Source organism: Actinocorallia longicatena (assembly GCF_039534125.1).
Taxonomy (GTDB): Bacteria; Actinomycetota; Actinomycetes; order Streptosporangiales; family Streptosporangiaceae; genus Actinocorallia; species Actinocorallia longicatena.
The window spans coordinates 1-111757 of record NZ_BAAAUV010000011.1 but is presented as its reverse complement, the minus strand read 5'-3'; the positions used below and the strand labels follow the sequence as shown (position 1 = coordinate 111757).

General features: G+C 71.0%; 112 protein-coding genes and 1 riboswitch (1 of these 113 cut by a window edge). Of the genes, 51 read left to right on the top strand and 61 right to left on the bottom strand.

Translation table 11 applies throughout. From position 1 onward, the window contains the following. Window positions 1-151, bottom strand: partial view of a molybdate ABC transporter substrate-binding protein gene (locus ABD785_RS22600; protein WP_344831765.1) — the 5' portion only. Its footprint begins 149 nt before the window's first position; 151 of the gene's 300 nt are visible here — the first part of the coding sequence; the start codon lies at window positions 149-151; its stop codon lies beyond the left edge, outside the window. A gap of 165 nt (window positions 152-316) precedes the next feature. On the opposite strand from ABD785_RS22600, the gene ABD785_RS22595 reads away from it, so the two are divergent. From ABD785_RS22595 to ABD785_RS22580, 4 genes are all read left to right on the top strand, one after another. Beyond that, window positions 317-1132, top strand: coding sequence for a hypothetical protein (locus tag ABD785_RS22595; protein WP_344831598.1), 816 nt, complete (start codon window positions 317-319; stop codon window positions 1130-1132). 118 nt (window positions 1133-1250) lie between these two features. Next, complete coding sequence (locus tag ABD785_RS22590) at window positions 1251-3581, top strand: DUF7507 domain-containing protein (protein ID WP_344831596.1); 2331 nt, start codon at window positions 1251-1253, stop codon at window positions 3579-3581. Window positions 3582-3782: 201 nt separating this feature from the next. After that, window positions 3783-4757 carry a HEAT repeat domain-containing protein gene (locus ABD785_RS22585; protein ID WP_344831594.1) on the top strand — a complete coding sequence of 325 codons (975 nt, stop codon included), beginning with the start codon at window positions 3783-3785 and terminating at the stop codon, window positions 4755-4757. After that, window positions 4757-5989, top strand: a complete 1233-nt coding sequence (locus tag ABD785_RS22580; protein WP_344831592.1) for a glycosyltransferase family protein — start codon at window positions 4757-4759, stop codon at window positions 5987-5989. Before ABD785_RS22585 ends, ABD785_RS22580 begins: the two co-directional genes overlap by 1 nt. A 3-nt stretch (window positions 5990-5992) precedes the next feature. On the opposite strand, the gene ABD785_RS22575 is transcribed toward ABD785_RS22580, so the two are convergent. From ABD785_RS22575 to ABD785_RS22560, 4 genes are read right to left on the bottom strand one after another with little or no spacing between them, the layout of a single operon-like run. After that, a complete protein-coding gene (locus tag ABD785_RS22575; RefSeq protein ID WP_344831589.1) occupies window positions 5993-7336 on the bottom strand; it encodes an XrtP-associated glycosyltransferase in 1344 nt (447 codons plus the stop codon). Next, a complete protein-coding gene (locus ABD785_RS22570; protein WP_344831586.1) occupies window positions 7333-7812 on the bottom strand; it encodes a hypothetical protein in 480 nt (159 codons plus the stop codon). Before ABD785_RS22570 ends, ABD785_RS22575 begins: the two co-directional genes overlap by 4 nt. Further along, window positions 7809-9074, bottom strand: a complete 1266-nt coding sequence (wecB, locus tag ABD785_RS22565; RefSeq protein ID WP_344831584.1) for a non-hydrolyzing UDP-N-acetylglucosamine 2-epimerase — start codon at window positions 9072-9074, stop codon at window positions 7809-7811. Before wecB ends, ABD785_RS22570 begins: the two co-directional genes overlap by 4 nt. Window positions 9075-9116: 42 nt before the next feature. Beyond that, on the bottom strand, window positions 9117-9491 hold the full coding sequence (locus ABD785_RS22560) for a response regulator transcription factor (RefSeq protein WP_344831582.1): 375 nt from the start codon (window positions 9489-9491) through the stop codon (window positions 9117-9119). A 207-nt stretch (window positions 9492-9698) separates the two neighbouring features. Between ABD785_RS22560 and ABD785_RS22555 the strand changes: the two genes are divergently transcribed. Together ABD785_RS22555 and ABD785_RS22550 are read left to right on the top strand one after the other, a co-directional pair. Beyond that, entirely contained in the window at window positions 9699-10073 is a 375-nt protein-coding gene (locus tag ABD785_RS22555) for a DUF7144 family membrane protein (RefSeq protein WP_344831580.1), read from the top strand. Between the two features lie 45 nt (window positions 10074-10118). Continuing rightward, complete coding sequence (locus ABD785_RS22550) at window positions 10119-10571, top strand: SHOCT domain-containing protein (RefSeq protein ID WP_344831579.1); 453 nt, start codon at window positions 10119-10121, stop codon at window positions 10569-10571. 73 nt (window positions 10572-10644) lie between these two features. On the opposite strand, the gene ABD785_RS22545 is transcribed toward ABD785_RS22550, so the two are convergent. Next, complete coding sequence (locus tag ABD785_RS22545; protein WP_344831577.1) at window positions 10645-12273, bottom strand: DUF2334 domain-containing protein; 1629 nt, start codon at window positions 12271-12273, stop codon at window positions 10645-10647. A 343-nt stretch (window positions 12274-12616) separates the two neighbouring features. Beyond that, a complete protein-coding gene (locus ABD785_RS22540; protein WP_344831574.1) occupies window positions 12617-15475 on the bottom strand; it encodes a GAF domain-containing protein in 2859 nt (952 codons plus the stop codon). 122 nt (window positions 15476-15597) lie between these two features. On the opposite strand from ABD785_RS22540, the gene ABD785_RS22535 reads away from it, so the two are divergent. Both ABD785_RS22535 and ABD785_RS22530 read left to right on the top strand, forming a co-directional pair. Beyond that, complete coding sequence (locus tag ABD785_RS22535; RefSeq protein WP_344831571.1) at window positions 15598-16848, top strand: DUF2254 family protein; 1251 nt, start codon at window positions 15598-15600, stop codon at window positions 16846-16848. A 53-nt stretch (window positions 16849-16901) separates the two neighbouring features. Continuing rightward, a complete protein-coding gene (locus tag ABD785_RS22530) occupies window positions 16902-18206 on the top strand; it encodes a diacylglycerol/lipid kinase family protein (RefSeq protein ID WP_344831568.1) in 1305 nt (434 codons plus the stop codon). A gap of 52 nt (window positions 18207-18258) precedes the next feature. On the opposite strand, the gene ABD785_RS22525 is transcribed toward ABD785_RS22530, so the two are convergent. From ABD785_RS22525 to ABD785_RS22495, 7 genes are all read right to left on the bottom strand, one after another. Beyond that, entirely contained in the window at window positions 18259-21000 is a 2742-nt protein-coding gene (locus ABD785_RS22525) for a cation-translocating P-type ATPase (protein WP_344831566.1), read from the bottom strand. 82 nt (window positions 21001-21082) lie between these two features. Then, entirely contained in the window at window positions 21083-23092 is a 2010-nt protein-coding gene (locus ABD785_RS22520; protein WP_344831564.1) for a phage holin family protein, read from the bottom strand. A gap of 28 nt (window positions 23093-23120) precedes the next feature. Then, a complete protein-coding gene (locus ABD785_RS22515) occupies window positions 23121-24476 on the bottom strand; it encodes an APC family permease (RefSeq protein WP_344831562.1) in 1356 nt (451 codons plus the stop codon). Window positions 24477-24546: 70 nt separating this feature from the next. After that, window positions 24547-25797: an ion channel protein gene (locus ABD785_RS22510; RefSeq protein WP_344831559.1), complete on the bottom strand. Its 1251-nt coding sequence runs from the start codon at window positions 25795-25797 to the stop codon at window positions 24547-24549. 78 nt (window positions 25798-25875) lie between these two features. Further along, window positions 25876-26322, bottom strand: a complete 447-nt coding sequence (locus ABD785_RS22505; RefSeq protein ID WP_344831558.1) for a DUF7144 family membrane protein — start codon at window positions 26320-26322, stop codon at window positions 25876-25878. A gap of 88 nt (window positions 26323-26410) precedes the next feature. Beyond that, window positions 26411-27796, bottom strand: coding sequence for a DUF2252 domain-containing protein (locus ABD785_RS22500; protein WP_344831557.1), 1386 nt, complete (start codon window positions 27794-27796; stop codon window positions 26411-26413). Between the two features lie 141 nt (window positions 27797-27937). Then, window positions 27938-28618, bottom strand: coding sequence for a TetR/AcrR family transcriptional regulator (locus ABD785_RS22495; RefSeq protein ID WP_344831556.1), 681 nt, complete (start codon window positions 28616-28618; stop codon window positions 27938-27940). A gap of 105 nt (window positions 28619-28723) precedes the next feature. On the opposite strand from ABD785_RS22495, the gene ABD785_RS22490 reads away from it, so the two are divergent. Both ABD785_RS22490 and ABD785_RS22485 read left to right on the top strand, forming a co-directional pair. Continuing rightward, window positions 28724-29971: a YncE family protein gene (locus tag ABD785_RS22490; RefSeq protein ID WP_344831554.1), complete on the top strand. Its 1248-nt coding sequence runs from the start codon at window positions 28724-28726 to the stop codon at window positions 29969-29971. Window positions 29972-30112: 141 nt separating this feature from the next. Continuing rightward, a complete protein-coding gene (locus ABD785_RS22485) occupies window positions 30113-31555 on the top strand; it encodes an MDR family MFS transporter (protein ID WP_344831553.1) in 1443 nt (480 codons plus the stop codon). A 70-nt stretch (window positions 31556-31625) separates the two neighbouring features. On the opposite strand, the gene ABD785_RS22480 is transcribed toward ABD785_RS22485, so the two are convergent. Genes ABD785_RS22480 through ABD785_RS22465 form a run of 4 tightly spaced genes read right to left on the bottom strand, consistent with a single transcriptional unit; the run spans window position 31626 to window position 34891 of the window. Further along, window positions 31626-32528, bottom strand: a complete 903-nt coding sequence (locus ABD785_RS22480) for an SRPBCC domain-containing protein (RefSeq protein ID WP_344831552.1) — start codon at window positions 32526-32528, stop codon at window positions 31626-31628. Continuing rightward, window positions 32500-33078: a helix-turn-helix domain-containing protein gene (locus ABD785_RS22475; RefSeq protein ID WP_344831550.1), complete on the bottom strand. Its 579-nt coding sequence runs from the start codon at window positions 33076-33078 to the stop codon at window positions 32500-32502. Before ABD785_RS22475 ends, ABD785_RS22480 begins: the two co-directional genes overlap by 29 nt. A gap of 48 nt (window positions 33079-33126) precedes the next feature. Continuing rightward, window positions 33127-34206 carry a sensor histidine kinase gene (locus ABD785_RS22470; RefSeq protein ID WP_344831549.1) on the bottom strand — a complete coding sequence of 360 codons (1080 nt, stop codon included), beginning with the start codon at window positions 34204-34206 and terminating at the stop codon, window positions 33127-33129. Then, window positions 34199-34891, bottom strand: coding sequence for a response regulator transcription factor (locus ABD785_RS22465; protein ID WP_344831547.1), 693 nt, complete (start codon window positions 34889-34891; stop codon window positions 34199-34201). The genes ABD785_RS22470 and ABD785_RS22465 overlap by 8 nt, the downstream gene beginning before the upstream one ends. Before the next feature lie 79 nt (window positions 34892-34970). On the opposite strand from ABD785_RS22465, the gene ABD785_RS22460 reads away from it, so the two are divergent. Continuing rightward, the gene (locus ABD785_RS22460; protein WP_425547804.1) at window positions 34971-35960 is read left to right on the top strand and encodes an endonuclease/exonuclease/phosphatase family protein; all 990 of its coding nucleotides are present in this window, start codon (window positions 34971-34973) and stop codon (window positions 35958-35960) included. A 21-nt stretch (window positions 35961-35981) separates the two neighbouring features. On the opposite strand, the gene ABD785_RS22455 is transcribed toward ABD785_RS22460, so the two are convergent. Beyond that, a complete protein-coding gene (locus ABD785_RS22455; RefSeq protein WP_344831545.1) occupies window positions 35982-37169 on the bottom strand; it encodes an MFS transporter in 1188 nt (395 codons plus the stop codon). A gap of 86 nt (window positions 37170-37255) precedes the next feature. Then, window positions 37256-37582 (bottom strand): YciI family protein, encoded by a 327-nt coding sequence (locus ABD785_RS22450; RefSeq protein ID WP_344831544.1) that lies wholly within the window; start codon window positions 37580-37582, stop codon window positions 37256-37258. Window positions 37583-37718: 136 nt separating this feature from the next. Here ABD785_RS22450 and ABD785_RS22445 point away from each other — a divergent pair, with 136 nt between their 5' ends. Then, window positions 37719-38090, top strand: a complete 372-nt coding sequence (locus ABD785_RS22445) for an STAS domain-containing protein (protein WP_344831541.1) — start codon at window positions 37719-37721, stop codon at window positions 38088-38090. Window positions 38091-38142: 52 nt separating this feature from the next. Here ABD785_RS22445 and ABD785_RS22440 read toward each other — a convergent pair whose 3' ends face one another. Beyond that, window positions 38143-38418 carry a hypothetical protein gene (locus ABD785_RS22440; protein WP_344831538.1) on the bottom strand — a complete coding sequence of 92 codons (276 nt, stop codon included), beginning with the start codon at window positions 38416-38418 and terminating at the stop codon, window positions 38143-38145. An 11-nt stretch (window positions 38419-38429) separates the two neighbouring features. Continuing rightward, complete coding sequence (locus ABD785_RS22435) at window positions 38430-38621, bottom strand: hypothetical protein (RefSeq protein WP_344831536.1); 192 nt, start codon at window positions 38619-38621, stop codon at window positions 38430-38432. Window positions 38622-39002: 381 nt separating this feature from the next. Here ABD785_RS22435 and ABD785_RS22430 point away from each other — a divergent pair, with 381 nt between their 5' ends. Further along, window positions 39003-39770 (top strand): hypothetical protein, encoded by a 768-nt coding sequence (locus tag ABD785_RS22430; protein WP_344831534.1) that lies wholly within the window; start codon window positions 39003-39005, stop codon window positions 39768-39770. Window positions 39771-39843: 73 nt separating this feature from the next. Here ABD785_RS22430 and ABD785_RS22425 read toward each other — a convergent pair whose 3' ends face one another. From ABD785_RS22425 to ABD785_RS22415, 3 genes are read right to left on the bottom strand one after another with little or no spacing between them, the layout of a single operon-like run. Then, window positions 39844-40617: an ABC transporter permease gene (locus tag ABD785_RS22425; protein WP_344831532.1), complete on the bottom strand. Its 774-nt coding sequence runs from the start codon at window positions 40615-40617 to the stop codon at window positions 39844-39846. 51 nt (window positions 40618-40668) lie between these two features. Then, a complete protein-coding gene (locus ABD785_RS22420) occupies window positions 40669-41604 on the bottom strand; it encodes an ATP-binding cassette domain-containing protein (protein WP_344831530.1) in 936 nt (311 codons plus the stop codon). 37 nt (window positions 41605-41641) lie between these two features. Then, window positions 41642-42304, bottom strand: coding sequence for a DUF4097 family beta strand repeat-containing protein (locus tag ABD785_RS22415; protein WP_344831527.1), 663 nt, complete (start codon window positions 42302-42304; stop codon window positions 41642-41644). A gap of 222 nt (window positions 42305-42526) precedes the next feature. On the opposite strand from ABD785_RS22415, the gene ABD785_RS22410 reads away from it, so the two are divergent. Together ABD785_RS22410 and ABD785_RS22405 are read left to right on the top strand one after the other, a co-directional pair. Beyond that, entirely contained in the window at window positions 42527-43279 is a 753-nt protein-coding gene (locus ABD785_RS22410; protein ID WP_344831525.1) for a helix-turn-helix domain-containing protein, read from the top strand. A gap of 56 nt (window positions 43280-43335) precedes the next feature. After that, window positions 43336-43608, top strand: coding sequence for a GlsB/YeaQ/YmgE family stress response membrane protein (locus ABD785_RS22405; RefSeq protein WP_344831523.1), 273 nt, complete (start codon window positions 43336-43338; stop codon window positions 43606-43608). A gap of 142 nt (window positions 43609-43750) precedes the next feature. Here the strand turns inward: ABD785_RS22405 and ABD785_RS22400 are convergent, their stop codons facing one another. Together ABD785_RS22400 and ABD785_RS22395 are read right to left on the bottom strand one after the other, a co-directional pair. Then, entirely contained in the window at window positions 43751-45205 is a 1455-nt protein-coding gene (locus ABD785_RS22400) for a PepSY-associated TM helix domain-containing protein (RefSeq protein ID WP_344831521.1), read from the bottom strand. A 146-nt stretch (window positions 45206-45351) separates the two neighbouring features. After that, window positions 45352-45933, bottom strand: coding sequence for a hypothetical protein (locus ABD785_RS22395; protein WP_344831519.1), 582 nt, complete (start codon window positions 45931-45933; stop codon window positions 45352-45354). Between the two features lie 281 nt (window positions 45934-46214). Here ABD785_RS22395 and ABD785_RS22390 point away from each other — a divergent pair, with 281 nt between their 5' ends. The 4 genes from ABD785_RS22390 to ABD785_RS22375 all read left to right on the top strand — a co-directional run bounded on the left by ABD785_RS22390 (window position 46215) and on the right by ABD785_RS22375 (window position 48126). Beyond that, entirely contained in the window at window positions 46215-46370 is a 156-nt protein-coding gene (locus ABD785_RS22390; protein ID WP_344831516.1) for a DUF6131 family protein, read from the top strand. A gap of 83 nt (window positions 46371-46453) precedes the next feature. Further along, window positions 46454-47278 (top strand): isocitrate lyase/PEP mutase family protein, encoded by an 825-nt coding sequence (locus tag ABD785_RS22385; RefSeq protein ID WP_344831513.1) that lies wholly within the window; start codon window positions 46454-46456, stop codon window positions 47276-47278. 39 nt (window positions 47279-47317) lie between these two features. Beyond that, entirely contained in the window at window positions 47318-47755 is a 438-nt protein-coding gene (locus ABD785_RS22380) for a fluoride efflux transporter FluC (protein WP_344831511.1), read from the top strand. Then, on the top strand, window positions 47752-48126 hold the full coding sequence (locus ABD785_RS22375; RefSeq protein WP_344831509.1) for a fluoride efflux transporter FluC: 375 nt from the start codon (window positions 47752-47754) through the stop codon (window positions 48124-48126). The genes ABD785_RS22380 and ABD785_RS22375 overlap by 4 nt, the downstream gene beginning before the upstream one ends. Before the next feature lie 75 nt (window positions 48127-48201). Here ABD785_RS22375 and ABD785_RS22370 read toward each other — a convergent pair whose 3' ends face one another. After that, window positions 48202-49038, bottom strand: a complete 837-nt coding sequence (locus ABD785_RS22370) for a sensor histidine kinase (protein WP_344831506.1) — start codon at window positions 49036-49038, stop codon at window positions 48202-48204. 173 nt (window positions 49039-49211) lie between these two features. Here ABD785_RS22370 and nadE point away from each other — a divergent pair, with 173 nt between their 5' ends. Continuing rightward, window positions 49212-50036 (top strand): ammonia-dependent NAD(+) synthetase, encoded by an 825-nt coding sequence (gene nadE, locus ABD785_RS22365; protein WP_344831504.1) that lies wholly within the window; start codon window positions 49212-49214, stop codon window positions 50034-50036. Between the two features lie 20 nt (window positions 50037-50056). Here nadE and ABD785_RS22360 read toward each other — a convergent pair whose 3' ends face one another. Further along, on the bottom strand, window positions 50057-51538 hold the full coding sequence (locus tag ABD785_RS22360) for an amidase (protein ID WP_344831502.1): 1482 nt from the start codon (window positions 51536-51538) through the stop codon (window positions 50057-50059). Between the two features lie 168 nt (window positions 51539-51706). Here ABD785_RS22360 and ABD785_RS22355 point away from each other — a divergent pair, with 168 nt between their 5' ends. Together ABD785_RS22355 and ABD785_RS22350 are read left to right on the top strand one after the other, a co-directional pair. Next, the gene (locus ABD785_RS22355) at window positions 51707-52240 is read left to right on the top strand and encodes an SDR family NAD(P)-dependent oxidoreductase (protein ID WP_344831762.1); all 534 of its coding nucleotides are present in this window, start codon (window positions 51707-51709) and stop codon (window positions 52238-52240) included. Between the two features lie 125 nt (window positions 52241-52365). Beyond that, window positions 52366-53193 (top strand): alpha/beta fold hydrolase, encoded by an 828-nt coding sequence (locus tag ABD785_RS22350; RefSeq protein WP_344831500.1) that lies wholly within the window; start codon window positions 52366-52368, stop codon window positions 53191-53193. Between the two features lie 5 nt (window positions 53194-53198). Here ABD785_RS22350 and ABD785_RS22345 read toward each other — a convergent pair whose 3' ends face one another. Further along, window positions 53199-53546 carry a YciI family protein gene (locus ABD785_RS22345; protein ID WP_344831498.1) on the bottom strand — a complete coding sequence of 116 codons (348 nt, stop codon included), beginning with the start codon at window positions 53544-53546 and terminating at the stop codon, window positions 53199-53201. Between the two features lie 100 nt (window positions 53547-53646). Here ABD785_RS22345 and ABD785_RS22340 point away from each other — a divergent pair, with 100 nt between their 5' ends. From ABD785_RS22340 to ABD785_RS22330, 3 genes are all read left to right on the top strand, one after another. Beyond that, window positions 53647-56247: an AfsR/SARP family transcriptional regulator gene (locus ABD785_RS22340; RefSeq protein ID WP_344831496.1), complete on the top strand. Its 2601-nt coding sequence runs from the start codon at window positions 53647-53649 to the stop codon at window positions 56245-56247. 22 nt (window positions 56248-56269) lie between these two features. Then, window positions 56270-57061: a metallophosphoesterase family protein gene (locus ABD785_RS22335; protein WP_344831494.1), complete on the top strand. Its 792-nt coding sequence runs from the start codon at window positions 56270-56272 to the stop codon at window positions 57059-57061. Between the two features lie 110 nt (window positions 57062-57171). After that, window positions 57172-58425, top strand: coding sequence for a PucR family transcriptional regulator (locus ABD785_RS22330; RefSeq protein ID WP_344831493.1), 1254 nt, complete (start codon window positions 57172-57174; stop codon window positions 58423-58425). Between the two features lie 29 nt (window positions 58426-58454). Here the strand turns inward: ABD785_RS22330 and ABD785_RS22325 are convergent, their stop codons facing one another. The 4 genes from ABD785_RS22325 to ABD785_RS22310 all read right to left on the bottom strand — a co-directional run bounded on the left by ABD785_RS22325 (window position 58455) and on the right by ABD785_RS22310 (window position 61665). Beyond that, window positions 58455-59930 carry a sigma-70 family RNA polymerase sigma factor gene (locus ABD785_RS22325; protein ID WP_344831491.1) on the bottom strand — a complete coding sequence of 492 codons (1476 nt, stop codon included), beginning with the start codon at window positions 59928-59930 and terminating at the stop codon, window positions 58455-58457. A gap of 68 nt (window positions 59931-59998) precedes the next feature. Further along, on the bottom strand, window positions 59999-60490 hold the full coding sequence (locus ABD785_RS22320) for a pyridoxamine 5'-phosphate oxidase family protein (RefSeq protein ID WP_344831489.1): 492 nt from the start codon (window positions 60488-60490) through the stop codon (window positions 59999-60001). Between the two features lie 10 nt (window positions 60491-60500). After that, the gene (locus ABD785_RS22315; protein WP_344831486.1) at window positions 60501-61043 is read right to left on the bottom strand and encodes a P-loop NTPase family protein; all 543 of its coding nucleotides are present in this window, start codon (window positions 61041-61043) and stop codon (window positions 60501-60503) included. 34 nt (window positions 61044-61077) lie between these two features. Continuing rightward, window positions 61078-61665, bottom strand: a complete 588-nt coding sequence (locus ABD785_RS22310; RefSeq protein WP_344831484.1) for a GAF domain-containing protein — start codon at window positions 61663-61665, stop codon at window positions 61078-61080. 258 nt (window positions 61666-61923) lie between these two features. Here ABD785_RS22310 and ABD785_RS22305 point away from each other — a divergent pair, with 258 nt between their 5' ends. Together ABD785_RS22305 and ABD785_RS22300 are read left to right on the top strand one after the other, a co-directional pair. Next, window positions 61924-62331, top strand: a complete 408-nt coding sequence (locus tag ABD785_RS22305; RefSeq protein ID WP_344831482.1) for a PPOX class F420-dependent oxidoreductase — start codon at window positions 61924-61926, stop codon at window positions 62329-62331. A gap of 98 nt (window positions 62332-62429) precedes the next feature. After that, the gene (locus tag ABD785_RS22300) at window positions 62430-63887 is read left to right on the top strand and encodes an aldehyde dehydrogenase family protein (RefSeq protein WP_344831481.1); all 1458 of its coding nucleotides are present in this window, start codon (window positions 62430-62432) and stop codon (window positions 63885-63887) included. Window positions 63888-63906: 19 nt separating this feature from the next. Here the strand turns inward: ABD785_RS22300 and ABD785_RS22295 are convergent, their stop codons facing one another. Both ABD785_RS22295 and ABD785_RS22290 read right to left on the bottom strand, forming a co-directional pair. After that, entirely contained in the window at window positions 63907-65433 is a 1527-nt protein-coding gene (locus ABD785_RS22295; protein WP_344831479.1) for an AMP-binding protein, read from the bottom strand. A gap of 25 nt (window positions 65434-65458) precedes the next feature. Next, entirely contained in the window at window positions 65459-66304 is an 846-nt protein-coding gene (locus ABD785_RS22290; protein WP_344831477.1) for a YhjD/YihY/BrkB family envelope integrity protein, read from the bottom strand. A gap of 65 nt (window positions 66305-66369) precedes the next feature. Here ABD785_RS22290 and ABD785_RS22285 point away from each other — a divergent pair, with 65 nt between their 5' ends. After that, window positions 66370-66858 (top strand): LURP-one-related/scramblase family protein, encoded by a 489-nt coding sequence (locus tag ABD785_RS22285; protein WP_344831475.1) that lies wholly within the window; start codon window positions 66370-66372, stop codon window positions 66856-66858. Between the two features lie 23 nt (window positions 66859-66881). On the opposite strand, the gene ABD785_RS22280 is transcribed toward ABD785_RS22285, so the two are convergent. Next, window positions 66882-67373 carry a DUF1269 domain-containing protein gene (locus tag ABD785_RS22280; protein WP_344831473.1) on the bottom strand — a complete coding sequence of 164 codons (492 nt, stop codon included), beginning with the start codon at window positions 67371-67373 and terminating at the stop codon, window positions 66882-66884. A 189-nt stretch (window positions 67374-67562) separates the two neighbouring features. Here ABD785_RS22280 and ABD785_RS22275 point away from each other — a divergent pair, with 189 nt between their 5' ends. Next, window positions 67563-68060 (top strand): PH domain-containing protein, encoded by a 498-nt coding sequence (locus ABD785_RS22275; RefSeq protein ID WP_344831472.1) that lies wholly within the window; start codon window positions 67563-67565, stop codon window positions 68058-68060. Between the two features lie 20 nt (window positions 68061-68080). Here ABD785_RS22275 and dinB read toward each other — a convergent pair whose 3' ends face one another. Further along, on the bottom strand, window positions 68081-69259 hold the full coding sequence (gene dinB / locus ABD785_RS22270) for a DNA polymerase IV (RefSeq protein ID WP_344831470.1): 1179 nt from the start codon (window positions 69257-69259) through the stop codon (window positions 68081-68083). 72 nt (window positions 69260-69331) lie between these two features. Further along, window positions 69332-70144: a hypothetical protein gene (locus ABD785_RS22265; RefSeq protein WP_344831467.1), complete on the bottom strand. Its 813-nt coding sequence runs from the start codon at window positions 70142-70144 to the stop codon at window positions 69332-69334. Window positions 70145-70654: 510 nt separating this feature from the next. Between ABD785_RS22265 and ABD785_RS22260 the strand changes: the two genes are divergently transcribed. After that, the gene (locus ABD785_RS22260; RefSeq protein ID WP_344831465.1) at window positions 70655-71305 is read left to right on the top strand and encodes a hypothetical protein; all 651 of its coding nucleotides are present in this window, start codon (window positions 70655-70657) and stop codon (window positions 71303-71305) included. A 5-nt stretch (window positions 71306-71310) separates the two neighbouring features. Here the strand turns inward: ABD785_RS22260 and ABD785_RS22255 are convergent, their stop codons facing one another. Beyond that, window positions 71311-72297: a PucR family transcriptional regulator gene (locus ABD785_RS22255; RefSeq protein WP_344831462.1), complete on the bottom strand. Its 987-nt coding sequence runs from the start codon at window positions 72295-72297 to the stop codon at window positions 71311-71313. A gap of 91 nt (window positions 72298-72388) precedes the next feature. Here ABD785_RS22255 and ABD785_RS22250 point away from each other — a divergent pair, with 91 nt between their 5' ends. Further along, complete coding sequence (locus ABD785_RS22250; protein ID WP_344831460.1) at window positions 72389-73300, top strand: proline dehydrogenase family protein; 912 nt, start codon at window positions 72389-72391, stop codon at window positions 73298-73300. Window positions 73301-73333: 33 nt separating this feature from the next. Here ABD785_RS22250 and ABD785_RS22245 read toward each other — a convergent pair whose 3' ends face one another. The 3 genes from ABD785_RS22245 to ABD785_RS22235 all read right to left on the bottom strand — a co-directional run bounded on the left by ABD785_RS22245 (window position 73334) and on the right by ABD785_RS22235 (window position 75775). Further along, window positions 73334-74503: a cation:proton antiporter gene (locus ABD785_RS22245; RefSeq protein ID WP_344831458.1), complete on the bottom strand. Its 1170-nt coding sequence runs from the start codon at window positions 74501-74503 to the stop codon at window positions 73334-73336. Window positions 74504-74672: 169 nt separating this feature from the next. Next, complete coding sequence (locus tag ABD785_RS22240; RefSeq protein WP_344831455.1) at window positions 74673-74867, bottom strand: DUF397 domain-containing protein; 195 nt, start codon at window positions 74865-74867, stop codon at window positions 74673-74675. Between the two features lie 41 nt (window positions 74868-74908). Further along, window positions 74909-75775 carry a helix-turn-helix domain-containing protein gene (locus ABD785_RS22235; RefSeq protein WP_344831453.1) on the bottom strand — a complete coding sequence of 289 codons (867 nt, stop codon included), beginning with the start codon at window positions 75773-75775 and terminating at the stop codon, window positions 74909-74911. 191 nt (window positions 75776-75966) lie between these two features. Between ABD785_RS22235 and ABD785_RS22230 the strand changes: the two genes are divergently transcribed. Continuing rightward, entirely contained in the window at window positions 75967-76347 is a 381-nt protein-coding gene (locus tag ABD785_RS22230; RefSeq protein WP_344831451.1) for an ATP-binding protein, read from the top strand. 35 nt (window positions 76348-76382) lie between these two features. Here ABD785_RS22230 and ABD785_RS22225 read toward each other — a convergent pair whose 3' ends face one another. Further along, window positions 76383-77228, bottom strand: coding sequence for an NAD-dependent epimerase/dehydratase family protein (locus ABD785_RS22225; RefSeq protein WP_344831449.1), 846 nt, complete (start codon window positions 77226-77228; stop codon window positions 76383-76385). A gap of 26 nt (window positions 77229-77254) precedes the next feature. Further along, entirely contained in the window at window positions 77255-77932 is a 678-nt protein-coding gene (locus ABD785_RS22220; protein ID WP_344831447.1) for a TVP38/TMEM64 family protein, read from the bottom strand. Between the two features lie 70 nt (window positions 77933-78002). On the opposite strand from ABD785_RS22220, the gene ABD785_RS22215 reads away from it, so the two are divergent. Further along, complete coding sequence (locus tag ABD785_RS22215) at window positions 78003-78569, top strand: hypothetical protein (RefSeq protein WP_344831445.1); 567 nt, start codon at window positions 78003-78005, stop codon at window positions 78567-78569. On the opposite strand, the gene ABD785_RS22210 is transcribed toward ABD785_RS22215, so the two are convergent. Both ABD785_RS22210 and ABD785_RS22205 read right to left on the bottom strand, forming a co-directional pair. Continuing rightward, window positions 78548-79840 carry an MFS transporter gene (locus ABD785_RS22210; RefSeq protein WP_344831443.1) on the bottom strand — a complete coding sequence of 431 codons (1293 nt, stop codon included), beginning with the start codon at window positions 79838-79840 and terminating at the stop codon, window positions 78548-78550. The two genes, ABD785_RS22215 and ABD785_RS22210, sit on opposite strands and share 22 nt — an antisense overlap. Window positions 79841-79920: 80 nt before the next feature. Then, the gene (locus tag ABD785_RS22205) at window positions 79921-80316 is read right to left on the bottom strand and encodes a hypothetical protein (protein ID WP_344831441.1); all 396 of its coding nucleotides are present in this window, start codon (window positions 80314-80316) and stop codon (window positions 79921-79923) included. A 133-nt stretch (window positions 80317-80449) separates the two neighbouring features. Between ABD785_RS22205 and ABD785_RS22200 the strand changes: the two genes are divergently transcribed. The 4 genes from ABD785_RS22200 to ABD785_RS22185 all read left to right on the top strand — a co-directional run bounded on the left by ABD785_RS22200 (window position 80450) and on the right by ABD785_RS22185 (window position 84751). Further along, entirely contained in the window at window positions 80450-81706 is a 1257-nt protein-coding gene (locus ABD785_RS22200) for a sensor histidine kinase (protein ID WP_344831439.1), read from the top strand. Further along, window positions 81694-82338, top strand: a complete 645-nt coding sequence (locus tag ABD785_RS22195) for a response regulator transcription factor (RefSeq protein ID WP_344831438.1) — start codon at window positions 81694-81696, stop codon at window positions 82336-82338. The genes ABD785_RS22200 and ABD785_RS22195 overlap by 13 nt, the downstream gene beginning before the upstream one ends. Next, window positions 82338-83090: a DUF4097 family beta strand repeat-containing protein gene (locus tag ABD785_RS22190; protein WP_344831436.1), complete on the top strand. Its 753-nt coding sequence runs from the start codon at window positions 82338-82340 to the stop codon at window positions 83088-83090. Before ABD785_RS22195 ends, ABD785_RS22190 begins: the two co-directional genes overlap by 1 nt. Window positions 83091-83155: 65 nt before the next feature. After that, a complete protein-coding gene (locus tag ABD785_RS22185) occupies window positions 83156-84751 on the top strand; it encodes a peptide chain release factor 3 (protein ID WP_425547808.1) in 1596 nt (531 codons plus the stop codon). A 9-nt stretch (window positions 84752-84760) separates the two neighbouring features. Here the strand turns inward: ABD785_RS22185 and ABD785_RS22180 are convergent, their stop codons facing one another. Together ABD785_RS22180 and ABD785_RS22175 are read right to left on the bottom strand one after the other, a co-directional pair. After that, window positions 84761-85306, bottom strand: coding sequence for an OmpA family protein (locus ABD785_RS22180; RefSeq protein ID WP_344831434.1), 546 nt, complete (start codon window positions 85304-85306; stop codon window positions 84761-84763). Then, window positions 85303-85851 carry a hypothetical protein gene (locus ABD785_RS22175; RefSeq protein ID WP_344831431.1) on the bottom strand — a complete coding sequence of 183 codons (549 nt, stop codon included), beginning with the start codon at window positions 85849-85851 and terminating at the stop codon, window positions 85303-85305. The genes ABD785_RS22180 and ABD785_RS22175 overlap by 4 nt, the downstream gene beginning before the upstream one ends. A gap of 138 nt (window positions 85852-85989) precedes the next feature. On the opposite strand from ABD785_RS22175, the gene ABD785_RS22170 reads away from it, so the two are divergent. Beyond that, a complete protein-coding gene (locus ABD785_RS22170) occupies window positions 85990-87432 on the top strand; it encodes an MFS transporter (RefSeq protein ID WP_344831430.1) in 1443 nt (480 codons plus the stop codon). Between the two features lie 96 nt (window positions 87433-87528). Here the strand turns inward: ABD785_RS22170 and ABD785_RS22165 are convergent, their stop codons facing one another. From ABD785_RS22165 to ABD785_RS22155, 3 genes are read right to left on the bottom strand one after another with little or no spacing between them, the layout of a single operon-like run. Beyond that, window positions 87529-88263, bottom strand: coding sequence for an ABC transporter ATP-binding protein (locus ABD785_RS22165; RefSeq protein ID WP_344831428.1), 735 nt, complete (start codon window positions 88261-88263; stop codon window positions 87529-87531). After that, window positions 88260-89303: a permuted SH3 domain-containing protein gene (locus ABD785_RS22160; RefSeq protein WP_344831426.1), complete on the bottom strand. Its 1044-nt coding sequence runs from the start codon at window positions 89301-89303 to the stop codon at window positions 88260-88262. Before ABD785_RS22160 ends, ABD785_RS22165 begins: the two co-directional genes overlap by 4 nt. Before the next feature lie 8 nt (window positions 89304-89311). Further along, complete coding sequence (locus tag ABD785_RS22155) at window positions 89312-90550, bottom strand: ABC transporter permease (RefSeq protein WP_344831424.1); 1239 nt, start codon at window positions 90548-90550, stop codon at window positions 89312-89314. A 156-nt stretch (window positions 90551-90706) separates the two neighbouring features. Further along, window positions 90707-90875: riboswitch (cobalamin riboswitch) on the top strand. Window positions 90876-90964: 89 nt separating this feature from the next. Between ABD785_RS22155 and ABD785_RS22150 the strand changes: the two genes are divergently transcribed. Genes ABD785_RS22150 through ABD785_RS22140 form a run of 3 tightly spaced genes read left to right on the top strand, consistent with a single transcriptional unit; the run spans window position 90965 to window position 94882 of the window. Continuing rightward, complete coding sequence (locus tag ABD785_RS22150; protein ID WP_344831422.1) at window positions 90965-93130, top strand: ribonucleoside-diphosphate reductase subunit alpha; 2166 nt, start codon at window positions 90965-90967, stop codon at window positions 93128-93130. Beyond that, entirely contained in the window at window positions 93127-94143 is a 1017-nt protein-coding gene (locus tag ABD785_RS22145) for a ribonucleotide-diphosphate reductase subunit beta (protein ID WP_344831419.1), read from the top strand. The genes ABD785_RS22150 and ABD785_RS22145 overlap by 4 nt, the downstream gene beginning before the upstream one ends. Before the next feature lie 52 nt (window positions 94144-94195). Beyond that, window positions 94196-94882 carry a Uma2 family endonuclease gene (locus ABD785_RS22140; RefSeq protein WP_344831417.1) on the top strand — a complete coding sequence of 229 codons (687 nt, stop codon included), beginning with the start codon at window positions 94196-94198 and terminating at the stop codon, window positions 94880-94882. A gap of 89 nt (window positions 94883-94971) precedes the next feature. On the opposite strand, the gene ABD785_RS22135 is transcribed toward ABD785_RS22140, so the two are convergent. Next, window positions 94972-95778: a thiolase C-terminal domain-containing protein gene (locus ABD785_RS22135; protein WP_344831414.1), complete on the bottom strand. Its 807-nt coding sequence runs from the start codon at window positions 95776-95778 to the stop codon at window positions 94972-94974. 27 nt (window positions 95779-95805) lie between these two features. On the opposite strand from ABD785_RS22135, the gene ABD785_RS22130 reads away from it, so the two are divergent. Then, the gene (locus ABD785_RS22130; RefSeq protein ID WP_344831412.1) at window positions 95806-97323 is read left to right on the top strand and encodes a recombinase family protein; all 1518 of its coding nucleotides are present in this window, start codon (window positions 95806-95808) and stop codon (window positions 97321-97323) included. 471 nt (window positions 97324-97794) lie between these two features. Next, window positions 97795-99147, top strand: coding sequence for a replication initiator (locus tag ABD785_RS22125; protein ID WP_344831410.1), 1353 nt, complete (start codon window positions 97795-97797; stop codon window positions 99145-99147). A gap of 318 nt (window positions 99148-99465) precedes the next feature. On the opposite strand, the gene ABD785_RS22120 is transcribed toward ABD785_RS22125, so the two are convergent. The 3 genes from ABD785_RS22120 to ABD785_RS22110 all read right to left on the bottom strand — a co-directional run bounded on the left by ABD785_RS22120 (window position 99466) and on the right by ABD785_RS22110 (window position 100402). After that, the gene (locus ABD785_RS22120) at window positions 99466-99768 is read right to left on the bottom strand and encodes a hypothetical protein (protein ID WP_344831409.1); all 303 of its coding nucleotides are present in this window, start codon (window positions 99766-99768) and stop codon (window positions 99466-99468) included. A gap of 83 nt (window positions 99769-99851) precedes the next feature. After that, window positions 99852-100058, bottom strand: a complete 207-nt coding sequence (locus tag ABD785_RS22115) for a hypothetical protein (protein WP_344831407.1) — start codon at window positions 100056-100058, stop codon at window positions 99852-99854. Continuing rightward, window positions 100055-100402: a hypothetical protein gene (locus tag ABD785_RS22110; protein ID WP_344831405.1), complete on the bottom strand. Its 348-nt coding sequence runs from the start codon at window positions 100400-100402 to the stop codon at window positions 100055-100057. Before ABD785_RS22110 ends, ABD785_RS22115 begins: the two co-directional genes overlap by 4 nt. A 154-nt stretch (window positions 100403-100556) precedes the next feature. On the opposite strand from ABD785_RS22110, the gene ABD785_RS22105 reads away from it, so the two are divergent. Then, window positions 100557-101858 carry a helix-turn-helix transcriptional regulator gene (locus ABD785_RS22105; RefSeq protein ID WP_344831403.1) on the top strand — a complete coding sequence of 434 codons (1302 nt, stop codon included), beginning with the start codon at window positions 100557-100559 and terminating at the stop codon, window positions 101856-101858. A gap of 132 nt (window positions 101859-101990) precedes the next feature. Here the strand turns inward: ABD785_RS22105 and ABD785_RS22100 are convergent, their stop codons facing one another. Continuing rightward, window positions 101991-102383 (bottom strand): thiolase family protein, encoded by a 393-nt coding sequence (locus ABD785_RS22100; RefSeq protein ID WP_344831401.1) that lies wholly within the window; start codon window positions 102381-102383, stop codon window positions 101991-101993. A 66-nt stretch (window positions 102384-102449) separates the two neighbouring features. Between ABD785_RS22100 and ABD785_RS22095 the strand changes: the two genes are divergently transcribed. Further along, entirely contained in the window at window positions 102450-103274 is an 825-nt protein-coding gene (locus ABD785_RS22095; RefSeq protein WP_344831399.1) for a MaoC/PaaZ C-terminal domain-containing protein, read from the top strand. Window positions 103275-103286: 12 nt separating this feature from the next. Beyond that, window positions 103287-104135 carry an SDR family oxidoreductase gene (locus ABD785_RS22090; protein WP_344831397.1) on the top strand — a complete coding sequence of 283 codons (849 nt, stop codon included), beginning with the start codon at window positions 103287-103289 and terminating at the stop codon, window positions 104133-104135. On the opposite strand, the gene ABD785_RS22085 is transcribed toward ABD785_RS22090, so the two are convergent. Then, window positions 104116-105069, bottom strand: coding sequence for an alpha/beta hydrolase (locus ABD785_RS22085; protein WP_344831395.1), 954 nt, complete (start codon window positions 105067-105069; stop codon window positions 104116-104118). The two genes, ABD785_RS22090 and ABD785_RS22085, sit on opposite strands and share 20 nt — an antisense overlap. Before the next feature lie 87 nt (window positions 105070-105156). Here ABD785_RS22085 and ABD785_RS22080 point away from each other — a divergent pair, with 87 nt between their 5' ends. From ABD785_RS22080 to ABD785_RS22070, 3 genes are read left to right on the top strand one after another with little or no spacing between them, the layout of a single operon-like run. Next, window positions 105157-105993, top strand: a complete 837-nt coding sequence (locus ABD785_RS22080) for an NmrA family NAD(P)-binding protein (protein ID WP_344831393.1) — start codon at window positions 105157-105159, stop codon at window positions 105991-105993. Window positions 105994-106048: 55 nt separating this feature from the next. Beyond that, window positions 106049-106402 (top strand): DUF1304 domain-containing protein, encoded by a 354-nt coding sequence (locus ABD785_RS22075; protein WP_344831391.1) that lies wholly within the window; start codon window positions 106049-106051, stop codon window positions 106400-106402. Continuing rightward, the gene (locus ABD785_RS22070; protein ID WP_344831389.1) at window positions 106399-106968 is read left to right on the top strand and encodes a TetR/AcrR family transcriptional regulator; all 570 of its coding nucleotides are present in this window, start codon (window positions 106399-106401) and stop codon (window positions 106966-106968) included. The genes ABD785_RS22075 and ABD785_RS22070 overlap by 4 nt, the downstream gene beginning before the upstream one ends. On the opposite strand, the gene ABD785_RS22065 is transcribed toward ABD785_RS22070, so the two are convergent. Together ABD785_RS22065 and ABD785_RS22060 are read right to left on the bottom strand one after the other, a co-directional pair. Next, a complete protein-coding gene (locus tag ABD785_RS22065; protein ID WP_344831386.1) occupies window positions 106965-109460 on the bottom strand; it encodes a DEAD/DEAH box helicase in 2496 nt (831 codons plus the stop codon). The genes ABD785_RS22070 and ABD785_RS22065 overlap by 4 nt on opposite strands. 10 nt (window positions 109461-109470) lie before the next feature. Continuing rightward, complete coding sequence (locus tag ABD785_RS22060; protein WP_344831383.1) at window positions 109471-110298, bottom strand: patatin-like phospholipase family protein; 828 nt, start codon at window positions 110296-110298, stop codon at window positions 109471-109473. A gap of 62 nt (window positions 110299-110360) precedes the next feature. Here ABD785_RS22060 and ABD785_RS22055 point away from each other — a divergent pair, with 62 nt between their 5' ends. Both ABD785_RS22055 and ABD785_RS22050 read left to right on the top strand, forming a co-directional pair. Beyond that, window positions 110361-110912 (top strand): SLATT domain-containing protein, encoded by a 552-nt coding sequence (locus tag ABD785_RS22055; protein ID WP_344831382.1) that lies wholly within the window; start codon window positions 110361-110363, stop codon window positions 110910-110912. Window positions 110913-110955: 43 nt separating this feature from the next. Next, window positions 110956-111579: a TetR/AcrR family transcriptional regulator gene (locus ABD785_RS22050; protein WP_344831380.1), complete on the top strand. Its 624-nt coding sequence runs from the start codon at window positions 110956-110958 to the stop codon at window positions 111577-111579. Here the strand turns inward: ABD785_RS22050 and ABD785_RS22045 are convergent. Then, on the bottom strand, window positions 111551-111757 hold a 207-nt coding region (locus tag ABD785_RS22045; protein ID WP_344831377.1), incomplete at its 5' end, for a hypothetical protein. The two genes, ABD785_RS22050 and ABD785_RS22045, sit on opposite strands and share 29 nt — an antisense overlap.

Genomic DNA, 111757 nt, shown 5'->3' with positions numbered 1-111757 from the left:
TGGCCGGGCTCGCGGAGGCGAAGACGTCCACGGGTGCGCCCCGGGTGATCTGCTGGGCGAGCGTGGCGCTGGACCCGAAGTTGGACACGACCTTCACTCCGGCGTGGGCCGCCTCGAACTTCTTGCCGAGCTCGGTGAACGGGCCCGTCAGCGAAGCGGCGCTGATGCGCGATCAGCAGACCTTTGACCATCGCCTCCGACGGGCCTGCCGACCTCGGCTCCGGAATCAGGACCAGAAAGGTCCTTGCCCGAAAAGGATCTTCATTTCCTGCTAAAACGGCTTGGGGGACTTTGTGACGTCAAGGGGAAATTCGACATGCCCGGCAGTGAGCGTGAAATCAAGATCCGCCACTATGTTCTCGCGGGCCTGCTGGCGGCTTTCGTCAGCCTGTGCACGGTCGCGGGCGAAGCCCTGGTCCCGCAGGTCTTCCCGCCGCACGACTTCGAGGAATGGCTGGCCTTTCTCGCGGCCGTCACCCTGTTCACCGTCACCTTCGGCGTCACCACGATCATCGCCGGATTCCTGGACAGGATCGCGGCGGCGATTCCCCGCCGCCCGTTCCGGGGGGTCTCCCGGGAACGGATGCGGAAGATCGGCATGGCAGCGCTGTTCTTCGCGACGCTCGCCCTCGTCATCGGGAACCTCCAGGTGAACCCCGCCGGCGGCGAGCCCCGATGGGTCGTCTCCAAGGACGGGCTGAGCCAGCAGCAGTACTGCGAACGCGCCGGCTACAAATACGTCGGAGGCGACTATTGCCTGCTTCCCGTTTCACTGGACAGAGCCTGCGAGAACGCGCATCCGAAAGAAGGGCGGCTCGCGGCCCGGCTGGCGGAACCCACCGACGCCCAGACGGCCAACTGCTATGACGGAAAGCGGAACGTCGGCGACATCGGCAACATGGGCGAGTACTGCAAGAAGGCGATAACCCCGGCCGACAACCGTTCCGAGTACTACATCGATCCCACCAAGGACAAGACGGCCGACGCGAAGAACGCCTGGAAATGCCGGGAGAAGATCGACCGTGACGCCGTCTGCCAGGGAACGCTCCGCAGAAGCGAGGCGAGGGCGTTCCGGCTCGACCCGGACGGCGACCGCTACGGCTGCCGCTACCCCGAAGAGCCGGCGACCTGAACCGGTCCGCCGGACGGCCGGCGGAAACTTGGGACGGTTTTGATCATTTTTCGGCGCGGTCGATCCCGGGGCCGGCCGCCGGATGTAAAACGCTCTCTTCATGACCATGAAGGCTGGAGTGAGACATTCCACTGTGTGCCTGCTGCTGGCGGCCTCGGGCCTCGTCGCCCTGCCGGGTCTGACGGCGGCGGCGTCGGACCGGTCCGCCGCCAGGGTGCCGGGTGTCCCTCAGGATCCGTCGGTGCTGTTCACCGAGGACTTCGAGAACCGGGCGAACCCCGCGGCCGAGCAGGCGCTGACCGCCTACACCGGGATCAGCGGGCAGACCTATTCGGGTGATCCGTTCTGGGTGAGCGCGCCGAACTGCAACGGGTTCATCCTCAACTACGACAACACCGCCAACCCGGCGGACTGCACGGTGATCCAGCCCCAGGCCGAGCCGCACTCCCGGCTGCGGTCGCTGGTGTACGCGATGGGGCAGGTCAACGGCACCACGCCGCCGAACACCAACAGCGCCCTCGCCGAGTACACCGAGGGCAGCCCGCCGGCGGGCGAGGAGATCCAGTTCCAGACCGCGAACCCGATCCCCATCCCGGCCGGTGGCAACCGCTACCTGTCGGCGAAGGTGACCGCCGGTGCGGTGAACTGCGCGATCGCCGCGCCGCCGCTGCTGCAGTTCATCGCCGTCAACGGGCCGACCGAGCTCCCCATCGGCGGCTCGATCAACGTGTGCACCGCGGCGGGCCAGGACTACACCGTCCCCGACCCGCGCGGCGGCACCGTCACGGTCCACGCCGGAGAGTTCGTGACGCCCAACGCGGTGCTGTACCCGGGCTCCACGCTCGGCCTGCGGGTCAGGAACAAGCAGCCGACCGGCAACGGCAACGACGGAGCCCTGGACGACATCGAGATCGTCGACTCCACGCCGACGCTGGACAAGTCCTTCTCCCCCGCCGAGATCGGCGAGGCCCAGACCTCGACCCTGACGTTCACCGTCACCAACACGAGCGAGCTGGCGGGCAAGGCGGGCTGGTCGTTCACCGACACCCTGCCGTCCGGCATGAAGGTGGCGTCCCCGTCCAACGCGTCGACGACCTGCGCCAATGGCAAGGTCACCGCGGTCGCCGGCACCGGGACGGTGACGGTGACGGGCGACCTGAAGAACGGCGACACCTCCTGCACGGTCAGCGTCGATGTGAAGGCCCCGATCGGCACCTACACCAACGGGCCCGACAACACCGACGAGAAGGGCCTCAACCCGCCGCAGCCGTCCGATCTGGTGGTGAAGCCGCAGGTCGACCTGAAGATCGCCAAGGGCTTCTCGCCCAAGAACTACCAGCCGGGCAAGCCGCTCAACTACACCGTGATCGTCTCCAACGCCGGACCGAGCACCGCGACCGGCGTTCAGGTCGTCGACGACGTCCCGCTGGAAAACGTCACCTGGACGTGCGCGGGCAGCGGCGGGGCGACCTGCACGGCCTCCGGCAGCGGGGACCTGAACGACAGCGCGACGATCCCGGCCGGCGGCAAGGTCACCTACACGATCACCGGAGTTCCCGCCGACGGCACGGTGGGAGACCTGCCCAACACGGCGACCGCAACCAGGCCGGAGGACGTCGTCGATCCCCAGTGCGATCCGGACTGCTCCAGCAAGGTCGTCACACCGGGCCGTCCCAGCCTGAAGATCGTCAAGACGGCGAAGCCCGCCGGTCCCGCGGTCCTGGAAGCGGGCGACCGCATCACCTACACCTTCGTGGTCACCAACACCGGCGCGGAGCCGCTCCTCGGGGTGGAGATCGAGGACAAGCCGTTCAGCGGCACCGGCACGCCGCCCAAGGTGATCTGCCCGCCCGCCATCAACCCGCTCGACCCGGGTGAGACGGTGACCTGCCACGCCACCTACAAGCTCACCCAGGCCGACGTGGACGCTGGAGGGGTCACCAACACCGCGGCGGCGTCCGGGCAGACGCCGCGTGGCCTTCCCGACATCTCACCGCCGTCACCCACCAATGTGATCGTGAAGCCGGACCCGTCGGTCAAGCTCGTCAAGCGCGCCGAGCCCGCCACGTTCACCGCCGCCGGCCAGAAGATCAGCTTCACGCTCACCGCGACCAACACCGGCAACGTGACCCTGAAGAACGTCAAGATCCATGACATTCCCACCAGCGGCAACATCACGATCCGCTGCCCGAAGAAGGCCAAGCGCGGCCTCGCTCCGGGCCGGAAGCTCACCTGCGCGGGCACCTACACCACCACCCAGAAGGACGTGAAGCGCGGCAAGATCATCAACAGCGCCTACGTCGACGGGGACACCCCCGACGGAGGCACCGTCGGCCCGCACACCCACAAGGCCGCCAAATCCAAGGCCAAGGTCGGCTACGGCCGCTGCCGCGCCACTACCTCCTCAGCCGCGGCCCGGCTCTCCTGCCGCCCGGCGGAATCCGCCTGACGCTCGCGCCCGGGGGCCGCGCCCAGCGTGGCCCCCGGGGACGGACGCGGGCAGGGCGAGGACCATCACCTCGCGGCACCGGCCTCCTGTGAGCCGGGCGGCCTGACGGCTCCTCTTCGATGACGACGGCGGCGTGTCTGTTGGTGGAGGTTTGGCACTCGGGGGAGATTGCCCGGAGCGGGTCCGGGCGAATGACCTCATATGTCGACTGTTCCGGTCATGGGGGTGTCCTGGACGGTCGCGGCCGTCTGCCTCGGGCTGCTGCTCGCGACGGTGGCGCTGGTGCCCGCCGCCTACTGGCTGCGGGACCGGCGCGGACGCCGGCGCTGGCAGCGGGCGGCACGGGTGCGCCCGCTGCTGCTGCGGCTGGCCGCCGAGGGCGACGACGAGGAGGAGCTGCTGGCCGAGCTCGGGCGCGTCGGACCGCGGACCTGGCGGGCGGCCCGGCCTCAGCTCGTCTCCCTGCTGTACAAGACGCGGGGATCGGCCCAGGCGGGGCTGGCAGAGGTCATGGAGCAGCGGGGCGAGATGCGGCGGCTGCTCGCCGCCACGAGCGGGTGGAGCCCGCTGCTGCGCCGCAGGGCCGCCCATCTTCTCGGGGCCGCGGGCTGGGAGCCGGGCCGCAACAGGCTCACCTTCCTTTTGCGCGACGCCGATCCCGAGGTCCGGGCGGCGGCGGCGCTGGCGCTCGGCCGGATCGGGGATCCCCGCTCGGCGCGGCCGCTGCTCAAAGCCCTGGCGGGTCACCGGCCGGTGGGTCCCGATCCGGTCGCGGCGGCACTGGTCCGGCTCGGGCCCGCGGCCGCGCCCCAGCTCCGTGCGGGACTGGAGTCCCCTCAGCCGCGCGCCCGCAGCACGAGCGCCGCGGCCCTGGGGGTCCTCGGTGGCCCCCGGGACGTGCGCGAGCTGCTGTCGCGGCTGGAGCGGGAGGAGGAGGCGGACGTCCGGGTGGCGATCCTCGGGGCGCTCGGCCGTCTCGGCTCCCCCGCCTCGGCCGGCGCGATCTCCGCCCGCCTCGGCGATCACGATCCGGCCGTCAGGAGGGCCGCCGCCGAGGCCCTGGGCGAGCTGGGCGCGGGTTCCACCGCCGAGGCCCTGCGCGCGGCCCTGGACGACCCCGACCCCGCGAACGCGCGCGCCGCCGCCGACGCCCTCCTCCGCCTGGAAGGATCCTGATGGACTGGTTCGTCACCCTGGTCGACGGCCTCGGCTGGGCGCTCGTCCTCTACTACCTGGTCGCCGCGCTGGGCGCGCTGGCACTGACCCTGATCGCCGCGGCCACGCTGCTGCGCCGGAGGCGGGCCGGGGAGGACGCCGACGAGGAGGCCTTCGCCAATCCGTTCAGCCCCGCCGTCTCGATCATCCTGACCGTGCAGGACATCGGGCCGGACACCGGGGAGCGGATCCGTGCGCTGCTCGGGCTGCGGTATCCGCGGCTCGAGGTCGTGGTCGTCGCCGACGGCGTCCCCGAGGCCGACCTGGCCCCGATCGTCGAGCGGTTCGGGCTGAACCCCCGGCTGTGGATCGGCGCGGGGCTGAAGACCAGTGCCCGGGTGACGGGCTGCTGGTCCGGGCGGGGCCTCACCCTCGTCGCCGCCACCGCGAAGAACGACACCGACGCCCTGAACTGCGGGATCGCCACGGCCAGGCATCCGCTCGTCTGCCTGACCCGGATCGAGGCCGTCCTGGACGGCAGCGCGCTGCTGACGATGGTCGCGCCGTTCCTCGACGATCCCGGCCGGGTCGTCGCGGCCGCCTCGGTCCCCCGGGCCCTCGACGGCTCCAAGGTCGTGGCCGGACGCGTCACCGAGGCGAGGGCCCCCGAGAGGCTGGAAGACCGCAGGGGCGCGCTGGCCCTCCTGCGCCGCGGACTGATCAACGGTGTGGCGCGATCCCGGCTGAACGCGACCACGGATCTCCCGGCCGAACTGTCGGTGTACCGGCGTGAGCTGCTGTCCGGGCTCGGCGGGGCCGGTCCCGACCTGGCGCTGCGCATCCACGGCTCGCTGAAGGGCGGCGACGGCTACCGGATCGCCATCGTCCCGGACCCCATCGTCTGGGTGCCTCTCGGACGCTCCGCGCACGTCGTCCGGCGCCGGTCCGTGCCCGGCCCCATCAGCCTGGTCGAGACCCCCTGGCGGCTGCTCAGGATCCTCGCGCCGTGGGCGAACCGGCTGCTGTTCGTCTACCTCGGGCTGGCCGCCGTCGGCGGAGTCCTGGCCCTGACCGGGCATGACGGGGTGAACCCCGCCGTCGTCCTGCTCCTCCTGGCCTTCGCCGGGCTGGTGCCGATGACCGTCACCGCCGCCGGGCTGGCCCTGGAGGTCCTCGCCTTCCGCCACTACGACCGGGTCCGTGAGCCTGTCCGGCTGCTCGCCGCCGTCCCGCTGCACGGCGGCGTCTCCTGACTTCTACTCCTCCTTGGCGACGGGGCCGGTGAGGGTCTCGGAGTTGCGGCGGGTCTTGGCCCAGCCGCCCTGACCGCGGATCATCCGGATCAACGCCTTCCACGAGGTGATGATCACCAGGTGGATGTAGCCGATGAACACCAGGCTCCAGCCCGCCGTCCGCCACACGCCCGCCTTCTCGTCCCGCTGGTAGAAGATCCCCCACACCCAGTGCTGGGCGAACGACAGCAGGACGTACAGGAACGGCATCAGGATCAGGATCAGCGGGGCGTCGATCACCCCGGTGACCGCGAGCACGGTGTAGATGATCGGCAGGGGGATGAAGACCAGGCTGCCGATGACGTTCAGCCACGGCTGGAGCAGGAAGTAGGAGATCTCCAGCACCCCCCGGTCGGCGAACCGGGGGGACGCCCACACGCTCGGCATCAGTTTCAGGCACTGCATGGTGCCCTGGGTCCAGCGGGTGCGCTGCGCCATCCACCGGCGCATGCTCCACAGGGCCTCCTGCTCGACATAGGTGTCGCGGGTGAACTCGGTCTCCCAGCCGGCGAGCAGGAGGAACGCGCCGAGTTCGAAGTCCTCGACCAGGCTGCCGCCCCAGATCCGGCCCAGCCGGGCCTGGAGGTCGTGCAGCGCGGACAGCCGGGTGAACTGGCCGTTGCCGCCCATGGCGACCGTCCCGACCTCGCGGCGGCGGGCCTGCTGGGCGGCGATGGGCCCGCGGAACTCCAGGTCCTGCATCCGGATGAGGATGCGGGACAGGAGGTTGCGGAAGCGGCCCGCGCCGGGACGCGGGGCCGGGTCATGGCGGTTGATCATGCGGACCTCGACCTGCACGGCTCCGACCGCCAGATCGCCGAACAGCTCCGGGCCCGCGCAGACGGCCAGGGCGTCGGGGGCCAGCCGGCCGTCCGCGTCGACCACTCCGACGATCTCGAGGTCGGGGTCGCCGCCGGCGAAGGCGGTGATGGCGTCCACCGCGGCGTTCAGGGCGTCGCCCTTGCCGGTGCGGGCGTCGGGCAGGCGGCGCGAGACGAGATGGAGCCGTTCGTCGCCGCGGGTCAGGTTCTGGACGATCGCCGCGGTGGCGTCCTCGGAGGCGTCGTCGATCACCCAGAGATGGGCGTGGGGGAACAGCTCACGCAGGTCGGAGACCGTTCTGCCGATGACGGCCTCCTCGTCGCGGCACGGCACGGCGAGATGCCACCCGAACTGGCCGGGGTCGCCCGGCAGATAGGTGAGCGGGCGCCGGTGGACCCGGATCAGACCGGCCAGATAGACCAGGAACACGCTCGCCAGGAACACACCGAGCAGCGAGCCGAGGGTGAAGACGATCTCCCAGATCAATTCTGCTCTCCAGGAAGCGGCACGGGGCCGTAGACGAGCCGGATTCCCACGGCGACCGCCACGACCATGATCAACTGAGTGAGGCCGGGGGTGATGGCCTGGGAGAGGAGCGAGGCCCGCTCCGTCGGCCAGAACGACAGCACCCACGCCGTCGCGGCGATGACGCCGACCGTGAGCACCCCGTTGACGAACAGCAGGACGCCGAGCGTGGCGAGCACCCGGACGACCGGCAGCCGCAGGCTGAGCAGGACCGTGCCGGAGAGCGCCACCCAGGGGATCATCATGGCCGACACCGACTGGAGGACCGTGAGCGTGATGGTGAACTTCGGCCATTCGAGATTGGCGCCCACGGCCTCGGCGCCTCCCGGCAGTACCCGCGCCAGGAACCGGATCTCGGCCTCGCGCAGCGGCCGCACGAAGATCAGCAGCAGGAGCGCGGTGAGCAGCAGTCCGATCGCGATGACCCGGCGGCTCATCCTTCCGCCGTGGGCGCGACGATGCTGCCGCCGAACCCGGCGGCCTTGAGGATCTCCGACCGGTCGTATCCGCTTCCGTAGCGTTCGGGCGCCGCGTCCCGGAACGCCAGGTTCTCCAGCGCCCGGACGATCCGGTCGGCCGCGTGCCCGTCCCCGTACGGGTTGGGGGCGGCCGCCATGGCCAGATGGTGGGCGGGATCGGCCAGCAGCCGGTTCGCCTCGTCGACGATCCGCGAGGGATCGGTGCCGACGAGCCTGAGCGTCCCCGCCGTCAGGCCCTCCTGGCGTTCGGTGGAGTCCCTGGTCACCAGGACGGGCGTGCCCAGGGACGGCGCCTCCTCCTGGATCCCGCCGGAATCACTGATCGCGAAGTGGGCCCGCCGGAGCAGGCGCGCGAACTGCGGGTACCCCATCGGCCGGACGAGCCGGACGTTCCGGTGCCCCTCCAGCACCGGCCGCAGCGCCCTGCCGACCAGCGGATTGGGATGCACCGGCAGCACGAACCTGACGTACGGGGAGTCCTCGGCGAGCTGGGCGACGGCCTGCGCGATCCGGCTCAGCCCGCCGTCCCAGTTCTCCCTGCGGTGCGCCGTGATCACCACGACGGTGCCGTCCTCGTCGTTCTCCAGATCCTCGAGCCCGGGTTCGCCGTAGGGCACCCGCAGCTCGGACGCCCAGCGGAGCGCGTCGATGCCGGTGTTGCCGGTCACGAAGATCTGCCCGATCGGGACTCCCTCCCGGATCAGGTTCTCCTTGTTGGTCAGGGTGGGCGCCAGATGGAACTGGGCGATCCGGCCGATGAGCTGCCGGTTGAGCTCCTCGGGGAAGGGGGTGAGCGTCGAGTGGGTGCGCAGTCCCGCCTCCACATGGCAGACCGGGATCCGCATGTGGAAGGAGGCCACCGCCGCGGCCGCGGCCGAGCTGGTGTCCCCGTGGACCAGCGCCGCGGCCGGGAACCGGCTGTCGAAGCCCCGGTCGACGACCGAGTCGTGTTCGCCGAACTCCTCCAGGCACACCCGCTCCAGACCCGAGACGACCCCGGCGAACAGCTGGTTGAGGCCGCCCCCGCCCTCGCAGCCCAGGACGACGTCCGGTTTCACGTCGGCCAGGCCGAGGATCTCCGCGACCATCTCCTCGTGCTGCCCTGTGGAGACGACGAAGGGCGTGAACCGCCGCGACGCCCGCAGCTCCAGGATCAGGGGAAGCAGCTTGATGGCCTCCGGCCTGGTCCCGACCAGCACCATGACCCGGGTCTTGTCCATGTCGCCCCCTGTAGGCCCGTCGACTGAAAGCCGTCGCCTACTTCAGCGGCGGCCGCGGGCGAGGACCGCCCGCGCCCTGGTGAGCAGCTCCCGCGGGCTGAACGGCTTGGTGACGTAGTCGTCGGCGCCCGCCGCGAACCCCTGTTCGAGATCCGACTCCTGCGCCTTGGCCGTCAGCATGATCACCGGAACCCGGTCGAGCGCCGGGTCCTTGCGGAACTCCCGGCAGACGTCCAGGCCGCTCATGCCCGGCATCATCAGGTCGAGGACGATCAGATCGGGGATCTTCGTCCGGCCCAGTTCCAGCGCGTCGTCGCCGTTGCCCGCCGTGATCACGTCGAAGCCCGACTGCTCGAACTTCAAGCTCACGAGATCACAGATGTCGGGATCGTCGTCGACCACCAGGATGACCGCCATAGTGGAAGAAATAACCCCCGCCCGGGCCGCCGAATCCGATTTGGCGATGTCTTTGCGCCCACGCGCCAAGTCCTTTATCACCGGACCCGCCGAGGTTCCTGCCGATCCTTGACCTCTGGCTGGCCTACGGAAAACAGTCAAAGGGGTAGATCTTAGGAAGTTCACCAAATTCGGGCGGGGTGGAAAATGGGGATCAACCAAAAATCAGTGAAGATCGGTGTCGCCGTTTTCGCGGGTGTGCTGATGCTGATCTCCGGCATCTGGAACGTGCTGACGGGCTTCGCGGCGATCATCCGGGACGACTACTTCGTGGTGGCGCCCCGCTATCTCTACAAGTTCGACGTCACCCTCTGGGGCTGGGTGCATCTGATCCTGGGCCTGGCCGTCGCCGGAGCCGGGGCCGCCCTCATGGCGGGCAAGGACTTCGCCCGGATCACCGCCCTCGTCCTGGCCCTCGTCAGCATGATCCTTCAGTTCATGTGGCTGGCCTACCAGCCGCTGTGGGCGATCCTCGTCATCGCCCTCGACGTCCTGGTCATCTGGGCCCTGCTGAAGGACCCCTGGGAGAACGAACTGTCCTGACCGGCCGACTTCCGCCGGAAAGAGCACGACGAAAGGAAACCGTTCATGGACGACTACCCGCTCCTCGACATCTTCTGGAGCATGTTCATCTTCTTCATGTGGATCATGTGGTTCGTCCTGCTCTTCAGGGTGATCAGCGACATCTTCCGCAGCAACGACCTGGGAGGCTGGGCCAAGGCCGGATGGATCACCTTCACGATCCTCCTGCCGTTCCTCGGCGTCCTCGTCTACGTCATCGTTCGCGGCCGGTCCATGACCGACCGGGACGTCCAGCAGCTCCAGCGCCGCGACGAGGCCTTCCGCGCCTACGTCCGCGACGCGGCCGGCGACAAGCCCGCCAACAACGACGCGGCCCAGCTCGCCACCCTCGCCGACCTCCGCGAGCGCGGTGTCCTCACCGAGGCCGAGTTCCAGAAGGCCAAGGCGGGCATCATCGGGGAGCAGCCCACCATGTCCCAGACCTCGAACGGGCGCGCCACGACCGGCGTCCAGGGCTGACCCGATCCACGGCCGGAGGCCGGCGCGCGGACTTCTCCGCGCGCCGGCCTCCGCATGTGCGGGCCCGCCCGGCTCACTGGCGGACCAGGCTGAGGGGGGAGACGAAGGTGTAGCCGAGCTTCCGGATGCCCTCGACGGTCTCCTTGAGATGCTCGACATCGAGATAGCCGTGGTAGAAGAAGCTCGCGAAGCCGTCCCTGACCACCAGGTTGGCCTCGGCGGACTCGACGATCTGCCCGGGCGTGCGGGCGCTGTGGTTGTTGTAGCCCTTGGGGATGTAGTTGCCGAGGTTCTCCGGGATCAGGACGCCGCCGTAGACGTCCTTCACGGGGTAGGGCAGGAACTGGCCCTGCGCCTTCGCCGGGTCGGGCTTGCCCCGGTAGAAGCCGGGGAACAGCAGCGGACGCTCGTAGCGGGCGCCGAACTCCTCCCGGAACACCTTGTAGTCCGTCGCGGAGGCGGCGTAGTGCGGGGTGGTCCACAGCGGCGCCTTCAGGCCCGCCTTCGTGAGCTCCTCGCGGCCCCGCGTCACCCGGTCGCGGGCCCATTCGGCGCTGTCCTCCGCCACCGGACCCTCGAAGACGACGTTGTCGCTCGCGTCGATGTGCGCCCGGTAGAACTCGAAGTCGTTCCCGGTGACGCTGTCGTAGGGGTTGTTCACGTCCTTGTACTGGTGGGTGTAGCCGTGCATGTCGGGGACGCCCCCGTGCTCGGCCATGTACTTCAGCACCGACACCAGTTCGGGCCGCTCGGTGAGGGGCGTGCGCTTGTCCGCCTTGCCGTCCACGAAGAACGGGACGACCTCGAAGGTGTAGGGGATCTGCGCGCCGTTCAGGTACTCGGCGAGGGCGCGGACGGTGTCCGGTGAGGTATCGGGGTTGATGTCCTCCAGCCGGAGCAGGGCCCGGTGCCGCTCGGGGGCCTCCGGCGCGAGCGCGTCGTACATGAGGTCGGCGAGGACCACCGAGCGGTCGCCCTCGACGGCCGAGTCGAAGGGGACCTCGCCGATGTAGGTGAGGTTCCCCGAGCGGAGCGCCCACGGGAAGCGGTCACCGTTGTCCGCTGACGCCTCGGCCACGGTCACCGCCTTCTTCGGGTCGGTGACCACGGGCCGGAGCACTCCGGAGCCGCCCGCCACGACCGTTCTGGGCAGGGACCGCTCCTTGTAGGAGACCGACGTCACCGGGCTGGCCGTGAAGAAGGTCGACTTGGCCGGATCCCAGCCGAAGCGCTCGGTGAAGGAGGCTCCGGCCTTCGTGGCGAGGTGCCAGATGTTGTCGTTGAACCAGACGACCGGCCTCGACGAGGAGAGGACCTCGGTGAGGAAGGCCTGGGGGAGGTCGCCCGGCTTCTCCAGGTAGGTCGTGCCGAGATAGAAGGTCGCCGTGTGGCTCGCGATCTCCCCCGCCTTGTAGGCGCTGATCGGCTCGGTCCGCACCGTGCCGAACCGCCCCGCGAGGTTGGTGAGCATCATGCCGTACAGCTCGCCGAGGAAGGCGAACTCGCCCTTGTCGTCGTAGAGCACCAGGGCGGACGCACCCTCGGTGACCGGCTCGAAGGGCTTCGTCCGCCCGGCCGAGGTGAGCTCCGCCGCCTCCTGCCACGCGGCCTTCTCCGCCTTCCTGTCGGGCCCCGGCACCATCAGGAACCCGGCCAGCAGGGCGCATCCCGCGACGATGAGGATCCACCAGCGTCTCTTCATGGTCGGCCCGTCTTTCGGTGGTGCTTGCGGTGGTGGCGAGCGAGGCGGCTCACCGTGGTGGCATGGGCCTGAGGCTCTTCATGCTGGGAGCATGTCCACAAGATCATGGACCGTACCGCCGCACACTCCGCTTTGCCGCTGCTCTTAAGAGATCTTGGCCCTGGGCGCCGTCGTCAGGGCGCGATCGTCGTGGCTCTGCCGCCGAAACCCGGTGTCGGGGCCGATGGTCGGCCACGTCTCGTACCTGCTCCGGAGAGCCGTCCGCCCGGACGGCCGGCACCCGTCTCCCGCGAAGGGCGAAGTTTATGATCTTGCGCCGGGCCTTGCCGGTTCGGCCGGGGGCTCAGGGCGCCGGGGCGGACTCGGCGGAGGGCGGGGACTGCAGGATGACGGTCATCGTGGTGCCCTCGTCCTGGACCGAGTCGGCCATGAGGTGACCGTGGTGGGCGCGGACGATGGCCTCGCAGATGGCCAGGCCGAGGCCGGTGCCGGGCAGGCTCTTCTCGGTGGCGTTGGCACCACGGCGGAAGCGCTCGAAGATGTACGGAAGATCGTCGGCGGGAATGCCGATGCCCGTGTCGGTGATCCGCAAACCGGGGTCGGGACCGTCGCTGAGGACCGCGACGGTGACGGTGCCGCCCTCGGGCGTGAACTTGACGGCGTTGTGCGCCAGGTTGAGGACCAGGCGGGAGAGCTGGTCGCGGTCGCCGTTGACGACCACGGCGTCATCCGGGAGCCGGTTGACCAGGGTGACGCCCTTGGCCTCCGCCTGGGGCGTCAGGTCCTCGACGACCTGGGCGACCGTCTCCCGCAGGTCCAGCGGTGCGACCCTCGGATCGATGTGGCCCGCGTCGATCCGCGACAGCATCAGGATGTCCTCGATGAGCGACCGGAGCCTGCGGGCGTTGCGGTCGACGATCTCGAGCATCCGGTGCTGGTGTTTCGGCAGGTCTTCGTCCATGAGCAGCTCGACATAGCCGGAGATGCTGGTCAGCGGGGTACGCAGCTCGTGCGAGACCGTCGAGATGAACTCGCTCTTCTGCGTGTCCAGCGCCTCGAGCTCGTTGACCAGCTGAAGCTGGTTGACATAGAGCGCCGCGCGGTCGAGGGCCCGCCCGATCTCCGTGGCGACGGTCTCCAGGAAGGCCAGCTCGGATCCCTGCCAGACCCGGGTCCGGCTGTCGCAGGCGCTGATCCGCCCGATCGGGGTGCCCTTGAACAGGACCGGCACCGAGATGAACGACCGGATGTAGGAGTCCTTCATCCAGAGCAGCAACCGCTCCGACCAGTTGTGCTGGGGATCGCCGACGTCCTCCACCAGAAGGACCTCGTCCTCGTCGACGCGTTCCACCAGGTCCTTGTGCCGGGCGACCGCCGTGTCGTCGATCGGGCGGGTGTCCGGCGCGGCCCACTGAAAGGCCGAGGCCGGCATCCGCTCCGATGCGAACGTCTGCACGAAGATGTAGGGGATCTCCAGCCGCTGCCCCACCCCCCGGACCGCGGTCCGCAGGATCCGCCCCATGTCCAGCGAGGCGCCGAGCTCCTGGCTGAGCGTCTCGGCGTCGAGCGCCCGCTGCTTGCGCCGACCCAGCTCGTCCAGCTCCACGACCATCCGCTTCTGCTGGGCGTACAGGTCGGCGTTGCCGAGCGCGCTGGCCAGGTCGGTGGCGACGGACTCGATGCAGCCGATCTCGTAGTCGGTCCACTGCCGCTGCCCGGCGCAGCAGACCGCGAGCCGCCCGAGCATCCGGTCGCCGAGCGCCAGCGGCAGGAACACCCCGGCGACCATCCCCGACCGCCTCATGTAGTCGACCAGCCCCTCCGACCAGCGGTCGGTCTCGGCCAGCACGTCGGCCGAGGTGCAGGTCTCCATGGTCCTGAGCTCGGTCACGCGCGGCGCGAGCTCGTCGAGAAGGTCCCAGCCCATCTTCGGGACGCCCTCGGCGGTCCACTCGATCCGGTGCGGGAACAGCCCGAACTCGTCGAACAGCCGGAGATGGACGCGATCGGCCGCGGCCAGCTCGCCGACGCCCGCCACGGCCAGCTCCAGGATCCGGTCGGAATCGAGGCTGTCGCGCAGCCGGCGCCCGAGCGTGACGGCCCGGAGCGTCGTGCGGCGCTGCCGGTCGAGCGCGGCCAGATCGGTGAACATCTGGTTGTTGATCAGGTAGATCTCGGTCCGCGCCAGTGACCGGCCGAGATCGGCGGCGAGCACCTCGATGGCGGCCAGCTCCTCCTCCGTCCAGTCCCGGGGCGTGAACTGCCCGACAGCGATCAGTCCCAGCCGGCTCTCCCCGCTGATGATCGGGGCGAGGACCCCGGCGTGGATGCCGTCCCGCTTCAGCCGGATGCGGTGCGCCGGCGGGATCGGATCGGCGTCGACGTCGCGGCAGACCACGAGACGCGCCTTGGCGATCTCCGGCATGGCGTGGAACAGATCGTCGATGAACTCGAGGGAAAGGGGCGGCGGGGCGGCGTCGGCCGTCCAGATCGAGGAGAACGGTGAGACGCCCTGGGTCGTCCGGATGGCGATGTGGATCGAGTCGGCGCCCAGCAGGGCGCCCATCTCCGGAGCCGCGGTCCGCACCGCGGCGTCGAGGCCGTCGGCGTCGCGGATCCGGCGGCCGAGCTCGGCCGTGTCCAGTGCCAGCCGCCGCGCCCGGTCGGCCTCCTCGAGCTGCCGGATGAGCCGCTGCTGCCCCGCGTAGAGGCGGGCGTTGACGAGCGACCGGCCGAGGTCGGCGACGACCGACTCGGCGAACAGGACCTCCGCGTCGGTCCACTTGCGCGGCGTGTCCTGGCCCAGGTAGATCCGGCCGAGGGCCTTGCCGCCGACGTCGAGGTTGAGGATGATGCCGGACCGCATCTGCAGGAGGCGTCCGGCCTCCCGGATCCCCTCCGACCAGCGGGGCTCGAACCCGTCGTCGACGACCCACGTGCCCGAACGCGCCATCTCCGGGGTCCGGGTGTAGATCTTCAGCAGCAGGTCCGGGTCGATCTCGGTCCGGCCGGGCCCGACGTACTGGGCGCGCAGCGGCAGCAGCCCCTCCGTGTCCTCGACCCTGATGTAGACGTGCTGGACGCCGAGGGCCATGCCGATCCCCGTCGCGGTCGTCTTCAGCACCTCTTCGGAGTCCAGCGAATCGCGGATCTTCGATCCGAGTTCACGCGACAGCGAGGCGTACCTGGAGAAGCCCTTCATGGCGCGCCACCTTCGGTCATAGAGGGATGATTCACCGCCGAACAGCCCTCGAACCGCCCCTGGTCAAGGCTTGACGCCCGCCCCGCCAGGACATTGCCGCCGCAGGGGTATCTCCGCACCACATGACCGAGAAACCGACTTCGGGACCGGCCAGGTGGGCCGCCTCCGTCTCGCCCTCCCGGCGCCAGGTGCTGTTCAGACGGCCCCGGCGGCGGCTGCGCGCCAATCTGACCCAGCTCATCTACGCCCTGGCCGGAGTGCTCCTGGGCCTGTGCGCACCGCTGCTGCCCGACTCGCCCGGCATCGACAGCGCACGGCTCGCCACGTTCCTGTTCACCGTCGGATTCGGCGTCGTCAGCCTGGCGAGCATCATCTTCTCGCTGCTGTTCCTGGTCGTGCAGTTCGCCTCCAGCACCTTCACCCCCCGGCTGGCCCTGTTCCGCGACGACCCCATCGTCTGGCGGACCTTCGCGTTCGCCGTCGGGGTGTTCGTCTTCACCATCACCGCCGGGCTGGCCATCAGCGGCGAGCCGAGGACCTCCCTCCTCGTCCCGGCCTTCACCGGGCTGCTCATCCTCGTCACCCTGGCCCTGATGCGGACCCTTCAGATCCGTGCCTTCTCCTCGATCCAGCTCGCCCCCTGCCTCTACGCCATCAGCGCCGGCACCCGCGCGATCTTCGACTCGATCTACACCCACCCCCTCGGGGACGACCCGGCGCCGCCCCATGAGCCGCTCGGCGCCCGCGCGACCATCGGGTGGGACGGGCGGCCGGCCGTGCTCCAGCAGCTCGACGTGTCCGCCCTGGTCGAGACCGCCCGCGCCAGGGGGTCGGTCATCGTGATGCGGACGCCGATCGGGGCGCCGCTGTTCACCGGCCAGATCCTCGCGGAGACCACCGGTCCCGGAATCCCGGAGCGGGAGGTCCTCCGGCAGGTCGTGACCGGGCCCGAGCGCTCCTTCGACCAGGATCCCTCGCTGGGCTTCCGCCTCCTGGCCGACATCGCCCTGCGCGCCCTGTCCGCTGCGATCAACGACCCGGCCACGGCCGTCCAGGCGCTCGACCAGGTCGAGGACCTGCTGTCCCGGATCGGCGACCGTGAGCTCGACATCGGCCGGATCACCGACGAACGCGGCGACGTCCGGCTCGTTCTTCCGCTCCCCCGGTGGGAGGACTACCTGGCGACGGCCCTCGACGACGTCATCGTCGCCGCCCAGGGCTCGCCCATGACGCTCCAGCGGATCCGGAGCCTGCTCCTGCGTCTGGCGGAGGAGGTGCCCGAGAGCCGTCGGCCGTCCCTGCGGGTCCGGCTCGTCCGGGTCGAGGACGCGCTCGGCGAGCGGTTCCCCTGGGCCGTCCGGGCAAAGCCCTAGACGAGGCGGTCTGTCGGACGGGACCGGGAGCGGCATTCTGGATATAGAGAGTCATGGACTCCACTGTGCGACGTCAGCGCTGGTCGGCGCGGTTGTCGTTGGCGCTCGCCGCGGCGGCGCTGCTGGTCATCTTTCTCACCGCCGGGCTCAGGAGCGTCACGCTGCTGGCGCTGGGGGCGATCGCCCTGGCGGTCACCGCGGCGGCGCTCTGGTGGGTGCTGAGCCGCACGGGCGTCGTCCGGGTGCTCGCCGCCGTCCTGGCCGTCGGCGTGCCGATCGCGGTCCTGCTGCACTACCGCGCCGTGGGGCTGCTCTGGGTCGCCCTGGTCGCCCTGGCGCTCTGGATCCCGGCCGTGCTCGCCGGGCGTCACGCGCTGAGCGAGGCCGCCGCTCCCCCTCCGCCGGCCGAATATCCGGCGGCACGGGCCCGGCAGCCGTTTCTGATCATGAATCCGCGGTCGGGGGGCGGCAAGGTCGAACGGTTCGGCCTGGCGGAACGGGCGCGGGCGTTCGGCGCCGAGGTGGTCCTGCTCGACCCCGCCCATCCGCAGGACGTCGCGGAACTCGCGGAGGAGGCGGTCGGCCGGGGCGCCGACCTGCTCGGGGTCGCGGGGGGCGACGGCACCCAGGCGCTGGTCGCCGAGGTCGCGGCACGGCACGACGTGCCGTTCTTGGTGATCCCGGCCGGGACGCGCAACCACTTCGCCCTGGACCTCGGGCTCGACCGGGAGGATCCCGCCACGTCCCTGGAGGAGGCGTTCACCGACGGCGTCGAACTCCGGGTCGACCTGGGGACCGTCGGGGACAGGGTGTTCGTCAACAACGCCTCGTTCGGGGCGTACGCGGAGGTCGTGCAGAGCCCCGAGTACCGCGATGACAAGGTCCGCACCGTCCTGCGGATCCTGCCCGACCTGCTGACCAGGCGCGGCGGCGCCCGGCTGACCCTCCGGGCGGGTGGCGTCGTGGTCGAGACGCCCCAGGCGGTGCTCGTCAGCAACAACCCCTACCAGGGGGGCGACCCCGCCGGGCTCGGCCGCCGCGAGCGTCTGGACACCGGCAGGCTAGGCGTGCTGGCGGCCAGCGTCGACGGCGCCGCCCAGGCCGTCGCGATGCTCCAGGGCCGCCGCCACCCGGGGCTCGCCGCGCTCACGCCCGCCGAGGCCGTGATCGACGCGGACGCCTCAGAGATCCCCGTCGGCGTGGACGGCGAGGCGCTCGTCTTCGCGACCCCGGTCCTCTGCCGGATCGAGCCGGGTGCCCTGCGGGTGCGGGTGCCGCGGCACCGCAAGAGCGCGCCCCGCCCGAAGCCGCCGCTGGACTGGCGCAGACTCGGACGGCTGGCCTTCTCGGCCTCCTGACCTCGCGGGGCCGCCCACCGGCGGATACGGTGGGCGGCCCCGGTGCGGAGGATCAGGCCTCCTGGACGGCCTCCGGCGCCCGGCGGCGCAGCACGGCCTTGCGGATCTCGGAGACGACGACCACCGAGAGCGCGGTGCAGACGCAGATCAGCCACTGACGGCCGTTGAGGACGGTCGTGTCGAGGATCCGCTGGAGCGGATCCAGCGTGACCGTGGCGATGAGCGTGAGGATCGACACGGCGGTCGCGACGTTGAACTTGTGGTCGGAGACCGTGTCGAGGCTGAAGATCGTCCGGTGCTCGTCCTTCGTCGCGATCGAGAAGAACAGCGCGAACAGCGAGAACGTGACCACGCCCATCGTGAAGGCGATCTCGGTGGAGTGGTTCCGCTCCGCCCAGCTCGCGACGCCGAGCGTCCCGACGCCCATGACCAGGCCGACGAATCCGAGCCAGGCCATGGTGCCGCGGGACAGGATGGGCTGGTCGGGGCGGCGCGGCCGCCGCTCCATCAGGCCCGGCGCGTGGGCCCCGTAGCCCAGGCCGATGGCCTGGAAGAGCAGGGTCGTGAAGTTGATCCACAGCGTCTGCAGCGGCAGGAACGGCACGCCGCCGATGATGTTGAAGATGCTCGCGCCCAGGAACGAGGTGATGAAGCCGAACAGGCAGCCCATCTGGAACCGGATGTACTTGACGAGGTTGTCGTAGAGACCCCGGCCCAGCTCGACCGCCTTGACGATGGTCGCGAAGTTGTCGTCGGTGAGGACCATCACCGCGGCTTCCTTGGTGACCTCGGTGCCGGTGATGCCCATCGCGATGCCGATGTCGGCCTTCTTCAGCGCCGGCGCGTCGTTCACGCCGTCGCCGGTCATCGCGACGGTCTGGCCGCGGCTCTTGAGCATGTCGACGAGGCGCACCTTGTCCTCGGGCGTGACCCGGGCGATGACGCCGATGTCGTCGATCTCCGCCGCGATCCGCTCGTCGGACATCGTGTTGAACTCCGCCCCGGTGATCACCTTGCCGTCGATGCCGAGCTCGGCGGCGATCGCGGCGGCGGTGACGGCGTGGTCACCGGTGATCATGCGGACCTGGATGCCCGCCTTCTTCGCGGTCGCGATGGCGTCCTTGGCGGCGGGCCGGGGCGGGTCGACGATCCCCACCAGCGACAGCAGCTCCAGGTCCTCGACGAGGGGCAGCAGGTCGGCGGACGGGTCGAAGGACGCCGGGTCGAAGTCGCGGCGGGCGGTGGCCATCACCCGCAGGCCCTGCGAGCCGAGCCGCTCGTTCTCCGCCAGGTAGAGCCGCCGGAACTCCTCGTCGGCGGGCACCGTGCCCCTGTCGGCGTCGAACACCTGGGACGCCCGGGCGAGCAGCTGGTCGGGGGCGCCCTTCACGAAGCAGCGGACGACCTCCCCGCCGCTGTCGCCGGTCATCCGATGGAAGGTCGCCATGAGCTTGTAGGCGGCGTCGAAGGGCAGCTCGGCGACGCGCGGGTAGGTCTCGCGGGTCGCGACGGCCGCCACCCCGCCCTTGGCCGCCAGCGCGACCAGGGCGCCCTCGGTCGGGTCGCCGATCAGCTCGCCGTCGTGGACGACCGCGTCCGAGGCCAGGACCATCGGCAGCAGGAACGGGTCGAGCGGCACCTCCGACTGCCCGGCCACCCGGGTGATCCCACCGGAGGTCGAGTAGCCCTTGCCCTCGATCTCGTAGCGGCGGCCGACGATCGCCATCTGGACGGCCGTCATCTCGTTGAGGGTGAGCGTCCCGGTCTTGTCCGAGTTGATCGCCGAGGTGGAGCCGAGCGTCTCGGTCGACTGCAGCCGCTTCATGATCGCACCGGCCTTGGCCAGCGACTGCGTGCCGTGCGCCAGGATCGTGGTGACCACGGCGGGCAGGTTCTCCGGCAGGGCGCCGATGGCGAACGCGACGGCCGCCTGGAAGACGGCGCTGAAGGAGTCGCCGCGGGCCAGGTTTAGCACGGCCGACACGATCAGCGCTGCGGCCGCGATCCACAGGATCTGGCTGGTGAGCTTGTCGAGCTGGCGGGTGAGCGGCGACTTGTCGTCGCCGGCCTCCTGGAGCAGCCCGGAGATGTGCCCGACCTCGGTCGTCATCCCGGTGGCCGTGACGACGAACTCGCCCGCGCCCCGGGTGACGTTGGTGTTCATGTAGACCATGCCGGACCGGTCGCCGAGCGGGGTGTCGTCGCCCGCCACCGGCTCTGTGCCCTTGGTCACCGGCAGGCTCTCACCGGTCAGCGCCGACTCCGCGACCTCCAGCGTCGCCGCGCGCAGCAGCCGGCCGTCCGCCGGGACGACGTCCCCGGCCTCGACGGCCACGATGTCGCCCGGCACGAGCTCCTCGGCGGAGACCACCTCGACCCTGCCGCCGCGCCGCACCCGGGCCTTCACGATCATCATCTTCTGGAGGGCCGCGACCGCCGCGGCGGCCTTGCCCTCCTGCCGCAGGCCGAGCACGGCGTTGAAGAGCGTCAGGCCCAGGAGGGTGAAGCCGGTCTCCCACTCCTGGAGCGCGAGACTGCCCACCCCGGCCACCAGGAGCACGATCTGCATCGAGTCGGCGTACTGGCGCAGGAACGCCCGCCAGCGCGGTTCGGGCGGCTTCGTCACGAACCTGTTGGACCCGTACCGTTCCGTACGGGAGGCGATCTCGGCGGAGTCGAGACCCTGTTCTTTGTCGACCCTTTGCGCGAACAGGACTTCATCCGCGCGCAAAGTGTGCCAGGCGGGCCCGGTGTCCGGGGCCTTCACCGCCATGTCTGGAACGTGAGTGGTCACCGCGTCTCCTTGGAATAGTCCGCAATGACTACATTTCCGAAAGGGGAATATGCTAACAAAAGTCAAACTCAAGGAAAGTTTGCTAAGTCCTTTTTGGCATATTCCTTCGGTGCCCGAGTGCCTCCAGCATGGCGACGAGACGGCGGTGCAGATCCTCCGCGCCGACGATCTCGGTGCCGGGCGGCACCCAGCCGGCCGGGGCCAGGAGGAAGGCCCGGTCCTGCCAGCCGCCGAGCCCGCCGTGGCAGCCGACGAGGTCCTCGAAGGCCGAGACCTCAAGGGTCTCGGGGTCCAGGGCGCTGTTGACGTAGAGGTCGGGGGCCTGCGGCATCCGCAGCGCGTCACGGAGCCTGATGGCGGCGTGCTCGCCGTAGGGCGCCAGCGGATCGGTCCCCTCGACCTCGCCGGTGTCGAGCCGGTGCACACCGTGGGCGCCGACGGCCACGGGCCCCCGGCCGTCGTCGCCCGCGACGAAGCCGATGCCGGGATGGTCGACCAGGCCCGGGACCAGCCGGGGCCAGCGGGCGTCCAGGTCGGCCAGCGTGTGCGGCTCGGGCAGGTAGACCATGCCGAGGTTGCCCGAGCCCAGGACGACCGGCGCCCCGGTCTCCTCGGGGTCGGCGACCGTGGCGCGCGCCCGCAGCCGCCGGGCGGCCGAGTGGGCGGCGCGCTCGGTGAGCTTCTCCCGGCCGGCCAGGTCGTCGAGGAGCACCTCGACCCGGCCCCAGCTCTCGGGGTTCTCCTCGTAGGTCTCGACGCGCTGCCGCATCAGGTCGGCGCAGAGCCCGCCCAGATCGATGCCGTAGCGGTCGGCGAACGGCTGGCCCTGCGACTGCCCGTGGTCGGACAGGACGACGAGGTGGTAGCGGCGGGCGGTGTGCCGGGAGACGTCCTCCAGCACCGACAGGACCTGGTCGAGGCTGGTGAGCGCGGCCAGGGACTCCAGGCGGGCGCTGCCCGCGTGGTGGGCGACCTCGTCGTAGTCCACGTAGTCGACGTAGACGCTGCGGGTGCCGCGCATCATCTCCTCGACGAGGATCATCGTGTTCATGTCGCGGAGCAGGCCGTTGCTGACGGCCCGCAGGACGGCGAACGTCCAGGACCTGTGGACGCGCGGCCGGACGTCCAGGCGGCGCTGCCGGGACGCCTGGAACCGCTCCCGGACGATCTCGGCGACCGTGCGGCTGAGGCTGCGGGCGAAGCCGTCGGGGCGGAGCACGAACTTGGCGAAGATCCGCCGGGTGTCCCGCGAACCCCTGGTGAGGGTGATCCGGCTCATCGTCAGGAGGCTGCGCGGGGCGTCGCCGGAGAACATGTTGGACACCGAGACGCCGTCGTCGGCCAGCAGCCCCCGTCCGGTGCCGGCGCGCTCCTCGATGAGGGCCGCGTCGGCGGGACGGTTGGCGATCACGACCCGGCCGAGTTCACGGTCGAGCCAGCGGAAGGCCGGGATGCCCTGGCAGGTGCCGTGCAGGATGCCCTGCTGGCTGGCCGGGGTCGTGCACGGGATCTGGACCGTCCAGCCGTGCAGGGTGTGCGACCCGGACGCGACCAGCCGGTGCAGCGTCGGCATGGACCCCGACTGGAGGGCCCAGCTCAGCACCTGGTGGGAGACCCCGTCGAGCTGGACGAACAGGACCCCGTCGAGTTCGGGATCGGGCACCTCGCGGTGGTGCCGGGCGGTCCGCCGCAGGGACGCGCTGAAGGAGTCGGACGTGCCCGCCGTCGCCGCCCAGACCAGGAAGGTGCTCGCGATCGCGGTGATCCACGAGGCCGCGACCGCGGTCCAGAACGAGGTGCACTCCACCCCGGGCACCAGGGTGAGCGCCACGTGGACCACCACCGCCTGGCCGACCAGCGCGGCCAGGCCGACGACCAGCCAGCCCAGCACCGCCGCGACCTCGGTGAGCAGCGGCCGGATCACCAGGCCGAGCAGTCCCGTGACCGCGGCGACGCCCACCACGGCCCAGCCCGAGGTCACCGACAGCCCGGGCAGCAGCCACACGGCGACGCCCAGGGCCGCGGCCCCGGTCGCCCAGCCGACGGCGAGACGGGCGAAGTCGGCGGGCCGCAGCCGGCGCGCGGCCTTCACGGCCTCCGCCCTCCCCGCCGGACGTCCGTCATCCCTTGTCGTTCCCGGTCGCGGCCGGGGCGCCGTCCACGGCCGGGGGCGGGTCGTCGGGCAGGGTCGGGAACGCCCCGCCCGACTTGACGTGGCGCGCCTTCCATCCGTAGTCGACCGCGACGCTCAGGACAAGGATCACGATGATGGCCGTGATCGCGGCGGGCTCGTGGATGAGCGTGGTGAAGATGAAGGTCAGCAGGACCAGGCCGGCCGAACCGACGGCGAGGCCGAGGATGACCGGGTTGGCCTTGGTCTCGTGGCGGACCCGGAAGTGGGCCACCGTGATGAAGGTGAAGATCAGCAGGGCGACGGCGCTGCCGATCGAGGCGATGGCGTCGAGGTTGAAGAACAGGGCGAGGACCAGGCAGACGACCGCCTGGACCAGCAGGCCGACCGACGCGCGTCCGCCGAGCCTGCGGGCCATGACCTGCGGGAACTGCCCCGTCTCGGCCAGCCGCTCCGACAGGCCGACGGCCGGGTAGAGACCGGCGTTGGTCGCACCGGCGGTGGAGAACAGCGCGGTCACGGTCATCAGCCAGTAGCCCGCCTTGCCGAGCGTCGGCTCGGCCGCCACCGCGAGCGCCGTGCCGCCGGAGGAGATGACCTTCTCGACGGTCAGGGTGCTGAAGACCCCGATGGCGATCGCCACGTAGATGACGGTCGCGATGCCCAGCGCCAGGAACATGGCCCGCGGAAGCTGCTTCGACGGGTTCTCCAGGTCCTTCGCGGTGAAGGTGATGATGCCGAAGCCGAGGAAGGCGAAGAAGGTGAGGGCCACGCTGGAGACGATGTCCCGCACCGACGGGTACCCCGAGGGCGACAGCAGGGAGAAGTCGCCGCTGGCGATGGTCACCACCGCGAACACGGTCAGGATCGCCATGACGACGAAGACGATGAGCGTCTGGGCCTTCACCACGAGCCTCGAGCCCACGATGTTCACCAGCGTCATGACGACGATGATCAGTGCGGCGAAGAACGTCGCCCAGCCCGTGCTCTCGTCGGCCACCGCCGAGCTGGCGTAGCTGCCGAACGAGACCGCGACCATGGCCGTCACGATGCCGTTGGCCACGTAGATCAGCCAGGCGGTGATGCCGGTGACGTGGCCGTTGCCCATGCCCTTCGCCACGTACTCCAGCAGTCCGCCCGCGGACGGGTACCGGGCGCCGAGCTTGGCGAAGGAGTAGCCCTGGAGGACCGCGATCGCCCCGGCGATCAGGAAGGAGATCCAGACCGCGGCGCCCGCCACCTCCCCCGCGGCCCCCAGGAGGGCGAAGATGCCCGCCCCGACCATCGCTCCGACACCGATGAACGCCGCCTGGCGGACGTTCATCGTCTTTGGTGCTGACTCCATGTGAGCCGCCTTTCCGAAGAACCTTTTCCCAGCCGCTGGAAGTCGTGGATCGCACTGCGCACCGCAGGAGTCACCGGGCGACGGCCTCCCGGTGCTCGCTCTTGATCTGCATCTCCGGCCGTCCGGTGGCCAGCAGCCAGGCCGGCGCGAGGATGACGCACAGGACGGGCAGGAGCGCGATGTCCGCCACGACGGTCACCGCCAGGAACAGGCTGAGCCAGCCCTGCCGCGTCGTGGCGAGCAGGACTCCGAGCAGGGCGGAGCCGACGGCGAGGCCGATCGGCACGGCGTCGACGAGCTGGTGGGCGAGCAGCCCGAAGACGACCCCGACGAACACGATCGGGAAGATCCGGCCGCCCTTGAAGCCGCAGGTCGCGGCGGTGAGCAGCGCCGCCAGCTTGACCAGGACGATCAGGAGCAGCCCGCCGTTGGTGTGCTGCTCGGCGAGCAGTTCCTGCATCTCCGACAGCCCCTTGAACAGGGTGATCCGGCCGCCGATCGCGCCGAGCACGCCCAGCACGAGACCGCCGAGCCCGATCATCAGGACGGGATGGCCGACGCGCTGGAAGAGGCCGTGGACCTTCGGGAACGCGTACACCGCGCTCAGTCCCAGCGCGCACGCCGCCACCGCGATGGCGGTCCCGCTGACCAGGTCGACGAGATGGAAGCCCGGGTAGGCGGGAAGATCGATCTCGATCGCCGCATGCGCCATCACCGAGGTCGTCAGGGCTCCCGCGCCGGCCGCCAGCAGCGGGCCGAAGAGCCGGTCCCACAGCGCCGTGTCGCTCTTCCCGGCGAACACCTCCGAAAGGATCAGGGCCGCGGCGACCGGGGTGCCGAAGAGGGCACCGATCGTGCCCGCCGTGGCCAGGCCGAGCCACATCTCCCCCTTGATCGAGGGCAGGAACCGCAGGCCCAGCGCCACGGCGAGGGTCACGTTGACCGCCGTGATCGGGTTCTCCGGGCCGAGGCTCACCCCGCCCGCCAGGGTCAGCACGGTCGCCAGCAGCAGCCCTGGGACGGTCGCCGGTTTCAGCGGCGGCCCGATCAGGCCCTCGGTGGCCGGGTCGGGGCCCGCGCCGCCCGGGAACCGCCAGACGACCAGGCCGACGAGCAGACCCGCCGCGGTCAGGATCAGGACGGTCCACCAGGCCGGTTCCCCCGCGACGCCCAGCGCCTCCGGCAGGTCGTCCCAGACGAGATGCTGCAACCCCTCCGCCAGCGCGTCGACCGCGGCGAGGATCAGGCCGCAGGCCACCCCGACGCAGAGCGCCGGGATCACCAGCGCCAGCAGCTTCGCCCTGGGGCCCTCGATCTTCACAGGCGGACCTCTCCGGAAAGGGACCTCGGGGCGAGGCCGTCGTTCGGGGGAGGGTCGTGCCACGAGGGGGGAGGCGGTTCAGCGCTTGTCGGTCCGCAGGGCGTTCCCGCTGTTGTACTTGCACAGGGCGAAGATCGCCAGAATGCTGCACGCGACCGTGACGATCGACCAGATCGGGTAGTAGGGCATGAACAGGAAGTTGGTGACGGCCGCGAGCGCCGCCATCCCGATCGCGACGGCCCGGGCCCACAGGTATCCGCCGAACACCGCGGCGCCCGCGCAGAACACCAGGATCCCGATGATGAGGTTGATCCAGCCCCACGTGGTCACGTTGAACTCGAAGAGGTACTCGCGGGTGTTCACGTAGTAGCTCCCGCGGAAGATCGCGACGAGCCCCTGGAACGCCTGGAACATCCCCGTGATGATCATCATCGCGGCCGCGAAGACGGTGAATCCGAGAACCCAGCCCCCGGCGGGCGGTTCGGAGTAGTCGTACTGTTCAGGCCGAGCACCCTGTGGGGCCACAGAACACCTCCTCGATCGTGCCGATCCTCTGATCTTCACAGTGCCCGGCGCGGCGGGGGACGTAGACCAAGCGGGGCCGAAGGTTCCCTCAAGGGCAGTTTGCCGGGATCCGGCCGGTGTGGACGGCGTTGACGAGGGCCTGGTGGTCGCGCTCGTTCTGGTCGGCGTAGTCCTCGGCGAACCCGACGAGCGCACGGTCGAAGGAGTCCCCCCGGCCGAGGTAGGCGGCGATGCCGATGGGGTCTCCGGACCGGGCGTGGGCCCGGGCCAGGGAGGCTCCGCAGTAGCGTCCGAAGGCCCTCATCGTGGCCGGGGCCATGTTCTCCGGGACCGCCACGCCCTTCCAGTCACGGAGCTGCCGCACGTAGAAGTCGCGGTGCCGGCCGTCGATCCCGACGGTCGACTGCCAGCCGAGGAAGATGTCGCTCGCCGCCTGGAGCAGCCGCTGCCCTGCCACCACCCGGTGCCCCTCGTTCGTGTACTCGCTCGCGCCGAGATAGGGGGCCAGGACCGACTCGCCGGCCTCCTTCGCCTGGAGGATCAGCGGATCGCCCTCGTCCCTGCCCTGGAGGAGGATCACCCAGCACCGGGTGCCCACGCTGCCCACCCCGACCACCTTGCGGGCCATGTCGATCACCCGGAAGCGGCTCAGCAGATGGCGGCGTTCGGAGGACAGGCTGTCGCCGTAGCCGCGCAGCAGTTCGTGCAGGTTCTCCTCCAGGTCGTCGCGCTCGGCGCCGGAGACCAGGTCGCGGAAGGGCGTGATGAGCGGCGGATCGGCGATGAACCGGCGCCGGCCGTCCTCGGTCCTGGTGAGCTTGGTGAAGGCCTGGAGGCTGGTCCGGGTGCGGGCCTGGGTCATCGCCCGGGACAGGTGCCCGCGGATCCTCTTGTTCTGGAGCGCCTCGAGCTGGTCGGCGTTGTCCTGGGCGTACCAGACGTCCAGGACGGGCAGCGCGGCGAACTCGTGCATCCGCTCCCGGTAGCCGCGCACGCAGTCCTGGACGAGTTCCCTGCGGATCCTGGTGGAGAACCCGTTGGCGCGTCCTGCGATCACCAGGCTCGTGGCCAGCCGCTTGACGTCCCACTCGAAGGGGCCCGGCAGGGTCTCGTCGAAGTCGTTGATGTCGAACATCAGATGGCGCTCGGGCGAGGCGAGGAGCCGGAAGTTCAGCATGTGCGCGTCCCCGCAGAGCTGCACCGTGATCCCCGTGTGAGGGGTGGCGCCCAGGTCGGCGGCCATGAGCGCCGCGGCTCCCCGGTAGAAGCGGAACGGCGACTCCATCATCCGGGCGTACCGGATCGGGACCAGCTCCGGCACCCTGACCGCCGACTGCTCCTCCAGGACGTCGATCGGGTCGGCTCTGGTCGCGGGCGGCTCGAACCCCTCGTGGGCGGAGCGGGGCAGCCGGGAACGGACTCCCCGGCCCTCCGAAGCCCGTTCGGCGGGGCCCGCGTCTTTCTCGGCGGTCATGGGCGGAGCAGGCTCCTCGCGGTCGTGGACGGAAACCGTCCGGGAGGACCGGCCGGCCCGGTCCCCACGATCACGCTGTCCGCCATCGGGTCGGGTCAACCGTCCCGATGGTCCATGATTCGCGATTTTCCGCCGGACGGCCTACAGAGCGATCTTGTACCGGCCGAGGAGGAGCTGGAGGAGCTCGTCGGCGATCTCCGCCCGGGTGGCGTCGACCCAGCCGACGACCCAGTCGTGCATGAGGCCGTTGACGGCCCCGATGTAGGCGGCCCCCGCGATCGTGTAGTCGGCGGGCGGGATCTCGCCGCGGGCGACGGCCTCGTCGGTGACGGCCGTCATGAAGCCGATCCAGGTCGAGCGGCGTTCGAGACGCTGGAGGTCGATGCGGGGGCTGACGCCGATGACCTCGACGTAGGCGATGCGGGCGTGCCGGGGATCGGCGGCGGCGCCCTCCACGTAGGCGTGCAGCATGCGTTCGAGACGCTCGGCGAGCGGAAGGTCCTGGATCGAGGGAAGTGTCTCGAAGACCGCGCGCTGGGCCTGGCCGTGGACCATCCGGTGCAGATCGGCCAGGAGGTCCTCGAGCGCGTGGAACTCCTCGTAGAACTGGCGGCTGGACAGGCCCGCCGCCCTGCACACCTCGGCCAGGGAGGTCCCCCGGTAGCCGGGTGCCCGGCCGAACAGGTCGAGTCCCGCCTCCAGGAAGCGGGCGCGCCGCTCGGCCTGCCGCTGGGCGGCGTCCTTGCCGCCGTACCGGCGTTCCGCCGGGGTGATCTTTCCCGCCACCGTGCCTCCGCTGTCGACGACCGCATTTTCCCGCATTCCGGGGTTGTCGCGTGCGCCACGGCCGCCTACCATCCAGTAACACAATCTGAACTTTGGCAATTCCAAAGTTCAGACTAGCCGCCCACCCCCCGTGGAGCATCCATGTCCCTCTCGTTCCGTTCCCTGCGGTCCAGAACCCTGCTCGCCGCCGGAGCCGCCGCCGCGGTCGCCGCGGCGGGGCTCTCCCTCCCCGCGCAGGCCGCCCCCGACCTGCAGGAGGTCATGTTCGTCGGCAACAACTGGGAAGGCACCGCCGACGTCATCGCCTCCACCGGCGACTTCCACAAGATCGGCCGCGTCAACGTCATCCCCGACAAGGCCCAGCGCCTCGCCGCGATCTACCTCAACCCGGTCAACCTCGTCGTCTACCTCGGCATCCGCGCGACCGCGGGCGAGGGCCACGACCAGTACGTGGACGACATGTACTCCACGCCCGACGGCTCGGCCATGGTCGTCTCCCGGCCGAGCTTCGGCGACGTCGTCTCCATCGACCTGGCCACCAACAAGGTCAAATGGCGGTTCGCGGTCGGCGGCTACCGCTCCGACCACATGGCCGTCTCGCCCGACGGCAAGCGCGTCGCGGTGTCGGCCTCGCTGTCCAACACGGTCTACGTGCTGGACATCGCCACCGGCGCCCAGCTCGGCTCGTTCCCCACCGGCGCCAAGCCGCACGAGAACATCTTCACCCCGGACGGCAAGCTCTGGAACATGTCGATCGGCGAGGTCAACAACGACTTCGACGCCCCCTGGCAGGACTTCCTCAAGGGCGACCGGCACATCACCGTCGCCGACGCGAGCACCTACAAGGTCGTCAAGACCATCGACATGCGGTCCCGCCTGGACGCCGCCGGCCGCTCGGACCTGTCCAACTCCGTGCGCCCCACCGTCTTCTCGCCCGACCAGTCCAAGCTCTACTTCCAGGTCTCCTACTTCAACGGCCTCGTAGAGTACGACCCCGCCACCGACAAGATCACCCGGATCAAGACGCTGCCGAAGAACCCCGCCACCAGCGACGACCGGACCACCTTCGTCAACGACTCGCGCCACCACGGGCTCTCGATGAGCCCCGACGGCTCGAAGCTCTGCGTCGCGGGCACGATGGACGACTACGCGACGATCGTCCAGCGGTCCACCCTCCAGCAGGGGCCGCTCGTCTCCGCGTCCAAGCCCTACTGGGCGACCGTCAGCGGTGACGGCAGGGACTGCGTCATCTCCGAGAGCGGTTCCGACCAGGTCACCGCGATCAGCTTCGCCACCGGTCAGAAGATCGTCTCGGTGCCGGTCGGCGACCACCCGCAGCGCGTCCGGATCGCCCGCATCCCGGTCGGCTGGACCAGCCCCGCCGGCTGAGAACACCGGCTGAGACCATCGGCCGGCCCACGTGCGACGGGACGGGCGAGGCGGAAAACGGTTGGGATTCTGTCAGAGGCTTGTGGAAGTGTCTGTCGGGACAATCCCCCTTTGCCATCTCCGCACGTCTGATCGGGTGACATGACAGCCTCCGAGATCGATCTCTCCCCCCCAGCAGGGCCCGCGGCCAGCAGCCGGACGCCTCCCGTCGTCCGGCTGCTGGTGCTCGCGACGTTCGTGGTGATCCTGAACGAAACGATCATGATCAACGCGATTCCGAAGCTCATGAGCGCGCTGGAGATCACCGAACAGACGGCTCAGTGGCTCTCGACCGCGTTCATGCTCACGATGGCGGCGGTCATCCCCGCGACCGGATGGTTCCTCCAGCGGGTCACGACCCGGCAGGCCTACTCCGTCGCCATGGGCCTGTTCATCGCGGGCACCGTGCTGGCGGCCGTCGCGCCGACCTTCACCGTCCTGCTGGGGGCGCGGATCGTCCAGGCCTCCGGCACCGCGGTCATGATGCCGCTGCTGATGACCACCCTCATGCAGGTCGTCCCGATGGCCGATCGCGGCCGGGTGATGGGGAACGTCACGCTGGCGATCTCGGTCGCGCCCGCGATGGGGCCGGTGGTCTCCGGGCTGATCCTCCAGGTGGGCAGCTGGCGGTGGCTGTTCGTCGTGGTGGTGCCCATCGCGGCTGTGATCACCTGGGCCGGGCTGCGGAAGCTCGAGAACGTCGGGGAGCCGCAGGAGAGCTCCATCGACTGGTTCAGCGTCGTGCTGGCGGCCTTCGGCTTCGGCGGCCTGGTCTACGGGCTGAGCCGGTTCCACGCCGGCGGCTACGGCACGGCCGCCGCGATCGTGGGCGCCGGGCTGACGGCCATCGTCGTGTTCGTCTTCCGGCAGCTCGGCCTGCAGAAGCGCGGGGTCCCGCTGCTCGACCTGCGCACCCTCCGCAACCGCACCTACGTGGTCTCGCTCATCCTGATGACCGTCGCCTTCATGGCGATGATGGGATCGATGATCCTGCTGCCGCTCTACCTGCAGAACGTCCGCGGGCTCAGCGCCCTCCAGACCGGGCTCCTGGTCATGCCGGGCGGCCTCGCGATGGGCCTGCTCGGCCCGACCATCGGCCGGGTCTTCGACCGGTTCGGCGGACGGGTCCTCGTCCTCCCCGGGTCCGTCGGCATCATCCTGGCGCTCGCGGGCTTCACCCGGCTCACCCTGACGATGCCGTACTGGCAGATCCTCGGCCTGCACATGCTGCTGATGCTGAGCCTCGCCGCGCTGTTCACCCCGGTCTTCACCCTCGGGCTCGGCGCGGTGCCGCCGCAGCTCTACTCACACGGCAGCTCCATCCTCAGCACGCTTCAGCAGGTCTCCGCCGCGTTCGGCACCGCCCTGGTGATCACTCTGATGAGCCAGCGGACCGCGACCCGGATCGCCGACGGCGCCACCGCCACCGTCGCCGCCCTCGACGGGATGCATCTGGCCTTCGTGGTCAGCGCGGTCCTCTCGGTGGCCGTGCTGATCACGGCGCTGCTGCTGCCGTCCCGGCCGGAGGCCGTCGAGGAGCACTGATCGGCCACGGAACAGGGAGAGCGGGTGCCGGGGAGGTCTCCCCGGCACCCGCTCTTCGTTCGTCCGGCGCTCACTCGTCGACGGTCAGCATCCCCCCGGGGACGCCCGCGACCTCGATCGAGCGCCAGAGCGAGCGCCAGGCCGGCAGCTCGTGGTAGCGGCGCAGGGCGGAGATGCCCGCCAGCCAGCCGGCCCAGCCCGGGTGCGGCGGGTTCGCGGGATCGAAGCCGCTCTGGACGACGGTGAGCCGGGTCTTCCCGTCCGAACCCTCCAGCTCCCAGCTGTCGGTCATTCCGTCGGCGTAGCGCAGGGTGGCCTTGCGGCCCGGCTCGAACTCGACGAACTCGACGCCGCCCGGGTTCAGCTCGAAGCCGCCCATGGCGAACCGGCCGCCGACCCACGGCTCGATGTCGACGCGAACGCCGAACCACTGGTGGAACAGCTCCGGCCTGGTCATCGAGGCGAAGACCGCCTCGGGATCCGCGTCGATCAGCACCGAGGCGCGGAACTCCGACGAGGTGAAGTCGCACTTGGGCGTGAGCTCGCGGCCCGCGAGATGGTCGGCCAGGTTCGCGATCGCCAGGGTCCAGAAGGTCTGCATCCCGCCGCGGGCACCGGCCCGGTCGGCCAGGACCTCCTCGAAGCTGGGCAGGTCGCTCTGGGTCAGGGTGAACAGGGTGCCGTCCTCGTTCTCGGCCACCTCGAACTGCACCGTGGCCTCGACGCCCTCGACCGTCCAGGCGAACCTGACCGTGCTCTCGTCGACGTGCAGCACGCGCTGGTGCGGCTCCGCGCCGTCCGGGGTGGAGCGGCCCCAGAACGCGTACCTGCCGGGCAGGTCGACCTCGGCGTGCTCGGTCAGCCACGCCCGCAGCGCGGCCGGGTCGGTGAGCGCCTGGTAGACGTCCTTGGGCGGGGCCGGGAGCACCGCGCGCAGGCGCAGGTCAGGTTCGGTCTTGTGCGGATCGGTCATCGGGATCTCCCTTGGGATAGCAGACGACGGCCATCCGGAACGCGTCGCCCTCGGCACCGCCGTAGCGGCTGAACAGGTCCTGCAACGTGTGCTGCAACTCCGCCAGGAACGCGGGACGGTCCTCGGGCCGCACCCGGATGTCCCCCGAGACGCCGACCGACGGCAGCTCCGGCCGGGTGAGGTCGAGGGCGGCGACGTCCGCCTGCACCTCCTCCATCAGGTCGACGATGTGGCCGAGGCCGAGCAGGTCGCGGGTCTGGCGCAGCCCGATCCGGCCCACCAGGCCGGGGGACAGCCAGTAGGACCGGCCGGCGGCCTGGTAGATCCCTTCGTGGATCCCGCGCACTCTGCGCTCGGCCACCTGTCCGGCCAGCCGCGCCTCCACCAGGCGCTTCACGTGGTAGTAGACCCGCTGCGGGGTCTGGCCGAGCTCGGCCGCCACCTCGGTGCAGGACCGGGGTTCGGCGAGCTGCCGCAGCACTTCGATCCGCTGCGGCTTGAGCAGGGCCTCGGCCTGCTCGATCTGATCGAGGTACACGATGTCTCTCATGGCAAAGACAAGTCTTTACGTACAAGAATATTTTGTCAATGCTCGGATCTAGATCGTCAGGGGCAGCTCGACGGTGGCGAGCAGGCCTCCTCCGGGGCGCGGCGTGAGGGTGAGAGTGCCGTCGTGGGCCTCGGTGATGGTCCGGGCGATGGCCAGGCCCAGGCCGGTGCCCTGGTGGCCGGTGCGCAGGCGTCCGGTGCCGCGCCGGAAGGGTTCGGCGAGCGTCGCTACCACGTCGGGGGTGAGCCGCTCACCGGTGTTCTCGACGGTGAGGACCGCCGTCGAGCGGCGGGTGGCGGTGGTGATCAGGACGGTGCCGTCCGCGGGGAGGTTGTGGACGATCGCGTTGTGGACGAGGTTCGTCGTGAGTTGCAGCAGGAGGGCCCGCGATCCGGTCGCGGGGGTGATCTCGCCGGACGTCTCGAGGGCGACGCCGCGCCGTTCGGCGAGGGGAAGAAGGGTCTCCACGGCCTCCTCCGCGAGGAGGGACAGGTCGACGGGGACCCGGGTGAAGGAGCGCTGCCCCGCCCGGCTGAGCAGGAGCAGCGCCTCGGAGAGGTCGATCGCCCGGGTGTTGACGGCGTGCAGGCGGTCCAGGAGCTCGGCGGTGTCGCGGTGCGGATCGGCGCGGGCCACGTCGATGAGCGCCTTGGAGATCGCCAGCGGGGTGCGCAGCTCATGGGAGGCGTTGGCGGCGAACCTGCGCTCCCCGGCGACGTGCTCTTCGAGCCGGGCGAGCATCGTGTCGAAGGCGTCGGCGAGCTCGCGGAACTCGTCGGTGCGGCCGGGCAGCCGGATCCGGTGCTCGAGCGATCCCTCCGCGGCCAGGCGGGTGGCCTCGGTGATGCGGGCCAGCGGCGCGAGCATCCGCCCGGCGAGGAGCCACCCGCCCGCCAGGCCGAACACCAGCAGGAACGCCATGATCGCGGCGGCCGTCGGGGCGAAGGCCCGCAGGTAGGCCGAGCCCGGCGAGGAGATGACCACCTCGTCCGGCGCGAAGCCCAGCCGCTGGGAGCGCAGCAGGAACACCGCGACGGCGAGGAGCGGCAGCGCGCCCGCGAGCATGAGGAATCCGGCGTAGCTGAGCGTGAGTTTGAGCCGGACGCTCGGCCCGGCCCCCCTATCCACGGCCCGCTCCCCCCGGCGCCTCCTCCGGACGCGCGATCCGGTAGCCGACGCCCGGCACCGTCACGATGATCCAGGGTTCGCCGAGCCGCTTGCGCAGGGCCGAGACCGTGATCCGGACGGCGTTGGTGAACGGGTCGGCGTTCTCGTCCCAAGCGCGTTCCAGGAGCTCCTCCGCGCCGACGACCCCGCCGTCGGCGGCCACGAGGACCTCCAGCACCGCGAACTGCTTCCTGGTGAGCGGGACGGGGCGGCCGTCGCGGTGGACCTCCCTGCGGAACGGGTCCAGCCGCAGCCCGGCGATCTCCCGGACCGGCGGCCTGCTGTGCGCCCGCCTGCGGTCGAGCGCCCGCAGCCTGAGGGCGAGTTCCCGCAGGTCGAAGGGTTTCGTGAGGTAGTCGTCGGCGCCGAGACCGAACCCGGACGCCTTGTCGTCGAGACGGTCGGCCGCGGTCAGCATGAGGATCGGCATCCCGCTGCCGGAGGCGACGATGTGGGCGGCGATCTCGTCGCCGGACGGCCCCGGGACGTCGCGGTCGAGGACCGCGATGTCGTAGGTGTTGACGCTCAGAAGCTCCAGGGCCGTGTCCCCGTCGCCCGCTATGTCGGCCGCGATGGCCTCCAGACGCAGGCCGTCCCGGATGGCCTCGGCCATGTACGGCTCGTCCTCAACGATCAGCACCCGCATGAAACCCATGCTAGGAGCGGGTGTGTACCGCGACCGTATCGGAAATCGCATACGCTCCGGCAACATCACCCGGTGTTCGATGGGCGTCATGCGAATGGAGATCACGGCATGGCGGCGGGGGCCCGTCCTCACGGCGCTGGCGCTGCTGCTCGGCCTCGTCCTGGGGCTGCACGCGAGGATCCCCAACCGGGTCGGGAATCTCGGCAGCCTGGTGGAGACCTTCCTGCCCTGGTTCGGGGTGTTCGTCCCCGTGCTGCTGGTCCTGGCGGTCCGGCGCCGGTCGCCCTCCGCCGTGGTGGCGCTGCTGCTGCCGGTCGCGGTGTGGCTGCATCTGTTCGGCGGGCTGCTCGGCGACAGGTCGCGGCCGGGCGGCGATCTCACCGTCGCGGGGCAGAACGTCGGCGCGGGCAACGCCGACCCCGCCGGCACCGCCCGCGGGCTGGCCCGCTCCGGGGCGGACGTCCTGGCCCTGGTGGAGATCACCCCGCACGCGCTGCCCACCTACGAGAAGGAGCTGGGGACGGCCTACCCGCACCACGCGGTGCTGGGCACGGTCGGGCTGTGGAGCAGGTTCCCGCTGTCCGAGACGCGGACGGTCGACGTCCGGATGGACGCGGGGCCGCTGGGCGACGCCAAGCCCGCCGCCGTCAAGCTGCCCTACAACCGTGGGCTGCGGACCACCGTGGCCACCGCCCGCGGGCCGCTCGCGGTGTACGTCGCCCATCTGGGATCCGCGCGGGTGAACCCCCGGGCGGGTCTGTCGACGGGCCAGCGGGACGCGGGCGCCCGCGCGCTCGGCGAGGCCGTCGCCGCCGAGCCGAACGAGCGGGTGGTGCTGCTCGGCGATCTGAACGGCAGCATGGACGATCGCGCGTTCACCGGCCTCACCTCGCGGCTGCGCTCGGTCCAGGAGCAGGCCGGGGACGGTTTCGGCTTCACCTGGCCCGCGGCCTTCCCGATGATCCGCATCGACCAGATCCTGGTCCGCGGCGTGCGGCCGCTGAGCTCCCGGGTGCTGCCCGCCACCGGCAGCGACCACCGCCCGGTGGCCGCCACGATCGGCTGGTGAACGGTCGGGAGGGCGGGGCGGTCAGGAGGGCTGGGCCTGGGGTTCCCTGCGCTCCGCCGCGGACGGGCCGCGCACGATGGGGGCCGAGACCGCCGCCGCGAGGCAGAGGGCCAGTGGCAGCAGGAAGGTGACGTTCAGCGGGACCAGCTCGGCCAGCGGCCCGATGACGGCGGGGCCCGCCAGCATGCCGAGGTAGCCGAGGCCCGCGACCCGCGAGACGTTGGTGCCCGCGGCGTCCGGATCGGCGTGGCCGGCGGCGCTGAACAGCTGCGGGATGCAGCCGGACAGGCCGAGCCCCGCGATCGCCCAGCCGGTGATGGCGAGCGGGATGCCGGGCGAGGCGGCGGCGAGGGCCCAGCCCGCCGCGGCCAGCAGGGCTCCGTACCGCAGGACGAACAGCGCCCCCATCCGGCCGGCGACGCCGTCGGTCAGGAAGCGTCCCACCGTCATCGCGGTCGCGAAGGCGCCGAAGGACAGGGCGGCGACGCCCGGCGAGGCGTCCAGGACGTCCCGCAGGTGCAGGGCGCTCCAGTCGTTCGCGACGCCCTCACAGAGCATCAGCGCGAAGGCGAGCACGCCGAGCAGCCAGATCCGGCGCGGAGTCCGGCGCCGGGCCGCCTCCGGCGCGTCCGGCGCTTCCGCCTCCGCGGGTTCGGGACGCAGCAGCGCGGGAGCGGCCGCCAGCGCCACGGCCATGCCGAGGACGCTCATCACCGGAAGGGTCACGGCGGGGCTCCAGCCCCAGCTCAGGGTGCGCGCGCCGACGAGGGCCGCGGCCACGCCGCCGAGCGAGAAGACCGCGTGGAAGGCCGACATCACCGGACGCGCGTAGGCCCGCTCGACCTGGACGGCGTGCGTGTTCATGCTGACGTCGAGGAAGCCGTTGGCCGCGCCGAGGACCAGCAGCGCCCCGCCCAGCGCCCACGGCCCGGTCGCCGTCCCGGGGAGGATCAGCGCCGCACTGCACAGCAGCGCGCTGACCGGGACGACCCTGCGCGCGCCGAACCGGTCGGTGAGCGGCCCCGCGAGCTGCATCCCGGCGAACGCGCCCCCGCCGAGCAGGAGCAGCAGCCAGCCGAGCAGCGCGTGACCGATCCCCGTCCGGTGCTCGACCGCCGGGATGTGGACGACCCACAGCCCGAGAACGAACCCGTTGAGCGCGAAGTAGACGAAGGTGGCCAGCCGTCCGGCCCGCAGAGCTCTGTTCACTTATCGAACATATCTAACATGACTCGTGTTTGAAAACCTCGATTTCTCACAGATAACGTGTTCACTGGCGGATCGCGTCCTCCTCTTCAGTGGAAGGGGCGGAGCTCGGTCCTGCGGTTGCAGGCCTTCGAGCCCTCGGCGGCCAGGGCGAGCGCGGTCTCGTGGTCGGGCGCCTCGATGACCCAGAAGCCCGCGAGGAACTCCTTCGACTCCACGAAGGGGCCGTCGGAGAACCGCGCCGCACCGTTCCGGTTGTCGATCACCGTGGCGTCGCCGGGCCCCGTGAGGCCGCCGGCGAAGACCCAGTGGCCCTCGGCCCTGAGCCGCTCGTTGAAGGCGTCGATCGCGGCCTCCTCCTCCGCGTCGGCCAGGACGTCCCGCTCGGAAAAGATCACGGAAACCAGGTACTGCATCGCGGCGCGTCTCCCCTGTGTCGTGGCGCCCCTCACGGGCGGCCCCTCCCCTTCCTACAACGGAACGGCGGTAGGTTGAGGCGGAGGCCACCGTGCCATCGACGACGACACGAAGAGCGCCAGAGAGCAGGACCCAGTGACGGCCTTGGCCATGGACACCCAGGAGATGGATCCGTTCACGGTGGTGAGCCTCTCCGGCGAGCTGGCCCTGACCACCGTCGGGATCGCCGAACCGCGGCTGATCAGCACGATCGTCGGCCACGCCCCGCCCATCCACCTGATCCTCAACATGAGCCGGGTGGCCTTCATGGACTCGGCGGGCATCAGCCTCCTGGCCAAGACCCACTTCGCCGTCCGGTCCACCCGCGGCACCCTCCGCCTGGTCATCCCGGACGAGGCGCTCCCCCGCCGCATGCTGAGCGTCACCGGGGTCGACCAGTCGATCAAGGTGACCGACACCCTCGCCCGCGCCCTGAACGAAGGCCTCGCCGAGCTCGGCGCCCGCTGACGGCAGTGACGAGGGCCGCCGCACCAGCACGGCGACCCTCTGCACTGACCCCTCACAAGGGCTTGGACCCCATTCCCCCACCTCCCGCTTCAAACCCGCCGGGCCCGGCCGCCGGCACGAGCGCGTCGAGGAACTTGTAGGTGCCGGCGAAGGCCACGCACCCGCCGATCGTGCAGGCGGCGAGCCTCTGGTTGCGCGTGCCGTTCGAGACGACATAGCCGAGCAGGCCGCCGACGGCTCCCCCGATGAGCGAGGCGAGCAGGAGCAGCAGCACGCGGACGCTGATGCCGTCCGAGGCCGCCACGGTGGCGAACATGACTGAGGACATGGCTGCTGTATTCACTCCATTTCAGGATCGGCCCAGAACTCGACGAGCCGTGCGGGATCGGCACCCGAGGCCGGCCATTCCGGGCAGGGACGGCCGGTCTGGAGCGACCAGACCGCGGTCAGCAGGAGGAGCAGGTTCCCCTCGTCGTTGTAGGGATCCGTGGGCTCCTCCCGAACGAGGACGAAGGCCGCGAGGGCTGTCATGAGGACCATCGTTCCGGCGCCCCGAACCCGTCCCGGCCGAAGCGGCCGGACCCGTCCCGCACCCGCCGGGACCGGCCGCGGAGGGCCGGAAGCGGGCGCCACCGGATGACATCGCCTGACCCGCGGCAAGGGCCGCTGTCATCCGGTCCCGCCCGGGAGGGCCCGTTTTCGGCCGGGCCCGTACGGACCCGGCCCGTACCGGCCGGTACGACTGACTCCCTGATCGACTTACCGGTGAAATGTGCGTTAAGGAATTTCGGTCCCGTTGCGTGACGAGGTGTGCGTTTCCCGGAGTGACCCGACGGTCCCGTCCTGAGACGATGTCCTCGAGCAAGGCGCGGCCGACTACAGCGAATACATCCGGACGGTCAGGGAGATCGGTTGGGAACGGGACAGGACCGTGGCACGGGGCCCTCCTCGGCCGTCGTCGCGGCGTTCTGGGACGACATGCGGATGGCCTTCGAGGCGGCGGGGCCGCCGACCTACCCGCGCCTGGTCAGGATCATGAAGGAGCAGGCCGCCCGCAACGGCGGCAGGACTCTCGGCAAGAGCGCCCTGCAGTCCATGATGACCGGGAAGAACATCGGGCTGCCCTGCTGGGAGGTCCTGTCCGCGGTGATCTCCGCGCTGCACGTCGCCGCGGCCGAGACACGGCTCGACCCCGCCGACGTCGGCGGCATCCCCGACTGGCACGCGCGGCTGCTCGACGCCAAGAACGGCTCGGCCGAGCCCGTGCACGGCGACTCCCCGGCGTCCTCCGGCGAGGCCGCGCCTCCGCTGTCGCTGGTCGGCAAGGTGCATCCCGTCGACGTCGTCCTGCGCCACCAGCCCGAGGACGGCGGGCCGGAGAACGAGGACGTCCTCTACGAGCTGACGATGGCCGCGCACGACGAGGACCACCCCGACCACGGGCAGGCCGCCTTCGGGCTGGCCGTCCTGGCGATGTGCCGGGGCGGCGCCGCCGAGGGCGAGCACTGGCTGAAGGTCTCGGCGCTCGCCGGCTGCGAACCGGCCCGCGCCCTCATCTGCGCGCGCGACCGGCATGCCGACGCCGTGGCCGCGGCGCGCAAGATCAGCGACACGCACATGACCGAGGGCCGCATAGAGCTCGCCCTCGTCTTCCTCAAGGCCACCCGCACGGCGGCCTGATCCCTTCCGTCCGGGAACGGCGAAGGGGCCGCCGGACCCCCAGGTCCGACGGCCCCTTCCGGCCGGATCATGGTCAGGCCTTGTCGAAGGTGTTCTTGGCCCAGAAGTAGGCGACGAGGGCGATCCCGGCGCTCCAGGCGATGGCGATGGCGCCGCTGTTGCCGATCGGGGTGCCGAGCAGGAGGCCGCGGAGGGTCTCCATGATCGGGGTGAAGGGCTGGTACTCGGCGAACCAGCGGAGCGCGGTGGGCATGGACTCGGTGGGGACGAAGCCGCTGCCGAGGAAGGGCAGCAGGATCAGGGGCATCGGGGCGTTGCTGGCGGCCTCGGGGGACTGGGCCCGCAGGCCGAGGGCGACGGCGAGCCAGGTGATGGCGAGGATGAACAGGACGAGCAGGCCGGTCGCGGCGAGCCACTCGACGGCGGTGGCGTTGGGGCGGAAGCCGATGGCCACGGCGATCACGATGAGGGCGACCATGCCGAGGAGCTGCTGGATGAGGCTGCCGACGACATGGCCGGTGAGGACCGAGGCCCGGGAGATCCGCATGGTCCGGAAGCGGGCGATGATCCCCTCGGTCATGTCGGTGGCGACCATGACCGCGGTCCCGGTGGCCGCGGTGGCGGCGGCCATGAGCAGGATGCCGGGGACGACGTAGTCGATGTAGGTGTCGCGGCCTCCGCCGAGGCCGGAGCCGAGGGTGCCGCCGAAGACATAGACGAACACCAGCAGCAGGATGACCGGGGTGATGATCAGCTGGATGGTCATGGACGGGTAGCGGACGAGCCGTCTGAGCTGCCGCCGGATCATGGTCGAGTTGTCGCGGGCCGCGAGGGTGAGAGCGCTCATGGGAGGTGCTTCCTTCTGCTTCGGGGGGACGGTGCCGGTGCGGGGGGCGGCTCAGGCGGGGGTCTGCTGCCGGCCGGTGAGGGTGAGGAAGACGTCGTCGAGGTCGGGGGTGTGGATGCTCAGGTCGGCGATGTCGATGGAGCGCTCGTCGAGGAGGGCGAGGGTCTCGCGGACGGCGCGGACGCTGCCGTCGCTCGGGACCTGGAGGGTGAGGGCGTCGGGGTCGGGGGTGCCGGCCGCGAGGGCCAGCAGGGCGGCGTCGAGGCCGGCCGGGTCGGTGAACCTCAGCTCGATGTGGCCGCCGGGGATGAGGCGCTTGAGCTCCTCCGCGGTGCCCTCGGCGATCAGGGTGCCGTGGTCGAGGAGGGCGATGCGGTCGGCGAGCTGGTCGGCCTCCTCGAGGTACTGGGTGGTGAGGAAGATGGTGACGCCGCCGTCGGCCAGGTCGCGGACGATGCTCCACATGGTGCGCCGGCTGCGGGGGTCGAGGCCGGTGGTCGGTTCGTCGAGGAAGATCAGGCGGGGGTCGCCGACCAGGGTCATGGCCAGGTCGAGCCGGCGCTGCATGCCGCCGGAGTAGGTGGAGGCGGGCTTGCCCGCGGCGTCGACCAGATCGAACTTCTCCAGCAGCTCCCTGGCCTTGTTCCTGCCGTCCCTGCGGGAGAGGTGCTTGAGATCGGCCATGAGGAGCAGGTTCTCCTCGCCGGTGAGCAGCTTGTCGACCGCCGAGTACTGGCCGGTGACGCCGATGGCGCCTCGGACGTCGTCGGCCTGGGCCTCCAGGTCGTGGCCCGCGACCCGGACGGTCCCCGCGTCGGCCTTGATCAGGGTGGAGAGGATCTGGACGGTGGTGGTCTTGCCGGCCCCGTTCGGGCCGAGCAGGGAGAAGATCGTTCCTTCGGGGACGCTCAGGTCGACGCCGTCGAGCACGATCTTGTCGCCGTAGGACTTGCGCAGCCCGGTCGCGGCGATGGCCAGGTTCTTCATGCGGTGCTCCTCAGGGGGTACGAAGCGGGGCTGACGGTCAGAGGCTGCGGGCGGTGATGTCGCCGCGCGTGGTGGTGGCGTGGATGTCGAGGACGACGGAGCCGTCGTTCTTCAGGGTGTTGGCGACCCGGCCGAGGGTCGTGCCTGCGTCCAGGGAGGCGGAGGTCCCGGCGGCGGCGGCGACCGAGATGTCGCCGTCCTGGGTGCTGAGGACGACCTTGCCGCCGACGGCCTCGGCGATCCGGATGTCGCCCCGGAGGGTGCTGATCTCGGCGGGACCGTTGAGGCGGCCGACCTCGACGTCTCCTTCGGTCGCGGTGAGCCGGACGCTCTCCGCCTCGTCGATCTTGATCTGGTGGTAGGCGCCCTCGAAGGCGACGGCACCGAGACGGCCGACCACCCGGAACTCCGTCGCGGCGGCCTTGGCCTCGACGCTCGAACCGGCGGGCACCTGGACGGTCACCTCGATGGAGCCCGAGGTGCCCAGGTAGGTGTTCTTCTCCGGGACCGCGATCCGCAGGACACCGTCGGTGAACTCGACCGTGGTCTGCTCGGCGGCCTTCACGTCGCGGCCCTTCGAGGCGTCGGCCGGGAGGACCTCGACCGTCGTGTCCGCCCGGTCGGCGGCGATGAAGCGGACCCGGCCGGCGGGGACGTCCAGGACGGCGGCGATCGGGGCGGGGCTGGCGAACTTCTGCATCGTTCTCTCCTACGGCTTGTTGTTTCGAACAACGCAAACGCTACGTTGCGTTCCACATCTTGGCAACACACTCGTTGCGTCAAAACCTTGAAATCGCAGGTGAACGCATCAATATCGTTGCAACGCCTGTGAATTTAACGCAACGATCGCGCTCGATTTGTTGCAATGGATTGAAGGTGAACGCTATGCTCGGGGCGTCACGGAACCACGAAGGAGGCCCCGATGCCCGGAGGCAGGCTCACCCAGCAGGAACGCCAGCAGATCGCGCTGGGGCTGGCCGACGGCCTGGCCTACGCGGAGATCGCCCGAGGCCTCGACCGGCCGACCTCGACGATCACCCGCGAGGTGATGCGCAACGGCGGCCCCACCGGCTACCGCGCCGACCTGGCCCACCGCGCGACGGAGCACCGCGCCCACCGGCGCAGGCCGGCCGCGCCGCGCGGCGGGTCGGAGCCGGGCCCCCTGCCGCACGGGCGCGACGCCGAGGCCGTCCGCGCCTACGAGGAGCAGTTCACGACCGTCCTGATGGGATCGGGCCTGCCCAAGATGATGTCGCGGGTGATGGTCAGCCTGCTCGTCAGCGACACCGGCGGCATGACGGCGGCCGAGCTCGTCCAGCGCCTCCAGGTCAGCCCGGCGACCATCTCCAAGTCGATCTCGTTCCTGGAGAGCCAGTCGCTCGTGCGCAGGGAACGCGACGAGCGCCGGCGCGAGCGGTACGTCATCGACGCCGACCTCTGGTACCAGTCGATGGTCGCCAGCGTGATGTCGCTCAGGCAGCAGGTCGAGATCGCCCGGGAGGGGGTCGGCGTCCTCGGCTCCGGCAGCCCGGCCGGGGCGCGGCTGGAGAACGTCGCCCGCTTCCTGGACTTCGTCAGCGAGAGCCTCGCCAGGGCCGCGGAGCAGGCACGTGACGTCCTGTTCGAGGGGACCGGAACGGACGCTCCCAAAAAACAGGAGCCGCTTGGTGATTAGTCCCGAAAGGCGGGCATATGCGTCGTCGCATTGATCCCGTACCTGGAGGAGAAGAAATGACAGCCACCGGCATTCTCGTCGCCATCATCATCGGTGCCATCGTCGGCGCCCTGGGCCGCCTCGTCCTGCCCGGCCGCCAGCCGATCGGCATCCTGCTCACGGTCGGCGTCGGCATCGTCGCCGCCGTCCTCGGCACCATCATCGCCCAGAACGTGGGCGTCGCCACCACCGACGGCATCGACTGGATCGAGCTCGCCTTCCAGGTCGGCCTCGCCGCCGTCGGCGTCGCCATCGTCGCCGGCCTCCAGGGCCGCCGCGGCATCCGGTAACACCACCGTCGCGACCCATGCGAACAGCACCGGAACGCAACACCCATATGCCGAGCCCGCCGCGTCGCGGCGGGCTTCGCCATTCCCGCGGAAAGGCGAAAGAGGGCCGCCGTGACAATACGGCGGCCCTCTTCACCGATCTTTACCGGGCCCTTTCACGCCTCCTGATCCCGGTCAGGACGTCGATGACGACGAAGACCAGGAGGCTGAGCCCCAGGATCGGGAGCGCCCAGCCGATCAGGACGACGACGGGGATCCCGACCGCGAGAACGGGCCAGGGCGTCCGCCGCCAGGCGCCGCGGGCCGGGGGCGTCCCGGCGAGGGCCCTCCGGTCGTCCCGGGACGGCCGGCGCCGCCACCAGGTGCGGTAGCCGAGGAAGATGACCACCAGCAGGCTGAGCGCGAGCGCCGCGAGGACGAGCTGGTTCGCGAGGCCGAACAGCAGGCCCATGTGGGCCTGGATGCCCAGCGCGCTGAGCTGGGCCAGGAACGGATGGTCCGCCCAGTCCACCCGGGCGGTGACCTGCCCGCTGGAGGCGTCCACGGCGATCTTGTCCTTGCGGACCGGCCACGTGTTGTCGGTCTGGGCGACGCTCCACGCCGACCCCGCGCTCTCTGGCGCGGCCACGTCGATCGGGCCGGTGAGCCCCGCGGTGCGGGCGGTCGCCAGGACCTTGTCGTAGTCGGCGAGGACGCCGTCCGGCGAGGCCGCGCCGTGTCCCGAGTGACCCGCGTGCCCGTCCCCGGCGGGAGCGGGAGCGGCGGACAGGGCGGTGTCGAGTTCGGGAGCGCTGGAGTCGAGGGCCGACTGGACCCTGTCGAACCGCTGACCCGCCTGCTCCGCCCAGGTGAGGCCGGTCGCGCTGAGGAACAGCAGGCCGAGCGCCAGCCACAGGCCCAGCGCGGCGTGCCGGGAGCGGGTGCGGCGCACGCCCTTGTCCGAGCGGTCCGGCAGCAGGGCCCGGCGCGCCGGTGCGCTCCCCCGGTAGCGGCGGCGGCGACCGAGCCACATCGCCAGCCCGGCCAGGACGATCACCCACAGCCAGCTCGCCGACAGCTCCGAGTACACCATCCCGGCCTTGCCCAGATGCAGGCTGCGGTGCAGCTCGTCCAGCCACGAGGTCAGCGGGGTCGCGCCCCACCAGGTGGTCAGCGCCCCCTTGACCTCCAGGGTGTAGGGGTCGACGTAGACCGTTCGCTGCTTCTCGCCCAGCTCGGGGAGCATCAGCACGACCTTGGTGGTGTCCCCCGGACCGGCGGGGATCCCGACCGTCCCGATCGTGCCCTCGGGATGGGCGGCCCGTGCGGCGGCGATCTGGTCGGCCAGCGGGCGCGGCTGCCCGGCGACCCGCTCGACCCGCAGCTCGTCCCGGTAGACGATCTGGTCGAGCTGAGGGGTGAAGGCGTACGCCAGCCCGGTCAGGGCCGACAGCACGAGGAACGGCGCGATGAACACGCCCGCGTAGAAGTGCAGGCGCGTGATCAGCGCCCACACCCCCGAACGGGAGCGGCCCTCCGCCCGGCCCTGCGCCGGGACGGCCTCGGGCAACGGTTCGACGGACTCGGGAGATGGATCCTGATTCGAGGTGATGGACATGCGTGCTCCAAGCGGCAGGGGTGTGCGGCGGCCGTCACCGGTAGGGACGGGCCGTGACAGGCGGCGCGTCGGGCGCCGCCCTGAGCGCGCGTCACCCCCGGGCGTGTGCTCGGACACGTCCGTTCGGAGAACCGGAGAGAGCGGGCTCAGCCGGGGGCGACGGCCCCCGCCGGCGGTCCCCTCGTCACCAGCGCGTGCCGCAGCACCGTGCCGCGCGGCCTCGGCGCGTCGGGCCACACCGGTGCCGCGACGGCCCGCACCGGCACCAGCGCCGCGAAGAGCAGGCAGAGCGGGGCGAGCACCCAGCCGGTGACCAGCCGCGCGAGCGAGCACAGGCCCGCTTCGCCGCGCCGCAGCCACCACGCCGTGACGATCACCGCCACCAGGTGCATCAGGAACATGCTGAACCCGGCCGACGACCCCGTGCCGTGCTGCCCCTCGGGCATCCGCATGACCGGCACCGGCTCCATGGCGCGGTGCGGTGAGATCTCGCCGAAGACGAGGTGCAGGAGGATCTGGACGGCGCCCAGGACCGGCATGATCGTCCGGAGCGTCCGCTCCCTGCCGGTCAGCGCCCACGCGGGGACCAGCAGGACCCCGGCCGCGACCACCACGGACGAGCGGTGCACCTGGCCGCCGCCCGCGACATGCGCGGCGGAGGCCAGCGCGGCGCACGTGGCGGAGAAGCCCGCCGCACGCGCCCAGCGCACCACCGACCACGGCTCCACGGCGTCCCGGCTCCCTTCGCACGGCAGGCGCAGGCTATCGCCCGTACCGGCCCGTACGCATCCGCTCCAGCCCACAGTTCACCGCCCTGGAGAGGCGGGGGCAACCCCCTCGGGCACCGGGGTCACGGGCTTGTGGCGCGACGGATCGCTTAACACCTGGGGAAATGCCGCGTTCGCCCAGGTCAGAGCCGCTATGCGTGTGGTGCCGTCCGCCACGGGTATCCGCGGTTCGAGCGCATCGGCCGCGGCAGAGCGGCCGGCCGAACGAAAGCGGGAAAGTCATGATCACCCTTGGTGTCGTTCTTCTGATCGCCGGTTTCCTGACCGGCATCTCCATCCTGTGGACCCTCGGGATCGTGCTCCTCCTCGTGGGCCTGGTCCTCATGGTCATGGGCGGCACGGGCCGCGCCGTCGGCGGCCGCCGCCACTACTTCTGAGGCCCCTGAGGCCGCGCCTTCCGCGGGCGGGGGAGACTGGCGGACGGGGCGTCCGCCCCCTCGCCTACGGAAGGAACGCGTTCATGTCCGATGGTCAGGCACGGGAGCGGTACGAGCGGTTCGCCGCCCTGCACGCGCAGGACGGGCCGTTCATCATGCCCAACGCCTTCGACGGGTTGTCCGCGGCGGTCTTCGCCGAGGCCGGTTTCGAGGCCGTCGCGACCTCGTCCGCCGCGTTCGCGTTCGGCCTGGGACGCCACGACGGAGCCCACGCCGTCAGCGCGGCCGAGCACATCGAGCACGCCCGGATCCTCGGGCTGACCAGCGGGCTGCCCGTCAACGGCGACTTCGAGGACGGCTACGGGCGGACCCCCGAGGACGTCGCGGCGACCGTCGAGGCCGCCGTCGCCGGGGGCCTGTCGGGGATCGGCATCGAGGACACCTCGGGCGACCCCGCCCGGCCGATCCGCGACTTCGACGAGGCCGTCGAGCGCGTCCGCCGGGCGGCCGAGGCGGCGAAGGGACGGATCGTCCTCACCGGGCGCACCGACAACTTCATCCAGGGCCGCCCCGATCTCGACGACACGATCCGGCGTCTCACCGCGTTCGCCGAGGCGGGCGCCGACGTCCTCTACGCCCCCTACCCGCCCGATCTGGACGCGATCACGGCGATCGTCCGGGCCGTGGCCCCCAAACCCGTCAACGTGCTGCTCCGCCCGGCCGACAGGGCCGTCACCGTGGCCGAGCTGCGCGACGCGGGCGTCAAGCGGATCAGCCTCGGCGCCGACCCCTACCTGTTCGCCATGGGCGCCCTCCGGACGGCCGCCGCGGACCTGGCCAAGGGCGACCTCACCGCGCTGACCGGCGGGATCGGCTTCGGGGACGCCTACGGGCTCCTGTCCCGCTGACCGGATAGTGTGACCGGACGGCCGGGTCGAAAGAGGCGCATGTCCACGAGCAGCGAGTCCGCCCGGCCGCCCGCCGGGATCATCGCGGTCGTCACCGCAGGCGGGGTGATCGGGGCTTGCGCCCGTTACGGGGCGGGCCTCGCCTGGCCCACTCCGCCGGGCGGCTTCCCGTGGACCACCTGGTGGATCAACGTGACCGGCTGCGCGGCGATGGGCGTCCTGATGGTCCTGGTCACCGAGCGGTTCTCCCCGAACCGGCTGCTCCGGCCGTTCCTCGGCACCGGGATCCTGGGCGGCTACACCACCTTCTCGACCGCCACCCTCGACACCCGGCACCTCCTCGACGGCGGCCATCCGGGCCGTGGCCTGATGTACGCCGCCACCACGCTCCTCGCGTCCGTGGCCGCCGTGTGGGCGGCGAGCGCGATCACCCGGGCCGTCGTCCCGCCCCGCTCCCCGGCGGAGGACGGGGCGTGAACTGGCTGATGGTGATCCTCGGTGCGGCGGCGGGAGCGCCCCTGCGTTACCTGACCGACCGCTTCCTCCAGGCCCGCCACGCGACCGGCTTCCCGTGGGGCACCCTCGCCGCCAACCTCACCGCCTGCGCCGGGCTCGGCTTCCTCACCGGGGCGGCCGCGGTCGTCGCCGTCCCCGCCGCCCTCCAGCAGTTCGCGGGCCCCGGCCTCTGCGCGACGCTCAGCACCTACTCGACCTTCTCCTACGAGACACTCGCCCTGGCCAGGACGGGCTCCACCGGATTCGCCCTGGCCAACGCGGCCGTCAGCGTGGTCGCGGGCCTGGGCACCGCCTCCCTGGCCGCCGCGCTCGCCCAGGCACTGCTCGGCTGAGAGACGGGATCGCCCTTCCTCATCGTCGTGCCGGAGCTCGAACGGGACCTCGCCGCGGCCGTCGGGCGGGAGCCCTCACGGGGGTGGGGCCAGCGGGAGTTCCATGATGAAGTTCGCGCCCGGCGCGGGGCCGTCCTCGACGGTGAGGGTGCCGTTGTGGGAGGCGGCGACGTTGTGGGAGATCGCCAGGCCCAGGCCCGTGCCGCCGGTCTGGCGGTCGCGGGCGGTGTCGAGGCGGGCGAAGCGGTCGAAGACCCGTTCGCGGTCCTCGACCGGGATGCCCGGCCCGTCGTCCCCGACGGTGAGGACCGCCCGGGAGCCGGAACGGCGCAGGGTGACGGTGACGGTGCTCCGGGCGTGACGCTCGGCGTTGTCCAGGAGGTTCGCGACGGCCCGTGCCAGCCGGGAGTCGACCCCGTCCACCTCGATCCCCTCCTCGAGTTCGACGGCCAGCTCGTGGCCCGCGTCCTTCAGCCGCCCGTGGCGGGCCAGCTCGTCCGCGACGAGGACCCCGAGGTCGATCCGGGTGATCGGAGCGGTGCCCGGATCGCCGATCCTGGTCAGCAGGAGAAGATCGTCGACGAGGCCGTCGAGCCGGTCGATGCCGTCGACCAGGGTCCGGAGCGTCCGGGGGAGCTCGGCGTCGTCGGGGTACATCTGGGCGTACTCGGCCTCGGCGCGCAGCGCGGTGAGCGGGGTGCGCAGCTCGTGGGAGGCGTCGGAGGCGAACTGGGACTGCTGGCGGACGACGTATTCCAGCCGGTCGAGCGACCGGTTGACCGCCCGCACCAGCGGCGCGAGGGCGTGGCCGGGTTCGAGCTCCGGCAGCCGCTCGGAGGGGTCCGTGCGCGTGATGCGGTCGAGCTCGGCCTCGATGTCGCCGATCGTGCGGATCGCGCGAGCAGGACCCACCGCGCCACCCCCACGATCGTCGCAGCCGAAGCTCTGAGGTCGAAGCTATTCGATACCAGGTCGGCCTCACCCAAAGGCTCCGCTTGCCCCGACCAAAGATCTCTCCCCGATGTCCGGCCGGGATCTCCCCGGCCGGGCGCGTTCGTCGCGAGGGCGGCCAGTACCGTAGGCGGATGTCGAACCTCAGGAAGCAGATCCTCGCCGAGCTCGGCGTCAAGAGCGCCGTCGACCCGGCGGCCGAGATCCGGGAGCGGGTCGGTTTCCTCAAGGACTACCTGCGGGCGACCCCGGCCGAGGGCTATGTCCTGGGGATCAGCGGCGGCCAGGACAGCACGCTGACCGGGCGGCTGTGCCAGCTCGCCGCCGAGGAACTGCGGGCCGAGGGACACGAGGCGACCTTCGTCGCGGTGCGGCTGCCCTACGGCGTCCAGGCCGACGAACACGACGCCCAGATCGCGCTGGAGTTCATCCGGCCCGACCGGTCGATCACGGTGAACGTCAAGCCGGGCGCGGACGCCGCCGCCGCCGCGTCGGCCCTCGGCCTGGGGGAACCGCTGCGCGACTTCGTGCGCGGCAACATCAAGGCCCGTGAGCGCATGGTCGTCCAGTACTCGATCGCCGGGCAGCACAACCTGCTCGTCGTCGGCACCGACCACGCCGCCGAGGCGGTGACCGGGTTCTTCACCAAGTACGGCGACGGCGGCGTCGACCTGACGCCGCTGACCGGGCTGTCCAAGCGCCAGGGGGCCGCGCTGCTGAAGGAGCTGGGAGCGCCTTCGAGCGTCTGGGAGAAGGTCCCGACCGCCGACCTCGAGGACGACCGTCCGGCCCTCCCCGACGAGGTCGCGCTCGGCCTGACCTACGCCCAGATCGACGACTACCTCGAGGGCGCCGACGTCACCCCGGAGGTCGCCGCGAGGCTCGAGTCCGTCTTCCTGGCGACACGCCACAAGCGGACCGTCCCCGCCACCCCCCTCGACTCCTGGTGGAGGCCCTGACGTCGATGTGGCCGAACCTCTCAGAGGGGCGGGGCGGCATCGGCCCAGGGGCGTTCGGACTCGAGCTGGCGGGCCAGGGAGAGCAGGAGGGACTCGCCGGCGAGGGGGCCGACGAACTGGACGCCCAGCGGGAGACCTCCGGCCGTCCGGTGCAGGGGGACGGACATCGCGGGACGGCCGGTGATGTTCGCGAGCTGGGTGAAGGGGACCGGGGCGAGGTTGGCGATGATCTGGTCGTGCCACAGGCGCGTCTTCGCCATCGGGCCCGCCAGCCGGAGCCTCAGGACCAGCTCGCCGAAGAACTGCAGGACCCGCGGGGTGTCGAGGGCGCCGATGCGGACCGGAGGACCGGCCAGCGACGGGGTGAGCAGCAGGTCATAGCGTTCGTGGAAGGCGGCGAGGGCGCGGGAGTAGGTGTTCCAGCGCTCGTGGGCGGCGATGTAGTCGGCGGCGCGGACGGAACGGGCGGCTCCGGCGAGCATCCGGGTGTCGAGCTCGAAGTCGCCGGTGCGGGCTCCGGTGGTGCGCCGGATCTCGGCGACGGTCGCTGCGGCCTCGCAGCCCCACATCATGAGGAAGTCGCTCGCGAGGCCCTCGCCGTCGAGGTCGGGTTCGGCCGGTTCGACCTCGTGGCCGAGGGCGCTCAGGAGCTTCACCGCGCCGTCCACGGCGGCGACGGCCTCGGGGTCGACGGGGGTGCCGAGCGGGGAGGCGGTGGTGAAGCCGATGCGCAGGCGGCCGGGATCGCGCCGCGCCGCCTCGGCGTAGGAGGTCTCGGGACGGGCCGTCAGGAAGGGCCCGCCGAGGTCGGGGACGGCCGTCATCACGTCGAGCATCGCGGCGCTGTCGCGGACGGTCCGGGAGATCACGCCCTGGGTGGCGGCGCCGTGGAAGTACTCGGCGTGGTGCGGCCCGGACGACAGCAGGCCGCGGCCCGGCTTGAGCCCGAACAGCCCGCAGCAGGCGGCCGGGATGCGGATCGACCCGCCGCCGTCGCTGGCCCCCGCGACCGGCACGATCCCGGCCGCGACGGCCGCCGCCGAGCCGCCTGAGGATCCGCCGGGGGTGTGGTCGAGGTTCCACGGGTTCCGCGTGACACCCGTCGCGACCGGCTCGGTGACGGACTTCGTGCCGAACTCCGGGGTGTTCGTCTTGCCGAAGACCACCAGGCCCGCGTCGAGCCAGCGCCGCACGATCACGCTGTGCCCCTCGGCGACGTGCCCGGCCAGGGAGCGGGAGCCGCCGGTCGTCGGCTGGCCCTCGTAGTCCTGACCCAGGTCCTTGAGCAGGAACGGCACCCCCGCGAACGGCCCCTCGAGCGTGGTTCCGGCGCGTTCGCGGGCGACCTCGTACATCGGCCGGACGATCGCGTTCAGCTTCCCGCCGACCCCCTCGGCCCGGTCGATCGCCGCCTCCAGCACCTCACCGGGCGAGACCTCTCCCCGCGCGACGATCTCCGCCAGGCCGACGGCGTCGAACCGCCGGTACTCGCTGTAGTCCAACGCGTCCCACCTTCTCGAGATCCGACTCGCGGGTAACTTAGTCCCGTTCCCCACAAGACCACCACCTCCAAATCTCCCCTTTTCCTGTTGACTTAATGGGAAATAGGACGACCCGGACGGGAGAGGGGCGGGACATGACGGTGGTGCTGGTGACCGGGGCCGGGGGGGATCGGGCGGGCCACGGTGGAGCTTTTCGCCGGGCGCGGGGCGCGGGTGGTGGCCGTCGATGTGGACGCGGAGGCGCTCGAGGGGCTCGACGGGGTCGAGACGTTCACCGGGGACGTGGCCGTGGAGGAGGACAACGCCGCGGCCGTGCGGATGGCGGTCGAGAGGTTCGGGCGGCTGGACGCCGTGGTGCTCAACGCCGGGGTCTCCGGGGCGGGGCCCGTCGAGGGGGAAGGGGCGGTCGCGGGGCTCGACCACGCGGGCGAGGGGATCAGGATCAACGCGCTCGCCCCCGGCCTGACCAGGACCCGGATGACGGCCGGAGTCCGCGACGACCCCGCGCTCTCCGAGGTCGCCGTCGGGCGTATCCCGCTGCGCCGCTGGGCGGAGCCGCGCGAGCAGGCCGAGGCGATCTGGTTCCTCGCCTCCCCCGCCGCCTCCTACATCACCGGCACCGTCCTGGCCGTCGACGGCGGGATCGGCGCCGACAACGGCCTGCTCTTCCCGCCCGACACCCCGGGCGGCGATTTCCGGTAACCGGAGGCAATAAAGGATAAGAACAGCCTTGACGTCCCTTTGGGGCGGTATCCGGGCATGTTCGGGGAGGTTGGGTCCCACGGAGCCGTGCAAAGAACGGCCGGAGCGACCCGGGGGAAGACCGCATGCCTTTCGTGACCACACGCGATGACGTCCAGATCCATTACAAGGACTGGGGCACCGGGCGTCCGGTGATCTTCATTCACGGGTGGCCGCTGAACGCGGACGCCTGGGACGACCAGATGAAGTGCGTCGCCGACAACGGGTTCCGGGGCATCGCGCACAGCCGGCGGGGCCACGGCAGGTCCGACCAGCCATGGGGGCCCTACGACTTCGACACGTTCGCCGACGACCTCGACGACCTGATCCGCGGGCTCGACCTGCGCGACGTCACGCTGGTGGCGCACTCGATGGGCGGCGGCGAACTCGCCCGCTACGTCGGCCGCCACGGCACGGGACGGCTGAAGTCGGCGGTCCTGCTGTCGGCCGTGCCGCCGCTCATGGTGCGGACCGAGGCCAATCCCGAGGGCGTTCCGGACAAGGTGTTCCAGGACATCAAGGGCGGCATCCTGCGCGAACGCTCGCAGTTCTGGCAGGACACCGCCGTCGGGTTCTTCTCGGCGGACCAGCCCGGGAGCAACGCCACCCAGGGCAACAAGGACGCCTTCTGGTACATGGCCATGCAGCAGTCGATCGAGGCGGGCGTGCGGTGCGTGGACGCCTTCGCCTACACCGACTTCACCGAAGACCTGCGGAAGTTCGACATCCCGACGCTGATCGTCCACGGTGACGACGACCAGATCGTCCCGATCGACGCCACCGCGCGGAAGTCGGCCGAGATCATCCCCGGCGCGACCCTCAAGGTCTACGAGAAGGGCTCGCACGGCATCGCGCTGGTGCCGGGCGACAAGGAGCGGTTCAACGCCGATCTGCTCGCCTTCCTCACGACCTGAGCAGGTCAGCCGCCGAAGGTCTGCCGGACCTCGACCTCGCCGCTCCAGCCGGGCCAGCACCTGCGGTGGGTCTCCAGGAAGCGCCCGGCCCAGGCTACGGCCTCCTCGACCGAGGCCACGTCGTAGATCGCGAAGGCGTCGGGCGAGCCGGCCGAGGAGAAGCCCTCGGTGACCGAGACGGCGTCGCCCGACAGCGTGACCAGCGGCGAGACGGCGGTGGGGGCGAGTCCGGCGGTGTCGACCGGCACCCCGGCGGCCTTGAGCTCCTCGCCGAGCTCGGCCAGGGCCGCGAACAGCTCGGGGGGCGGGGCGCCGAAGTCGCCGGCGGACCTGAGCAGGGTCATGACGCGCATCTCGTTCTCCTCGATCCGGGGTTCTGCTGATGTCCTCGACTCTGCCGGTCGGCGGTTCAGAACCGCTTCAGGTCCGCTGTCACCCGCTTAAAGTGCAATCGTGCGTTTCGATGTGCTCGGCCCGCTGACCGTCACGACCACCGAGGGGGCTCCCGTCCGGGTGCCCGACCGCAAGGTCCGCGCCCTCCTCGCGCATCTGCTCGTCCACGAGGGAAGGGCCGTCTCGACCGACCGGCTGATCGACGCCCTGTGGGGCGAGAACCTGCCCGCGAATCCGGGCAACACGCTGCAGACGCGGGTATCGCAGCTCCGCCGGGTCCTGGCCGACGCCGAGCCGGGCGGCAAGGACCTGGTCGTCACCCAGGCCCCCGGCTACCTGCTGCGCGACGGCGCGGCCGACGTCGCGGCCTTCCGCGACCTGACGGCGCGCGCCCGCGAGGGCACCGACGCCCGAACGAGGGTCGCGCTGCTCACCGAGGCCCTCGGCCTGTGGCGCGGGCAGCCCTACGCCGACGTCGCCGAGGAGCCCTTCGCCCGGGCCGTGATCTCCCGGCTCGACGAGGAGCGCCTCACCGCCCTGGAGGACAGGGCCGAGGCCCAGGTCGAACTCGGCGAGCACGACGTCGCCCGGCTCGCCCAGCTCGTCGCCGAGCATCCCTTCCGCGAACGGCTGCGCGCCTGTCACATGCACGCGCTCTACCGCTCCGGCCGGCACAGCGAAGCCCTCGACACCTACCACGACCTGCGCAAACGCCTCGCCGACGAGCTCGGTCTCGATCCGGGACCCGAGCTCGAGGCGCTGCACCAGGCGATCCTCACCCGCGACCCGGCCGTGTCTCCCACCGGGACGACCAACCTGCCGGCCGGGCTCACCCCGCTCGTCGGCCGGGACGCCCTGGTCGACGGCCTCCTCGACCGGCTCACGCACAGCCGTCTGGTCACCCTGACCGGGCCCGGCGGGGTGGGGAAGACCAGCGCCGCCCTCGAGACGGCACGGCGCGTCCAGGAGAACGCCTGGCTGGTCGAGCTGGCCTCCCTTCCTGCCAGGGCCTCGGCCGCGCGGGTCGAGGCGGCCGTCGCGGAGGTCGCGGACGTCACTTCGGGACCCGTCCTGCTCGTCCTCGACAACTGCGAGCACGTGGTCGACGCCGCCGCGGCCGTCGCCGAGCGCCTGCTCCGGGCCGCTCCCCGGCTGCGCGTCCTGGCCACCAGCAGGGAACCGCTCGGGATCTTCGGCGAGCAGACCCTGCCCGTCCCGCCGCTCGACCTGCCGCCGGGCGAGGCCACCGCGGACTACAGCGCCGTGCGGCTGTTCGCCGAGCGGGCCGCCGTCGAGGTGACACCGGGCAACGCCGCCGCGATCGGCGAGATCTGCCGCCGCCTCGACGGGCTGCCGCTCGCCCTCGAACTCGCCGCGACGCGCGTCCACGGGCTCGGCGTGCACGAACTCGCGGCCCGCCTCGACGACCGGTTCCGGATGCTCACGACGCGGCAGCAGACCCTCCACGCGGTGATCTCCTGGAGCTGGGACCTGCTGACACCCGTCGAGCGGACCGTGCTGAGCAGGCTCTCCCTCCACATGGACGCCTTCACGCTGGCGGCCGCCGAGGCGGTGTGCGCGTCCGGGGAGATCCCCGGGCATGACGTCGCCGACGCCCTCGCCCGGCTGGTCGACCGGTCGCTCGTGGTCCGGCTGGAGGGGATGGCGCGGTACCGGCTGCTGGAGACCGTCCGGGCGTTCTGCCTGGAACGGCTCGCGCCCGAGATCGAGGAGACCCGGAGCCGGTACGCCGCCTACTACCAGGGCCTCTCCCAGCGCTCCGAGCCCCGCCTCTACGGCTACGGGGAGCTGTTCTCGCACGTCGGCGCCATCTACCGGCAGGGTCCGGTCGAGGCGCCGCGGCCGGAGATCAGCGGGGCCGTCCAGCACGCGGTCTCGGCGGACGGCACGCCGATCGCCTTCCAGCAGTGGGGCGAAGGGCCGCCGGTCGTCCTCGTCGCGAACACGATGAACGACCGCCGCGCCCTCGCCCCGCTGGCCAGGAGGCTCGCCCGGAGCTTCACCGCGATCGTCTACGACCGGCGCGGCCGGGGCGGCAGCGGCGACACTCCCCCGTACGCGGTGGAACGGGAGATCGAGGACCTCGCGGCGGTCGCCGGCCGGTTCGGCGGTCCGGTGGCGGGGTTCGGGGTGACCTCGGGGGCGGTCCTGCTCGCCGAGGCGGCCGCGCGGGGCGTCCCGTTCGGGCGGCTCGTGCTGGTCGAGCCGCCGCTCATCCTGCCCGGCACCCGGGAGCCCGTCCCCGCCGACATGATCGGGCGGCTGGACCGGCTGATCGCCGAGGGACGCAGGGGCGACGCGGTCGAGCTCTTCCTGACCCTGAACGTCCAGATGGCCCCCGAGGTCCTCGCGCCGATGCGCAGCGCTCCCCGCTGGCAGGAACTGGAGGCCGTCGCCCACACCATCAGGTACGACCTGGCCCTGCTCGGCGACTACGGCCTGCCCGGGCGCTGGGCCACCGAGATCGTCCAGCCGGTGCTCGTCCTCGCCGGAGAGGTCAGCCTGGCCTGGCGGCGCGCCACCGCCGAGGCGGTCGCCGCGCTGCTCCCGGCGGCGCGGCTGCTGACCATGAGCGGCCAGCCGCACGACCCCCACCCGGACCTTCTCGCACCGATCCTCGAGGAGTTCCTGCTGGAATGATGACGATCACCGGAGGTGCGGCATGGACGGATGGCACGGGCCCGCGGCCTGGGAGGACGGCCCGGCGCGTCCCGGGCCGGCGGAGCGGGTGGCGGTGCTGTCGGACGTCCACGGGAACGTCCCCGCGCTGGACGCCGTGCTCGCGGAGCCCGACGTGGCGGAAGCCGATCTCGTCGTGTTCAACGGCGACCTGCTGTGGGGTCCCGAACCGCAGGAGACCTGGGAGCGGGTCGCGGCCCTCGGCCACCGGGCGGTGTGGCTGCGCGGCAACTCCGAGCGCTATCTCGCCACCGGCGCGCCGCCCGCGCCCGGCGAGCGGGAGACCTGGATGCCCGGACGCCTCGCCCCGGTGGCCCTCGCCGCCACGCGCGGAATCCCCTTCAGCGCCGTCGTCGAGATCGCCGGGCTCGGGCCGGTGTTCCTCTGCCACGGCTCGCCGCGCAGCGACCACGAGTGCGTGACCCACGCGACCCCGCGGGAGCGGTTCGCGGAGCTGGCCGAGGGCCTCACCGAACCGGTCCTCGTCACCGGGCACACCCATCTCCGGTTCGACCGGACGGTCGCGGGGCGGCGCAGCGTCAATCCGGGGAGCGTCGGGCTGCCCTTCCACCGGGGCGAGCCGGGGACGGCCTGCTGGGCTTTGCTCGGCCCCGGCGTCATGCTCCGAACCACGCGCTACGACGTCGGGGAGTCGGTCGCACGGGCCCGGCGGGCGGGCGATCCGGGCGCCGAACGCTACGTCGCGACGCTGCTCGGACCCCCCGATCCCGAGCGGATCGTCGCCGACGCCGAGGGACGCGTGTTCGCCGACTGACCCGAAGGACGGACGGGGAAACTTGGGCTTCTGCGAAAAATCTTGGTGAAAGTGCGTAATCGAGGGTGTTTTTCGGCGTCTCTTCGGCACGTCTAGTGGAGGAGACCCCAATGCCCGACCTCAACCAGGTGGTGACCTTTCCCGTGCGCCGGATCGAGCTCGGGTTCGGTTTCGAACAGGCGGCCCGGATCGCCGAAGCCCTCCGCCCCCATGTCCCGGGGATCGCGCTGGAGGCGGTCCGCCGGATCGAGAAGGAGCTGCCGGACTTCGTGCGCCCCCACGACCCCCGCTACTCCGAGGGGCTCGGCCTGAGCGTGGAGTACGCGATCGGGCACTTCCTCGACCTGATGGCCGACCCCGGGATCGGCTCGGCCGACGTCCTGGCGTTCTGGCGGGAGATCGGCGCGGGCGAGGCCCGAGAGGGACGGCCGCTCGACTCCTGGCACACCGCCACGAGGATCGGCGCGGGCGTGGCCGTCGAGCGGCTGACCGAGCGGGCCGAGGAGCTCGGCTACCGGCCCGGCTCCGCCAACGTCGCCGCGATCGCCAACGCCGTGTTCGGCTACCTCAACCAGCTCGCGGTCGTGGTCGCCGAGGGCCACGCCGACGTCGAGGCACGGGCCGCGGGCCTGACCAAGGACCTCCGGCAGAACCTGGTCGACCGGCTGCTGTCCGACCCGGTGCCCGACCCCCGCGACCTCAAGGGGGCGGCCCGCGAGGCCGGCTGGGCGCTGCCGCGCACCGTGGCGGCCGTCCCCCTGCACGAGCGCGGCCCCGAGACCCGCCGCCCGGCCCTGCCGCCGGACGTGCTGCTCGGCCTGCACCTGCCCGACGCCTGCCTGATCGTCCCCGACCCGGAGGGACCCGGCCGCGCCCAGCTCCTGGAGCAGCAGCTCCGGGACTGGACCGTTGCGATCGGGCCGACGGTCGAGATCTCCGAGCTGGGCACGTCGCTGCGGTGGGCCCGGCGGGCGCTGGCGCTGGCCGACGAGGGCCTGATCGACGGGGCCAAGCCGATCATCGCCGAGCGGCACATGCCGATGATCGTCCTGATGCGGGACCGGGACCTGGTGGAACGGGTCATCGAGCGGCGGCTGGCCCCGCTGCTGGCCGTCCGGTCGCAGCAGCGCTACCGGCTCGCCGAGACGCTGCTGACCGCGCTCGAGTGCGGCTTCAACGCCACCGAGGTCGCGGGACGGCTGCACCTGCACGCCCAGACCGTCCGGTACCGGATCCGGCGGCTCGAGGAACTGTTCGGCTCGACCCTCCAAGCCACCAGCGGACGCCTGGAGCTGCACATGGTGCTCCAGGCGTGGCTCGCCCTCAACCAGGAGCCGGCCGTCTCCGAGCTCAGAACGGGGTGAGCCTCCGCCGGCGGGACTGTCCGGCGGGGCTATCCCGCGGGCTGGACCGCCCATCCCTGCGCGGCCATCCCCGCGAAGGACGTCGGTTTCAGCTCGGGCGGCTGAAGGCCCGACCAGTCGGCCTGGAGATAGAAGCCGTCGTCGCCGTTGACCAGCCGGGTCACCCCCGGCTGGAACTGGACCAGCTTCCACACCTGCTCGGGGCCGCCGGTGCACGCCGCGGTGACCACGCTGAAGGCGGCGCCGCCCTCCCACGGGACGCCCGCCTTCTTCCCTCCCCGGCTGAGGCACTGGCCGTTGCCCGCGCTGAGCAGGGTGAACCCGCCCGCGACCTCGGTGCGCTGCCAGGTGGTCCCGGTGCCGGAGCAGCCCCGCTGGACGATCGCGGTGCCGTCCGGGGCGAGGCAGGTGCCGAGCGTGGAGTTGCGGACCCGGAACGGCGCCCCGGCGACGGTGTTCCGCTTCGGCGTCTTCGACTTCTGGGGCTTCGGCTTCGCCGCCGACGAACCCTCCGAAGGCCCGGCCGAGGGCGTCCGGACGGGGGTCGCGGACGGCTCCCCGGGTGTGGTGCCGGGCTGCGCGGGAGCGGTAGCGGACGGGACGGCCAGCGGGGGCGCGGTCCGCTGCGGCCGCTCCGGGTCGTCCCCGATCTGCACGAACATGACGCCGAGGACCAGCGCGCCGATCGCCGCCGACCCGGCCGACACCGCCAGGCCGGGGAAGGCCGGCCCGGCCGGGCCGAGCGGCGGCAGCGGGATCCGGGGCGCGCCCAGCAGGACCAGCCCGAGAGGCAGGCCGCGCCGCAGGCGCCCGTTGAGATCGGTCATCTCCACCGACGCCCGGCGGCACCGGTCGCAGGTCTTCAGATGCTCGCGCAGGGCCCGGCCACGCCGCCGGCCGGGACGGCGCACCGCCGCGGCGAGCTGCGCGGTGAACTCGGCGCAGTCGGGATGGCCCTCGCAGCTCGCCGCCAGGAACGCCTGCCGGAGGCCCTCCCGTGCCCGGAACGAGAGCTGGGCGACCGCGCCCGCCTCCAGGCCGAGATGCTCGGCGACCTTCTGGGCGGGCTCCTCCTCGATGACCGTGTGCCACAGGACGGTCTGCCAGCGCTCGGGCAGCGACCGGAAGGCCCGTACGAGAGCGTCCTGCTCGTCGAGGTCGGGGACCTCGTCCTCGGGGGAGTCCGCCCACTGGGCGACCTCGTCGGTCACCACGGTGCGGCGGCCGTCCCTGGCCCAGTCGACGGCGGCGTTCCGGACGACCGTGTAGAGGTAGGGCCGGTAGCCCTCCTGCGGGCCGAGGCCCTTGCGCAGGGCGAGGAGGGTTCTGGCGAACGCCTCGCTCGTCAGGTCCTCGGCCGTGTGCTGGTCGCGGACCAGCCCCCGGGCGTAGCCCAGCACCGCCGCGTGATGCCGCTGGAACAGCTCACCCGCCGCCCGTTCGTCTCCCGCCCGTGACGCCGCTACGAGATCGGCGTCCGACGCGGTACCCACACCGGTAGCCACCCGGACATCCAACCTAAGGCGCGCGTCTCACCACAAGGCTCCTCGCGCACAGGATCGGCGCCCTGCGTTCAGTGTTTCCGCACCACGCGCTCGGCCTCGCCCGGAGTCCAGATCGTGACGTCCATGTGCTCGCCGCCGACCTCGACGGCCGAGGCCCCGGTCAGGACCGCGCCGTAGAACGGCTGGAACTCCTCGCCGCGCAGGTCGAGCCCGATGTCGGCGAACAGGTCCTCGGCGAAGCGCTGGTGCAGGTCACGGTCCCTGACGTCCTCGACGGTCCCGAACAGCTTCGCGTCGCCTTCGGAGACCCGGGTGTCGACGGTCGCGGTGTGCAGGCAGAACCGCGGGTCCCGGCCGAGATCGCGGAACTTGGTGGTGCCGGGCATCCCGACGATCCACAGCCGGTCCTCGAAGATCCGGGGCTCGACCGGGCTGATCCGAGGGGACCCGTCGGCGCGCAGCGTGCCCAGCATGCACAGCTTCCCCGTGGCCGTGTGCCGCCGCTCGAAGATCTCCGCGACGCGCGGCGCCGCCTCCCTGAATTCCTTCCAGCTCCTCATCCTCGCGACGCTACGCCGCCCCACCGACAGAACGTCCCTGGGCGCGCAGCCACGCGTCCGCCTTGGCCGGATCATGGAAGCGGTGCACGTCCAGGTGGGCGAAGCGCGGATCGGCGACCCGGAGGGCGAGCTCGGCCCTGCGGCGCCCGTGCTGCGTCCACGACCACCGGACGGGATGCTCGTGGCTGAGCCACGAGCGCCAGGTCTCGCGGTTCCCGCCGAAGATCCGCTCCCTGCGGGCGGAGCGGAGCAGCGACCTGCGCAGGACGCGCGGCATGATCACACGGCGCGGGTAGTCGAGCCAGACGATGGTGTCGGCGCGCTCCCAGAGCAGGTCGCGGACCTCGGGATAGCCGGGCGAGTCGATGATCCAGCCGGGTCGCTCCGTCAGCCGGCCGACGTCCGCGACGAGCGTCGCGTTGACCGCCCAGTCCGGGCCGGTGAAGTACAGGGCGTCCATCTCGTGGTAGCGCAGGCCGAGCCGGGCGCCCAGGGCCGCCGCCAGGGTCGACTTGCCCGCGCCTGTCACACCGACCACGAGAATGCTCCTCATCGCGGCACCCTAACAAGGCGGGCCGCAGCGAAGATCAGCGGCGGGCGGCGCGGCGCTCCTCGGCCAGCTCGATCAGGTTGGCGGACATGCTCGCGAACAGGCTGAGCTGGCGGCGGAGCGAGGCGCTGTAGGGGAGGTCGGCCTGGTGGCCCGCGACGGCCAGCACGCCGCGGGTGGCCTCGCCGGTGTCGAGGGGGAGCAGGAGGATCGGGCCCGGGGGCAGGCCCGTGTCGGCGAACCCGCCGGTGGTGCGCGAGGTCGAGCCCGCGACCCGGGAGGCGATGGCGCGCCGGGAGGAGAAGACCCGGCCCAGCACGGAGGAGCTGGAGCGGACCGTCATGCCGAGGACCCGGTCGGCGTCCGCGCCCACGGCCAGCCCCACGGTCAGGGTGTTGACGGCCGTGCCGGGGAGCGCGATGAAGACCAGCCGGGCGGCGGCGATCTCGCGTGCCCCCTCGGCGACGCGGGTGAGCGCGTCGTTCAGGTCGATGCCCTTGACGAGGGCGGCCATGAGGTCGAAGGAGGCCGTGATCCGGTCGACGGCGGAGCCGTTGATGGCGCCTTCGCCCCGATAAGTCCCGTTCAGCGGCCAGTTGATGGCGAATGCTTCGGTCTCGGTCATACGCCGACCCGTCCCGGCCCGTCATCGGGCCGATGCACCAAGCTTCCGGGGCGACGCCGGCCCAGTGCCCGCGTACAAGGACTCCTCGGTACTGGTGACTATACGCGCGACGGCCCCGTCGTGGGGGGTCTGGCTCCGCGGATCCCACCTGCTCCACCGCAAATTCGATCTTGATTTCGGCGCGGGGACGCGACTTCCGGCGGGTTCCGCCGGGCCGGGCATTGACGTGAAGTAATGTTCAACTTGCAGGGTGGGGGCATGACCTTCACCGAAGCGGAACTGCGCTACCTCGCCTCCCAGCGGCTGGGACGGCTCGCCACCCTCGCCCACGACGGGACCCTCCAGAACAACCCGGTCGGCTTCGAGGTGAACACCGATCTCGGCGTGATCGACATCGGCGGCTGGAACATGGGCCTGAGCCGCAAGTGGAAGAACGTCGGAGAGCATCCCGAGGTCTCGATCGTGATCGACGACCTGGCGTCCGTTCAGCCCTGGGCCGTCCGGGGGATCGAGATCCGCGGCCGGGCCGAGGGCGTCACCGGGGTCGAGCGCGCGCCGGGCTCGCACCTGTCGGGCGAGCTGATCAGGATCCATCCGCACCGCATCCTGACCTGGGGGCTCGACGGCCAGCCCGAGGACATGAAGAGGCGCTGGATCAGGCGGTGACCGCACCTTCGACATTCACATATGTGAAAACTGATCTCTCTTGTGAACATGGAGCACGGCTGCAAGAATCGGGGCATTCGGCGCCATAGGAGGCCGCGATGTCCCTGAACAGCCATGACCCGCGCACCGGGGCGATCCTCGGCGAGCCGGTGGCCGAGGCGGACGAGGCCCGGGTCGCCGCCGTGGTCGAGGCCGCGGCCGCTGCCGGGACCGCCTGGCGCGCCGTCCCCGCCCGGGAGCGCGCCGCGGTGCTCGACGCCGTCGCCGCCGCCCTGGACGCCCACGCCGACGAGCTCTGGCGGGCGGCCGATGAGGAGACCGCGCTCGGCGAGACCCGGTTGCGCGGCGAGATCGCCCGCTCCAGCGGGCAGTTCCGGCTGTTCGCCCGGGTCCTGCTGGACGGCGGCTACGCCGAGGCCGTCATCGACCACGCCGACGGCACCCGGCCCGACCTGCGGCGGATGAACCGTCCGCTGCCCGGCGTCGTCGGCGTCTTCGCCGCGAGCAACTTCCCCTTCGCCTTCTCCGTGGCGGGCGGCGACACCGCTTCCGCGCTCGCGGCGGGCGCCCCCGTCGTGGTCAAGGCCCATCCGGGCCATCCGCGCCTGTCCGAGCTGACCGCGCGGATCATCGGCGCGGCCCTGCCCGATCCGGCGCTGCTCGGGCTGGTCCACGGCGCCGAGGCGGGACGGACCCTCGTCCGTCATCCGGCCGTCGCCGCCGTCGGTTTCACCGGCTCGATCGGCGGCGGCAAGGCGATCAAGGCCCTGATCGACGCCCGCGAGACCCCGATCCCGTTCTACGGCGAACTCGGCAGCGTCAATCCCGTCGTCATCCTCCCCTCGGCGGACCGCGACGGTCTCGCCGAGGGCTTCGCCGCCTCCCTGACGCTCGGCGTCGGCCAGTTCTGCACCAATCCGGGGCTGCTGTTCCTCCCCGCCGACGACGCCCTGCTCACGGCCGTCGCCGAGGCCGTCGGGGCCACCACGGGCGGGGCGATGCTCACCGAGCGGATCAGGGACGGCTACCTCGGCGGGCTCAAGGCCAAGGACGGCCTCGCGGTCCTGGCCGAGGGCGCCCCCGGCGAGGGCCCGTGGGCGGCGGCCCCCACGGTCTTCGGCACCGATCTCGCCGCCTTCACCGCGCTCCTGCCGGGCATCGCCGAGGAGACCTTCGGCCCCTCCGCCGTGGTCGTCACCTACACCGATCCGGCCGAGCTGCCCGCGGTCCTCGCCCGGCTGGCGGGCTCGCTGACCGCGACCGTCCATGCAGGCGACCCGGCCGAGGCCGCCGCCGTCACCGAGGTCCTCGCCCGCACCGCGGGCCGCCTCATCTGGAACTCCTGGCCGACCGGCGTGGCCGTGACCTGGGCCCAGCACCACGGCGGCCCCTGGCCCTCCAGCACCGCCCCCGCCCACACCTCGGTCGGCGCCGCCGCCCTCCGCCGCTGGCTCGCCCCGGTCGCCTACCAGGACTGGCCCGAAGCCCTCCTCCCGCCCGAACTCCACGACGCCAACCCGCTGGGAGTCCCCCAGCGGGTCGACGGTGCCTCATGAGGAGCTAGGGCCTGTCTGCCTAGTTCACCTGGCGGGTGTGGCCCTCCCAGTAGGGGGCGCGGAGCTTGAACTTCTGGATCTTGCCGGTGGCGGTCCGGGGGAGCTCGTCCAGGAACTCGATCCGCTTCGGGCACTTGTAGCCGGCCAGCTCGGTGCGGCAGTGCGCGATCAGGTCGTCGGCCGACAGCTCCGTGCCGTCCGTGACGACCAGGGCCGTCACCAGCTCGCCCCACCGGGCGTCGGGGATGCCGATGACCGCGGCCTCCCGGACGGCCGGATGGGAGATCAGCGTGTCCTCCACCTCGATCGAGGAGACGTTCTCGCCGCCGCTGATGATGACGTCCTTCTTGCGGTCGGAGATCGTCAGATAGCCGTCGGAGAGGGTGCCGCCGTCGCCGGTGTGGAACCAGTTCCCCTCCTGGGCGGCGGCGGTGGCGTCCGGATCGTCCCAGTAGCCGGCCAGGTTGTGGTTCGAGCGGGCCAGCACCTCGCCGTCCTCGGCGACCTCCAGCCGGACTCCCAGGGCGGGGGCTCCCGCGCGGCTCAGCAGGCGGGCACGCTCGCGGCCGTCCAGGTCGTCCCACTCGCTGCGGTGCTGGTTGACCGTCAGGACCGGTGAGGTCTCGGTGAGGCCGTAGATCTGCTGGAACTCCCAGCCGAGGACCTCGTGGACCTGCTGGATCGTGCTCGTGGGCGGCGGGGCCCCGGCGACGACGATCCTGACCCGGCCGCGGCCGGGGATCGGCCCGTCCCAGGTCCTCGCGGCGTCGAGCGCGGCCGTCACGACGGCGGGGGCGGCGCACATGAGCGTCACCCCGTGTTCCTCGACCCGGCGCAGGATCTCGGCGCCGTCGACCTTGCGCAGCACGATGTGACGGCCGCCGAGCCCCGTCACCGCGTACGGCATGCCCCAGCCGTTGGCGTGGAACATCGGCAGGGTGTGCAGCAGGACGTCGTCGGCGTTGACGCCCATGTGCAGGGCGAACACGACCGCGTTCAGCCACAGGTTGCGGTGGGTGAGCTGGACGCCCTTGGGCCGCGCGGTCGTCCCCGAGGTGTAGTTGATGGTCGCGGTGGCGTTCTCCTCGCCCGTCCACGCGGCGGGCTCGCCCTCCCCGCCGAAGATCGCGTCGTCGCTCTCGCCCAGCACGAACACGTGCTTGGCGGTGACGGTGTCCAGCAGATGCCGCAGCTCGGGATCGACGAGCAGCACCTCGGCGCCCGAATGCTCCACGATGTACCTGACCTCGGCGGGAGCCAGCCGGAAGTTCACCGGCACCAGCACCCGGCCCCAGCCGGAGACGCCGAAGAACGACACCAGCAGCCGCGCCGCGTTGTGCGAGACGATCGCGACCCGGCCGCCGAGCGGCACGCCGAGGGCGTCGAGGGCGGCGGCCTGCCCGCGCGCCAGCCTCGCCATCTCGCGGTAGGTCAGGCTCCCCCACGCGGCCGCGGGCTGGTCGGGCTCGTCGACGACGGCGACCCGGTCGGGATAGACCAGCTCGGCCCGGTCGAGGAAATCGCGCACACCCAGATCGAAGAACACGGCGTCCCTTTCATCGCGAAGGCACTCACGAACGTAACTCCTGATCGGCCGCCCCGACACCCCCCGACGCGGCCCAGACGGCCATCGCCAGGGTGATGCGGGCGGCGGCGCTGACCCACAGCATCAGCCCGAGCATGGCCAGCGCCATCCCGTAGAGCGGATCGGCGAAGGCGTGCTTGAGCAGCAGCAGCCCGCCGACCGTCAGCACGGCCAGGCACACCCCCGCCAGCAGGGCCGCGTGGCGGACGGGCCGGGTCAGCGGGGCCCGGCCGAGCCGGTGGTAGAGGCCGGAGCAGAGCAGCGCCGACCACAGGATCGTCAGCGCCCCGGCGAGGATCTGGCAGGGGACCGAAACCCAGTACGAGAGGTCATGGCCCAGCGCCCGCAGGTAGCGGTAGGGGCCCGGCGTGGTGAAGATGCCCAGTGCCACCATCACGACCAGGGCCGCGACGATGACCAGCAGGATCGCGATGTCGCGCACGAACCTGACCGGGTAGGGGCTCTTCTTGATCGGGACGTCCCAGATGCCGCGCAGGGCCCGCCGGTAGGCGTCGACCCAGAGCCGTCCGGCGTACAGGACCCCGGTGACGCCGAGGGTGCCGACGACCGCGCGGGCCGTCGCTGAGGCCTGGGACTTCAGGAAGGTCGTGCCGAGGTCGGCGTCGACCCCGAGGCTCTGGTCGAGGCTCTCGTTGAGGCGCGCCAGCGCTTCGGGGCTGTGCGCGACGATCTGCGCGGCCAGCGCGTACAGCAGCGCCAGCAGCGGGAAGACCGTGATGATCCCGAAGTAGGTCACCGAGCCCGCGACGTGCTGCATCCCGCGCGAGTAGTAGTCGGTGTAGGCCCGGATGATCGTGCCGATGCCCGGCAATTCCAGGACCCGCGCGTGCCAGCGACCATACGTTTTACGGATATTACTGAGGGTAACGGACATTTATGCGCTACCAGGTCAAGGATCGGATCATCGCCATCGGGGACGACTCGTGGATCGAGGACGAGCAGGGGCGGAACGCCTTCCTGCTCGACGGCAAGGCCCTGCGGCTGCGGCAGACCTACGAGCTCAGGGAGTCGGACGGCCGGACCCTGTTCGTGATCAAGAAGAAGGTCGTCGCCGTCCGCGAGACGATGATCGTGGAACGGGACGGCGACACCGTCGCGAGCGTCCACAAGAAGATCCTCCATCTGATCCACGACCGTTTCGCGATCGAGCTGCACGACGGCACCGAGTGGACCGCGAAGGGCGACTTCCTGGACAAGGAGTACGAGATCGAAGGGGAGCGCGGCAGGATCGCCTCCATCAGCCGCAAGTGGCTGAGACTCCGCGACACCTACACCGTCGACATCCCCGACGATCTCGACCACTCCCTGGTCCTGGCCGTCTCGGTGGCGATCGACAACCTCGCCGAGATCGGCCGGGACCACTGACCGTCAGGCCGCGTGAAGGCCGGTCAGGACGTCGAGGCCTGCGCGAGCTCGCGCAGGTGCGCCTCCTGCTCCTCGCTCAGCGAGGTCTTGATGATCGTGCCGCCGTACTCGGCGATCTGCGGGACGACCTTGTCCGGCGTGCTCTGGACGATCAGCAGGAACAGGACGGCACCGCCCGGCTGGAGCGAGGCGCCCAGGTCCTTCATGAACCGGTCGTCGACGCCGTAGTCGGTCATCGCGCCGCCGAGCGCGCCACCACCGGCGCCCATGGCCATGCCCAGCAGCGGCATGAAGAAGATCATGCCGATGAGGCCGCCCCAGACCGCGCCCCACGCGGCTCCGGACCCGGTGGTGCTGCGGGCCTGGTGGAGCTTGATCTTCCCGTCCTGCCGCTTCTCGACGACGGCCGCGTCCTCGAGCTTGATGAGGTTCTCGCGCTGGAGCCCCATCAGCCTGTCGCGCACCTGATTGGCCGTGTACACGTCCGGATAAGCGATGGCGACCAGAGTACTCATGTGTCTTCCCCCCGAAAGATCGACTGTCTCGCGCCTCCTACCCACTCCCCCCACCAAAGATCACCGCGCTGACCCAACCTTTGCCCCGCGGCCGGGAGCTACGGGGGGAGTCTCGGGCGGGGTGCGTGCGCGAGATCGTGACTCCGGGGATCTGTCGCCGTTCACCGGCCCTGTGCGACGCTGTGCGGCATGGCCGTGGAGCTGACCGAGGACGAGCGGATCGTCCTGGATTTCCATCCGCACTGGACGACGCTGCTGAGGTCGATCCTCATGCTGGTGTTCATCGCGGTCGCGGCCGGCGCGATCATCTTCTTCGTGCCGGACTGGGACATGCGGACACAGATCAGGCTGGGCGTGGCCGCGGCGGCGCTCGTGGTCGCGCTGGCCTTCTCGCTGGTGCCGTTCCTGCGCTGGTTCTTCACCCGCTACATCCTGACGACGCACCGTCTCGTCATCCGCGTCGGGATCTTCTCCCGCACCGGCCGTGACATCCCCCTGAACCGCGTCAACGACGCCCAGTTCTCCCACAACCTGATCCAGCGCTTGCTCGGCAGCGGCACCCTGACCGTCGAGTCCGGCGGGGAGAACGGCCAGCTCGTCCTCCGCAACATCCCCCGCGTCGAGACCGTCCAGCGGGACATGTACGAGCTCATCAACGAGCCCCGCGCCCCCCGCCCTCCGGCCTGAGCCCGCCCTCGTCCGCTCCGTCAGTCGGGGAGATGGGGGACGGTGACGCCCTGGTCGCGGCCCAGGAGGACCGCGCGGGTGATGGCGGTGGAGCCGAAGCGGTCCTTGACGCGGTCGAGGGTGGTGTCGGGCGCTGCCGGAGTCAGGGGCAGGGAGAGCTGGACGGCGCCGTCGTCGGACAGGTTGCCCAGGGCCAGGCCCAGGAGGGTGAGGCCGCGGTCGGCCACCAGCAGGGCGGCTTCGCGGCGGAGGTGGCGGGCCGCGTCGAGGATCGGCTGGGTCTCGGCGGTGGGCTGGGCGAAGCTGTGTGAGCGGGTGGCCTTGGTGTAGTCGGCGAAGCGCAGGCGCAGGGTGACCGTGCGGCAGAGGCGGTGGGCCGAGCGGAGCCGCCGGGTCAGCCGGTCGACGAGGCCGAGCAGCATCGCGTCGAGTTCCGCCTCGCCGCGATCCCTGCGGCCCAGCGCTCGCTGGGCGCCCATCGAGCGGCGGCGCACTCCGGTGCGGACCACGCGAGGGTCGCGGTTGTGGGCGAGCGCGTGCAGATGGAGCCCGGTGGATCTGCCGAGGATCGCCGCCAGCGAGGCCTCGGGCACGGCGGCGACCTCTCCGACGGTGGTGATCCCGTAGCGCTTCAGGCGGTCGGCCGTCACCGGGCCGACTCCCCACAGGCGGCCGACGGGGAGGGGGTGCAGGAAGGCGGTCTCCTGGGCCGGCTCGACGACGAGCAGGCCGTCGGGCTTGGCGACCCCGCTGGCGACCTTGGCGAGGAACTTGGTCCTGGCGACGCCCACCGTGATCGGCAGGCCGACCTCTTCGAGGACCCGCCGACGCAGTCTCTCGGCGATCTCGCGCGGCTCGCCGGAGATCTCGCGCAAGCCCCCGACATCGAGGAACGCCTCGTCGATCGAGAGGCCCTCGACCAGCGGGGTCGTGTCCCTGAACACCTCGAACACGGCCTTGCTCGCCGCCGAGTAGGCCTCCATCCGCGGCGGGACGACCCTCGCCTGCGGGCACAGCGCCCTGGCCCGGCCTCCGCTCATCGCCGTCCGAACCCCGAACGCCCGCGCCTCGTAGCTGGCCGCCAGCACGACCCCACCACCGACGATCACGGGACGGCCGCGCAGCCGCCTGTCGTCGCGCTGCTCGACCGAAGCGTAGAACGCGTCGAGGTCGGCGTGCAGAATCGTCGCACCCTTCATACGAACACATGTTCGCATAGGGCCCGAGGCTCGGCCACCCCGCCCCCGGTCCGGCTTCGAAGGAGGCCCTGGTCACAGATTGCTCGGCTGACGGGAGACGGCCGGGCGCAGGGCCTTCCAACGGGACGGTTCGAGCATCCGCGAACGCCCCGCGAGCCGGTGCAGCGCCGCCTCCGCGGCCTTCGACCAGGGCGCGCCGCTGTAGCCGATGCAGGCGACCACCCCGGTGCGCGGCTCCCAAACGAGCTGGGCGTTGCCGCCCTGGGCCGTGGTGATGGCCGCGAGCCTCCCCCGCACCCGGCCGGAAGCGCTGATCCCGCCCGTGAACAGCCGGTCCTCGAATCCGCCGCACGCCATGACGGTCGTGTAGACGAGGCCGTCTCCCAGCGCCTTCGCCTCCCCGAGCCCCGCGGCTCCGTATCTGCTCTCGTTGACGACCGGCGGGAAGTAGGGCTGCGGCGGCCGGGCGGCGAATCCGGCGGGCAGTTCCTCCTCCCGGACGCGCGGTACCCCGTCCTCGACGCCCGTTGCCTCGGCCAGCATGACGAGCTCGTCGTCCGCCAGGTCTCCCCGGACGGTCGCCCAGTCGCCGGAGATCGCCCACTGGAGGCAGCCGGGCGAGAGGTGCCCGACCACCCCGGGGCGCCGGATGTTCTCGGGCAGCATGGAGCCGGGCACCGGGTAGGTGATGACCGCGCTCCGCCGGCCGAGCCCTCCACCGCGGCTCGCCCGGACGACCTGGGTCCACGCGCCGCCATGCGCCACCACGTCGACGAGCCGCCGGAACGCGCCCGCCCGGTCTCCGCCCCCGCCCGGCCGCACGAGCACCAGGCCCGGCGGCTGGAGCAGCGCGATCCCCGTACCCGGGTTCCCTTTGCCCGGCATCGCCTCCCCCGGCCACGGCAGCTCGCTCCGCGGAATCCCCCCGGTCGGAAGCGGAGACTCCGAAGGCCGCACCGGCGAGGGACCATCAGTCGCGGGACCATCGGGTGCGGATCGCACGGGCTGGGCCCGCGCGGACGAGCTCGCCCCCGGCGGCCCGGACGACCCCGCCGATCTCAGCCGGGGGATGCCGAGCACCGCGCCCCCGGCCAGCACCGCCGCTCCCCCGAGCAGCAGCCCTCGCCGCGACGGAGGCCTCTCCGGCCCTCCGCTGAGGATCTCCGCCATCGCGCCCCGCCCTTCCTCGTCCTCCTCCTCTCCTACACCGCCCGCCCCCGATCGGTTCCGGAGAGGCCGCAGCGGTGGAAGAGGAGGTCTCGCACCTCGTTCCTCATGTGCTCAGGGCCATCACCCGATCGCCTCGGGTGACGCCTGTGCGGCGATGTCGTAACCGTCTCCGCCCGGAACACGAATGATCTTCCACTTCCCGGCCGCTTGCGCTATATCTCACAGGTGGTAAAGATCTTCCGCCTTCTGGCGGCGCCTTTCGTCGCCCTCACCCTGGTGCTCACGGCCTCCGGCGCCCCGGCGCGAGCGGAGGAGACCGACGCCCAGCTCGCCACCGACTGGCAGAACGCGTGGAACTTCTACAAGTTCTACCAATGCGTCACCTCGCCCCTCCCCTGGACGGGCCGCGGCACCCAGACGCGCGACATCGCCATCGACATCACCGCCCCGGCCGCCCGGGTCTTCTCCGTCTACTCCGACTTCCGCAACCACCTCGGCCTCGGCGGATTCCTGCGCCGGGTGGCGATCCACTCCGACACCACCGCCGCCGACGGGGTCCGGACCGTCAACTCGACCGCGATCGAGGACGTCCCCACCCTCGACGGGCTGCCCCCGCTGAGCATCAAGACCCATGCCCAGCAGCGGCTGCACGCCTCGGAGCTGTACTTCGAGACCGACTCCTGGACGCTCCCGAACGTCGTCACCCACCAGAAGATCGTCTTCACCGATCTGGGCGGCGGCGTCACCCGCGTCTCCGAGCACCTGGTCTTCGAGGCCAACCTGCTCCTGATCGACTACACCGCCGCCAACGGCGTCGCCTCCCACCAGGCCACCCAGGCGGGCCTGAAGAACGCCATCGAGAGCGGCGCCCTCTAGATCACCTAGTCCCTGAGATGCGCTGACTTGAGGGACATGTGCAGGGCCAGCCGATCGGGCCCCGAGTCGAGGTCGAGGCCGGTGAGCTGCTCGATGCGGTGCAGCCGGTAGTAGAGGGTCTGGCGGTGGATCGTCAGGGCCTCGGCGGTGCGCTGGGCGTGGCCGGCCTCGTCCAGGTAGGTCTCGGCGGTGCCGCGCAGCACCTCGTTGCCGAGCAGCGGCACGACCCGGGGGTCGACGGCGTCGGTCAGCAGCCGGTAGGGGCCGAGCTCGTCCCAGTGGGTGATCCGCGCGAAACCCGGCACCCGCGCCGCGACCCGCCGGGCCGTCCTGGCCTGCTCCACGGCCTCCCTGACATGGGCGAGCCCCCGCCAGGACGCGCTGATCCCGACCGGCCCCTCCAGCCGTCCGGCCAGGTCGGGGGTGACGGTGAGGATCACGTCGCGATGGGCGATCACCCCCTGCGGCGGGCTTCCCGAGGCGACGATCACGACATAGCGGCCGTCGGCGACGGGATGCCCGGCGAGCAGCCGTTCGGCCTCCTCCCGCTCGGCGGGCTCGTCCGACAACAGCCCCGCCAGCGCCCTCGACGGCCGCACCGCCAGCCGGGCGGCGGCCTCGGCGGCGAGCTCCATGGCCTCGGCCAGCCGCGGATCACCCGGCGGGATCGCGCCCCCGTCGAGCAGCCAGAGATAGGCGTAGGTGACGCCACGGTGCCGGGCGGGCAGGCAGAGCCGCTCCAGGATCCCCGACGCCGGATCGGCCGGGGTGCGGACCGGACCGGCCGCCCTGGCGATCCCGAAGGACTCGAACCACGCCCTGACCTCGGCGGACGATCCGCGCCGCAGGATCGACCCGGCCCTGACCGGATCCAGCTCGCCCTCGTGGGCGGCGAACGCGATCAGCCGGAAGTCCCGGTCCTCGAGCGTGGCCGGGGCCTCCAGCAGCGCCGACACGGCGTCCACCAGGCCCTGCACATCCCCTTCATACACATGTACGAGTATCTCCTGACGCCTGTCGATGGTGACGGGCGGAGGCCCGCCCTAACGTCGAAGCCGTACGACGTCCAAGGAGGTGCCCCGAATGCTCGGTCCCGTGCTGCTCACCGCTTCGCGCAGCGAGACGATGCGCAAGATCGTCGGCTCGACGCCGATCACCCGCCCGGTGGTGGACCGGTTCGTGGCCGGAGAGACCCTCCCCGACGCGCTGACGGCCGTCCGGTCCCTGGCCGGCGACGGCATCGAGGTCACCCTCGACCACCTCGGCGAGGACATCACCTCCCCCGCGCAGGCCCACGCCTCGCGCGACGCCTATCTCCGGTTGCTCGAGGCGCTCAACGGCGAGGGCCTCGGCACCCGGGCCGAGGTGTCGGTGAAGCTGTCGGCGTTCGGGCAGGCGCTCGACGAGGACCTGGCCCTGTCCGGGGCCCGGGCGGTGTGCGAGGCGGCCGAGGCCGCAGGGACGACCGTCACGCTCGACATGGAGGACCACACCACGGTCGACTCCACCCTCGGCATCCTCGACGAGCTGCGCCGCGACTTCCCCCGCACGGGCGCCGTCCTGCAGTCCTACCTCTTCCGCACCGAGGACGACGCCCGGCGGCTGGCGGTCAAGGGCTCGCGGGTCCGGCTGGTGAAGGGCGCCTACAAGGAGCCCGCCTCCGTCGCCTTCCAGGACAAGACCGAGGTCGACCTGGCCTACGTGCGCTGTCTGAAGATCCTCATGGCGGGCGAGGGCTACCCGATGATCGGCTCGCACGACCCGCGGCTGATCGCCATCGCCGAGGACCTGGCCGCGCGGTACGGCCGCGAGAAGGGCTCCTTCGAGTTCCAGATGCTCTACGGCATCCGCACGGACGAGCAGCTCAGGCTGGCCGCGCAGGGCCACCGGGTCCGCGCCTACATCCCCTACGGCGCCGACTGGTACGGCTACTTCATGCGGCGGCTGGCCGAGCGCCCCGCCAACCTGACCTTCTTCCTCCGCTCCCTCATCTGACGCTCCCTCGCCTGACGCGCCTTCATCCGAGGCTCACCCGTCCGACGCGACCCGCAGCCGCTTCAGGGCGATCAGCGGATAGATCAGGACCGACAGCATCCCGGCGGCGATCATGGCCGCCGCGATGCTCGGCTTCAGGTCGCCCGAGTCGACGCCGATCCCGGTGATCACGACGACCAGCGGCAGCGCCGACGAGGCGAACAGGGCGAGCGGGACGCGCCGGGGATCGTCCCGGTTGAGGAGATGGGTCGGCGCCCCGCGCACGAGCAGGAACAGCACGAGGACGACCGGGATCGTCAGCAGCGTGACCGGCTCGTCGATCAAGGCCTCCAGGTCGAACTTCACCCCGCTCATCACGAAGAAGAACGGGATCAGGAAGCCGTAGCCGATGCCGTCGAGCTTGGACTCGATGGTCTCGACCACCTCCTCACCGGCCGCGCTGATCGCCAGCCGGATGATGATGCCCGCCGAGAAGGCGCCCAGCAGGACGTCCAGGCCGAACGCGTCGGCGATCCACAGCATCACCACGACCAGCAGCATCACCAGCCGGACCGCGAGCTGCGCGCTGGTCCCGAGGGTCTCGACGATCATCCGTGAGATCTTCGGCGGCCGGGGTCTCATCGCCGCCCACGCCCCGAGCAGGGCGATGACCGCGAAGAGGACGATCAGGACGATCGTCCTGACCGGATGGTCGTCGGTCAGCAGGATCGCCACCGCGAGGATCGGCCCGAACTCGCCGAGCGCCCCCACGGCCAGCACGCGCGCCCCGAACCCCGTCGGCAGCAGCCCGGCGTCGCGGACCATCGGCAGGGTCGTGCCGAGGGCGGTGGTGGTCAGGGCCAGCCCGACGACCAGCCCGCTGAACGTGGCCCCGCGCAGCAGCAGCCCGGCCCCGAGGCCCAGGGCGAGCGAGACGGCCCAGCCCTGGACGGCCCGTTTCAGCGGGCTCCCCTTGACCCGCTGGAAGTCGATCTCGTAGCCGGCGAGGAACATCAGCATCGCCAGGCCGAAGTCGGAGATCGCGTCGACGACGGTGCCCTGGGCGGCCCAGCCGAGCAGGGCGGGCCCGATGAGGATGCCGAGCAGGATCTCCAGCACGACCGACGGGATCCTGATCCACCGCTGGACGCCGTCGGCCAGGAGCGGGGCGAGCGCCGCCGCCGCCGTGATCGCCACGAAGGTCCCCAGGACGGGATCGGTCATGCCCATCAAGATCCCCAGGCGGGCGTTCCCGACACGGCCGCTACGGTTTCTTTGCCCCAGGCCGCCCCGGCGCTCGCCCGCCGGACCGAAGTACAGCGTCACCGTGCCCATCGAGCGGTGGCACGGTGACGCCGAGTGAAACCAACCGGGTGAAACCAACCGGGTGAAGCTAAAGCGACTTGACCCGGTCCACGAAGGACCGGAACTCCGGCCGGGCGAAGACGAGCTTCGCGCCGTCGGGGTTCTTGCTGTCGCGAAGGGCGACATGGTCGCGTGCCGACGGGCCCGAGCCCACTTCCACGCACGCGCCGTTCTGCGCGCTTCGGCTGCTCTTCCGCCAGGAGAGTCGGGAGTATTCCAGCATTCTGAACCACCCGCTTTCTTTTGAGAATTGCCGCCCCGCGTTCAGCGCGCTTCTGCCGCGATCCGTTCGATGAGTTCCGTCGATTGGTCCGGAGACAGCGCGACAGCACGCAGGTGTTCGTAGATCTCAGTGTACTCAATGAGATCTTCGGGCTCCTCCAGATAGAGGCTCCCACGGCGGAACTGAAGGTACACGACCGAAGGATCTGCCTGCTCAGGGAACCCCAAAATGTGGAAGAAGCCGTCCACCCCGGCGTGCGCACCCGCTGAGAACGGAAGAACCTGAAGAGTGATGTTCCGAGGTCGCGACAGCTCCACAAGGTGGTCCAACTGCGCTTTCATGACGATGGGTCCCCCCACCTCCCGGCGCAGTGCCGCTTCATTGAGAATTACCCACAGCTTGGGCGCATCTGGACCAGTCAGCCTTTCCTGACGTTTTAGTCTTACCTCCACCCTGCGGTCATGTTCCCTACCGCTCAACTCGGGCAAAGAGGGATCAATACGTAGAAGAGACCGGTAGTAGCTCTCGGTCTGCAGCAGCCCCGTGATCAGCTCGGGCTCGTAGATCCGGAGATCCGACGCCTCCTCCTCCAGGCCGACATAGGTCTCGAACCAGGCCGGGATCCCGGTGCCGGGCCTCTGCCACCACCCGCGCAGCCGTGACTCCCTGGCGAGGGTCACCAGGACTTCGGAGTGCTCATCGGAAACGCCGTAGTACATGCACAGCGCCCGGATGTCGTTGACGCGCGGAGCGTGCGAGGCCTGCTCGATCCGGTAGACGGTCGTCCGGCCGACGTCCGAGCCCCTGGCCACCTCGTCGAGGTTGACCGCGCGGGCCGCCCTCAGCTTGCGCATCTCCGCAGCGAGCCTTCTGCGGCGGACTGTCGGGCTGGTCCGGGCTGTGGCCATCTCGACCCCTCTGCACGTCTTGGCACGATCAACTTTGGAATATTCCACGGAAGAGCTTTACATGACGGCATGTTGCGGCTCACACTCAGAGCGTAGCGACGCCGACACGCCGTGGTACGGAAATCCGGGGGGGATGGCCGGCCGCGCGCGCTCCGACCACCTGGGGGGTATCGGGCGATGACAGTGATCCCATGCTGACCGCCGCGCGCACGGTTCTGCCCGGCCGCCCGGAGCAGGTGCGCACCGCGCGCCGCTGGCTGACGCACTGGCTCGGCGAGGACCACCCCGCCACCTACGCCGCCGTCCAGCTCCTGTCGGAGACCTTCGGCAACAGCGTCACCTACGCCAGGCCGGGCGGCGCCATCGAGCTGCTCGCCGAGCGCGGCGACGCCTCCGTCCGCGTCGAGATCATCGACGCGGGCGGCGAGAACGACCCCTGCTTGGGCAAGGACCCGGCCGACGACGCCGAGTCCGGGCGCGGCCTGTTCATCCTCGACTTCCTCGCCAAGGACTGGGGCTGGGAGCGCCTGCCCGACGGCCGCCTCCGCTTCTGGTACACGGTGGCCTTCTAGCCCGGACATGATCTCTCCCGTCCGGGCCACGGGCGTCAGGCGGGCTCGGCCGCCGTGATCAGGCCGCCGGTGCGCCAGCTGGTGTACCGCGGTTCCCAGCCGAGCGAGCGGGCCTTGGCGTTGGAGGCCGGACGCCCGGTGGCGGCGGCGTGCCGTCCCGCACGCGGCTCGGGGCCGCCCAGCGCCTCGGCGTAGAGCGGAAGCCACTCGTTGGAGGTGGCGGGCTCGTCGTCGACGATGTTCACCACGCCCGGCTCCCAGTCGAGTGCGGCGACCGCGGCGGCGGCCGCGTCGTCGACGTGCACGAACGAGGTCCACGCGGGCGAGGTGTTCAGCTCCCCCGCCTGGACGCGCGCCGCGATGGCGCCGCCAGGGGCGTACCAGGTGCCGGGCCCGTAGAGCGCTCCATAACGCAGGACGATCCCGCGCGGCATGTCCGCGACGGCCTCCTCCAGCGCCGCCACCCCCTTGTACGGGGGCAGGGTGCCGTCCAGCGCGTCGGACTCGACGGCGGGGGCCTCGCCCTTGACGTAGAGCCACGCGATCGACTGGGCGATCATGGTCTGGACGCCCGCCGAGTGCGCGGCCTCGACCAGGTTGCGGGTTCCGTCGATGCGGAGCAGGCCGTTGGCCGCGAAGTCCTCCGCCGACAGGTCGGTGAGCTGGTGAATGATCACGTCGGGCTTCTCGGCCTTGACCGCCTTGCGCAGGCGCCTGGCGTCGAGGACGTCCACGACGACCGGGTGGGCGCCGAGCTCCTCCAGCAGGCCCGCCTTGGCGCGCCGCCGGGTCGTGCCGGAGACTTCATGTCCGGCCGCGACGAGCCGCGGCACCAGGGAACGACCGACCACACCGGTGGCGCCGGCAACGAGGATCTTCATCGGGGGGACCTCCATCCACGGACAAGTTATCCGGTCTCGGCCGTCTCGGGCGACCGCGGGGTACCGGCGCGGCGCAGACGGAATGCCACGAAGAGGCTCAGAAGGCCCAGGCCGCTGAGGATTCCGAGCGTCAGCGGCAGCGCCGAAGAACTCAGGACCGACGCGCCGAGGGCCGCGTAGCCGAGGGTCGTGGGGATCGCGCCGAGCGCGCTCCCCGCCATGAAATCGCGGAAGCGGGTCGCCGAGGTGCCGAACGCGTACGACACCAGGCCGTACGGCGCGACGGGCAGCAGCCGCAGGCTCAGCACGCCGAGCACGCCGTGGGCGCCGAGCCAGCCGTCGAGGCGGGCCAGCCGCACCGCGATCCGGCCCTCACCCGCGAGCCGCTCCTCGAGGAACTCCCGCCCGAGAACCCGCCCGGCCGCGAACGCCGTGGCCGCACCGAGCAGCGCACCGACCAGCACGTAGAACGCGCCCGGTCCGAGGCCGAACAGCACCCCTCCGACGAACGCCAGCGCGGTGCGCGGGAACAGCGCGAGGGTCAGCAGCCAGGTACCGGCGACCGCGAGCACCGGCCCGAAAGCACCGGCACCGGCGACGAAATCGGTGATCACTTCGCGATCGGGCATGAGGAACAGCGCCGCCGGGGCCGCGACCGCCGCGACGGCGACGAGCGACCCGAACCGCACCCAGGACCCTCTCATGGTGTTTGCAGGGTACCCGGCGATCCCCTAATGGCGGCGTAACGTCACGCCGGGCCGTCAGACTGGATCCATGAGAGACGGATCGGTGACCCGGGCCGAGCTGATGGCCGGATACGGCCTCGGCCGCTCGACGCTGGAAAAGTGGTACCGGGAACGGGCTCTAACGGGCCATCCGGAACCCGACGGCTCCCGAGGCCGCGAGCTCACCTGGGACGCCGCCGCCTGGCACGCCTGGTACTCCTCCCGCGAGGAGGGCGCCCCCGCGGGCCTCGCCTCCCGCGACCGGCTGGCCGAGCTCTCCGGGCTGAGCAGGCACGCGCTGAAATCCCTCTGGGCCGACCGGGAGTCCAACGGGCATCCCGAGCCCGCCGAACGCCGCGGCAAGGCCCTGTACTGGGACCCGGACGCCTGGACGGCCTGGCACGCGTCCCTGGCCGCCCCGGCGGAGAAGGACCTGCTCACGCTCGCGGAGGCGGGCCGGCTGCTCGGTCTCGCGCCGAGCAGCGTCACGGTGTACGCCTCGCGGCCGCCGAAGGGCTGGCCCGAGCCGGTCGGGGAGGTCGCCCTGGGCGGCGGTCGGGTCCGCCGCCTCTACCGGCGCGCCGACGTGCTCGCCTACGCGGCCTCCAGGGGCTGATCCGCCGTCCGGCCGGGGGATCCGAGGTCCCTGCGGGCGGTCTCGGGGAGCTTCCACAGGATCGGCAGGATGGCCACGGCCACCAGCAGCACGAGCAGGCCGGGGAACAGCTCCCAGCCGGTCAGGCTGATCATCTGCTCGGCCACGTAGGGGGCGAGACCGCCGAAGGCCGCCGTCGCGAGGGTGTAGCCGAGGGCCAGCCCGGACAGGCGTCCGGCCGTCGCGAACTGCTCCGGGACGGTCGCGGCCGCCGCCGCGGAGAAGGCCCCGGCCCCCGCGCCGAGCACGAGGGCGCCGGTCACCGCGTGGAAGGTCGTCCCGGCGGCCATGAAGGCGAACATCGACAGCGGCACCAGCACGAAGAAGACCGTCAGGCCGATCAGGGTCGGACGGCGTCCGATCCGGTCCGACAGCAGCCCCACCAGCGGCGTCACCGCGATCACGACCACCGCGGCGATCGTGGAGACGGTCAGGGCCGCCGAGTCGGAGAACCCGCCGACCGAGGTCAGGTAGGTCGGCACGTAGGTCACGCCCACGTAGTAGGTGACCGAGCCGAGCGCGGAGATCGCGAAGGTCCGCAGCAGGGCCTTGCGCTGCTTGCCCACGACGTCCTTGAGCGGGTTCTTCGGCAGCTCGCCCTTGGCCCTGGCCTCGGCGAAGACCGGCGTCTCCTCCATCGAGGAGCGCATGACGAGCGTTCCGAAGGCGAGCGCGGCCCCGAAGAAGAACGGGATCCGCCAGCCCCAGGAGTCGACCGAGGCCTGGGGCAGCCACCAGACGACCAGCGCGCTGATCCCGGCGGCGAGCAGCGCCCCGACCTCGCTGGCCGCCGAGGCGAGGCTGGCCACGAAGCCGCGGCGGCGCGGCCTGACCGACTCCACCAGGAAGACCAGAACCCCGGAGTACTCTCCGCCGACCGAGAAGCCCATCACGCACCGCACGAGGAACATCAGGACCCCGGCGAGCGCCCCGACCTCGGCGTAGGTCGGCAGCAGGGCCGTGACGAGCATCGCCAGGGCCATGATCGTCATGGAGACGAGCAGGACCCTGCGGCGGCCGATCCGGTCGCCGTAGTGGCCGAAGACCGCCGCGCCGACCGGGCGCATGACGTAGGAGACGGCGAAGACGGCCAGGGTCGCCAGGGTCGCGTTCTTCTCGCCGCCGAAGAAGACCCGCGCCAGCACGGGCGCCAGGTAGAGGTAGAGCGTGAAGTCGTACCACTCGACGATGGTCGAGAAGGCGGCCACCACCATCGATCTGCGATTGTCCACGACCGCCCGCCTCCTGTCGGTGACTCAGAGTTGATCCAACCCTACGTAATGTCACCCTTCGTGATGAGGAGGGGCCCTGGTCAGGCGGCCAGGGAGTAGCGCGGGGCGGTGCGGCGGGCGAGCCAGGCGCAGAAGAGGGCCAGCGGGAGCTCGGCGCAGACCGCGAGGAGGACCGCCGCGGTCCGGCCGGGACCCGGTGCGGCGGTGAGGACGTCGAACCAGGCGTCGACGAAGGCCAGCGTGGCGGTCGCGGTGGCCGCCAGCGGCAGCCGGGGATCCCCGCGCCGGGCGGTCCAGGCGAGGGCGGCCAGCGAGGCCGCGATCATCAGATCGAAGCCGCCCCAGGCGATCGACCAGTGGTGGGCGACGGTCGTGGCGGGCAGGCGCGAGCTCAGCACGACCGCCCACGGGACGAGCGCCACGGCGCCCGCGGCGGCGGCACGGGAGAGCGGACGGGAGTTCCGGACGGGATTCATGCGATCAGGGTCGCCCCCTGCCGGCCCCGGGCGCAGTCACGCGGGCTGCCCGGCCGGGGTGGTGCCAGCACCACCCCCCGGGGTGGCACGAACGAGATCGCGCGGCGGGATCCCGATCTCTACGGTAGGGCGGGTGAAGGCGAACGAACTGCCGGGAATCATACGGTTGTGGGCTAAAGGCCCCATAGCGGGAGAGACCTGGCGGGCCACGGCGCATCTGCTGCTCGGCGCGCCCGTCGCCGTCGGCGGGGCGGTCCAGCTCCTGCTGCTCGCGTCGCCCGCGATGCTCGTCGTCACGGTCCCGCTGGCGCTGCTGATGGTCTTCCCCGCCTCCTGGTGGATCGCCGACGTCCAGCGCTCGCGGTTCTCCGCCCTGCTCGGGGTAGAGATCGTCCTGCCCGGCCGGGACTCCGCGGAGGGGTTCTGGGAGCGGCTGACCGCCGAGGCCGCCGACCAGCGCACCTGGCGGCGGATCTCCTTCCATCTCCTCGCGAGCGTGACCGAGACCGCGGCGGCGTTCGTCATCGCGGCGTCCTGGTCGCTGGCGTTGGGGATGGTCAGCCTGCCGGTCGTCGTCGCGATCGCGCCGGATCTCGCGCCGCCGGCCGGTGTCCACGGGTTCGACCTGCACCGCGCCGAGGCCCTGGGGGCGATCGGGGCGGCCGGGTTCGCGCTCGTCTTCCTCACCCCGTGGCTGGCCAGGGCGCTCGCCTCCCTGGACGTCGCCACCGCGCGGGCCCTGCTCGAACCCGACAGGACGGCGGCGCTCTCGCACCGGGTCGAGGCCCTGACCTCCTCGCGGACCGCGGTCGTCGACGCCGCGGACGCCGAGCGCCGCAGGATCGAACGCGACCTGCACGACGGCACCCAGCAGCGGCTCGTCGCCCTCGCCATGAACCTCGGCATGATCCGCGCGTCCCATCCCGAGCTGCCGGAGATCGCCGAGGCGCACGAGGAGGCCAAGCTGACCCTCGCCGAGCTCCGCGACTTCGTGCGCGGCCTGCACCCGGCCGTCCTCAACGACCGCGGCCTCGACGCCGCCCTGTCCGGGATCGCGGCCCGTTCGCCCGTCCCGGTGACCCTGCACGTCGACCTTCCCGGACGCCCCGACGCCACCCTCGAGGCCGTCGCCTACTTCGTGGTCTCCGAGGCCCTCGCCAACGCCGCGAAGCACGCGAGCGCGAGCCGGGCCGGTGTCGCGGTCGTCCGGGACGGCGGGCTGATCCGGGTGACCGTCACCGACGACGGCGTCGGCGGCGCCCATCTCGGCAAGGGCAGCGGGCTGCGCGGCCTCCAGCAGCGCGTCGCGTCCGTCGACGGCGTCCTCTCCGTCCACAGCCCTGTGGGCGGACCCACCGAAATCCTTGCGGAGCTCCCGTGCGCGTCGTGATCGCTGAAGATTCCGTCCTTCTCCGGGAGGGCCTGGTGCGGCTGCTGGAACGCGCCGGATTCACCGTCCAGGCGGCGGTCGGCACCGCGGAGGACCTGCTCAAGGAGATCGAGCGGGAGCAGCCCGAGGTCGTCGTCACCGACGTGCGGATGCCGCCCGGCCACACCGACGAGGGGCTGCGGGCCGCGCTGGTGATCCGGCGGCAGTGGCCGTCGATCGGGGTGCTCGTGCTGTCGCAGTACGTGGAGGAGCGGTACGCGACCGACCTGCTGGCCGGTGAGACCTCCGGGGTCGGCTACCTGCTCAAGGACCGGATCGCCGACGTCGGGGACTTCCTCGACGGCCTGCGCCGGGTCGCCTCCGGCGGGGCCGTGCTCGACCCCGAGGTCGTGTCCCAGCTTCTGGTCCGCCGCCGCAGCGATCCGCTGGAGCGGCTGACCCCCCGCGAGCTGGACGTCCTGAAGTCGATGGCGGAGGGCCGGTCCAACGCCGGGATCGCCGAGGCGCTGTTCGTCAGCGAGAGCGCCGTCGCCAAGCACATCAACAGCATCTTCGGGAAGCTCGACCTGCCGAGCGCCGACAACGACCACCGCCGGGTCCTGGCCGTCCTCAAGTTCCTGGGCGGTGCGTGATGCGCTGGCGGATCGGCGGCGCGGTCGCCACGGTGCTCGTGCTGGCCGTCGGGGTCGGCTCGGTGTGGATGTGGCTGCTGCGCGGCTCGGAGACGACCTCGCGGACCCTCCAGCGGGCGGCGTCGCGGCTGGACTTCGACTTCAACGACGCCGACCTCGTGATCGAACCGGGACCGCCCGGCCGGATCCGGGTGGAACGCGAGCTGACCTGGGCGATCGAGAAGCCGGAGATCAGCGAGGTCTGGGACGGCGACACCCTGCGCGTCAAGATCACCTGCCGGACGGGCGTCGGCGGCGGCTGCTCGGCCGTCTACCGGATCCGGATCCCGGCCGAGACCGCGGTCAACGCCGTGACCGGCGGCGGGAACATCAAGTTCGAGGACCTCACCGGCACGATCAGCGCCCGGACGGGCAGCGGCGAGATCCGTCTCGCGAACACCGTCGGCGACCTCACCCTCGACAACGGGAGCGGCAACGTCAGGGTGACCGGGTCCAGATCACAGCGGGTCCACGCCGTCAGCGGCGCGGGCAACGTGGAACTGGGCTTCACCACGGCGCCCTCCTCGATCACCGTGAAGAGCGGGGCGGGGAACATCGAGGTCCAGGTGCCGCCCGGCCAGGACTACGCCGTCGAGAACAAGATCGGCGCCGGGAACTCCTCCATCGACGTCGGCCGGGACCCCGCCGCGCTCCGGAAGATCCTCGTGGAGTCGGGCGCGGGCGACGTGCTGGTCGGCTACGCCACGGGCTGAGCACGGGTCCCCTGCCCGTAAAGTGGAAAGACTGGGTTCGTGGCCCGGCAGGGCGCTGGAAGGGGATATCCGTGAAGGGCAAGAACGAGGTCTCGGACGAGGCCGCGCGCAGGCGAACCTTCGCGGTGATCAGCCACCCCGACGCCGGCAAGTCCACCATCACGGAGGCGCTGGCCGTCCAGGCCGCGGCGATCTCGAGCGCCGGAGCCGTCCACGGCAAGGGCGACCGGGCGGGCGTCACCTCCGACTGGATGGAGATGGAGCGCAGCCGAGGGATCTCGATCACCTCGTCCGTGCTGCGGTTCGACTACGAGGGCGCCCTGCTCAACCTGCTCGACACCCCCGGCCACGCCGACTTCTCCGAGGACACCTACCGGGTGCTCAGCGCGGTCGACGGCGCCGTCATGCTGCTCGACTCCGCCAAGGGCCTCGAGGCCCAGACCCTGAAGCTGTTCGACGTCTGCAAGCACGGCGACGTGCCGATCCTGACCTTCGTCAACAAATGGGACCGTCCCGGGCGCGAGCCGCTGGAACTCCTCGACGAGATCGAGCAGCGGATCGGCCTGCACGCGGCCCCGCTGAACTGGCCGGTGGGCGTCGCGGGCGACTTCCGGGGCCTGATCAGCAGGGCCGACGGCTCGTTCACCAAGTTCGTCCCGCAGCCCAACGGCAAGGCGGCGCTGGCCGTCACGATGACCTCCGAGCAGGCCGCGGCCGAGCTCGGCGACGTCTGGGAGACCGCGATGGAGGAGCTCACCCTCCTCACCGAGATCGGAGCGGAGCTCGACCACGAGGCGTTCACCGGCGGGATCTCCACACCCGTGCTGTTCGGCGCCGCGCTGCCCCAGTTCGGGGTGAGCGCCCTGCTCGACGCCCTCAAGACCTACGCGCCGCCGCCCGCCGACCGCAGGACCGAGGCGGGCGGCACCCGTCCGGTCGACGCCCCGTTCTCCGGCCAGGTCTTCAAGGTCCAGGCCGGCATGGACAAGGCGCACCGCGACTCCCTGGCCTTCATCCGGGTCTGCTCGGGCAAGTTCGAGCGCGGCATGACCCTGACCATGGGCTCGACCGGCCGCGGACTGGTCACCAAGCACGCCCAGACCGTCTTCGGACGCGACCGCACCACCGTCGACACCGCCTTCCCCGGCGACGTCATCGGCCTGCCCAACACCCACGGCCTGACGGTCGGCGAGTCCCTGTTCGACGGTCCCTCCGTGACGTTCCCGCCGATCCCCGCCTTCGCCCCCGAGCACTTCATGGTCTGCCGGGCCAAGGACGTCGGCCGCTACAAGCAGTTCCGCCGCGGCATCGAGCAGCTCGACTCCGAGGGCGCCGTCCAGGTGCTGCGCAGCGACATCCGCGGCGACCAGGCCCCGGTCCTCGCCGCCGTCGGCCCGCTCCAGTTCGAGGTGGTCGCCCACCGGATGGAGCACGAGTTCAACTCGCCGGTCGTGCTCACCACGATCGACTTCAACGAGTGCCGCGTCACCGACGCCGAGTCGGGCGCGGCCCTCGCCAAGATGCGCGGCGTCGAGGTCTTCACCCGCTCCCTGAACGGCGACCTGATCGCCCTCTTCCAGGACAAGTGGCGCCTGCGCGCCATCGAGCGCGAGTTCCCCGACCTCACCATCGAGCAGATGCTCGCGGCGGGGCAGTACTAGCCAAGAGCGTCAGGCCGTGCGGTAGCCGATCTCGACGCGGCGGTTGAGGGCGCGGCCCTGCGGGTCGTCCTTGCCCTTCACCCTGTTGGGGGCCACCGGGGCGGACTCGCCGCGGCCCCGGGCCGTGACGCCGGTGACGCCCAGGCGCAGGAGCGCGTCCCGGACGGCCCGGGCCCTGGCCAGGGACAGCTTCAGGTTGGCCGCGGGGGTCCCGATGGCGTCGGTGTGGCCGACGACCGTCACCTTCGCGCCCCGGAGCTTCGGGGCGATCTTCGCCAGGTAGTCCAGGGCGGGGGAGGTCAGCTCGGCCGCGCCGAAGTCGAACAGGATGTCCGAGCTGACCGTCAGCACCGTGCCGGAGCCCTGGGCGCGTTCGCTCTCCAGCGGGACCACCGACTCCGCGATGTTCACAGAGAGGACCTGGGGGAGCAGGTCGCGGGCGGTGGCGTCGACGGTCCGCACGGACCGGGCGAGCTCGTCCGCCGCGGGCTCGGCCCGGGCCGCGCCGCCCAGAAGCACGACGGCCAGCACCGCGGACGGCAGGACCTTTCTCATCGGCTGATCGGAACGTTGCGGAACGGCGACAGGTCGCCGAACTGGACGTCGATCGTCTTCACCTCTTCCGGCGGCGCGGCGAAGGTGTAGTTGAGCGTCACGGGCCGGTCCACTGCCAGGTCGACCGTCCCGGTCTGGAGGGTGCCGCCGCCGGAGTCCTTGACCACGTTGTAGCGCTTGAGGTTGACCGGATCGAGCAGCCAGGCGCTCGGATCGCGCGAGCCGAAGTACCAGAAGGTGCTGTTGCGGACCAGACCGGGCCTGATCGTCCGCGGCGTGAGCGTCAGGGTCAGGTCGGCCAGCTTGCCGCGGGCGGACAGGCTGATCAGGGCGACGTCGGCGTCGCCGCCGCCCGCGGAGATCTTCGCCGTCGCGATCGCCTTGGCCGGGTCGGCGACCTGGACGGTCCCCACCGGGCCGGTGGCGCCCTGCTCGGCCTTGCCCCCGCCATCGCCCTCCGGGACGGTGCCGCGCTCACCCGCGTCGCTGCATCCCGCCACGGCCAGCGCCGCACAGGCTCCGACAATCAAGATCTTTGCTCTCATACCGGGCTGTGACGCACGGGACGCCCGGGAAGTTGCCCCGGACCGGAATCCGTCCGGCCAAAGAGTGGAATGAATCATTCCGTTCCGCTATAGTTGAGGGAACAGAACGATTCGTTCCGATTTACCGGGAGGGTCTCCGTGACCGCAACGCTCGAAGCTCCGGCAGAGACGAAGACCGTCGTGGACCGGCGCTGGCTCGGCCTCTTCGCGATCCTGACCGCGACCCTGATGAACCTGCTCGACGGGAGCATCGTCAACGTCGCCCTGCCCGTCATCCGCCAGGACCTGGGCGGAAGCTACGCCGCCATGCAGTGGACGGTCGCGGGATACACCCTGGTCATGGCCGCGGGCCTGATGACCGGCGGGCGGCTCGGCGACATGTTCGGCCGGCGCCGGATGCTCCTGCTCGGCGCGGCCGGCTTCGTCGTCGCCTCGATCCTGTGCGGGGCGGCCTTCTCCCCCGAGACGCTCATCGCGGCGCGGCTGCTCCAGGGCGTCTTCGCTGCCCTGATGGTGCCGCAGTGCTTCGGGCTGATCCGGGACCTGTTCCCCGGTGAGGACCAGGCCAAGGCGTGGGGCGTGTTCGGGCCCTCGATCGGGCTGGCGACCATCCTCGGCCCGATCGTGGCCGGTCTGCTGATCAAGCTCGACGCGTTCGGGACGGACTGGCGCGGCATCTTCCTCATCAACATCCCGCTCGGCGCGTTCGCCCTGATCGCGGGCCGGATCGCCCTTCCGCGCAGCACCGGTGACCGCACCGGCGGCCTGGACGTCGCCGGGATGCTGATCGCGGCCACCGGGATGACCCTGCTGGTCTACCCGCTCGTCCAGGGTCGTGAGCACGGCTGGCCCGCCTGGATCTTCGCGATGCTCGCCGCCTCGGTGCTGGTCCTGGCCGTCTTCGCCGTCCACCAGATCCGCCGGGGCCGCTCCGGCCGCAAGCCGCTCGTCGAGCTCTCGGTCTTCGGCCGCCGCTCCTACTCCTCCGGCGTCGTGTTCGTCATCGCCTTCTTCATCTCGATCATGGGCTTCATGATCGCGGTCGGCTTCCTGCTCCAGCTCGCCCTCGGCTACACCCCGATCGGCGCCAGCGTCGCGATGGCCCCCTGGGCGCTGGGCGCGTTCGTCGGCTCGGCGGCCGGGGCGATGAACCCGAACCTGGGCCGCAAGGTCCTCCACCTCGGCCTGGCCCTGATGGCGCTCGGCATGGCCGGCGTCTACGCGATCCTCAAGACGCGGGGCGTCGAGGTCTCGGCCTGGCCGCTCGCCCTGCCGTTCCTGGTCGGCGGGACCGGAATGGGAATGATCTTCGTCCCGATGTTCGACATCATCATGGGCGAGATCGCCGACCACGAGGTCGGGTCGGCCGCGGGCGCCCTGGAGTCGGTCCAGCAGCTCGCCGCCGCCCTGGGCGTCGCCGCCCTCGGCACCGTATTCTTCAACCGCTTCCTGGTCCCCGGCTCCCCCTCCGTCAACGGGCTGCACGCCGCCGAGCAGGTCACGCTCTGGGCGATCGGCCTGGCCGCCGCCGCCTTCGCGATCGGCTTCCTGCTCCCCAAGAAGGCCCGCGCCTCCCACTAGTTCCGGACCCGCGAGGAGCCCGCACCCGAAGAGGGGTGCGGGCTCCTCGCGTTCGTCGTGGGTCAGCCCTCGTCGTGGGTCAGTTCTCGTCGTGGGTCAGTTCTCGTCGAGGGCGAGGCGGCCGGCGTCGAGGACGTGGACGGCGTCGGCACGGCGGGCCAGGGCGTGGTCGTGGGTGACGAGGATGAGCGCCCGGCCGTCCTCCCTCGCGGTGGCGAACAGCAGGTCCATGACCTGGCCCGCGGTCACCGGGTCGAGGGCGCCGGTCGGCTCGTCGGCGAGGATCAGCCGCGGGTCGCGGATGAGGGCGCGGGCGATCGCGACGCGCTGCTGCTCACCGCCCGACAGCTCGGAGACCTTCGAGTGGAGCCGCTCGCCGAGGCCCACCCGGGTGAGCGCCTCATCGGCGAGTTCGCCGCGCCGCCGCAGCGCCCGGCCGCCCTCGTAGAGCAGCGGGACGGCCACCTGCTGCCGGGCCGAGCGGCCGGACAGCAGGTTGAGCTGCTGGAAGACGAAGCCGATCGTCTTCCCGCGCAGGGAGGCGCGCTGGCGTTCGGGGAGCCGGGTGGTGTCGGTGCCGAAGACCGTGATCGTGCCCTCGTCGGGACGGTCCAGCAGGCCGAGGATGTTCAGCAGGGTGGACTTGCCCGCGCCGGACAGGCCGACGATGGCGACGCTGCCGCCGCTCGGGACCGTCAGATGGATGTCGTCGAGGACGACCAGGGGGTCCCTGCGGCCGCGCAGCTTGAAGCGCTTGGTGACCCCGGTGACCTGGACGGCCGGTTCGGCGGCGTGCTGGGGCGCGGAGGCGTCGGCGGCGGGGAGCGTCACGGCTGCCCCGGGCCCATGATGACCGGGCCGTTCTTGCTCCGGTCGTCGGGAACGGCGTCGCCGGGTCCCGCGAAGGCGGTGTCCTCGGGGGCACGGTCGAGGATCTTCTCGCCCACCTCCAGACCGTCGCGGATCTCGACCATGCTTCCGTCGTTGAGGCCGAGCTCGACCCGGCGGCGCTCCTGCTTCCCGCCGTCGACGACCGTCACGAAGCCGGTGCCCGACTGCCCGAGGACGGCCGACAGCGGCACGACCGGGACGCGCGACGACCTGTCGGTGAGGATCGACATCTTGGCCGGCAGCCCGGCGAAGACGCGCTTGGCCCGCGGGATCCGGCAGGTGACCTGGACCTCGGTCCCGCTCTCGCCGCCGTCCATGCCCTTCTTGCCGTTCTCGTCGTCGGCCTTGCCGCCCACGCCCGCCCCGTAGTCGATCAGCGCGCACCGGAACGGCGCCGGGCCGTGGTCGATCTTCAGCTTGATCGACTCGGGCTCGTTGTAGAGCTTGTAGACGTTCTTGCTCTCGACGGTCGCGACGGCCCGGAAGCGGCCGACGTCGACGGAGAAGGCCGCCTCGCCCGCGCTCACCGAGGAGCCGACATGGGCGTTGAGATCGGTGACCTTGCCGGTCGCGGTCGCCCGCAGGTAGAGCGTCTGCGGCTTGGGCGTCTTCGGCTTCTTCTTCGGATCGGCGGGCACGACGGCCTCGGGCGTGTAGGTGAACTGGACGACGGCCTCGCCCCTGCCGACGTACTGCCCCGCCTTCGCGAAGACCTTGGTGACGGTGCCGTCCTTCTCCGGCAGCACCGGGACGGCGGGCTCGGCGGCGATCGTGGCGTCCAGCACCAGGCGGGAGGTGATCGACCCGTTCTTCACCGTGATGACCCTCGGCGCGAAGTCCGGCTCCGGCAGCGACTCGACGACCGGCCGCGGCGCGGCGGCCCCGTGCCCGGCGAGGTACCCGGTGGCGCCGACGACCCCGGCGACGGCCAGGAGGATCACCGCCTTGCCCGCGCGGTTGCCCCAGATTCCCAGTCCCATGATTCCCCTTAAGCCCGGATAGCCCGGATGACGGACCGCTGCATCGCCCGCCAGGCGGGGATCAGTCCGGTGAAGACACCCACGCAGACCGCGACGCCCAGCCCGAGCTGCGCGGCCTCCCACGGGAACGACGTGTCGATGGCGGTGCCGCCGAAGTACTGCCGCCGCAGCACCAGGTCGGTGACCTTGCCCGAGATCAGGAAGGCGCCGAGCACTCCCGCCAGTCCGGCGACGGAGCAGGTGATGAGCGCCTCGAGCAGCACGGTCAGGAACAGGTCGGAGCCGGTGGCGCCGAAGCACCGGTGCACCCCGAACTCACTGCGCCGCTGCCGGACCGCGAAGATGCCGAGCACCAGGACGGGCAGCGAGCCGAGGGCCAGCATCGCGACCGCGACCCCGTACATGAGCAGCCGCAGCTTTCCGCTGATCACGCCGAAGTCGCCGTACTGCCGGTCGATGCCCATGTCGGTGACGCCGGTCCAGCTCTTCGCGTCCGCCCGCAGCCTGGCGCTGACCTGCTTGGCCCGCTCGGGCGGCACCCGCAGCACGAACTGCGTGTTCTGCATCGGCATCCCCAGCCGCGTCATCGCCGCGAACGGCAGGTACACCTGCGGGATCTGGCCGTTGAAGTCGGTGACGGCCTCCTCGCCGATGTCGAGGACGCCGACGATCCGCCCCTTCACCCACAGGTTCCCGGCGGCGAGCTCGACCGGCGAGCCGAGGGCGCTCGTCCGCGGGATGCCGGTCTTGGCGAGGAACCCCTTGGTGACCACGAGCGACGGTTCGAGGCGCCGGTCGTCGGTCGGGCTCAGCCAGCGGCCGCCGATGAGTTTCAGGTTCCTGATCCGGCTGAGCGCGGAGTCGGAGCCGACGAACTGGAAGGCCGGCGGGCCCTCGTTCGAGGCGCCCCGGAAGACCCGTCCGCCGGGCACCCGGACCTGCCCCTCCTCGGAGGTGGACAGCGCGCTGAAGAGGATGTCGTAGCGCTTCAGCCCCTCGCGCATGTCGGCGAGCCCCCGCGGGTCCGCCGGTTTCGGGCCGTTGTCGTCCCCGCCGAATCCGACATACATCTGCAGCGTTCCCGGCCGTCCGGTCTGCTGCTCGAAGTACTTCTGAGCGGCCTGCTGGGTCAGCCCCGCGACCGCCGTGACCAGGGTGACCGTGGCGACGAGGCAGGCCACGCAGAAGCCCGAGAGAATGACCCGGATCTTTCCGACCCGGATCTCCGCGAGCGCAGAGAGAACCATCCCCCAGATCGGCATGGAATACCTCGAAATTGGCGGTAAGGGTTGCGTCACCATATCGGTAAGAAACGCATCCATTCCTAACGTTCATGAGACCTTCACAGGCTGACGTGACACGCCCAACATCTGGACGATGTGACGTCCACAGCCCCCACATGTAGGGTCTGCTCTGGCGCTGGTCCGCTTCCCGGCAGGGAGTGGCTAAGAGGGAACACAGTGCGAACCTGTGACTGCCCCGCAGCGGTGAAGGAGAACGAAAGCCGTCAGTGAAGCGACGGCCGGTAGGAGGCTCCTGAGTCCGAAGACCTGCCCGCGCCGCAGGCCTGTCCGCAGGCCCGCAGTCCATGACGCCTCGAGGGAAGGCACGGTGGGCAGGTGATCCCTGCTTTCCGCGTGCCCGGAGAAGGGATCCACACCTTGACGATCACAGCGCCCGACCGCGAGCTGGCCATCCGTGAGGCCGCCGCCCAGGTCGCCGTCGACCCGGAGGCCTCGCGCACCGCCGCCGCGCTCCTGGCCGAGCTGATCAGGGACGAGGCCGCCGCGGAGGGCGCCGTCTCCTTCTCCTCCTCCGTCGCTCTCGCCCATGCCGAGGGCCTGCTCAACGACGTCACCGCCGCTTTCGTCGCCGCCAACGCCGCCGGGCTCGACGCCCTCGTCGACGACACGGCCGATGACCGGTTCGAGTACTTCGGGCTGCGCACCGTCTACGACCGGTACCTGCTGCGCCACCCCACCACCCGGAACGTCATCGAGCGTCCGCAGTACTTCATGCTGCGCGTGGCCTGCGGGCTGTCCGACACCGTCGCCGACGCCGCCCGCCTGTACGGGCTGATGTCGCGCCTGGAGTACCTGCCGTCCTCGCCGACCCTGTTCAACTCCGGCGCCCGCCGCGCCCAGCTCTCCTCCTGCTTCCTGCTCGACTCCCCCAAGGACGAGCTGGAGTCCATCTACGAGCGGTACGGCCAGGTCGCGCGGCTGAGCAAGTACGCCGGCGGGATCGGCATCTCCTGGTCGCGGATCCGCTCGCGCGGCTCGCTCATCCGCGGCACCAACGGCCACTCCAACGGCATCGTCCCGTGGCTGCGCACCCTCGACTCCTCCGTCGCCGCCGTCAACCAGGGGGGCCGCCGCAAGGGCGCGGCCTGCGTCTACCTCGAGCCGTGGCACGCCGACATCGAGGAGTTCCTCGAACTGCGCGACAACACCGGCGAGGAGCAGCGCCGCACCCACAACCTCAACCTCGCCAACTGGATCCCCGACGAGTTCATGCGGCGCGTCGAGGCCGACGGCGTCTGGTCGCTGTTCGACCCGAACAGCGTCCCGGAGCTGGTCGACCTGTGGGGCGAGGAGTTCGACGCCGCCTACCGCGGGGCCGAGGCCGAGGGCCGGTTCACCCGGCAGCTCCCCGCGCGGCAGCTCTACGGCCGCATGATGCGCACGCTCGCCCAGACCGGCAACGGCTGGATGACCTTCAAGGACGCCGCCAACCGCGCCTGCAACCAGACGGCCGAGCGCGGGAACGTCGTCCACCTGTCGAACCTGTGCACCGAGATCCTCGAGGTCACCAGCGACGGCGAGACGGCCGTCTGCAACCTCGGCTCGGTCAACCTGGCCCGGCACGTCACCGAGGACGGCTTCGACTTCACACGGCTGGCCGAGACCGTCCGGACGGCCGTCCGCTTCCTCGACCGGACCATCGACCGCGGCTTCTACCCGACCCCGCAGGCCGAAGCCGCGAACCGCAAGTGGCGTCCGGTCGGCCTCGGCGTGATGGGCCTCGCCGACGTCTTCTTCACCCTGCGGCTGCCGTTCGACTCCCCCGAGGCCCTCGCGCTGTCGACGGCGATCCAGGAGGAGATCGCGCTGGCCGCCTACGCCACCTCCGCCGACCTGGCCGAGGAGCTCGGCGCCCACCCGGCCTACGCCCGGACCCGGGCCGCGGGCGGCGTCCTGCACCCCGACCACTTTGGCGCGGGCGCCGGCCCGAAGTGGGACGCCCTGCGCGCCCGCGTCGCGGAGACCGGCCTGCGCAACTCGCTGCTGTGCGCGATCGCCCCGACCGCGACGATCGCCTCCATCGCGGGCTGCTACGAGTGCATCGAGCCGCAGGTCTCCAACGTGTTCAAGCGCGAGACCCTGTCAGGCGAGTTCCTCCAGATCAACAAGTACCTGGTCCGCGACCTCCGGGCCGAGGGCCTGTGGATCCCCGAGATCCGCGACGCCGTCAAGCGCGCCGAGGGCTCGGTGCAGGACGTCCCCGTCCTCGACGACGCCCTCAAGTCCCTCTACCGGACCGCGTGGGAGCTCCCGCAGAAGGCCCTCATCGACCTGGCCGCCGCCCGCACCCCGTTCATCGACCAGTCCCAGTCGCTGAACCTCTTCATGGCCTCCCCGACCATCGGCAAGCTCTCGTCGATGTACGCCTACGCCTGGAAGGCCGGCCTGAAGACCACCTACTACCTGCGCTCGCGCCCCGCGACGCGCATCGCCCAGACCATCGCCCAGACCACGGTGACGACGGCCGCCGCCGACGTCGCCTGTTCCCTGGAGAACCCCGAGATCTGCGAGGCCTGCACGTGAGCACCACCCGCCGGAGCGGCCTGCTCGACCCCGGCATGGACCTGACCCTGCGGCCCATGCGCTACCCCGACTTCTACGAGCGCTACCGGGCGGCCATCCGCAACACCTGGACGGTCGAGGAGGTCGACCTGGCCTCCGACCTGGCCGACCTCTCCAAGCTGAACGCCGACGAGCTCCATCTGGTCAAGCGGCTCGTCGCGTTCTTCGCCACCGGCGACTCGATCGTCGCCAACAACCTCGTGCTGAACCTGTACAAGCACATCAACAGCCCCGAGGCGCGGCTCTACCTGTCGCGGCAGCTCTTCGAGGAGGCCGTGCACGTCCAGTTCTACCTGACGCTCCTCGACACCTACCTCACCGACGACGCCGAGCGCGTCCAGGCGTTCGCCGCGATCGAGCACATCCCCTCGATCCGGGCCAAGGGCGAGTTCTGCTTCAAGTGGATCGGCACGATCTCGAGCCTCGACGAGCTGACCACCGCGGAGGACCGCCGCGCTTTCCTGCTGAACCTCATCTGCTTCGCCGCGTGCATCGAGGGCCTCTTCTTCTACGGCGCCTTCGCCTACGTCTACTGGCTGCGCGACCGCGGGCTGCTCAACGGCCTCGCCTCCGGGACGAACTGGGTCTTCCGCGACGAGTCCATGCACATGGACTTCGCCTTCGCCGTGGTCGACACCGTCCGCCGGGAGGAACCGTCCCTCTTCGACGACAAGCTGACCGTCCAGGTCACCGAGATGCTCGAAGAGGCCGTCGCCGCCGAACTGGCCTTCGCCCACGACCTGTGCGGCGACGGCCTGCCCGGCATGAGCTCCGCCGACATGCGCTCCTACCTCGAGTACGTCGCCGACCAGCGCCTCGCCCGCCTCGGCATGCCCCGCCGCTACGGCACCCCCAACCCCTTCGGCTTCATGGAACTCCAGGACGTCCAGGAACTCTCCAACTTCTTCGAGCGCCGCGTCTCCGCCTACCAGGTCGCCGTGGAGGGCTCCGTCTCCTTCGACGAGGATTTCTGACGCTGCGTCTACCCTGGTGAGAGGATTTCCCTACGATGACCGGGAGCCGATCGTGAGGGATGAGGAGCAGAAAGTGACGAAAGTCCGAATCAAGGGCTTGGACACTCTCGCCTTGCCGGAGACCGCCTATTCCCTATGGGCGAGCGGCCGCCTGGCGGATCTGCTGCTCGTCCCCGACGGCTATCGCGTAGAGGTCATCGAGGGAGAAATCGTCGTGTCGCCAGCCGCCCGGTTCGGCCACAATTTCATCATCGCCGCGATCGAGCAGGCGATCCGGGTCTCGGGCGATGGCCAATGGGTGGCCACGAGCGGTACCGGTCTGGATCTCCTCGGCCTGGAGGCCGGGTACATTCCGGATGCGATCGCCATGGACGCCGAACTGGCCGCGGAAGCCAACGACGCTGATGTGCTTCACCTGGTGCCCGACCAGGTGGAACTCGTCGTCGAAGTCACCTCAAGCTCCAACGCGGCCAACGACCGCCAGCCTCGGTCCGCGAAGCACAGAAGGACCAAGTGGTCGGGCTATGCCCGCGCGGGTGTGCCCTACTACCTGCTGGTCGACCGGGACCCGGCCGTCATCACCACCACTCTGTTCTCCATCCCCGACGAGGGCACGGGCGCCTACCTCCAGGCGGAGTCGTGGAAGTTCGGGGAGGCCGTCCATCTCCCCGAGCCCTTCGGCGTGGACATTCCCACCGACGCCTGGAAGCCCTGGAGCACAGGGCCCGTGGGTACCTGATCGAGGCATGGGGAGCGGCGCGGGCAGCGGGGGAAGGGCCGTTGCTCGCGCGGCTCGTGGAATACACGTGGTCCGGGGTGGGCGGGTTGTCAGCGGGCGGGCTTGTAGACGGTGACGACGGCGGCGCCGCCGAGGCCGATGTTGTGCTGGAGGGCGCCGGTGACGGTGCCGGCCTGGCGGGCCTCGGCGGTGCCGCGGAGCTGCCAGGTGAGCTCGGCGCACTGGGCGAGGCCGGTGGCGCCGAGGGGGTGGCCCTTGGAGATGAGGCCGCCGGAGGGGTTCACGACCCACCTGCCGCCGTAGGTGTTGTCACCCGAGTCGACGAGCTTGCCGCCCTCGCCCTCGGCGGCCAGGCCCAGCGCCTCGTAGGTGAGGAGCTCGTTGGTGGAGAAGCAGTCGTGCAGCTCCACGACCTGGACGTCCTCGGGGCCCATCCCGGCCTCGTCGTAGGCCTTGCGGGCGGCCAGCGCGCTCATCTTCGCGCCCACCAGCGTGATCGCGGACTTGTCCTCGAAGGTCGCGGCCGTGTCGGTGACCATGGCCTGACCGGCGATCTCGACCGCGCGGTCCCACAGGTCGTGCTCGTCGACGAAACGCTCGGAGACGATCACCGCGGCGCCTGAGCCGTCCGAGGTGGGCGAGCACTGGAGCTTGGTGAGCGGGGCGTAGATCTCCCGGGCGGCCTTGATCTCGTCCAGGGTGTACACGTCCTGGAACTGGGCGTAGGGGTTGTTCGCCGAGTGCCGGTGGTTCTTCTCGCCGATCTTCGCGAAATGGTCGGCGGTCGTCCCGTACCTCTGCATGTGCTCGCGGCCCGCGGCCCCGAACATGTACGGCGCGACCGGCTCGCCACCCCACTCGAACAGGGGAAAGAGCTGCTTGAGGTGGTACAACATTCGTTGAGGTACCACTGAGGAGCCCCCGTGTCAGTGACCGAGAGTGACCTGATTCCCGTCGTGGACTACGCACGTGCCAGCCTGGACAAGGCGAAGGACCGGCACACCGTTACGGATCAGCAGGCCGTCAACGACAGGACCGCCGCCCGTCTCGGTTGTCGCATCGTCGCCCGCTTCTCCGACAACGACAAGTCCGCGATGAAAGAGGGTGTTGTCCGCGACGACTTCGAAGCGATGCTGCGTGTCCTGCGTGCGGGCAGGCTCAAAGACGGGACGCCTGTCATGGGCTGCATCGTCGTCGCCGATGACCGTCTCGTCCGCAAGACCGGCGACTATGAGCGCTTTGTGGACGCCCTGACGTACGACGAGGGCCGGGTCTATGCCGATCAGCGCGGCTTTCAGGACCTCTACAACGAGAACGTCGAGAGTATGGGGCTCATGGGTGCTGTCATCTCCCGCATGGAGGTGAAGAAGATGCGCCGACGAGCCCGGGCCTGGAACCGAGCCCGAGCCCTTGAGGGGCAGCCGAAGAAGGGACACCGCCCGTTCGGCTGGCAGGACGATCGCCTGACCCTGGACGAGGCAGAGAGCGCGTTGCTCCGCAAGGCCGTTGAGCGCCTGCTCGCAGGCGCGTCCTTGAACTCGATCGTTCGCGACTGGCAGGACAAGGGCATCCTGACCCCACGCGGGAACCCGTGGAGGAGCCAGACCATCCGGACCACGATCCAGAACGCACGCCTCTGCGGATGGCGGACGATCAATGGCGAACTGGTCCGCGACGAAGCGGGCAAGCCGATCTTGGGTCAGTGGGAACCGATCATCACGCCCAAGCAGTGGGAGGCGGTCAAGGAGATCTTCCAGCGGCGCAAGGGCATGCAGGTCATCCGTACCGGCGAAGCTGTCAGCCCCCTCCCCTTCGATCACCGAGAGCACAGCTATCTCCTCAGCGCGATCGCCCGATGCGGGAAGATCCTGGAGGACGGCACGATGTGCAATGGCAAGCTGCGCGCTGGATACGACAAGAGCAGGGGACGCGGGAAGTACTTCTGCCACTCGAAGGGGAGCGGCGGGTGTGGAGGGCTGGCCAGGCGCGCTGATCTCGTGGACATGTTCGTCTCAGAGGCCGTCCTCGCCAAGCTGGAAGAACGCGCCAAGCGCACTCGAACCGATCGTGGCCCCTGGCCTAAGGAACGCGAGCTCACCGAGAAGTCCGAGCAGATGCAGGCCCTCCGCGAGCGGTTTCACCAGCGCAAGATCAGCAACACTCTGTTCTTCGAGATGGTCGAGCGCCTGGAACCCGAGATCGAGGCCTTGCGAGCTGAGAAGCAGTCCTACGAGCTGTACGCCCAACAGGCGGACCTCGACCTGACCGACATCCGCCGCCGCTGGTACTCCAAGGACGACGAAGACCGGCTGGACATCTCCCAGAAGCGCGCCTACATCCGCAAGGCCCTGCACACCGTGATCGTGCATCCCGTCGGAAAGAGGTCGGGAAACCAGTTCAATCCCGATCTGCTGGAACCCATCTGGCGTCAGGCCGACTGACCGCATCCGGACGTAACAGATTCAACATGCACCACTCTGGGGTAAAGCTGTGATCGCCCCAGAGTGGGCGACAAGAGAGCCCCAGAGTGGGCAGCGAAATGGTGACGGCCCCTAAGCGGGCGATGATGCGAGCCCCCGAGTGGGCACTGAGCGCAAGGCCCCTGAGCGGGCGAGGTGTCACCTGTAGCACCTGTTTCACGAGGACGAGCCCCGGCATGCCCTATGCGGCCGGGGTCACTTTCGTGCGAGCAAGGAGCCGCCACCGTTGCAGCCCAGCCCAGAAGCCATCGCTTGGGGCAAGCGCCAGGCCAGCAAGTCACCCCGCTGGAATGACGCGAGGTGGCGAGAAGTCGCCGCCATCTTCCAAGTGACCTTCCTCGACGAGGGCCAGGACGACGAGCAGTCGCGGGACGTCGCGTGAGCGGCCCGCAGATTCCGCCCGAGATCGCCGCAGCCGTTCAGCGTGCGGTGATGCCGGATTTCGGGCGATGGAAGCAGATGATCAACGCGACCGGAGGGTGTGAGCAGCCCGTCCGGCTCCAGGGGGAACGGCTCACCGTGGACGGCACCACGGGCGAGCTGATCGAGTCCTACAGCACCGACGACGAACCCACGGGTTACCTGCTCACCGCGTGCGGCAACCGCCGCGCGTCCCGATGCGCCGCATGCGCCGAGGTCTACCGCGATGACACCTACCACCTGATCATTTCCGGGCTCACCGGCGGCAAGACCGTCCCCGAGACGGTCAGCACCCATCCCCGGGCGTTCCTCACCCTGACCGCCCCGTCCTTCGGGCCGGTCCACTCCCGCAAGAAGCGGGCCGGGACACTCCTGCCCTGCCGTCCCCGACGAGACCGGCCGCTCTGCCCTCACGGACGGCCGGAAGGGTGCGCGCTCCGCCACGCCGACGACGACCCCGCCGTAGGCCAGCCCATCTGTCCCGACTGCTACGACTACCCCGCCGCCGTCCTGTGGAACGCCCACGCCCCCGAACTCTGGCGCCAGCTCACCCTGACCCTGCCCAAGGTCATCACGGCCGAACTGGGCATCACCCACCGAGCGCTCCGACAGCAAGCCCGGATCTCCTACGCCCGCGTCATCGAATACCAGCGCCGCGGACTCATTCACTTCCATGCCGTCGTCCGCCTCGACGGCACCAACATCGGCGCCGGCGAGCCTCCCCCGAGCTGGGCAAACAACGCTCTGCTCGAACGCGCCTTGAAGACAGCGGCGGCAGCCGTCACCGTCTCCGTTCCCCACCCCGACGAGCAGAGCCCGCCGCTCGAACTGCGCTGGGGAACCCAACTCGACGTCCAGCCCATCCAGGTCTCGACCGAACTCGACGGCATCGCCGACAAGCACGTCGCCCGCTACATCGCCAAGTACGCCACCAAGGGAGCCGAGGACTCCGGCACCGTCGACCGGCCAATCCGGTTCGCCAGCCAGATCACCGAGCTACGCGTCTCCGAGCACGCCCGCCGCATGATCTGGACATGCTTCGCCCTCGCCGACATCCCCGCCTACCGCTCACTCCGCTTGCAGCCCTGGGCCCACATGCTCGGCTACGGCGGACACTTCTCCAGCAAGTCACGCCACTACTCCGTCACCCTCACCGAGCTACGTCGAGCCCGAGCCGACCACGCCGCAGCGCTCGCCCGCCAAGCCGCAGGCCGCCCCGAACCCAACCCCGATCACCTCACCCTCGCCGACTGGCGCTATGTCGGTTCCGGGCTGCTCAACGGCGAGCACTTCTGGGCCGAACAGGTCCGCAACCGCATCCAAACCGCCCGCCGACTCCGCAGGAAGACCGAGCACGCAACGTAGTCACGACCGGCACGAGACCGCGATCTGTCGAGGAGTTTCTTTACAGGTTCTAGGCGGCCCTGACGGGCCGCAGCCGGTTCGCCGGGTCCGGGCGTGCGGCCTTGGGGGCCGACCCGGACCCGCCGACCGGCACTGTTCCCCGGTCCACCGGACTATCCGCGCGATGCCGGACTCTCGGGGGAAACATGCATGTGTGACGCCACGGGGTCCCGGTCAACGCGGGTGCTTCCCGTCCGGCTGTCGCAACGGTCCGGGCCTACCGCGCAGTCGCACGCCCCGCCGCAAGCGGCGGGCGTGCGCTGCGCTGGCCCGGCCGAGCTAGGCCGGACGACGCACCCGCTCGCAGGTTCCCCGTAGCTCACGGTTCGTCCGCTCCAGCAGGACCAGCCGCAGTTCAGGCACCGCCACACCGTGATCCAGCCGCAGGGTGAGCAGCAGATCCACGTCACTGGCGTGCAGCAGATACCGCCGACCGACGACGGAATACCGCAGCAAGCCCGCCCTGGCCCAGGCACGCAGCGTGCCAGCGCCGATCTCCACGGCCTCAGCCGCTGCCCGAGGCGAATAGATGTAGCCCTGTCCGATCCACTCATGATCATCTGGTGGGGCCTCAGCGTGCACGGTTCACCTCTGCTGTCGGGGGACAAACGGGGCTGCCGCCCCTGCTTCCGTTCCTCAGGCCGTGAACGGCCTTCCGGTACGGGTCAGGGTTGCCCTCGAATTTGTCCGTGGTCCTCGATGCGCGCCAACTGCTCGCGGGCCTGACCCACGCGGTACTGCGCGCGTATCCGCTCCTGCGGCTCGACCACATCGGACTCCGTCCACGGCTCATACACGTTCACCACCGCCCGCAGATACGCCGCGAGCACCTCCGCGTCATCCGGATGCCAGCGGTGATCCGCACCCCTCACGGCGGCCCCTCCGGCATCGCCAGCACCCGAGTGATGCGCTCGGCCGCCCACTCCAGATTGGCCGCCGGACACAACGGCTCCAACTCCCCCGGAGCATCCCGCGTCGGCCCCTGCCAGACCCAGAACCACCACGGCACTCCCGCCGCGTCCGGCTGGCACGTGACCTCCTGGCGCAGGCCGGGATTCATCGCCCTTCCCGCCGCCGTCGCACCCTCCGATTCGCGGATGTTCCTCGCGATCAGCGAGGACTCGCCAACGGCGACAGCCAGACCGAACGCCCTGAGCCTTGCTTCGAGCAGTGCAAGCAGGGTGGATACACCGGTCGAGACTTCTCGCTCCGCCATCGTCAGACTCCCGTCATGTCTCATCGGCGCACCGGACGCCCTTGACATGAGTGAAGTCCCGGACACCCTGGAGAGGGGAGACCGATACTGGTGATAAGGCCCCCGACACACCGCGTGTCGGGGCAGGTGTCGGGGTATGCAGACGAGGTGCACCATGACCACGCAGGACACCCGGCCTGAATGGGCTCGCCGCATTCAGGCCGAGCGAGAGGCCCGAGGATGGAACAAGCCCGCATTGGCCGCTGAGCTGCATCGAGTCTGTGGAATCTCCGGCCGTTCCACGCAGTCGCTGACCCGTCAGATCCTCGGTTGGGAACGAGGAGATCACTATCCTCGGGATTGGACGGCGGCCTATGCCGCTGCATTCGGCCTCGACGTCGACGACCTGTTCCCGGATGCACCCGGTACGGTGGAAACAGCCGTACCGGCCACACCCGCAGGTGAGGACGCCGAAGACGTGAAACGTCGTGAAGCCATCCAGAACGCGAGCGCCATAGCCGCGAGCGCCGTTGTCTCACCAGTGCTCGCCACACTCACCGAGGCGTGGCACACCAGTCAGCCCCGTCTGGCGGGCGCGACCATCTCTCAGGCGATGCTCGATGACTGGGCCTCCGGCTATGAAGTCCACGCACGCAGCTACGCACTGGACACTCCGGAGATTGTCCTAGCCAATCTCGCACGCGACTGGGCCGAGATCGCCCCGCATCTCGCCGAGCCCCAGCCCGTCAAGATCGAACGCGATCTCGCGCGAGCCGCCGCGAAGCTCGCCTATCTGATCGCAGGCTCAGCCCTCCAGCTAGGCGATTACCGCCAATCCAGCCGCTGGTGGCGTATCGCCCGCGACCAGGCCGACCGCTCAGGAGATGCGCTCCTGTCCTCCTGGGTCCGGTCATGGGAGGTGACGACGAGAGTCGTCGAACCACGCGAGGATCTGTCGGAGCTCCTGCGCCTCAGCCGCGAAGCACTTCATCTCGCGGGGGGCAACGCCAGTACGACTCGCGTCTACGCGGCAACGGTCGAGGCAGAAGTACTCGCGTTCATGGGCCGCCATGACGCCGCCGTGGACGCCATGCGCACGGCAGAGGACGCCTTCGGCCAGATCCCCGCCGATCAGTCGCAGCGTGACGAGCTCCTCCACTTCGATCAGAGCTTGGTCTACGCGCTCGCCGGACGGCCCGACGAGGCCAGCGTGGCGCAGTCCGCCGCGCTCCGCTTCTACACCCCCGAACGCCACCTCTACACCTCAGTCCAACTGGACCTGCACGGCGCGATGCTGAACGCTCGCGACGACCCCAACGAGGCCGCCAAGCAAGCGCTGAGGATCGTCGACGCACTACCGCCCAACAGGCGGATCAAGCGCGTCGTCCTGGCCGCCCGCCGCATCCTCGACGTCACCCCGCCGGACGCCCGAACTCTTCCGGCAGTCCGCGAGCTGAGGAACCTCAGCCCCGTCTGAATCAGCACGTCGGCCGAGACAGCACTCAGCCCCCGCCCGATGATCGGGGCGGGGGCTGAGTCGTTAATCCGCTATGAGGACTGCTCATGCAGGTCAGGCGCTATGGACGGAGGTATTACCTCAAGGTATGTTCTAGTGATTGAGCATCGGCTGTTCACGGTCCTCGTAGGAGGAGGTCAGTGAGCCCTTCTGCATCTTCTCGAAGCCCAGGGCCAGCACGCAGTCGGCGAGGCCGCCCTTGACGAGCTGCCGCGCCATGTAGAGCGCGGTCGAGCCGGTCGAGCAGTTGTTGTTCACGTTCATCACCGGGATGCCGGTGATCCCGAGCTCGTAGACGGCCCGCTGCCCGCTCGTCGACTCGCCGTAGACGTAACCGACGACGGCCTGCTCGATCTTGTCGTAGGAGATCCCGGCGTCCGCGAGGGCCTTCGTCCCGGACTCACGCGCCATGTCCGGGTAGTCCCACTCCCTGCTCCCGGGCTTCTCGAACTTCGTCATCCCGACGCCGATCACATAGGTCCTCATGAGCTTGACGCTAGGCCAACCGATAAGAAACAGTCAAGGCTGTATGTTTCTTGCCGAGGAGGGCAGATGGGGTTCAACACCGAGGCGCTGGGCGTCTGGACCGAGCCGTTCGAGTTCAAGGTGGAGCGGGAGCGGACCGTCGCGTACGCGAACGCCACCAACGACCGGATCGCCGAGCACGCGAACGGCGAGCTGGCGCCGCCGGTGTTCGCGATCGTGCCGGTCTTCGAGGGCATGCTGAAGCCGGTCCTCGACGTGGTGCCGCACGACCTGATCCCCTTCGTCGTGCACGGCGAGCAGGACATGGTGTTCCACCGGCCGATCGTGCCGGGGATGTCGCTGGTGTCGCGGGCGAAGGCGACCGGGTACGCGTCCAAGTCGTCGGGGACGACGCTGAGCGTCCGGATCGAGACCAGGACCGCGGAGGGCGACCTGGTCAACGAGCAGTGGATGGTGTCGTTCTTCCGGGGCGTCCCCGCGGGCGACTCGGCCGGGGAGATGGCGCCGTCGCACACCCTCGCGGCCACCGGGGATCCGGTCGCCGAGGTCGTCCAGCACGTGGACGACGACCAGACCTTCCGCTACGCCGAGGCCTCGGGCGACCCGATGCCCATCCACCTCGACGCCGAATTCGCCAAGGCCGCCGGGCTGCCCGGGATCATCGCGCACGGCCTGTGCACGATGGCCTTCACCTCGCAGGCCGTCATCTCCTCGGTCGCCGCCGGCGACCCGTCCCGGCTGAAGCGGCTCGCGGTGCGCTTCTCCAAGCCCGTCCTGCCCGGCGAGGACGTCACCACGAAGATCTTCGACCTCGGCGGCGGCGCCTACGGGTTCGAGTCCACCACCCCGGGCGGGATCGTCATCAAGGACGGCCTCGCCGAGATCGGTTAGGAGAGAGGGCACATGGGAGCACTGGACGGCAGGGTCGCGGTCATCACCGGCGCCGGGCGCGGCATCGGGCGGGAGCACGCGCTCCTGTTCGCGCGCGAGGGCGCGAAGGTCGTCGTGAACGACCTCGGCGGGAGCAACGACGGCAGCGGGTCCGACGCGGGCCCGGCCAAGCAGGTCGTGGACGAGATCATCGCGGCGGGCGGCGAGGCCGTCGCCAACACCGACGACGTCGCGACCTTCGACGGAGGCGCGGGCCTGGTCCGGCAGGCCGTCGCCGAGTTCGGGCGGCTCGACGTCGTGGTCAACAACGCGGGCATCCTGCGGGACCGGTTCATCGCCCAGATGGACGAGGCCGAGTGGGACTCCGTGATCGCGGTACACCTCAAGGGGCACTTCACGGTGCTGCGGCACGCCGCCGAGTACTGGAAGAACGCCTCCAAGTCGGGTGAGCAGGTCAACGCCTCGGTGATCAACACGGCGTCGGCGTCGGGCACGTTCCTGCCGAACGCGGGCCAGGTGAACTACGGCGCCGCCAAGGCGGGCATCGCCGCGATGACCCTGGTCGCCGCCGCCGAGCTGGGCCGTTACGGGGTCCGCTGCAACGCGATCGCCCCGGTGGCCAGGACCCGGCTGACGCTCGCCACCCCCGGCCTGGACGCCATGATGGCCGATCCGCAGTTCGATCCGTCGCAGATCTCGCCGCTCGTCGCCTACCTCGCGAAGGCCGACTGCACGGTCACCGGGCAGCTCTACGCCGTCCAGGGCGGACTGATCTCGCCGTGCACCGGCTGGCAGCTCGGCGAGCAGCACACGACGTCCGAGCCCTGGACCATCGACTCGGTCACCGCGGCCCTGTCCTGACCGCTCCGGGAAAGAGGATCGGAAGGGCGCGGGCGAGACCGCGGGACCAGTAGGGCCAGGTGTGCCGGCCCCTGCCGTAGAAGTCGGTGCGGAGACGCGCGCCGGCGGAGGCGGCGGCCCTCGCGAAGGATCTGCTCTGCGCGGTGACGGCGGCCTCGGCGTCGCCCCGGGAGCTCGCGCCCTTCCGATCCAGCGGTCCCGGCCTGCCGTCGCCGCCGGACACGAACAGTGCGACGCCCTTCAGGCGGGCGGCGAGGTCCTTGGGGTTGTGGGCGGCCCAGTCGTCGCCCCACAGCCGGTCCGGGTCGGCGCCGCCCGCGGACAGGAACTCGCCGAACCCGGCGCGGTCGAGCGTCGTGTCGAGCACTCCCGAGAAGGAGGCCGCGGCGGCGAACAGGCCGGGATGGCGGGCGGCGTAGGACATCGCGCCGAAGCCGCCCATCGAGGCGCCCGCGACGGCCCGCCGCCCGGTCGCGCCGTACCGGGGCTCCAGCAGCCCGCGCAGCTCCGTGAGATGGAAGGTCTCCCACGCGGGGCCGTCCTTCCAGTCGGAGTACCAGCCCATCCGGTCGGCCTCCGGCATGATCACGACGGCCTTCAGCCGGGCGGTCAGCCGCTCCACCCCGCCGTTGACCAGCCAGCCGTTCTCCGGGCCGCAGCACGGATGCAGCAGGTAGAGAACGGGCCAGCCGGTGGAACCCGCCGTCCATCCGCGTGGCTTCAGCACCCAGACCAGGGCGCGGCGCCCCAGCGCGGGCGAGGAGACCGTCAGCGTGTCGAGCCTGCCCCGGGGGCGCTTGCCCACCACCTCCGCGCCGGGCGAGGCCGAGGGCGAGGGCGGTGAAGAGGTCGGCGTCGGACGCTCCGGTGCGGACGGGCCGGAGCAGCCCGCGACCAGCAGGGCCGCGATGGCGATCAGCGAGAGCCGTCTCATCCCGGCACCGTATCGAACCTCCGACATATGGAACGAAGTATTCCGTTCTGATAGAATAGTGACACATCCCCGAGTGAAGGAGCCGGCATGATCCTCGTCATCGGAGCCACCGCCCACTTCGGCCGCCAGACCGTCGAGGCCCTCGTCGCGGGCGGGCACACCGTCCGCGCCCTCACCCGCACGCCGGAGAAGGCGGGACTGCCGGCCTCCGTCGAGGTCGTCCGGGGCGACCTCGACGACCCCGCCACCCTCGTTCCGGCCGTCGCCGGGGTGCGCGCGATCTTCCTGGTCCTGCCCTATCCGCTCTCCGCCGCGAACCTGATCGAGGCGGCGGCGGCCGCCGGGACCGGGCGGATCGTCTTCCTGTCCTCCGGCGCGATCATCGACGGCGCCGCGCCCCAGCCCGACGCGATCGCGGCCTACCACGCCTCGGTCGAGGACGCGATCAGGGAGTCCGGCGTCCCCTTCACCTTCCTGCGCCTGTTCTTCCCCGCCATCAACTCCCTGACCTGGGCGATGCAGCTCCAGCACGGCGACGTCGTGCGCGGGCCCTACGCGGCGGCGTCGAGCGCCCCGGTCCACGAGCGCGACGTCGCCGCGGTCGCCGCCGCCGTGCTCACCGAAGACGGCCACGAGGGCGAGATCCACGACCTGACCGGGCCCGAGCCGCTCACCCAGGTCGAGCAGGTGCGGATCCTCGGCGACGCCCTCGGGCGGCCGCTGTCGTTCGAGGAGCTCGACCCGGCGCCCGTCCGGGAGCAGATGTCGGCGTTCATGGACCCGGCGTTCGTGAACGCCCTGTTCGACCTCATGGCCGCGACGACCGGAGGGCCGGCCGCCGTCAGCCCGGCCGTGGAGCGGATCACGGGACGGGCGCCGCGCGGCTACCGGGAATGGGCCGAGGACCACCGCGCCGACTTCTGAACGGGACATCGCCTCCCACTTTCTGTACAGTTGTTCAGAAAGTGGGAGGTCTGTCATGGGCGTCATCGCCGGAATCCTCGTCGCGGCCGTCGCCGTGCTGCACGTGTACATCATGATCTTGGAGATGTTCCTCTGGCGGACTCCACGGGCTCGCGCCGCGTTCGGCACGACGCCCGAGTTCGCCGCCGAGAGTGCCGCGCTGGCCGCGAACCAGGGGCTCTACAACGGGTTCCTGGCGGCGGGGCTCTTCTGGGGGCTGATCGCGGACGAGTTCGGCGCCGAGGTCTTCTTCCTGGCCTGTGTGATCGTCGCGGGGATCTACGGGGCGGCCACGGCGAACCGCAGGATCCTGTTCGTTCAGGCGGTCCCGGCCGCGGTGGCCCTTTTGTTCGTATTCTTGGCCAGGTGACCGACCCGCGCATCGCCAGGACGAAGGGCCGCCTGCACGCGGCTCTGCGCGAGGCGTGCGCGCTGGCCCCGCTGGCCGAGGTGAGCGTCTCGGACGTGGTCCGCCGCGCCCGGGTCGCGCGGACCACCTTCTACCTGCACTACGACGATCTCAACGCGCTCGCGGTCGACTCCTGCGCCGAGATCGTCCGGCAGGCCGTCGACACCCTGCACTCCCGGCCCGACTTCCCCAAGGACCCGCCCCCGGAGATCGCCGAGCTCTTCGAGGCCATCCGGTTCAACACCCGGCTCTACCGCAGCCTGATCGGTCCCGGCGGCGGCGGACCCCTCGGCCAGGTGCTCCACTCCGAACTGGCCGAGCGCAGCCGCGCCGAACGCGCGGCCAGATTCGGCCCGTCCCCCGCGCACGCCGTGGCCGCCGCGGCGGTCGCCGGCGCCTTCACCGGCCTGATCGGCGACTGGCTGCACGGCCGCTGCCCCTGCACCGCCGACGAGCTCGCCGCCCACACCTGGCGGATGCTCGGCGCCCTGCACCTGACGGCCTTCCCGCCAGGGGACTCTCCCTAGTCGAGGCGGTCGAACTCGGCGATGTGGAGGACGGCGGTGCCGGCCTCGTCGGAGGCGGCGAGGTCGACGTCGGCCAGCAGGTACCAGTCGTGGTCGCCGTCGGGGTCGTGGAGGGTCTGGCGGGCGTGCCAGACGCCGTCCTCCTCGGTGATCTGGAGGAGCTTGGGGCCGCGGGCGTCGCCGTCGGTGCGGATCTCGGCGTGCTCGTCGTAGTAGTCGAGCAGCGCGTCCTCCCAGTCGTCGCGGCTCCAGCCGGTGTCGAGGTCGGCGAGCAGGTCGTAGCGGCGCAGGGCCGCGAGCTCGACGTGCCGGAACATCGCGTTGCGGACCAGCACCCGGAAGGCCCGGACGTTCCTGGTGACCGCGGTGGTCCGCTCCTCCAAAGCCTTCTCGGGCTCGTCGGCCGGGTTGGCGAGCTGCTCCCACTCGTCGAGCAGCGAGGAGTCGACCTGCCGGACGAGCTCCCCGAGCCACTCGATGAGGTCCTGGAGCTCCTCGGTCTTCGCCGCGTCCGGGACGGTCTGCGACAGCGCCTTGTACGCCCCCGCCAGGTACCGCAGCACGATCCCCTCGGACCTGGCCAGCTCGTAGTACTGGACGTACTGGGCGAAGGTCATCGCCCGCTCGAACATGTCGCGGACCACGGTCTTGGGCCGCAGCGGATGGTCGGCGACCCACGGGTTGCCCCGCGTGTAGATCTCGAAGGCGCCCTCGAGCAGCTCCTCCAGGGGCTTCTCGTAGTCGATCTCCTGGAGCAGCTCCATCCGCTCCTCGTACTCGATCCCCTCCATCTTCATCTCGAAGACGGCCTCGCCCTTGATCTTGTTGAGCTGGGCGGCGAGGATCTGGCGCGGGTCGTCGAGGGTGGCCTCGATGACGGACACGACGTCGAGCGGGTAGGCGACCGACTCCTTGTCCAGGAGTTCGAGGGCGGCGAGGGCGAAGGTCGACAGCGGCTGGTTGAGCGCGAAGTCCTGCTGGAGGTCGACGGTGATCCGGGCCCACCGGCCGTCCTCGTCGGGGACGGTCAGCTCCTCGATGATCCCGCCCGCCTTCAGCGACCGGTAGATCGCGATGGCGCGGGAGATGTGGGCGCGCTGCCTGGCCCGGTCCTCGTGGTTGTCGGTGAGCAGCTTCTTCATGGCCTGGAAGGCGTTGCCCGGACGGTTGATCACCGCGAGCAGCATGTGGTGGGAGACCTCGAACCGCGACAGCAGCGACTCGGGCTCGGCCGTCTGGAGGCGGGTGAAGGTCTCCTCGTCCCAGGAGACGAAGCCCTCCGGCGGCTTCTTCTTGACGACCTTGCGCAGCTTCTTGGCGTCGTCCCCGGCCTTGAGCACGGCCTTGTGGTTCTCGACGATGTGGTCGGGGGCCTGGCAGACCACGTAGCCGACCGTGTCGAAGCCCGCCCGCCCGGCGCGTCCGGCGATCTGGTGGAACTCGCGGGCGCGCAGCCGGCGGACCCTGCGGCCGTCGTACTTCGACAGTGCGGTGAACAGCACGGTCCTGATCGGCACATTGACGCCGACGCCCAGCGTGTCGGTCCCACAGATGATCTTCAGCAGGCCGGCCTGGGCGAGCCGCTCGACCAGCCGCCGGTACTTGGGCAGCATCCCCGCATGGTGGACCCCGATCCCATGTCTGACCAGGCGCTCCAGGGTCTTCCCGAACTTGGTCGTGAACCGGAACCGCCCGATCAGCGCGCCGATGCGCGCCTTCTCCTCCTTGGAGCACACGTTGACGCTCATCAGCGATTGGGCCCGCTCGATCGCCGCGACCTGAGTGAAGTGGACGATGTAGACCGGAGCCTTGTTCTCCATCAGGAGATGCTCGATCGTCTCGTGCAGCGGGGTCAGCTTGTAGGCGTACTCCAGCGGCACCGGCCGGGTCGCCGACCTGACCACCGCCGTCGGGCGCCCGGTGCGCCGGGTGAGGTCGGTCTCGAACATCGCGACGTCGCCGAGGGTCGCCGACATCAGCAGGAACTGGGCCTGCGGCATCTCCAGCAGCGGAATCTGCCAGGCCACCCCGCGTTCGGGCTCGGCGTAGAAGTGGAACTCGTCCATGACGACCAGCCCGATGTCGGCCCGGTCGCCCTCCTGGAGCGCGATCGCCGACAGGACCTCGGCGGTGCAGCAGATGATCGGCGCGGTCGGGTTCACCGACGCGTCGCCGGTCATCATGCCGACGTTCTCGCTGCCGAACTGCTCGACCAGGTCGAAGAACTTCTCCGAGACCAGGGCCTTGATCGGCGCGGTGTAGAAGCTGCACTCGTCGCGGGCGAGGGCGGCGAAGTGCGCGCCCGCGGCCACGAGGGACTTTCCGGAGCCCGTGGGGGTGGCCAGGATGACGTTGGCCCCGGTCACGAGCTCCATCAGCGCCTCTTCCTGCGCCGGATACAGGGTCAGGCCCCGCTCGAGCGTCCAGGAGGCGAAAGCCTCGAACGCCTTGTCGGGGTCGCCGTCCTCCGGGAGCAGATCTGCGAGAGTCACCCCTCTATCTTCAACTATCGGACCATGCCGCTGCGACGTCGGCCGCCACGGCCGGTGCCTGGGCGAGCCCCGCGGCGAAGGCCGGACGCCACAGCGAGGGGTCGAGGACGTCCACGCCGAAGACCTCGACGGCGGCCGCGTCGGGGCCGATCGTGGCGATCCTGGCCTCGCCGAGCGCCTCGAGCTCGCGCTTGAGGACCGAGCGCGGGGTGAGATGGGCCATCGGCTCGATGACCACGACCCGGTCGGCGCCCTTGGCCAGGTCGGCGTTGCTGATGGAGTGCACGCCGCCGTCCATGTAGCGGCGTCCGCCGATCGTCACGGGCGGGAACACGCACGGCACGCAGCAGGAGGAGGAGACGGCCTCGGCCAGGCCAGCGCCGGAGGCGGCGTCCCAGACCCTCAGCTCGCCGGTCGCGGTGTCCACCGCGGTGATCAGCAGCGGCCGCTCCGGCCACTCCTGGCTGGGCAGCCGCTCGGCGATCTGCGCCAGCCGCTCCCCGCCGCCGGTGATCTCCAGCGCCAGCGCCCCCACCCGGCGCTTGGCCTCGGCCCGGTCGAGGGTCCTGTCGTACATGATCGCGAAGGCGGTCATGACCTTGTCCATGTCGACCTGGACGCCCGTCGCGGCCTGCTCGGCCACCGCGACCCTGTCGACCAGCTCCGTCAGGTCGGCGTTCTGGGCGATCACGGTGCCGACCACCGAGCCCGCCGAGGTCCCGACGATCAGGTCGGCCTCGGTGAGATCCACCCCGGCCGCTTTCAGTCCCGTGATCAGGCCCGCCTCCCAGCCGATGCCCGCCACTCCGCCGCCGCCCAGAACCAGTGCACTACTCATGGGTTTCAATGTATTGGTCAAGCGGCTGCGGAGCGCCTGGGCCCCGGCGCATCGTGGCCCGCATGGGTGACTTTCAGGAGACGGGCTGGCGGGTGGCGGTCTGCACGGAGCTCCACCGGATCGAAGAGCAGTGCGCGGCGTCGGCACGCGAGCAGGAGGAGATCGTCCGGCTGTGGCGGATCGTCAACATGCTGCTGTGCTCGGCGGCGGTGCTGGCCAGCGGGGTCGCGGGCAGCCTGGTGCTGGCCTCGGCCCCGGTGCCGATGGCGGCGGGCGGGCTCGGCATGGGCGCGACGCTGCTGATGGCGCTGGTGTGCGTCGTGGCACCGGCCCGGCGCGCGGGACGGGCCGCGCTGTCGGCCAAGAGCTACGGGGCGTTGCGGACGCAGGCCAGGCAGGCCTGGCAGGTCGATCTGAACGGGCAGGCGTTCGGCGAGGCCAGGCAGACCCTCCACCAGCTCACCGACCGCTGGGACCGGGTCAACGACCTGGCCCTACCGACGCCCCGGTGGGCGCGGCGGCGCGCCGAAGAGGAGATCATGTCGACGAGCGTGGAAGAGGTGATGGTGGGGCGGATGAACGACGTCCTCAGCATCTTCCCCGTCCAGGCGTAGAGCGGGAAGGGCGAACATACAGGCCGTCCTGTATGTTCGGCGCATGGTCGTCATCCGCCGCACCCAGGAGGAGCGCACCGCCACCACCCGGCGGGCGCTGCTCGACGCCACGGTCGCCTGCCTGGTCGAGCACGGCTACCAGGGGACGACCACGACGCGCGTCGTGGAACGTGCCGGGGTCTCGCGCGGAGCGCAGGTCCATCACTTCCCGACCAAGAACGATCTCGTGCTGGCGGCCGTCCAGCATCTCGCGGAGAAGCGGGCCGAGGCGTTCGTCGCCAGCGGGCTCGCCGCGCTCAAGGCCTCGGACGACTGGATCGGCGACGCCCTCGACCTCATCTGGGAGGTCCATCAGGGCGCGCTGTTCGAGGCGTCGATGGAGCTGTGGATGGCCGCCCGCACCGACCCCGAGCTGCGAGAGCAGGTCGCGGCGTTCGAACGCGGCGTCACGGCGACCTTCGTGGAGCTGTGCCGGACCTTCCTCGGCGACCGCGCCGACGACCGGCAGACCCGGGACGATCTCTATGTGGTGCTCGAGACCGTCCGGGGCCTGCGGCTGCTGACCTTCGTTCACCCCGGCGAGCACGACGCGCTGGACCGCCGCTGGCAGCGCTCCAAGATCCGGCTGCGCCGCATGCTCACGTGGCGGCCGTCGGACGCGGAATAGCCCGCTCGACTCCGAAGGCGAGCAGGACGAGGACCGCCGTCCCGGCGAGCAGGGCCCCCGCGCCCGCCCACGCTCCGGCGGATCCGACCAGCACGGCCGAGGCGACCGCGGGGGCGTGCAGCCGCCCGGCGGCCGTCATGGCGGCCGCCGCCAGGCCGGTGGCGGCGACCCCGGCGGC

Bases quoted from the DNA above. Each gene is read 5' to 3' on its own strand.
- ABD785_RS22595 (WP_344831598.1), top strand. From the start codon at position 317: ATGCCCGGCAGTGAGCGTGAAATCAAGATCCGCCACTATGTTCTCGCG.
- ABD785_RS22585 (WP_344831594.1), top strand. From the start codon at position 3,783: ATGTCGACTGTTCCGGTCATGGGGGTGTCCTGGACGGTCGCGGCCGTC.
- ABD785_RS22580 (WP_344831592.1), top strand. From the start codon at position 4,757: ATGGACTGGTTCGTCACCCTGGTCGACGGCCTCGGCTGGGCGCTCGTC.
- ABD785_RS22570 (WP_344831586.1), bottom strand. From the start codon at position 7,812: ATGAGCCGCCGGGTCATCGCGATCGGACTGCTGCTCACCGCGCTCCTG.
- wecB (WP_344831584.1), bottom strand. From the start codon at position 9,074: ATGGACAAGACCCGGGTCATGGTGCTGGTCGGGACCAGGCCGGAGGCC.
- ABD785_RS22560 (WP_344831582.1), bottom strand. From the start codon at position 9,491: ATGGCGGTCATCCTGGTGGTCGACGACGATCCCGACATCTGTGATCTC.
- ABD785_RS22550 (WP_344831579.1), top strand. From the start codon at position 10,119: ATGGACGACTACCCGCTCCTCGACATCTTCTGGAGCATGTTCATCTTC.
- ABD785_RS22545 (WP_344831577.1), bottom strand. From the start codon at position 12,273: ATGAAGAGACGCTGGTGGATCCTCATCGTCGCGGGATGCGCCCTGCTG.
- ABD785_RS22540 (WP_344831574.1), bottom strand. From the start codon at position 15,475: ATGAAGGGCTTCTCCAGGTACGCCTCGCTGTCGCGTGAACTCGGATCG.
- ABD785_RS22535 (WP_344831571.1), top strand. From the start codon at position 15,598: ATGACCGAGAAACCGACTTCGGGACCGGCCAGGTGGGCCGCCTCCGTC.
- ABD785_RS22530 (WP_344831568.1), top strand. From the start codon at position 16,902: ATGGACTCCACTGTGCGACGTCAGCGCTGGTCGGCGCGGTTGTCGTTG.
- ABD785_RS22515 (WP_344831562.1), bottom strand. From the start codon at position 24,476: ATGGAGTCAGCACCAAAGACGATGAACGTCCGCCAGGCGGCGTTCATC.
- ABD785_RS22500 (WP_344831557.1), bottom strand. From the start codon at position 27,796: ATGACCGCCGAGAAAGACGCGGGCCCCGCCGAACGGGCTTCGGAGGGC.
- ABD785_RS22495 (WP_344831556.1), bottom strand. From the start codon at position 28,618: ATGCGGGAAAATGCGGTCGTCGACAGCGGAGGCACGGTGGCGGGAAAG.
- ABD785_RS22490 (WP_344831554.1), top strand. From the start codon at position 28,724: ATGTCCCTCTCGTTCCGTTCCCTGCGGTCCAGAACCCTGCTCGCCGCC.
- ABD785_RS22485 (WP_344831553.1), top strand. From the start codon at position 30,113: ATGACAGCCTCCGAGATCGATCTCTCCCCCCCAGCAGGGCCCGCGGCC.
- ABD785_RS22480 (WP_344831552.1), bottom strand. From the start codon at position 32,528: ATGACCGATCCGCACAAGACCGAACCTGACCTGCGCCTGCGCGCGGTG.
- ABD785_RS22475 (WP_344831550.1), bottom strand. From the start codon at position 33,078: ATGAGAGACATCGTGTACCTCGATCAGATCGAGCAGGCCGAGGCCCTG.
- ABD785_RS22465 (WP_344831547.1), bottom strand. From the start codon at position 34,891: ATGCGGGTGCTGATCGTTGAGGACGAGCCGTACATGGCCGAGGCCATC.
- ABD785_RS22460 (WP_425547804.1), top strand. From the start codon at position 34,971: ATGGGCGTCATGCGAATGGAGATCACGGCATGGCGGCGGGGGCCCGTC.
- ABD785_RS22450 (WP_344831544.1), bottom strand. From the start codon at position 37,582: ATGCAGTACCTGGTTTCCGTGATCTTTTCCGAGCGGGACGTCCTGGCC.
- ABD785_RS22440 (WP_344831538.1), bottom strand. From the start codon at position 38,418: ATGTCCTCAGTCATGTTCGCCACCGTGGCGGCCTCGGACGGCATCAGC.
- ABD785_RS22435 (WP_344831536.1), bottom strand. From the start codon at position 38,621: ATGACAGCCCTCGCGGCCTTCGTCCTCGTTCGGGAGGAGCCCACGGAT.
- ABD785_RS22425 (WP_344831532.1), bottom strand. From the start codon at position 40,617: ATGAGCGCTCTCACCCTCGCGGCCCGCGACAACTCGACCATGATCCGG.
- ABD785_RS22420 (WP_344831530.1), bottom strand. From the start codon at position 41,604: ATGAAGAACCTGGCCATCGCCGCGACCGGGCTGCGCAAGTCCTACGGC.
- ABD785_RS22415 (WP_344831527.1), bottom strand. From the start codon at position 42,304: ATGCAGAAGTTCGCCAGCCCCGCCCCGATCGCCGCCGTCCTGGACGTC.
- ABD785_RS22410 (WP_344831525.1), top strand. From the start codon at position 42,527: ATGCCCGGAGGCAGGCTCACCCAGCAGGAACGCCAGCAGATCGCGCTG.
- ABD785_RS22405 (WP_344831523.1), top strand. From the start codon at position 43,336: ATGACAGCCACCGGCATTCTCGTCGCCATCATCATCGGTGCCATCGTC.
- ABD785_RS22400 (WP_344831521.1), bottom strand. From the start codon at position 45,205: ATGTCCATCACCTCGAATCAGGATCCATCTCCCGAGTCCGTCGAACCG.
- ABD785_RS22390 (WP_344831516.1), top strand. From the start codon at position 46,215: ATGATCACCCTTGGTGTCGTTCTTCTGATCGCCGGTTTCCTGACCGGC.
- ABD785_RS22385 (WP_344831513.1), top strand. From the start codon at position 46,454: ATGTCCGATGGTCAGGCACGGGAGCGGTACGAGCGGTTCGCCGCCCTG.
- ABD785_RS22380 (WP_344831511.1), top strand. From the start codon at position 47,318: ATGTCCACGAGCAGCGAGTCCGCCCGGCCGCCCGCCGGGATCATCGCG.
- nadE (WP_344831504.1), top strand. From the start codon at position 49,212: ATGTCGAACCTCAGGAAGCAGATCCTCGCCGAGCTCGGCGTCAAGAGC.
- ABD785_RS22350 (WP_344831500.1), top strand. From the start codon at position 52,366: ATGCCTTTCGTGACCACACGCGATGACGTCCAGATCCATTACAAGGAC.
- ABD785_RS22345 (WP_344831498.1), bottom strand. From the start codon at position 53,546: ATGCGCGTCATGACCCTGCTCAGGTCCGCCGGCGACTTCGGCGCCCCG.
- ABD785_RS22335 (WP_344831494.1), top strand. From the start codon at position 56,270: ATGGACGGATGGCACGGGCCCGCGGCCTGGGAGGACGGCCCGGCGCGT.
- ABD785_RS22330 (WP_344831493.1), top strand. From the start codon at position 57,172: ATGCCCGACCTCAACCAGGTGGTGACCTTTCCCGTGCGCCGGATCGAG.
- ABD785_RS22320 (WP_344831489.1), bottom strand. From the start codon at position 60,490: ATGAGGAGCTGGAAGGAATTCAGGGAGGCGGCGCCGCGCGTCGCGGAG.
- ABD785_RS22315 (WP_344831486.1), bottom strand. From the start codon at position 61,043: ATGAGGAGCATTCTCGTGGTCGGTGTGACAGGCGCGGGCAAGTCGACC.
- ABD785_RS22310 (WP_344831484.1), bottom strand. From the start codon at position 61,665: ATGACCGAGACCGAAGCATTCGCCATCAACTGGCCGCTGAACGGGACT.
- ABD785_RS22305 (WP_344831482.1), top strand. From the start codon at position 61,924: ATGACCTTCACCGAAGCGGAACTGCGCTACCTCGCCTCCCAGCGGCTG.
- ABD785_RS22300 (WP_344831481.1), top strand. From the start codon at position 62,430: ATGTCCCTGAACAGCCATGACCCGCGCACCGGGGCGATCCTCGGCGAG.
- ABD785_RS22285 (WP_344831475.1), top strand. From the start codon at position 66,370: ATGCGCTACCAGGTCAAGGATCGGATCATCGCCATCGGGGACGACTCG.
- ABD785_RS22280 (WP_344831473.1), bottom strand. From the start codon at position 67,373: ATGAGTACTCTGGTCGCCATCGCTTATCCGGACGTGTACACGGCCAAT.
- ABD785_RS22275 (WP_344831472.1), top strand. From the start codon at position 67,563: ATGGCCGTGGAGCTGACCGAGGACGAGCGGATCGTCCTGGATTTCCAT.
- dinB (WP_344831470.1), bottom strand. From the start codon at position 69,259: ATGAAGGGTGCGACGATTCTGCACGCCGACCTCGACGCGTTCTACGCT.
- ABD785_RS22265 (WP_344831467.1), bottom strand. From the start codon at position 70,144: ATGCCGGGCAAAGGGAACCCGGGTACGGGGATCGCGCTGCTCCAGCCG.
- ABD785_RS22250 (WP_344831460.1), top strand. From the start codon at position 72,389: ATGCTCGGTCCCGTGCTGCTCACCGCTTCGCGCAGCGAGACGATGCGC.
- ABD785_RS22245 (WP_344831458.1), bottom strand. From the start codon at position 74,503: ATGACCGATCCCGTCCTGGGGACCTTCGTGGCGATCACGGCGGCGGCG.
- ABD785_RS22240 (WP_344831455.1), bottom strand. From the start codon at position 74,867: ATGCTGGAATACTCCCGACTCTCCTGGCGGAAGAGCAGCCGAAGCGCG.
- ABD785_RS22235 (WP_344831453.1), bottom strand. From the start codon at position 75,775: ATGGCCACAGCCCGGACCAGCCCGACAGTCCGCCGCAGAAGGCTCGCT.
- ABD785_RS22230 (WP_344831451.1), top strand. From the start codon at position 75,967: ATGCTGACCGCCGCGCGCACGGTTCTGCCCGGCCGCCCGGAGCAGGTG.
- ABD785_RS22225 (WP_344831449.1), bottom strand. From the start codon at position 77,228: ATGAAGATCCTCGTTGCCGGCGCCACCGGTGTGGTCGGTCGTTCCCTG.
- ABD785_RS22220 (WP_344831447.1), bottom strand. From the start codon at position 77,932: ATGAGAGGGTCCTGGGTGCGGTTCGGGTCGCTCGTCGCCGTCGCGGCG.
- ABD785_RS22215 (WP_344831445.1), top strand. From the start codon at position 78,003: ATGAGAGACGGATCGGTGACCCGGGCCGAGCTGATGGCCGGATACGGC.
- ABD785_RS22205 (WP_344831441.1), bottom strand. From the start codon at position 80,316: ATGAATCCCGTCCGGAACTCCCGTCCGCTCTCCCGTGCCGCCGCCGCG.
- ABD785_RS22190 (WP_344831436.1), top strand. From the start codon at position 82,338: ATGCGCTGGCGGATCGGCGGCGCGGTCGCCACGGTGCTCGTGCTGGCC.
- ABD785_RS22180 (WP_344831434.1), bottom strand. From the start codon at position 85,306: ATGAGAAAGGTCCTGCCGTCCGCGGTGCTGGCCGTCGTGCTTCTGGGC.
- ABD785_RS22175 (WP_344831431.1), bottom strand. From the start codon at position 85,851: ATGAGAGCAAAGATCTTGATTGTCGGAGCCTGTGCGGCGCTGGCCGTG.
- ABD785_RS22160 (WP_344831426.1), bottom strand. From the start codon at position 89,303: ATGGGACTGGGAATCTGGGGCAACCGCGCGGGCAAGGCGGTGATCCTC.
- ABD785_RS22155 (WP_344831424.1), bottom strand. From the start codon at position 90,550: ATGGTTCTCTCTGCGCTCGCGGAGATCCGGGTCGGAAAGATCCGGGTC.
- ABD785_RS22135 (WP_344831414.1), bottom strand. From the start codon at position 95,778: ATGTTGTACCACCTCAAGCAGCTCTTTCCCCTGTTCGAGTGGGGTGGC.
- ABD785_RS22125 (WP_344831410.1), top strand. From the start codon at position 97,795: ATGCCGGATTTCGGGCGATGGAAGCAGATGATCAACGCGACCGGAGGG.
- ABD785_RS22110 (WP_344831405.1), bottom strand. From the start codon at position 100,402: ATGGCGGAGCGAGAAGTCTCGACCGGTGTATCCACCCTGCTTGCACTG.
- ABD785_RS22105 (WP_344831403.1), top strand. From the start codon at position 100,557: ATGACCACGCAGGACACCCGGCCTGAATGGGCTCGCCGCATTCAGGCC.
- ABD785_RS22100 (WP_344831401.1), bottom strand. From the start codon at position 102,383: ATGAGGACCTATGTGATCGGCGTCGGGATGACGAAGTTCGAGAAGCCC.
- ABD785_RS22095 (WP_344831399.1), top strand. From the start codon at position 102,450: ATGGGGTTCAACACCGAGGCGCTGGGCGTCTGGACCGAGCCGTTCGAG.
- ABD785_RS22090 (WP_344831397.1), top strand. From the start codon at position 103,287: ATGGGAGCACTGGACGGCAGGGTCGCGGTCATCACCGGCGCCGGGCGC.
- ABD785_RS22085 (WP_344831395.1), bottom strand. From the start codon at position 105,069: ATGAGACGGCTCTCGCTGATCGCCATCGCGGCCCTGCTGGTCGCGGGC.
- ABD785_RS22080 (WP_344831393.1), top strand. From the start codon at position 105,157: ATGATCCTCGTCATCGGAGCCACCGCCCACTTCGGCCGCCAGACCGTC.
- ABD785_RS22075 (WP_344831391.1), top strand. From the start codon at position 106,049: ATGGGCGTCATCGCCGGAATCCTCGTCGCGGCCGTCGCCGTGCTGCAC.
- ABD785_RS22060 (WP_344831383.1), bottom strand. From the start codon at position 110,298: ATGAGTAGTGCACTGGTTCTGGGCGGCGGCGGAGTGGCGGGCATCGGC.
- ABD785_RS22055 (WP_344831382.1), top strand. From the start codon at position 110,361: ATGGGTGACTTTCAGGAGACGGGCTGGCGGGTGGCGGTCTGCACGGAG.
- ABD785_RS22050 (WP_344831380.1), top strand. From the start codon at position 110,956: ATGGTCGTCATCCGCCGCACCCAGGAGGAGCGCACCGCCACCACCCGG.